Below are 114,018 nucleotides of genomic sequence, written 5' to 3' on the forward strand. Positions count from 1 at the left end.
AGCGGGCTCCAGACCGCTTGTCGCCAAGCCGAGCCAGCGAGGATGAGTGTCGCGGCGCTCGCGAAGACGCCCACGAGTGGCAACAGCAGGACGATCTGCAACCGAAGCGGATCCCCGAGCAGGGCAGCCGTCGGATCGCTCACCACCACGACAGCCAAGCCGATCACGAACGAGAGGTAGCTCACCGCTGCGAGCCCAGCGACCGCCCGCGTGTACCGCAGTAGCGAGTTCAGTTGTGGCCGTGCCCTGCCACGGTACCGCCGCCAGAGGCCCGTTGCCGTCCATCCGAGGACGGCACCGAGAAAGACGAGCAGCGTGACGACGGTGATGGCTGCGTGGGTCGTCGGCTGTTCACCGAGCGTAAGCCGTTCGTAGGCCGAGGGGGGCCGGCTGTCGACAAACAGGTGGGTGATCTCCCCGTCGGTCTCTCGGAAGACGAGCGCGTCCGAACCATCGGCCGCCTCGAAATACAACTCATCTACCTCGATCCACTGGGTTGATCCAGTGGGGTCAGTCGTGAGGAGTCGTCCACGCTCGTCGACCGAGACCGCGACGTTCGACTGCACCCCGAGCAGTTTCTCCGACGTGGTGTACGGTGTTCTGAGTGCACGGTACGTCCCGGTGACGTCGCTGGCCCGTGTCGGCTCACCGCTGGGCTGGGGTGGAGTCTCGTCGACCGGATAGTACTCGTCGAGGAGCGCGTCGAGGAGTTCGTCTCTCGCTTCCACACCGCCGGGACTGTTGTACGAGACGAAGAGGCCGACACCGTGGTCGGGCAGCAGAGCCAATAGGCTGTGGAACTGTTCGGTGTCGCCACCGTGACCCACGATGCGCACGTCGTTTCGGCTGAGCTCGTAGAATCCGAAGCACATCCCGTTCAGTCGGTCGTCGTGACCGAACCGCCGGCGGTGCATCGCCGCGGTCGAGTCCGCCCCGAGGATGCGTCCCTGGTCAGTCGCCCCGCCCTGTAGGTGGGCCCGTATGAATCGCGCCATGTCCGTCGACGTGGCGGTCATCGATCCGGCAGGCGGAATCCCGACGAGTTCGAAGTCACCTTCGCGGTAGCGGCCATCTGTGACCGTGTAGCCTTTCGAGAGCGTGCCGTCGATCGCCTCGGGCACGGGTTGGGTGAACGTGCTCTGATCCATACCGAGCGGTTCGAAGACGTGTTCCTCGACGTACTCGTCGAACGACGATCCGACACTCGAAGCAGCGATATGACCTGCGAGGGCGGCACCGTAGTTCGAGTAGGCCGCGAACTCGCCTGGCGGCCGAACCCGCTCCGGTCGTTCGTCTCGAAGCATCGTCGGCAACGGGCGCAGATCAGCCTCGTTCAGGACGAACGTCCCGCGGAGTCGCTCCTCGAAACCCGCGGTATGGGTCGCGAGGTGGTCGAGGGTGATGGGTCGGTCGTACGTATCGGGTATCGACACCTCGTCGAGATACTCGTCGATGTCGGTCTCGAGGTCGAGTCGACCAGCCTCGAGACCTTGCATGAGTGCCGTCCACGTGAGGAGCTTCGACACCGACCCGATGCGAAAGAGCGTGTCACCGGCTTCGACGGGTGCGCCGGTCCGGACGTCTCGGACTCCGTAGCCCTTCGTGAACGTTCTCTCTCCGTCGACGACTGCGACTGTCGCACCAGGGACGTCGTGGGCTTCGAGTTGGGCGTTCATCACCCCGTCGAGGAACGTCTCGAAGCGATCTAGATCGGATAACGGCCCGGTGGACTGTCTCTGCTGATCGGTCTCGATCGCGCTCGAGCGGCCGGATTCCGCGTGAAGGGCGACCGCTGCGGAACCTGCCGTCGCGAGGCCACGGAGCACCGTGCGTCGTGAGCACGCCTTCGGCTGGTCGCCGCCACTGATATCGTCGCTCGGTGTCTGCAGTGGGGACATCTGTCGTGTTTCGGCGGTGGTCCACACCTCCCGCCGTAGTCGTAGCTAGTACATCGCAACTCAGTAACATAAGTGTCGTCGTGAGAACTCAGTAACATATGTGTCGTCGTGAGTGGCGTTATTGCGTGCAGCGTCGGCGGCAACGTGCTACGAGGGTGTCAGCTGCCTCGGGGTCGGGCCCCTGGCATCCACTTTGCAATTCTGTGAACCTGGCCGATGAATGATCCTGTGAGCCTCCCAATTCGTAGCTCTGCTCCGCGAGGCTCTCACCACGATCGTTCTCGACGAACTGCTACGCGAGTAGCGTTCGGAGCACCGTCGACACGTGGCCCGGCGAACGGTGTGATCCGGCTTCAGGCGGCTGCCGCAGGTCGGTCGCTGTTCGTCTCGGCACCGATCCGCCGCTCAGCGACCGCGAGCACGCCGTCGAGGGTGACAGCGAGCAACGCGCCGGTGATCGCACCGGCAAGCAGCTGTGGTCGATTGAACAGCTGGATACCGCCGACCACCCAGACGCCGAGTCCGCCGCCGCCGATGAAGAACGCGAGGTAAGCGGTGCCGACGTTGAGCACCGTACTCGTTCGGATGCCCCCGAAGATGACTGGCATCGCGAGGGGGAGTCGGACTTTCCGCAGAATCTCCCACTCGGTCATCCCCATCCCACGGGCCGCCTCGATCGTCTTCTCGTCGACGTCCTCCAAGCCAGCAATCGTGTTCGTCAACACCGGCAACAACGCGTAGACGAACAATCCGACCAGTGCCGGGAAGAAACCCAGCCCCAGCAGGGGGACCATCAGCGCGATGATGGCGAGCGTCGGAATCGTCTGGGCGACGTTGCCGACGGTTTCGACGACCCGCTTGAAGCGGGCATCCCTCGTCGCAAGGATACCGAGCGGGACCGCGGCGGCCACGGCGAGCGTCTCTGAGACGAAGACGAGCGTGAGATGCTCTCGGAACAGTTCCACGAAGCGGGCGGAGTTCGAGAGCAGATACGTCCACGCCGCCGTCAGGAGTTCGACGACAGCGAGCGTCATCGGGTCGCCTCCGGCTGCTGGGCTCTGATGGCGGACTCGGTGACGACGCCGACGACGTCGGCGTCCTCCACGACGGGAAGTGCCTCGACCCCGGCTTGAATGCAGCGGGAGAGTGCGATCTGCGCGTTGTCGTCGGGCGTCACCGGAACGATTTCGCCGCCGTCGGCCATCACGGCGTCGTTCGTCCGAAACGCGTCGACCACGTCGGCGTGTTCGTCGGGCACTCGCGGTCGCATGATCTCTTCGACCCGGAGGACGCGGAGCCGTTTCAGCGTTCGATCGGGGCCGATGAAGTCCTCGACGAACTTCGTCTTCGGCGCGTCGAGCAGGCCGGTCGGCGTATCGTACTGGACGAGCTTCCCGTCTTTCATCACGGCGATCCTGTCGCCCATCTTCAGCGCCTCGTTGATGTCGTGCGTGACGAAGAGGATCGTCGTGTCGAGGTTCTGTTGAATGTCGATGAACTCGTCTTGGAGTTCGTCGCGGGTGATCGGGTCGAGTGCGCCGAACGGCTCGTCCATCAGCATGACGTCGGGGCCAGCGGCGAGCGCTCGGGCGACGCCGACACGCTGCCGTTGCCCGCCGGAGAGCTCCGCCGGATACGTGTCGCGGTACTCTTCGGGTGGGAGTCCCATGAGTGCGAGCAGCTCGTCGACCCGGTCGTCGATCCGGTCGTCGTCCCAGCCTTCGAGTTGGGGCACTGTGGCGACGTTCTCGCCGACGGTCATGTGTTCGAACAGCCCGATGTCTTGGATGACGTATCCGATCTGTTTGCGGAGCTCGGTCGCAGAGCGGCTCTGGACGTCTGTCCCGTCGTAGAAGACCGTGCCGTCGGTCGGCTCTGCGAGACGGTTGACGAGCTTCATCGTCGTCGTCTTCCCGCAACCCGAGGGACCGACGAGAACGGTCGTCGTCCCCGCTTCGACCTCGAAGTCGAGGCCGCGGACTGCGTGCGTTCCATCGTCGTACCGCTTGTGAACGTTGTCGAATCGGATCATTGGAGTCGTGTACGAACTGCTGTGAGCGTCCGCGTCAGGACGGTCGGATCGATCTCTTCGCCGTTACGGAGTCTGAGACACTCCTCGACGACCGCGAAGGCGTAGTCGAACGCGAGCGCCAGCACCGACAGGAGTATCGTGGCGACGACGATCATCACCGTGTCGCCGGCGCTGATGCCGTAGAAGATCGGATCGCCGAGGCCACCGGCACCGATGAACGCCCCGATGGCCGCGAGGCCGACGAGGAGGATGACGGCGTTTCTGATGCCGGCCATCACGACCGGCATGGCCAGCGGCAGCCGGATCCGTCGAAACCGCTCGAGTCGGCTCATTCCGAGTCCGGTCCCCGCCTCGACGGCGGCGGCGTCGGCCCGTGTGAGGCCGATGTAGGTGTTCCTGATGACGGGTAACTGGGCGTAGGCAACCAGCGCAGCGACCGTTGGGGGGTTGCCGATACCGAAGAGCGGAACGAGCACCCCGAACAGGGCGATCGCCGGGAGTGTCAACAGCACACCTGCAACCCAGAGAACGGCCGTCGCCGCCCGTTCGTAGTAACTGATGAACACGCCGAGCGACATCGCGACCGGCAGGGCGATCAGCAGCGACCACAGTGTGATCACGACGTGTTCGAACGATAGTCGCGCGAGTCGACCGGCGTTGTCTGCGGTGAACCGAAGGACGTCGTCGAGGAACAGCACCACTTCGGTCATATCAGGCCCTCCGTGCGGAGATACTCGCGGGCGACGTCCTGTGGGTCTCTTCCCTCGAGTGAGACGAGACCGTTGAGGCGGAGAATCTTCTGCGTGTCGAGCGTCGGACCGATGGCGTTCAACGGCTCGCGCATCGACGGGTTCTCTTGCAGCGTCGTCCCGTTGACAAGCGGAGCGGGGTTGTAGATGGGAAAGAACGTCTCGTCGTCTTCCAGCGTCTGCAACCCGTACTTCTCGATTTTCGGGTTCGTGCTGAACCCGACGCCGACGTCGGCGCCGCCCTGTGCGACGATCTGGTAGGTCAACGACGCGCCGACGTTACGAACGTCCAGTTGTCCGCGGACGTCGTCGAATCCGTAGTGTTTCGCCAGTCCGGGCCACCCGTCCGCGCGCTGTTGGAACTCGGGACCCATGACCATCGTGAAGTCGGTGTTGCCGCTCTCGACGTAGCTTGCGAAGTCGCTCATCGTCTGCACGCCCGTCTGCTTCGCCCACTCGGGCGTGGTCACGAGGACGTACGTGTTGTTGAACGGCGCACGGTTCAGATATTCGAGGTCGTAAACCCGCTCGAACTCGCGCTTCACGGCCTGGTAGAGCTTTTCGGCGTCGGGAATCACCCGATCGTGTTTCGGCGGAATCGTCGACCACGCACCCCCCGAATAGAGCCAGTAGAGGCTCACTTCGTTGTTCTCGACTGCCCGGAAGTTCATCGTGACGCCGCCGAGACCCATCTCGTCGAGCACGTTCAGATCGGTGTTCTCGCGGAGCGATTCGAGCGCCATGTAGCCGAGTATCTCGTCTTCGGTGAACCGCATCGAACTCACCTTTATCGTGTTCGTTGCTCCCACACCGAGCACACTCGTACAACCCGCTGTCGCGCTCATCCCTGCGGTTACAGCGGTTCCACCGCCGAGTTTCAGAAAGGTACGTCGTGTTTTGGACACTGTTAGTAGTTCGCCTCTCGCGCCGTCTCGTTGGTTGCACGTCGTTCGAACGGACCGCTCGACGGGCGGCTGTGCTGCCGTAGTTGTGAATTAGTAGGTGTGCTGACTCGTCTTCGACAGTAAAGGCCTATGCTTGTTATCACAGGCCACGCAGGTCCGCGACCGCACTGACCGTCCAGTGCTGTCGACGAGCACCGAACGTCGTGGAATCGAAGGTCTATCTGCTGTTCACGCACGAGGACCGAGGCGCGGAGTCGTTCGAGACGGCTTCGCCGTCTCGTGATGACGAGAGAGCTTCGCTCTCTCGGACCACGCCGAAGGAGGAGAGTGGGTAGTTCTCTGGCAGTACCACGAGCGGCCCTCCGAGACGAGTGTCTGGAACGATCTGGCTCGCGAGGAGAGAGCTGTATTCTCCGTTGGTGTCTCCGAGCAGTCGGTCGATCGGCACACGTTATCCTCGGACAGAAGCTATTTTTTGGACGGAGTCGTCGGGTTGGTATGGACTGGTGATTCACCTGTGTGGCCATCTCCAAACTGGGATATCAAGCACCCCATCAGACATGCACTCGTCGCCGTGTTCGTCGTCGGAATCCGTCGTCGAAACCCGGGTGCAGTCGTCAATTCGGCCTTCGCATTTCTGGGGACGTACATTCCGAGTCTGACTGAACGAACGTTCGACGTCGAGTTCGAACCCTGGCAGCGCGCGTACGTCGGCGTCGCCATGGTCACACACGCAGTTGGAATGCTCGGTCCCTACGACAACGTCGAGTGGTGGGACCACCTCACGCACACTCTCTCTGCGAGTATTCTCGGTGGATTCGTCTTTACGGCGGCCAAACGTCGAGAACGTGATCCTCGGCCTCGGGTCGTCGGCGCCGTCGTCGTCCTCGGTGTGCTCTGGGAACTGATCGAGTATCTCATCCACGCCGTCGCCGACCGCCTCGGGCTAGAACCGATTCTGGTGGTCTACAGCAGGAGAGATACCCTCCTCGACCTCGGCTTCAATCTCGTGGGTGCGCTTCTCGTCCTCGTCTTGGGCGACCACCATCTCCGCAATCTCGTCCAGTCCGACGATCGAGAGGAGTCGTGCTGACGTCGCGTTCCGTCCGCCGTAACGTCGCTGACAGAGTCAGCCGGAGAGTGTACGTCTAAACTGGATCCAAGGGCGAGTTCCCCGCGTCGCTGGACGCGGGGGTGCCCGACACTCCGCTCGATGTTCGGGTTGTTCGATGTACCGCTGAACCGCTTCCTCCGATACTGCCCCAGTAGTCCGACGTAGTAGCTTTCGGGTCGGTCTGGACGAACAAGTGTACGCGGCCGTTCTGTAATAGCGACTAGACTCGGAGGTCGCTAACGGTTTTGCATCAGCCGGTGCATCAAGTGATGGAGTGCACTCGATTCCTGCCGTGAGAGACTGATCGGGATTCTCGGCGCTAGTCGAACAACAGGTTGTAGCAGGGCCATAACACTCACCTCCATATCTGACCAGAGGACACACGTGAATCTCGCTGTGAAACGGCTTCTATGTGGGCCAGTGCTATGACGTCTGACTTGACTCGACGACGATTCCTGGCAACGAGTGCCGTCGGAGGCGTGGTTGGCACGGCTGGCTGTAGCTCCCCAGTCACCGAACTCACAGAGCAGCGTGAGTGGCCGCCGAACGTTGGTGACCCAGCGGTAGTCAGCAACTCGTCCAACAGCGCGGACGTCGTCGACGTTCGAGGGGCGATCTACATTCCGTCACGAGCGTACAATATCTATCAAATGTGGCAGTACTACGACCCCGAAATCATCGAACGCGATCTGACGTACGCGACGCGGGTCAATCTCAACGCTATCCGGACATGGGTGAGTTACGAAGCGTGGCAGCGAGATCCGGACGCTCATGAACGGGCGCTCGATCACTTCCTCCAAGCTGCCGACGATCGGGGTCTCTCCGTTCTGTTAGGACTCTTCGACGCTGTTGGCAGCTACCCGACGGAAGAACGATTGGAGGATACCGATCCAGCGTCAGCAACGGGGCTGAGCTCGCCGCCGAAAGAGGTGCTTCTCGACCGACAGCTGTGGGACGAGCCGAGACGGTTTGTTCGCTGGTTTATGCACAACTACCGCGACGACGACCGATTGCTCGGTATCGAGGCGATGAACGAACCGGGGTGGATGGCCAGCAAAACGGCGTTTGCACGAGAGATGTTTGCGACGTTGGTTGAACAAAAGGGGCGCGTCCCCCTGACTGTTGGGTCGACGAGTCTGGCCAACAACGCTGAATACGAGCAGTGGGGCAACGAGATTCTCCAGTTCCATTACAACTTCGTGAACAAGCAGTCGACGTATCGAACGATGCTCCGGCGTGTCGATCATCTTCGTGAGGCGGTAGAGACTCCAGTGTGGCTCACGGAGTGGCAGCGGACTCGTCACGGGCGAGGCTTCGCCGCAGAGCCAACCCCGAGTGAACAGACGCCAAACTACGCCAGCTTGGCGCCACCGATTCACGACGCCGGGATTGGCAACTTCTTTTGGTCACTGATGGTCAAGCCTGCGTGGGTCCAACCACAGCGGAACAACGGCGTCATCAACGGGCTGTTTCACGAGGACGGTGCGGTCTGGAGTCGTGAGGATGCACGAGCGATAAAGGCAATGTCCGGAGATGCGTCGTTCGACGGGGAAGAGCGCAGCGAGTGGCCCGAGTGGGCGAAGGTGTAGGACGATGGCAGCAAAGCAACTCACCTCACGGACGACGATTACGAAACCGGGGACCTACAGACTAGCCAAAGACATTCAGAATGGTGGTGGAACGCGTCTCTCGGAGGCCTGCATACGAATCGAGGCTAACGACGTCGTTCTCGATGGGGCTGGCCGCACGATTGGTGGTAATGGGGTAAGCGATACCTCGGGAATCGTGGTTTCGAATGCTCGCAATGTGACAATCAAGAACGTCACAGTCGAGCAGTGGGATTACGGAATTCGATTTGAGAGCACCTTTGGTGGGCACATACGGGATGTACGTGCCGTCAACAACGGATACGGGATCTCGTTTGCAGACACCGACCTCGTCGTTCTCCGAGGAAGCATTATTTCAAACAATTTACTCGGTACCGTCTCAGACGCTGCCAGCACTCTGCTCGTGTGGAACAATACCATCACCGAGAATAGTCGCGACGTCTATCGATCCTCATCACAGGATGAGTAACTCTCGAAACGGATGTGAGTCTGGTCACACCGAGGTCGTCACTCTCTGTCCTTCTGCCCCGCTCGCTTGGAAAAACGCAGACAGTCATCTGTATCGGGACAAATCAGCAATGCAGTGACGACAAAACCGATAGTCCGGCTCATTCACTGTGTGACAGACTGGACACACTACGGCCCACTGGAGTGCCGAGGGCGCGATTACAGACTCATCGAGCGGAGATCTGGATTGATGTCGTGGACCATCTGATGTCGCGGAACTGTGATGTCGGTTACGAATTGAGTACAGTACGAACACACTGAGAAGACACAGCACGAGAGCGAGGGTCGTCACGTAGATCGGGGATGGATCCGGCAACAGAGATCGAATCCAAGAGGGCGTCCCGAGAACGACCACCAATACCATGGATAGACCCTTGGAAGCCAGATAGATAACTCTCCGCACTGGCTGCAAATAGGGGGATACCGACTCGGAGCATCGAGCCATTGCTTTCTCTACCACCCTCGACGTGGTCGTCGAAACCAGCGTCGTGACCGAAAACGACAGATCAGTGGGGACGCTCGACTGACGCTCACTCAGAAGTTATTGGACACAGCGTCACGTCTTCGACTCGACAGACGACGGTCCGAGTCTCCAACGGTTCCCTGCGAGACGTCGCCCGTGACCTGTCGCCTCTCCCGGTGAGTTCCTGCGGAACCGTGCCGTCGGACGGCTCGTCTCGCTCGAACGCGCGTCGTCGAAGTTTCCACCGAATCGATCTCGATCGCTCAGACGGCCAAGGTTCCACATCGTGATGACCGCCACCGACGCCTTCTGAGACGATGTCGGCGGCGTCTGTGAGGCCGTCCGTTCATCGTTGTCTCTCCCGGGTGCTGGCTCCTCGTTGTGTCGAGAGAAAACGTTCGCCAGTTCGATGTGACGACTGATTCGCTGACCGTGACTATACCAGCTCATTACACGCATAACATCGTAATGTATCTACTCACACGTGAGGAACAAGATCACTCGTGACGGGCCGAATCGACCTCCGAATCGATAGAAGCATGCTGGATAGCACCCGTACCTCCGTCACTCAATTGACCTCCTCCCACGCCTGCAGACGCGGATCTGCGCTCGTAACTCTACAATCGAGTTCACGGGACCGTCGACCGCTTCGGACAACCCTGCCGTCGTATTCAGTTAGCCCGTTTTTACACTCAATCATCTATCGGACGAGCAAATGTTATGTGTGTTCATCTCTCATTCCAACTGCAATGTCGGGTTACAATCGACGCAGATTCCTCCGGCTCACGGGAGCGACAGTCAGTGCGGCGACTCTCGGAGCTGGTCAGGTGACGGCACAGAAGTCCGATTCGCGGTTCTTCATCAACCTCCGGGACGTCGACCGCTCGGAGATTCCGGACGACGTCGAGATCGTCCACGACCTCTCGCAGGCAGACGTGTTGGTCGCCCGTGGCGACCAAGACCGCGTAAACGGGACGACGGTCAGCGACGTCACGATCGACTTGAGCGCGGACGGCACTGGTGCCGTCAGGTCTCACGAGGGACCCAGTACTACCGGAGCGGGGAGAAGCCACAACCACGACGGGTCCGCGACGAACTCCGAGTATCAGTGGGACAAGCGCGAACAGGACCTCGCCAACGAACTCACCGACAAGCCCGGTGGCGGTGAGTCGATCCACGACACTACGACCGGCGAAGGAACCCGTGTCGCCGTCGTCGACAGCGGCGTCGACGACAGCCATCCCGACCTCGCGGGCGTCGTCAACGACGACCTCTCCGAGAACGTCTCCGAGGACGGCTACGACTGGCGGCCCAACGGCGCCGGGAGCCACGGTACTCACGTCGCTGGTATCATCGCGGCGACGAACAGCAACGACGGTCCTGCGGGCGGCGTCCTCGGGACCGCACCCGACACGGAGATCGTCTCCTACCGGATGTTCTCCGGCGTCGAGGGCAAGCAGGGCGACGGCTACGCCGGCTGGGTGAAGGCCGCCGAGGCCGGTTGCGACGCGATCAACTACAGCGTCGGCTTCCCAGCACCGTACGTCTACCCAGACGAGTATCCGGAACTTCTGGAGGAGCTCCGTATCGCCGAGCAGGTCGCGGAGTACGTCCGGTCGAAGGGAACGGTCATCGTCAACTCTGCCGGGAACGACGGGCTCGACATGACTCCCGAGAGTACTCTGAGCCTTCCGACGGAGGCCGAGGGTGTCTTCGGCGTGAGCGCGACCGGTCCGATCGGTTACGGCTGGGGCGGCAAGCACAGCGACAACGAAGCCAAGTGGCTCACGGGCAACCGACTGGAGGAGCCGACGACCCAGCCCGCGTTCTACACGAACTACGGGAGTCCGGTCGATGTCAGCGCTGCCGGCGGGAACGCGGACCTAGAAGCACTTGATAGCGGTATCGACGGAGCCGCGAACGATCTCGTCTACTCGACCGTTCAAGGCGGCTACGGGTGGAAGGCTGGCACCTCGATGGCCGCGCCACAGGTCTCGGGTGCGGTCGCATTGGTCCGCTCGCTCCGTCCCGACGCCTCCGTCGAGGAGGTCGAGCGCCTCGTCCGCGACACCGCCAGCATGCCTGCAGCGGGAGAGACCTACCACGGTGCCGGCCACCTCGACCTGGAGGCACTGGTCAAGGCCGCCCGGTAGACCGTCATTCGGCGGCTCGGGTGGCGGAGAGCAGGGTTCGAACACACCTCTTCACCGACCAGAGTACGCTCTCGGAGCCCTGGGGACCGAAGGAACGGCGAGAGAGACAAGCCTGTCGTCGCGTTCGGGCGAGCGATAGACGCTCGTAGCGGAACACTGTGAACTAACGAGAGAGAACAGGTCTCAGCGTATCCCCGAGTAACGTCGATCCACTCGAGAGCGACAGCACCTCGGAACCAATTTGATCACACGTCGCTAATTATCCAATCAACTCTGTACGACGACGATTTCGTGCTTCGAAAGTGTCAAAGTTACCGTCTCTCGAACTGACTACTAAGCATCGGTCGAGGAACACAGACGTGCGTGTACGGGTACGACAAGTCTCGGGGAGTCGTGGGTTCGATCGAAGCTCGGGGCGTTTCCCGCTGATGGACGAGTGGGGGCGAGTCCGACGGTTCCACCGCTCGAATTTCTCGCGGTTTCGAGCACCGAAACGTCAGTCGTACACGTGAACGCTTCCGGTCTTGTTCGCTTCGATGTACTCCCAGTCGTACTCGACTCCGAGCCCGGGGCCGTCGGGGACGCTCACCGTTCCGTTCTCGTCGATCGTGTCGAACATGTCCGAGTAGCCACCTTTGTAGACGGGAGGTTGGGTGTTCTGGCAATCGGGATGGACGAGAGCTAACTCGTAGTAGTTCGCGTTTCGGCAGGCAGCGATACAGTGGCGCTGGGCCGGGCCTGGTGCGTGGAACTCTACGTCGAGGCCGAACCCTTCAGCGACGCGCGCGATCTTCATCGCGCCAGTGATGCCCGCGTCGTACTCCGGGTCCGCCCGGACGAAGTCCGTCGCGTCGTTCGCCATGAAGTCCGTGTGTGGCTCGAGCCCCCGGACGTGTTCGGTTTGGAGGATGGGGGTATCTATCTGCTCGCGGAGTTTTTTGTGTGCGTGCTGGGAGATCCCGCCGTCCCGGTACGGGTCCTCGTACCAGAGGTAGTCGTACTCGTCGCAGGCGCGACCGACCTTCAACGCGTCCGCGAACGTCTCGAGTTCACAGGCAGGGTCCACCATCAAGTCCATCTCGTCGCCGACCCGTTCACCGACGGCCCGTACCGTCTCCACCTCGCGTCGGACGTCGCGGGCCTCGTCGCTTCCGCCCCAGCCGTGGATCTTGAATCCAGGATACCCCGCCTCGAGACACTCTTCGGCGAAATCGGCGTACGCTTCCGGGGAGTCCAACCCACCGTTGTCGTCCGCGTGGTACGTCGAGGCGTACGCCGGGAGACGGGTGCGGTACGTTCCGAGGAGTTCGTGAACAGGTGCGTCGTAGTACTTCCCAGCGAAGTCCCACAGAGCGATGTCGATGGGACCCATTCCCATCCGGTCATACTTTCGGAGCGCCCGCTTTACCTCGCTCCAGTGGCGCTCGCGTTCGAGCGGGTTCTTCCCGACGAGGTAGTCCGCGAACGTGTGGATCTGGGCCGCCCCCGGTGAGTTCCCGCCGACGTACTCGCCGGTGACACCCTCGTCCGTGTGTATCTCGAGCGCGAACAGCTTTCGTTCCGTCGTCGTCCCCGGTTCGTAAGCGAGATTGAACCCGTTTCCGTCGGTGCCGACGTCCTCGAGGGGGTACCGGAACTCGGTGCTCTCGATCCGCGTGATCGTTGGTGGCACAGTTCGGCCGATACGGTGGAGGATGATAAATCCTAGTTCGAATCGAACTGTACTCCAGCGAGCACCACCCGATGGAGACTCTCTGTCGCAGATGCGGAGTCTGTTCGCTACTCTTGAACATGGCCTCTCACCAGGCAGGAGCACACGTTCCGACTACAGCTCTATAGTAGCTCGTGCACCTGTCTCCACACCCGACCGCACGACAGCGGCCGGTCGGGTGTGTGATGACTTGCACTCTCTACTATACTTCCCGAGTGACCGACGCCTCCAACGGGACTGCGACCACGAGGTTTCTGTGCACTCTTTCGCCGGTTCGAGGCCGTTGACGAGACGATCGAGATCGGCACGTCTTGACCGAGCGGATCGTCACCACGAGAATCGCTTCGACACGACTCTCGTACAGCGGTCGATCGGGTCGGCGTTCACCGTCGGATACTTTCGTTGCCGTCGATACGGGACCAAGGCCGTCTCGGCCGACACTCTTCCGTGACCGTGCGACGAGTGTCTGCTTCGGTGGGTGGTAGCAGCAGCATTCGCCGACATCTAGTACGGAAGATAAGTGGTCGTCTCAGCGTATTTTGCTTCATACGACGCTTCTGCTGGCTTTCTCCGGCGTTCGAGACCGCCCCGGCTATGCACAGTTTTCACCGACTACCGGGGTGCCATATGTTTACCGCACGTTCTCCCCTCTGTTGACGGGCGGTTGTGGCTGCTGACCCGCTCTTCGATTCCGAAACGATGGGTACGAGTAAATCTCACGTAGACTTCGAACAGTTCGTTACGAATCTTCTGGAGTTCCACTACCGTGAGGTGATGATGACGAGTGCGACACTCGCGGTCATCACAGCGGCGGTCGTGCTCTTCCCAGGGACGGAGAACATTACGCAGGGAATTCAATCGGACGTTTCAGGAGGCCTCCTCGTACTGTTCGTTGGCGTCGCGATCCTCGCCGGGACGGTCATGGGGATGCTGGGGTTCGGGTTTTCGCTTATCGTAACACCTGTCTTCGCGAGCGTCATCGACCCGACGCTCACGGTTGTCGTCCTCGCCATCCCGCCCTTGATGATAAACGTCTTCCAAATCGGTGAAACGGGAACCGGGATCAGATTTGTTCGCGAGGAGTGGCCACTGCTGGTCCTCGCGATCGTCGGCACTATCGGTGGTGTGGCCTTTCTCTCGTGGTTTAGCACCGGCCCGCTCGTCCCGTTTCTCATCGGACTCGTCATTTTGGGTTATGTCGTCTTCCAGGTGGTGAAGAACTTCGTCGTCGTCGAAGAGGCCCACCATCCGATCGCACTCGGTGGGATCGGACTCAGTGAGGGCTTTCTGCTCGCTGCCGCAAACCTCGGTCCGGTTCTCCCGGCGTATTTTCACACGTTCGAACGCGACGCGGAGCGGTACATCGGCGGATTGTCGATGACGCTGGGGACGATCTTCGCAACTCGCCTCGTGGTGATGACGTTCTTTACTGATCTGATGACGCCGTATCGGATCTGGCTCGGGTCGACGATCGCTGTGATCACGATCGTCGGCTTGTTGATCGGCACCTACTTGCGGCGCATCGAGATCGACGAGCAGAAGTTCACGTGGTTCCTCATCGTACTTCTGTTCGTCATCTCACTCAACATCTTCCGGAATACGGTCCCGGCACTGTTCTTCTGATAACTTCATTCGCAAATCTGTTACAAGGCAGAGGAGCGAGGAACCTCCGTGGAGGCCATCAACCCTCGGAACACGTCCAAGACGTGCCATTGTTGTGTTGAGATAGGATACCGCCATTCTCAGGCAGAGTTCAGTTGCACGAACGAGGTGGACGCAGCGCACGACACCGATGACCAGTACAGATTGGAGCCCTGGTATCGTCACAGACCCCAGAAGAACACGATGCCGGCCGTCGTGACGACGGTCAAGATGAGCTGGAGCGGTGCCCCGACGCGCGCGAAGTCGGTGAACTTGTACCCGCCGGGTCCGTAGACCATGAGATTCGTCTGGTAGCCGACGGGACTGAGTAGCGGAGTGCTGGCGGCGAACGTCACCGCGAGGGCGAACGCGAAGGTGTTGACACCGAGTTGACCAGCGACTTCCACGGCGATGGGGAGCATCAACACGATACTGGCGTTGTTGCTCATCATCTCCGTGATGATCGCGGTTCCCAGGTAGAACACCGCGAGCATCGCGATCGGCGGCAGTACGGCCCCCTCGGTGGCAATCCCCGACGCGATCAGATCTGCCGTTCCGGACGCTTCGAACGCGATCCCTAGCGGAATAACCCCGGCGAGCAGGAAGATGACGTCCCAGTCGACGGCCTCGTAGGCGTCTGCGGGACGCAGGATACCCGAAAAGAGCATTGCGACGACACCGACGAACGCGCTGACCACGATCGGGAGGTATTCGAGGGCGGCCAGTCCGACGACGCCGGCGACGATACCCAGTGCGATGGGAATCTGTGTCCGGTCGAACTCTTCCCAGCGTCTGTCACTGGAGACGACGATATTGCTGTTAGCCCGGAGCCGGTCCAGAACGTCTTCGCTCGTCTGGACGAGTAACACGTCACCGCCCTGCAGGCGTACGTCTCGGAGGCGCTGGCGAATCACCTCGTTCCCCCGGCGGACGGCAAGTACAGTCGCGTCGTAGTCGCGCTCGAATCCGACAACGCCGTTCCGTCTGTTCAACCACACCCCGGGGAGCAACACGATCTCTGTGAGCGAAATTTCGTCCTCGGCTTCCTCCGCTTTTTCGGAGGTCTCGTCGTCGTCGTTCCTGTCCGGGTCGGGTGTCGTCGACGGTCGGTTCCACGCGTGGTGTTCGGGCACAAATCCCTTAGGGAGCAGTTCGTCTCCGTCCGCTGCGGCGTCGAGGAGTTCCGGCAGGAAAGCGAGGTGTTCGTCCCCGATGACCTGTTCGAGCGTCTCCTGGCTCGCTCTGACCGAGAGGATGTCCCCAGCGCGGATCCGCTGGCTGGCAAGGCCACGCACGATGCTGCGGCCGTTGCGCACGATCTGGAACACGTCCAGATCGAGGTCACCGCGTCGTACCTCTCGTACCTGTGAGCCGACGAGGTCGGAGTTCTCGTGGACGACGACGTCGGTCAAGTAGTCAGACATGCCGAATTGGTCCGTTGGGGTCCCCTCGGCCGCGATTCGGGCTGGCGTGAGATACCGACCGACCGTCAGCAGATACAGTATACCGACGGCCAGCACGACGGCGCCGAGCTGCGTGAACTCGAACAGCGAGAACGGCTCTGCGGTCGGGCCGCCGACCTGTGCCCAGAGCTGGCTCGCGAGCAGGTTCGTCGACGTGCCGATGACGGTGAGCATCCCGCCCAGCATCGCGGCGAAGGAGAGCGGGATGAGCAGCTTTGACGGCGAGGTGCCGGTCTTCCGGGCGAGCTCCGTGACAGCGGGGATCAGCACGGCGACGATGGGTGTGTTGTTGACGAAGCCCGCCGACGGGCCAGCTAGCCCGACCGTCGCGAGGAGTTGGCGGGTTTCGCTGTCGCCCGCGAACGCCTCCATTTTCTGCGTGAGTGTCTGGATGACGCCGGTCTGTCGTACCCCTTCACTGAGGATGAACATCGCCAGCACGGTGAGCGTCGCGGGGTTCGAGAACCCCGAGACGCCTTCCTCGGGGGAGACCCCAGTCCACGGTTCGAGGAGGATGAGTACGACCATCAGGGCGATCGCGGTAGTGTCGATCGAAACGGGCTGGAAGATGAACAGGACGAGCGCGACGACGACGACTGCAAGCACCACGAATACGTCGACAGAGACAGGCAGCTGCATGGGGAGCTGCTGGAGTAGTGCCAACGGTGCTAGTACAGGTTCGTGTAGTGTGGTCGTCACAAATCGACTGGGTGCGAGTTCGTGAGGTGCGGATATAGTAGTAAGGTTCTCGTCTCTCTATCGCCGGTCTTCGGTTACGACGGGTGGAACGCCCGGATTCTGTGTGAACGTGTGGCTTCGATCGCTCTAGTCGTACTGAAACCCCCAGTGATCGTTGCGGGACGAACGCAAAGGGTCAGAGGCCGAGAGTGCAGACTACAACTCCGCAACTACGAACGCGCTGGGAGTAACACATCTGTGTACGACGGTGTGTCGGAAAGACGGGCCGATTACTCCTCTGGCGGACAGAGCAGGTGGGGTGTGCGGCGATACGCGGGCACATCGAGATACGCCCGGATGCGCTCACGGTCCTCGTCCGTGAGACCGGGTACAGCAGCCGCCGACTCCTCTTGTGAATCCATTGATATTTTCACCACGCTAGCTTTCGTCAAACAAGATAATAAGCTATGTTGAATTTTTCTAGTAATATGACCGTCTGGAAATTCGTCACGATAGTCGAAGAGATCTCGAGAACGCCATCCGAGTGTCGGTATGACCAGCACGCTGTCTCTCGACGTTGAACAGGAACCACCGCTGAACGCCACAACCAGACTGTAAGGGATGAGGATGGGAAGGGAGAGAGGTGCCTCTGAACGTGCGACCCGGTACATCCGACGCGCGGATGGTGTCGCAGTCGGTGTTTTCGAGTCGGCCTATAACACGGCTTCGATATTTTCGTCAAGAGGAAATTGCTGTTTAGACTATCGTACTAATAGCTGACAGCAACTATCGTAGCTCGTGCAACTGTCTCCACACCTGACCGCACGACGGCGGCCGGTCGAGTGTATGATGACGTGCACTCGTTACTATAGCCTTCGTTCGGAATCCGTCGGAGGATGCAGTTCTGCAACATCACGTTCGAGACGGTGACCACGACCTGTGACAGCCGTCCGCGCCCCGACCGAGGCAGAATCCCGAACGTACGGTGCAAACGCCCCGTCGCTCGTACAGCCCGCTTTCAAGAGTCACGTCGTATAAGTTACAAAATATATTAAGTTAAACTATCTAGAACAGTATACTAATGGAGTCAGGTGGACCGACGAAACCGATTCCCGAAGAGGCGAGAACCCTCGCGACATTCGTCGAAGAGCGAGTCGAGAGCCACCTTCGGAGCGTGGTCTGGTACGATCAGGGTGACTTCGAGATCCTCTATGGGCGCGCCGACGTCTTGTCGCGATACTCCACAACAGAGATCGAGGCGGTTATCGACGAACTCGCGCTCGAATCGCGTGAAAAACCACTCAAAGAACAACTCTACACACATGGTTCTCTCAACTGCACGATTCAGTGTTACGAGGGCGGTATCGAGATGCACTTTGTGATCGGTGAGGGCGAAGGAGTCGCAATCGGGCTCGACGCAGATGCGTTCGTCAGTCACGACACGTTTATCGGTACCTGTATTCAGAAAGCAGCCCTCAGTGACTAGCGTGGACGCTGCTCTTCGGTTGCATCGGCCTACGACTCACGTCGGCGCTTAGCTGGCAGTGCTGTGCTCCGGTTTCTACACGAGCTTTCACCCGGAGTACTCGTGCCGTATCACGACCGAGCCACTCCCGTCGGTCACGATAATCGTGTCACCACCGTTGTTCCAGACGGCCGCGTCCGAACCCCAGTAGAGGGCGGCTTCGGCGTCACGGCCACTGCCCGTATAGAGTCGCACTGACTCGCCACTGTCGAGCGTGAACCCGTTCGGGAACGAGTATCGATGGTCCGCTGCATCCTCGACTGTCCACCCGCTCAGATCGAGCGCACTCTCACCGCGATTCTCGAAGACGACGTACTCGTCGTTCAGGTTCTCGTGGTCGTTTCCTCCCGCATCGGCGTGGACCGACGCGACTGCAAGCGTACCGCCACTACTCCCCCCGTCGGGACTCGGCGTCGGCGTTGCTGTTCGTGCGTTTCGACACTCCCACACGCCACGCTCGGCAGCCTGCGCTCGTGATTCGTACTCGAGGAACTGACCTTTCTTCGTGAAGCTGCTGTCCGTGTACACTCGACCGTGGCCCTGTCGAACGAGGTCGGCGTTGAACAGTTCGCCGTTCAGATAGATGTAGCCCAGCAGTCGGTCGTAGTAGCCACGACGTGGTTCGTTCTCGTCGAACCGGATCGTCACTGTCTCTCCGAGTAGTCGATCGCGAGTCACGTCCGTCGCCGTCTCACCGGCCGCTGCCAGACATTGCCGGCCGGCGCTCGAATCCGGCACGCCCACGAACTCTTCGGGATGGACCTCGCCATGTGTTTCGGGTGTGTCCACACCGAGTAGTCGGACGGTATCTCGCGAGCCGTCTGACCGTTTGATCTTCACCGTGTCGCCGTCGACGATCTCCACGACGGTAGCTCGAAGCCCGGACGTCGGTGTCGCCGTTGCGGTAGCCGTTTGGGTGGCTGTCGGCGTTGCTGTCGCCGTCGACGGTGGTGTTGCTTCCGTCGTCACCGTCGTTGACTCGGTCGTCGCGGCTGCCGGCGACCGTGCCGGTTCTGAACGCGTGGATGTGTCACTATCGTCTCCCGTTACTGACGCTGACGTCGAGTCAGCCGCTGTCGACTCGGGGGCCGATGCAGCGTCCGCATCCGTGTTCGAGCTTGCAGCCGCTGTCACGTCACCCGCAGCGGTATCCGTCACGATCGGTGTCGACGGAGTAGGCGGACTGTCCGACTCGGTGGTGGGGTCACCACCGACCGCACCGACGAGGCTAACCAAGACGAGGAGATAGACGCCGGCAACGACACCGGAGGCGAAACCGCCGTCCGTCTCGATACCGGGCAGACGACTGAGCCTGTTCGCGAGGTCACGATAGTTGGTACCGATGGCAATCGGGATCGCCAACAGAAGACCGGCGATCACGAGTGGCCACAGCGAGAGATAGACGATGCCGAGGAGGATGTTTCGAAGAGTCCGTCCCGGCTTCATGCCGGGAATCCGAGCCGTCACAGGCACGACTCGTGTGAATCCCTGGCAGATATTATGCCTGGTGGTCGTCGGCGACTGTGTAGATTCGAAGGCGAACCAATAAGGGGAGTGCTGAAGCGCCGCGGTCGACCTTCCGTGAGATGTTCATGTAGTTGGGCGATTTGTACATTGCTCAAGTATCTCCAGCTGGAGAGGACCTACGACGTTTGTTCCGAGAGCACCCGTCTTGTCGGCTGCGTCGTGCGAGTGGACGTCGACGTCGGTATTTGAGTGTACAGGGCTGTGCAAACACGAATTCGAGGGAAACACGAGTGACGACACTCCGACGCGGATCCGTGCTCGTCGACGGAGCAGACGTCGTCTCGAGGCTCTATCCGATTAGATACGAAACGCAAACGCGCGTCAGATTCGCTCACATCGATCCACGCTCTGCAACGATTTGCGCAATATACCCCCAAACTTTCTTTATTCAGCCGTTGGATACAAGGTTATGGGACTACGCGAACAAGTAATACCGATTCTCGGGACTGTGCTTCTGGTGGCCACGATCTGGGTGAGCTACCAGTACTCACGGAACCGGGGCAGTTCCGGACGGCAACTCCTGAGCGATGGCGGTGAACACGCCGATCCCACCGTCCACAGGGAGAAGCCGGCGGGATGGATCAGATGGATAACGACAGTCGATCACAAGGACATCGGGATACTGTACGGTATCTACGGGACGACAGCGTTCGTCGTCGGTGGGCTGATGGTCGTCATCATGCGGTTAGAACTGTTCGACCCGGAGATGTCGCTCATCTCTCCTGCCTTCTACAACTCGTTGCTGACGAGCCACGGGATCACGATGCTGTTTCTCTTCGGGACGCCGATCCTCGCGGCGTTCTCGAACTACTTTATCCCGCTCGTCATTGGTGCAGACGACATGGCGTTCCCGCGCATCAACGCCATCGCCTTCTGGCTGCTGCCGCCCGGTGCACTTCTCATCTGGGCCGGCTTCTTCCCGATTCAAGGAATCATCCCAGCACAGACTGCCTGGACGATGTACACGCCCCTCTCGTTGGGAATCGAATCAGGCAGCATGCAGACGAACGCAGGTGTCGACCTGATGTTGCTTGGTCTCCACCTGACTGGCGTCTCGGCGACGATGGGTGCGATCAACTTCATCGTGACCATCTTCACCGAACGCGCCCCGGAGGTCACCTGGGCGAACCTCGACATCTTCTCGTGGACGGTCCTCACCCAGTCGGGGCTCATCCTCTTCGCGTTCCCGTTCTTAGGTAGTGCGATGGTCATGCTGCTGCTCGACCGCAACCTCGGGACTGTCTTCTTCGCGGGCGAGGGCGGTGCTATCCTCTGGCAACACCTGTTTTGGTTCTTCGGCCACCCCGAAGTGTACATCCTCGTGTTGCCGCCGATGGGGATCGTCAGCTACGTGCTGCCGCGGTTCTCCGGACGGCGGCTGTTCGGGTTCAAGTTCGTCGTCTACTCGACGCTCGCCATCGGCGTGCTCTCGTTCGGCGTCTGGGCACACCACATGTTCGCGACCGGCATCGACCCGCGCCTGCGGGCGTCGTTCATGGCGGTGTCGTTGGCGATCGCGATCCCCTCCGCAGTGAAGACGTTCAACTGGATCACGACGATGTGGAACGGCCGCATCCGACTCACCACGCCGATGCTGTTCTGTATCGGCTTCGTCTCGAACTTCATCATCGGCGGCGTCACCGGCGTCTTCCTCGCGTCGATCCCGATCGACCTCGTGCTTCACGACACCTACTACGTCGTCGGTCACTTCCACTACATCGTCATGGGGGCCATCGGCTTCGCTGCGTTCGCTGGGCTCTACTACTGGTTCCCCTTGGTTACGGGACGGATGTACCAGCGCAGACTCGGCAAGTGGCACTTCTGGCTCTGGATGATCGGGACGAACGTGACGTTCTTCGCGATGATCCTGCTGGGCTACGGCGGGATGCCTCGTCGCTTCGCGAGCTATCTGCCACAGTTCGTAACGCTCCACCAAATCACGACAGTCGGTGCGTTGTTCTTGCTCGTCGGTGGCGGCGTCTGGGTCTACAACTTCGTCATCTCGTGGTTCGAAGGGCCAAGGATCGACACTCACGACCCGTGGAATCTCGAGGAGGACGGGCTCTTGACTGCCGAGTGGCACTGGCTGCGAGAACAACGGCAGACGAAGATCGCCGACGGTGGCGAGACAGAGGGAGAATGATGGGCGACCGACTGGAGATTGTAGTGCTGGGCAGTAAGTACCACTTTGCACAAGAGCAAGAATTAAGCGTGTTGTGCGAGAACAAGCACAACAATAGTAAGTGTGAAAGAAATACGACCGACACGACGACGGGGGACAACGGCAGATGAGTGACGACAGTTCCATCTTGAAGCCGGCACTTGCAGTCGTCTCTGCGCTCCTCGTCGGCGGAGTGCTCTTTTTGGCTGCGAACGGTCTCATCGCCGCAGTTGGTGACGAGCCCGCCGTGAGTATGCAGTCGGGGAGCGGTGACGGTGACGGGTCGACGACTGCAGACGGCCCCGGAAAGCTCCCTGCGACGTGGAACGACACGAAGTGGTACGACGAGGAGCTTCGCAGTCAGGACCTCGAGTTCCGCGACCCGGACGCTGGGAATCAAGTACAGTTCCAGCCGAAGCAGATGAACAACTCGACGCTCCCATCGAACGAGAACCGACGCGAGCTCGTGCGCTACGGACGGCAGTTGTTCGCGGACACCTCGACGATGATGCCCAACAACACGGGCAGCGACCGAATGTCGTGTGCGAACTGCCACGGCGGTGGTTCACTCTCGTCGACTACCGGAATGGTCGGACAGGACATCGACATGATTCCGTTGGTCGGGACGGCTGCGGGCTATCCCGAGTGGACCGGTCGGACGGAGCGAATGCGGGATATGCGTCAGCGCATCCAAGGGTGCTTCCTTCGGAGCATGAACGCCGACGACGCGGAAGACGGTGTCCCCGAGTACGACTCCCGAGAAGTGCAGGCGATGGAGGCGTACATGGAGTGGCTTGGACAGGGCACGCCGATCGGAAGTGCTCCGTACTGGAGAGGGCTCGAGAAGCCCGAAGGCGACGACAAGAAGCCGATCCCGGAGGTGAACCCGGTCCGTGGAGCAGAGCTCTACATGCAGAACTGTGCGAGCTGCCACGGTGCGGACGGTCAAGGTGAGGTCGGCGAATACCCACCGTTGTGGGGTCCGGATTCCTTCAACGACGGTGCCGGAATGGGTCGGATCTACACATCCGCCGCGTTCGTCCGTGAGGCGATGCCCTACGGGTACGCCCACACGGTGACTGACTGGAGCGACGTCCAGGACATCGCGGGGTACATGAACGGCCACGACCGGCCGAGCCTCGACCGCAAACCGCAGGATTGGCCGGCAGAGGGGCCGCCCGAGGAAGCAGTGTACTACAACCGCACGCAAGAACGACTCGGATACGACATGAATCCGATGAAGAAGAAGCTCATGCTCGCCGGTATTCCGACCGGCACAGAGCCGATGAAGCGAGGCGACATTCCGGACAACGTCGGGCGGTACGACCAGCCGCTTCGGAACGTGACCGTCGAGAACAGTTCGACCGGAAACACGACCGGCGAAAATACGACGGCGCTTCAGAACCCAACGCATCACCGTGCGATCAGCGATGCGATGACCCAGAGCGAGCGAACACAGCGCGCGAGTTAAGAACCATCTCCCCTTCGATTTTTCCCCGACACGAATGAACAGTGTCCCTGGATTTGCAGCGGTCTTTACTGCGGGCGTACTGACGATCCTGTCGCCGTGCTGCCTTCCACTGATTCCCGCCGTCGTGTCGAGTGGGACGGGCCATCGCTACCGTCCCGTCGTCCTCGTCTTCGGTAGCGTACTCTCGTTTACCGCACTCGGCCTCGCCGTCGGAGCCGTTGCGAGCATCTCGCCGGAGACGTTTCGGCTCCCGTTGGTCGGGCTGCTCATCGTCTTCGGAGCGGTGTTGGTCGATGACGACCTGAATCGGATCTACGAACGCCGTGCGTCGCGACTAGCCGCGAAAGCCGACCGCCGTAGCGTTTCAACAGATGGCGGAAGTTCGCTTCTGGGTGGCTTCGTAACTGGGGCGTTACTCGGTGTCATCTGGCTTCCCTGCGTCGGGCCGATTCTCGGTGGCGTGTTAGCGTTTGCTGGAAGCAGCGGAAACACGGTGGTGAGTGGAAGCCTCCTCTTCACCTACGGCGTCGGCTTCGCAGTGCCGTTACTGGTGACGGCGTACGTTGGAAAAGACGCAATCGACCGTACTGGGTTCGCGAAGAGTCAACGGAACGTACGACGTCTCGTCGGATCTGTCCTGCTCGTAACGGGGGTCGCGCTGCTGTTCGATATCGATAAGCTCCTCATGCGGTTCGTAATCGACCTCTCACTTCCGATCGGCGTTTAGTCACACGATACCACATCAATCCATCAACACCAACTGTATGAATACGACACAACTGCTCGGACGTGCAATCCGTCTCATGCGACTCGTGACCGAGAACAGAGCCGTGAAATGGGGGACGTTACTACTCGGTGTCACGTCTATCGCGCTGATCTTCGGTGTCGCGTCGGAGGTCATGTACGGCATCGACCACGGAGCAAACCTCATCGCCTACTGGCACATTTCGATGGCGTGGGTGGGTGCCGTCGCGCTCACGACGACGTTTGTAGGGAGTCTTCTGTATCTCCGCTTCGAAGGGCGTTACTGGAACCGTCTCGCCCACAGTGCCGGTGAGATCGGGTTTCTCTTCGTGACGCTCACGTTGATTACGGGGAGCATCTGGGGGCGAGTCGTCTGGAACTCCTGGTGGGAGTGGACGGACGTTCGACTCGTCACCTTCCTCCTCGTGTGGTTCGTCTACGCGGGCTATCTCGTCGTCTACGCGTCGACCGAGCGCGGTTCCGACGAGCAGTACACTGCTGTCTACGGCGTCGTCGGCTTCCTGACGGTGCCTCTCTCGTACGTTTCGACACGACTCTGGATTCCGACGTTCCACGAGACGACCTTGGGGAACCCGCAGGTGAGTGCAAACATCAATCCCATCGTCTTGGTCGTCTCGCTGGTCGCAGTGAGTCTACTGTACATCTACCTACTCGGATTGCGGATCCGCATCCACGAAGTTGAGGACAAGATACAATACCGTGCGAGCGGAAGGAGGCGATAACGATGGAGCCGCTCCTGCTGGCTGGATACTCGATCATCTTCGTCGCGTTGTTTGCCTACGTCGTCCGCCTCCAGCGACAGCTCTCGAGACTGGAACGAACCGTCTCTGATCTAGACGAATAGATACGTACGACACCCTATTGTGGAGACAATGTACCGGACACAACAATATTGAAGTTGCTCCTCATGCATCGTCAACTGTGCGTCGAAAGACAAAGTTCGTCATAAGTGCGGTCGGTATCGTCGTTCTCCTCGCGACCCTCGGAACGACGACGATGAGCGCGTCGACCCAGTTCGTCTCCCCCACGACGCTCGAATCCGGCGACTATGGCGGCGATTGGGTCAGATTGGAGGGTGTCGTCGACGAACTCGAAACCGACCAGAACACACTTCGATTCGAGGTAACTGATCAAAACACGTCCGTCCGTGTCGTCTACGAGGGCACGATACCGGAGGCGATGAACGAAGGTCGTATCGTGGTCGCGAAAGGTGTCGTCGAGGAAGACCACCTCGTCGCAGACCAGCTCTCGGTTCGCGCTCACGAAGGCTCTGAGAACGAGAGCTGATCCATGGATCGAGACGAGCAGACAGCCGAGAGTCCCTTTCTCGACGTCAGACAACTTCGCAAGGAGTTCGGACAGTTCACCGCGCTTGCAGACGTCGAATTCGCGGTCGACCGTGGAGAGGTGATCGCCGTGTTGGGGCCGAACGGGGCCGGGAAGTCGACGCTGTTGCGACTCCTTGCGACCCTCGCACGACCGACGTCGGGCAAAATGTTGCTCGACGGCCACGACCTCACCCTGGATCCCACTCTTCGACAACAGATCGGTGTGTTCGGACACGAGACGATGCTCTACGACGGACTGACCGCTCGTGAGAACCTTCACCTGCACGCACGTCTTCACCGGGTCGCTGCGATAGAGGAACGCAGTATGTCTCTGCTCGACGCCGTCGGCCTGCGATCGCGAGCGAGTGAACGCCCGAGTCACTTCTCACACGGTCTCCGCAAGCGGCTCTCACTGGCACGGGCGCTCCTACACGACCCGCAGCTGCTCCTCCTCGACGAACCGTACTCGGGACTCGACAGGCGGTCATCGGAACAGTTCGGACACATCCTCGAGTCGGTTACCGATCGAACAATACTACTTACGACCCACGACTTCGCCGTCGCGACGCGACATGCGACGCGGGCGCTCTTCCTCGATCGCGGCCGACTCTGTGGAGAGGTGGCCCTCCGCGAGATCGACGACCCGGACGTCCTCGAACGGAAGTACGAGGTAGCGATTGGATACGCCCAATGAGAGCCTGGCTAGCGCTCGTCGTCGAGACCGTACGGAAAGATCTGTTACTCGAGTTGCGAACCAAGCAGAGTCTCTTCTTCTCGGCCGTCTTCGCGATGCTCGTCACGGTCGTCTTCGCTTTCGCTTTCGAACGCGACCTCGGATCGAGTCGTACCGTCGGACGGGCAGCACTGTGGGTGGCATTTCTCTTCGCTGGAATCGTTCTCGTGACCCGAACCGCGACTGTCGAGACGACCGACGCGGCTCTGGAAGGACTCCTTCTGGCACCGACGGATCGGACCGCCATCTTCGTTGGAAAGACGTTCGCCAACGCCCTCTTTCTCCTGTTGATCGAGAGTGCGACGCTCGTCTTCGTCTCCGTGTTCATCGGCTTCCCCCTCCCACCAGCAGCGTTCCCCCTCGTGGGTGTGACGTTCGTCCTCACAGCGGTCGGCTTCGCCGCCGTCGGCACCCTTCTCTCACTACTCGCAGTGCAATCGCGCCTGCCGGCGCTCACTCTCCCGATCCTGCTCGTTCCTGTCGTCGTTCCAGTTCTCCTCGGCGGTCTCGAACTGACCCGTGCTGCCTTGGGTGCAGCACCTGCCGAGTCGTGGCTCAAGGTACTCCTCGCCTACGATGGTATTCTCTTACTCGCTGGAATCGCCCTGTTCGAGCCGATCGTCGAAGCGTGACGCCCCAGGCCGTCACCGCCGTCGACGTCGCTGCACGAGTCGATAGCCGACGGGTCGTCGCACCGCAGGTTCGTCACAGAACCGATCGCGTCGGTCGGAGGGGAGAAAGAGAGAGCGTTCAGAGCGCTCGGTAGACGAGAATGCCGCCCCCGACTGCACCGACGAGACCGGCTAGCAGCGGGACAACTGGTGCATCGTCCAACGGAACGCTCCCGTCACCGTCCCCCGTTTCTTCACCCGACTGCGAAGCCGTCTGTGTCGTTCCGTTCGCTGGCAGTTCGACCGTGAACGTCTCGTTGTTCTCCGCACTGCCGTTCATCACCAGAATCGGGACCGGCGAGTCACCCCGTTCCAAGTTCTCCGAGTGTTCGACGTTCGCCAGGTCGTACCCCTGGACGCTCACCGCGAGGACGTCCGGGTTGTACTGGGGCGTCCGTTCGAGTGTCCGATCCTCGATCGGGTACGCGACGCCGACACGGGAGCGCTCGCCCGGCGGAATCGTCGCGTTTATCTTCGCCGTCCGACCGTCCTGGTCGACCGGCACCCGCTTGCCCTGATACATGGCGCCGCTGGCGTCGACACCCTCGGGGAGTTGCAGTTCGACCTGTCCGACGAACGGTCGATCGCCGTCGTTCTGAAGCGACACTGTCTCGACTGCAGTCGGACGACTTCCGTTTCGCGGCGCGATGAGTTGGACGACGTGACTTGCGGGCGTTCCACCCGAAGCGCTGAGGTTCGAGGTGTCGTTCGTCGGGTCGTTGGCGACGAGGCGGTACGAGTCGCCCTCGGCGTCTGTTTTGATCGTGTGGTTGTACGGGACGCCGCCGACACCGTATCGGAGGTAGTACGTCGAGTTCGGCTCGAGCGGCCCAACGGAGAACGTGCCGTTCTCGCCGGTTTTATCTTCTGTGACGATCGGGCCGTACGAACTGGCGATCTGGATGCGAGTCCCCTCCATCGCCGTTCCGTTCTCGGCGACGATCTGACCGGATACGTTGGACGACAGCGAGATATCGACGTCGGTGCCATTGTCGACGAGTGCGTAGTGGGCGCTTTCGTTGTGGACCACGCGAACGAAGTACAGCGGTGCGTCCGGCACCTCGTCGACCGAGAAGGAGGTGCCTTCGACGGTCGTGTTGACGGGGTCGCCCGTGCGCCGGTAGTTCTGGTCGATGGGGGTGATGGTCACGCGGTCTCCGTCCGCCGTCCCGTTCCCGACTGTCACCGTCCCGGAGACGGGCTCGGCGGCGACTGGGGCTGGGAGGGTCAGAACTGCGACGATACAGAACAGTGCGATCGTGGTTGCTTTGAGTTTGTGCATTGGTATCACTCTGAGATGGTCGGTTCGGGGTCTGTACGACGTGCTGTTTCGTCTACCGTTTCGTCTCGTCTACTCGTGGTCGCGATTCCGTACTGTGGGTCGTACGCCAAGATGAGACTCATCCCGACGAGAAGCGTCACGACGCTCACTCTGATGGGCGTCATGAACGGGATCCGTTTGACCGTAATGGAGGCCTGACCGTCGCTGACACCGGCGATGACGTACGTGTCGACGATCGGACCCCGATCGATGATGACGTCGCGGACTTCCATGCCACTCTGCTTTAGGTACTCACGCTGGCCCGCAGTTCCCGTGACGACCTGCTGACTGTCACGATAGACTGCGAGATCGACCGTCGTCACCCGCACACGGGCGGGGTCGACGCTCGCAGGTGGGTTCGCGGGCGTACCGACGTTGTTCGGACCGGTGAGCACGACCGCATCGGTCTGCGGGACGTAGTTCTGCATGACGACGCCGCGTGCAACGAGCGTCTGTCCCTCCTGCGGAGAGAACGAACTCACGTTCTCTCCCGTGACGCCCAGCCAGAGACCAGAGTTGTCGAGTTGGACGACCGTCGCTCGGTTTCCGTTTCGGACGTTCGTCACCGTCCCGTGGACGGTGAGAACCGTCTCGTTCACCGCCTCACCGCGGGCGAGCACCTCACTACTCGACTGGGCGTACGTCGACGGATCCGGGTTCTGAGGCAGTTCCCGTTGCTGCTGATCGAGGACACGAAGGGAGTAATCGGAGTCGGGAACGTCCACCGTCGACCCGGCGGTACCTCCTGCTGCACTCGCGATGACCGACGCCTGTGAGGCGAGCATGTAGGTGAACGGCAACGAGAAGAGAAGCACTGCAACGGAGACGTGAACGAGCGTGACGCCGATCTCTTTGCGACGAGCGTCGCTGTTCGTCGCTCGCGTGAACCGTTCGTATCCGCGTTTTGTCACCGTTATGAGGACGTACGCGACGGGAGGCACGATCGCGAGCGCACTCACCTGCGTCATCAGCTGGTAGATGAGGGCGTCACCGGAGCGGGCCGTTCCCAGCTGCCACGCAGACGAGGGAGCGATCGCGGCACCCACGAGCGTCGCGACCACGGCGATACCGAACGCGACGAGACTCCGACGTTTTCCCTCGACGTCGAAGTCCATGTACAACCCCAGCAAAAGGAGTGTCGCGATCACCACCGGGAAACTCCAGAGGTTGTAGTACCGCGATTCGACAGCCACTTCGACACCGGTCGTCGCGTTCCGCAGAAGCGGGAACGTGAGTCCCCAAAGCGAGATGAAGGTGAGCAACCCGAACACGAGTACCGCGGCGTGGAGTAGCGTCGACCGACTGAGCGGGGGGATGTTCGAGTCGTCGCTCGCGTCGTCTTGGACGCGAAGCCAGTAGACGAACGGGAGTCCGACCCCCAAACCAACCGTGAGCACCATCAGAACGAGGAGCGAGAAGCCGATGCCGCCGGACGTAAACGAGTGGACGCTACGGAAGACGTTACTACGGACGACCGACGTCGTGTAGACGACCTGTGCGAGGGTCGTCGCAGTCATCGCCGGTGCGAGGACGGTATACCGTCTCCCGGGCTGGTAGTTCGTAACTGCGTGGAGCGTCCCAGTCAAGAAGAGCCACGGGATGAGAATCGCTGTCTCGACTGGGTCCCACGCCCAGAGCCCACCCCAGCCGAGGACAGTGTAGGACCAGAACGCACCGAGTGCGACCGCCGCCGTGAGAAAGAGCCACGAGACGCGGAGCCAACGAATAACGCTCCCTTCCCACGCGTCGTAGATCCCGCCTTCACCACGTAACGTCGACACGAAGTGTGTCACCCCAATCGCGAACGGCATCGTGAGCAACGCGTAGCTCACGAACATGACCGGTGGATGGATCGCCATGAACGGATCGACGAGAAGCGCGTTGAGCCCACTGCCCGTCTGCGGCGTCACACCGGCTGGAATCTCGTCGACAGCCGACCACACCGAAGCGAACGGACTCTGATCGAACAGTAGCCCTGCGAGATACGTTACGAACCCGACGACGACTGCCTGAACGAGTTTGGTCGAGCGGTCGTCGAACCCACGGGTCGAGGCGACCCACAGCGAGATAACGCTCGCAATCGCTGCCCAGAGAAGAATCGACCCCTCGTTCGCCGCATAGACGCCAGTCACACGGTAGAGAAGCGGGAGGTAGTCCGCCGTGTTCTGCCAGACGTACGCGTTCGTGTAGTCGGTGACGACAAACTGATACGTGAGATACGTGAGCGAGACGACGAGCGCGAGACTCGTCGTCGCAATCCCCCACTCGGCGTATCGAACGTATCGGTCGGTTCCCCGCAGGTAGTCCAGTAGTAACGCGACTGTCGTACCGGTACCGCTCAACAGCGCGATACCCAGAAGAGCTGTACCAGCGTTCATGATTCTGCTTGCCGCTGGGAACGTTCGAGATACGTTAGAAAGTCGTCTCTCGGGGCGTATCCCGGAAGTCTCGTGACCTGTTCACCGTCCGCCGTAACAGTGACGTGCTGTGGCGGATAGCTCACGCCGTACTGCTGACGCAGTTCCGTCGCAGCGGAACGATCACTGTCGAGATTGATCGCCAGCAGGACGAACTCGTCCAGTTCGTCTTGTACCGTTGAATCCGAGTACACCTTCTCGTTGTAATCCTCACAGTAGGTACACCAGGTCGTCCAGAAGTAGATCAGGATCGGCTTGTCCTCTGCAGCGGCCGTCTCCTGTACCGCTGTCGCGTTCGTCTGCCACTTGGTCTCTCCATGGTAGGAGTACGATTGATCACTCTGTACTGGGGCTGCATTCATCGAATAGTATCCCACGCTCAACACAAGAGCAAAGAACGCAAGCGTGAGAACTTTCCGGGACTCCATTGAACAATATTGCCATCCCATGGGCGTATAAATCTTGTCCATGAGGGTTTGAGAGACAAGAGAGTCGTGTACAGAATTGCTACTTTTGGATAACTCCCACGTGTCGTGCACGTGGGGTTTGCACTACTGCTTGCACGACTCTGCCCGGTCGTTATCGCCGACCAGCCGATCGGCGGTGCTCACTATCTATTAGATTTGACGTTTTAAACTGTGGACATAAGGGGATGCTTCGACCAGTGGGACTCAGCTGACTCGGACCTCCTTACGGAGGATCAAGGGGAAAGCTCCACTCTTCAGGGCGGAGAGGATGTCAACGGCGTTTTCGCGGTGGTGGATTGTCGCCACGCACTATCGGAACGAGCGTCCGTCATCACTCGTCCGACCGCCCGACAGCACCCGGTCGGGCGAGTGACCAGTTGGACGGGCTACGATACCATCGAGCAGATTAGACGAACACTCTCCTAAACCGACTGTTAATCGCTAGGCTGGACCGTCACGAGGAGTCGGTTACTGAGAGCGCCTGTCCGAACAGACCGTTCGAAGCGAATGTTCTTTCCAACACATATTCTATATAAAAATACACTTTATCGCCGGGGTGGAAACGACTAACTAAGACGACATTTGTCGATGTCTGTGACTGTCGGGAACTCCCGGCTGGAAGTGCCAATGTTCAGTAAATACGGACACAGGATGCTCGTCGTCTTCGTCGTCGCTACCGTCGCTCTGAGCGGTCTCGCAGGGGTCGTCGCAGCGCACGACGACTATCAGCACAGCGATGACAAGAAGCACGACAACCACAAGAAGAACAAAGCTGACCAACAGCAGCGAAACCACGCAGAGGAGTGGGCAAAACAGACCGGATGGGACAACGAGGCCGATCAAAGCCAGAAAAACGACCAGGACCAGAAAACGAGCCAGCGCGGTTACAGAGGTTCCGCTAGCCAGACTCAGTCCAGCAGTCAGGCCGTCGGCCAGAGCCAAGACGGGACGGACAACGACCAGGAACAGCGACAGAGCGTCAGGCAGAACGAAGACCAGCACCAGAGCGGAGTGAAGAACGATCAGTCGCAGGACCAGGATTCCATCGAGTCCGCCGAACAGGTCGCTTCCGGCGACAACATCGACCAGGAGCAGTCCCAGGGTGTGACGCAGAACGCTGCACAGGAGCAGGACGGCAAGCACAACGACCAATCGCAGGAACAGGCTGCGACTGCCGAGGCCAGCCAGGCCGCCCACGGCGAAGATATCACTCAAGACCAAGAGCAGGACATCCACCAGGACGCCAGCCAGTCGCAGGACGGGAAGCACAACGACCAGAGTCAGACGCAGAACGCAGCGGCGACCGCCGGACAGCACGCCCGCGGTGACGACATCGACCAGGAGCAGTCCCAGACGATCGACCAGTCCGCCGAGCAATCGCAGGACGGGAAGAACAAAGACCAGCACCAGTCACAGGACGCATCCGCGACGCAGGTGCAGGTCAGCTTCGCCGGCATCGGTGGCATGGGGATGCAAGGCGTCTCCGTGAACCACGAATCGACAGACGGCTCCTCTTCGGACACTGCCCACACCGCCGCATCGGCGATGTGCACGGACACGAAGTGCTCCGACAGCGAGGCCTCGATGTCCGGGTCGAGCAGCGACAAGACCGCCGAGTCCAACTCCGAGACCAACTCCGGATCGGGCTCCAGCGAGATGGAGCAGGAGGTCAGCGTCAGCAGCGACGACGGTGACTCCAACACCACGGTGGAACAGCGTCAGGAACGCTAATCACAGCAGTTCCGAGCTCTCCTCTCTGGATATCGACTCCCACCATCTTCTTATCGACTCTCGGACGCGAATCAGACGCTCGATTCGACGCGCAGGACGATGGGCGTTCCATTGCAGGCTATCCGACCGGAGCACAACAGCGCGACACAGCGTGCGTTCCCTGTGGGAGATCGGTTCCGCCCGGCCAGCCAAAGTGCCGGGTCTGCCTCAGGCACCACCTTGATCGTCGGACGAGCAGTGACACTCGGACACCGAGGTATCGTTCCTTCACGCCGTTGGCTATTCGTCGAGTCGTCGGCGTACTACGTCCCGGTCGCGAACGGAACCGCCGCAGCGAGACTGCTTCCAACGAACGGGCCCGACCGTGCCGTCGACGAGTGCCGGCTCATCTACGACTTCGGCGAGGCGCCTGCCGCACAGCTGACCGACGACTGGCTAGCACTCTCCGATGTGGTTCGAATGTCACATATTTTCTTAGACTTCTACCGTCTTACTCGACGTACTACGGCTGTAACTACCCCGATGATTCTTCGATGAGGTACTCGACTCGATTACTGGGTAGAGCGCCTTCTTAGAGACAGGCTTGCTAATCAAATAGATTCTACCCACGGACGACATGTGCGAATCACAGCAGTTCGTAGAATACCATCTCTTTGTCGTTTTGGGCTTAATTTTCTCAAACAAAGGAGTTCACCGTTCGATAGTTGGATTGATCTAATGTCGATCTCTCGGTGGGTTCGTGTCTGTAGTCTACGACGTGCACGTCGATTTACCTTGCACGATATCGTCTAATTTATTGTATCGGCATTCGGAGATAATCTCCCACGACCCGAGCCCATTTCTTTCGCACGAGAAGTACGATTCGGGGGTGTGCGACGCCCTCCCGTTGTCGAGTCCGATTGTGCTGGACCGGTTACCGCTTTCGACGCTTGGAGTCGTTGGATCGACTGACGCTCACGCACTACGGGTGACGGACACCGTGTAACTACGGTAACGAGTGCACGTCGTCATACACCCGAGCGGCCGCTGTCGTGCGATCGGGTGTGTAAACAGGTGCACGAGCGACTATAGACTGACGCTACGCCGCTACTGTCGTAGTCGACGAAGCGCAGACCCGAGACGACCTGAGAGTACTCACCAAACCAAAGTCGACAGCCTTCGACGGAGGGGAATTTCGTCACCCCGACTTCACACGAGACCTGGTCGCCCGGCGTCGGCCTTTTACACGTCGCAGAAGGAGCCACCGTCGTGAGAGGCCGGACTGCTGTTAGCGCAAGTCACCCTGTTCGTGAGACGAGGCAGACTCACCACCCCTCGTAGACTGACCCCCTCATTACAACAATATGTCTGTAATGACCATCGAGTGCGACCCACAGCTCACTACAACGAGAGAGTTGGAACGTCCACCGGCACGAACCGTGAGAGTGACACCTCGATCGCGGCCGTTCACCCATCTGTGCGCTCACATGCTTCTCGTTCTTGCTCGTCCGTGCACATTCTCGTGTCCGTTTCGATCGACTGTCGTCATTCAATAGAGTCGATCTCCACTTCTGGCAAAGCACCGAGTTCGAACTGAACCGAACGGACGTGAAAGCACCACAGACGCCAGCGACGAGACCACGTGACCGTGATGAACGGTACACAGTCGACGATGGCTCTTCTGCCTTCCTTACGGTGATCCGAGTCAGCGCTTCACGTTGCGGGCGGCAGTTCGACGCAGCGTCAGTTGACCGTAGCGCAGTAATTACTTGGAAAGATTATTCAGGTTAGCGTCGGTATCAATCCGTATGCCTCGAACGTTTGCCTCGCCCGCCCGGTACGTCCAGGCGGCAGATGCCCTCGGCGATCTCGGCCGGTTGTCGAGACAGCACGGCGACTCGACGCTCGTCGTCGCTGATAGTGACGTGTGGGAGATCGTGGGTAAACGGGTCCAGTCCAGTTTCGACGACGTCGACGGGACGCTCGAACATGCGCTCTTCGGTGGCGAGTGTACGACCGAAGAGATCGACCGACTCACCGAACTCGCAGCGGAATCGGGCGTCGAAACCGTCGTCGGGGTCGGGGGTGGGAAAACGATCGACACCGCGAAGTCGGTCTGTGCCCGTCGTGGTGTCTCGTTCGGTTCGGTACCGACGGTTGCGTCGACGGATTCACCCACGAGCAGTCTCTCTATCGTGTACGGGGACGACGGTGTCTGGGAAGCGGCAGAACAGCACGAGTTCCATCCGGATTTCGTCCTGGTCGACACTCGAGTCGTCGCCCAAGCACCGACCCGATGGTTCGTCTCGGGGGTCGGTGATGCCCTCGCAACGTGGTACGAAGCCAAGACGACGTGGGAGAGCGGAGGAACGACTGTCTTCGGTGACCACCCCACGTACACCGGGAAGGCACTCGCAGAGACCTGTCACAGACTGCTCCGAGCCCACGCCGAAGGGGCCGTTCGCGCCGTCGATGCCGACACCGTCACCGAAAGTGTCGAAGCAGTCACCGAGGCGATCGTCCTGTTGAGTGGTCTCGGCTTCGAAAACGGGGGGTTAGCGGCGGCTCACGCAATTCACGATGGGTTGACCCGATTGCCGGCGGCATCCGGGGCGACACACGGTGAGAAGGTGATGATCGGTCTCTTGGCGCAGTTGCTGCTCGAAGGGGAGACTGACGACACCGTTCGTGACCTCGTCTCCTTTGGACGCTCGGTCGGCCTTCCAACCTCGCTCGCAGAGATCGGTGTCACGTCCGCCTCTCGTGAGGAGTTACTTCAGGTCGGTCGCGTCGCGTGTAGTGCTGACGGACCGATGGGAAACGAACCCATCGACATCTCACCAGAGCGCGTCGCTGACGCCCTCCTCGCCGTCGACTCGGTCGTCGAATAGCTGGTTCTCACGGGAGCATTACATGGCTAAAACCGTCAACCAGCCGTCGCGGGTCACTCGTGCTAACTAGCGGCAGACTCCTGTTCTCCTATCTGAGAGATGGCGACGATTTGTTCTCTTTGTGTGAACAGACACGCTGACCGTTCTCAGTAGCAGAAGATATTAGTAAGATAACCCGCATTGAGAACCTATGACAACCGACCCCGACGATGGGAACGCACCTCGGACAGTGAAAACAGTCGAAACGTCGTTCGAGATCCTCGAGCAGCTAGAAGAGCACGAGCAAGTCGGTGTCACTGAACTGGCAGAGATGGTAGAGATATCGAAGAGCGCCGTTCACCGGCATCTCACGACGTTGGTCAACCGAGGTCGCGTCGTGAACGTCGACGGGTACTATCGTTCGGTTTCACAGGGCGTTCACGGGATCGAACCGACAGTGGAGGTAATCGAAGTGCTGAACGAGAAGAAGACCGCGACGGCCGACGAAATCGCAGCGGAAACAGGTCGCTCGAGAGCGACGATCGTCGCCTACCTCGACAAGCTGGAACAGGCCGAGTTCGTCGTCAAACAAGACGATCAGTACCAGAACGGCCTGAAGTTCCTCGACATCGGAGAGCGAGTGAAGTACAACACGGGGATCTTCGACATCGTCGCAGAGGAACTGGACAAGCTGGCTGAGGAAAGCGGTGAACTCGCCCTTTTCAGCGTGATGGAGCACGGGCAGAACGTGCTTCTCTACAAGGCGCACGGGGACGAAGCCATTCGAACGTCCCACGAGACGGGCTTGCGTGAACCGATGCACTGCAGCGGCCTCGGGAAGTCGATCCTCGCCGAGCTTCCGGACGAGCGTGTCCGAGAGATCGTAGAGCGACACGGACTCGAACAGTACACAGAGCACACGATCACCGACCTAGACGAACTCCTCGCCGAACTCGACGAAACCCGAGAACGTGGCTACGCTGTCGACTTGGAGGAGGCCAAACCAGGAATGCGGTGTATCGCTGCATCGGTCACCAGCGAGAACAGCCCACTCTACGGTTCGGTCAGCGTGGCGGCCCCGAAGAGTCGGATGCACGGCGAGCGGTTCGAACACGAGATTCCAGAGCTCGTCAAAGGGACGGCAAACGTCATCGAACTCAACTCGATATACGTCGAATAGAAGAACGACGGTATTCTCGTGGAACTACGACGTCGATTCGACTGTACGCCTGTCGGTCTGCGCTAAGCGACCGAACACGTTTCGCTTCGACTCCGCGTCGAACAGGTGCATATCGGCCTCGTCGAAGGTGATGTACACCGTCTCCCCGACGGTCGGTTTCACGCTCGCAGGGACGCGAACCGTGACCTCTTGCCCCTGCACGGTGGCGTAGATGTAGTTGTCGCTCCCGACCGGTTCGACGACGTCGACCGTCGCTTCGATCGAATCGTCGCTTCGAGTGTCTGTGATGGCGATGTCTTCGGGACGAACACCGAGAACGAGATTCGACGAGGTCGTCGATTGGCGTACCTCGTCGCCCAGTTTCTTCGAGATGACGTACTCGAACCCGTCTCCACTGAGTGACGACCCCTCCAAGACGACGTCGAAGAGGTTCATCGCCGGACTTCCGATGAACTCTGCGACGAACAGGTTCGCCGGTCGGTTGTAGATCTCTTCGGGGGCACCCACCTGCTGGATGTGCCCCTCGGCGAGGATGACGATCCGGTCGGACATCGTCATCGCCTCCTCTTGGTCGTGCGTGACGTAGATCGTGGTCGTCCCGAGGTCGTCGTGAATCCGCTGGAGTTCGGTCCGCATGTGCATCTTGAGCTTCGCATCGAGGTTCGACAGCGGCTCGTCCATCAGGAAGACCTCGGGTTCGCGAACGATGGCACGACCGGTGGCGACACGCTGCTGTTGACCACCAGAGAGGTTCGCCGGCTTCTTGTCTAGGTGGTCTTCGATGCCGAGCATGGTCGCTGCTTCCTCGACACGTTGCTTGATGGCCTCCTTCGAGAGGTCCGTCGTCAGCCGCAGTCCGTACGCCATGTTGTCGCGGACGGTCATGTGGGGGTAGAGCGCGTAGTTCTGGAACACCATGGCGATCCCCCGATTCTGTGGCTGTACGTCGTTGATGACGCGGTCACCGATACTGATCTCACCGCTGGAGATGCTCTCGAGTCCGGCAATCATCCGTAGGACCGTCGACTTCCCCGACCCCGACGGCCCGAGAAGTGAGACGAACTCACCGTCGTCGATCTCTAAGTCGACGTCTTCGACGGCGAGGACGTCCCCATACATCTTCTTCACGTCGCTAAAGGTCACTCTGCTCATGTGCTACCGAGTCATGTTTTCGTCATATCCCATATATGCTTTTCCCTAATAATTGTGATATTTGCGGCGCGGTGTCGGTTGCGGCGGCGGAGTCGGCGTTCACACGGCTACCACAATCGAGAACGGGGACATGACAAACGGTGACAAAAACTATTAAGAACATGGTTCACAGTGGTATCTGTTGATGGCTCGCAAGCAGCAAGCAGCGACTCCGTCGAGTAGACGTAGTTTTATGAAACTAGCTGGCGCGGCAGGGATTGCTGGACTCGCAGGCTGTACTGGTGGCGGCGACGGCGGCTCCAGTAACGGCGCGAGTGCAGGTGGTGGGTCTGGCGGCACGACCACGCTTCAGTACTGGACGCTCTTCTCGGGGGGCGACGGTGAAGCGATGAAAAGCCTCGTCGACCAGTTCAACGAGGAACACGACAGCATCCAGATCAAGCGCCAGCGGCAACCGTTCGAGGAGTACTACGACAAGCTGTTCACCTCGATGACCGGAGGGAACGCGCCGGACCTCGCGGTGTTCCACACGACCGAGATTCAACGGTTCGTCGACGCGCTGCAACCGCTCGGCGACCTCGTCAGCGACGGCACGGCCAGCGCGTACGTCGAGTCAATCTGGAAGGAGACGGAGTTCGACGGCGACCGACTCGCACTCCCGCTGGACACGCATCCGAACGGCCTCTACTACAACAAGGACATCTTCAGGGAAGCCGGCTTGGACCCGGAGAGTCCCCCGACCACCTTCGAAGAGCTCAAAGAAGTCGCGAGTACGATCGAGTCGGAGACGGACAAACTGGCGTTCAGCCCCGACCCGTACAATGCGTACTACGTCCGGCAGTTCATCGCGTGGCAACAGGGACGTGGTGGCCAGTTCCTCAACGAAGACAAGACGGAAGCGATGTTCGGCGGCGAGGACGGAACCGCGTTGGCGCAGTTCTACTCCGACATCACCAACGAGTGGAACTGGGACAAGGCCGACGCGACGATGGACCGGGGGACCAAAGCGTTCCGAGCCGGTGACATGGCGATGACCATCAACGGGACGTGGTACTTCGGTGTGCTCCAGCAGCAAGATTACGACTGGGGCATGACGAAACCGTTCGTCGCACCCGAACAGACCCAGAAGCGGACGTGGGCGAACAGTCACACGCTCGGCGTTCCGAACAGTGGGAAGAACACGGAAGCCGCCGTGAAAGCAGCCGAGTGGCTGACGCAGAACAGTCTCACCTGGGGGACGGACGCCGGTCACCTCCCCGCTGCGAAGCAGACGCTCAACTCCGACGAACTACAGAGTGCGACTGTCTGGAACAAGACGCTCTCGACGTTCTCGGAGATGGCGCAGGACAGCCAGCTCTCGTACATGCCGAGCACGAAGAACAACGAGAACTACAAACGGCCCGTGAATCAGGCGATATCGCAGGTCTACTCCGGACAGCTCGATCCGGCGAAAGCGATGAAACGAGCGGCCGACGAAGTGACGAAGAACCTGCAGGGGTGACGGGACGGAGCTAACTATGGCAACGAAAGATACACAAAGCGTGTCGAGTCGACTCCGAGGAGTCGATCTCGCCGACAAGGAGACGCGTGACGGTGTGTTGTTCGCCCTCCCGTACCTCCTGGTGTTCTCGGTGTTCCTGCTGTACCCGTTGTTGAAGGGGTTCTACATGAGCCTCTACGACTGGAACGCCTTCGCACCTTCGCAGTCGGAGTTCATCCTGTTCGAGAACTACGTCAGGATGCTCCAAGACCCGACGTTCTGGAAGGCCGTCCGTGCGACGGTGTTCTTCGTGGTACTCACGGTTCCGACGTTGGTCGTGCTCGGACTCGCTATCGCCCTTGGAGTCAACCAAGACGTCAAGGGGAAACGGTTCCTTCGAACCGTGTTCTTCAGCCCGTACGTCCTGACTGTGTCGGTGGTTTCGCTCGTCTGGGCCGAGCTGTACGCTCCCGACTACGGTCCGATAAACTACTACCTAGAGTTTATCATGAGCAACCCACCGTCGTGGCTGAACAGTTTCAGTTTGGCTATGCCGGCCGTCGCGCTCGCGACCATCTGGTGGACTGTTGGATTCAATTTCGTTATCCTGCTGGCCGCTCGTCAGGGGGTTCCAGAGCGACTGTACGAAGCCGCACGGATCGACGGCGCGAGCACCTGGCGAGCGTTCAAGGACATCACGCTCCCGCAGATGCGGTCTGCGATCATGTTCGTGACGACTGTTCAGTTCATCGCTTCGTTCCAGATCTTCGGACAGGTCTACATCATGACCGACGGTGGACCGGGCAACTCCACACAGACCCTCGTGATGTACTTGTTCCGGATGGCGTTCCGTGAACAGGAGTTCGGCTATGCGGCCGCGATTGGGTACTTCCTGTTCTTCGTACTGGTTGCTGTGTCACTGATCAACTACAAGTTCATCGGAGGTGACGACTGATGAGTACGACAACTCCCTCACGACTGACGCCACGTCTCAAGACAGTCGGCCTGTACGTGTCGCTGTACGGAGCGGCAGCCTTGTTCATCGTTCCGTATCTGTACATGCTGTCGACGTCGCTGAAACCCGCACAGTTCGCGTTCTCCCAGCAACCGTACTGGATACCTCCGGAAGTCTCCTTCGAGTGGTACCAGGTTGTGATGGAAGGAGCGCCGATGGTTCAGTGGTTCCTCAACACGCTCGTCATCGCCGCGTCGACGACGATCCTCGTCGTCGTCCTCGACTCGATGATCGCGTTCTCGTTGACCAAGCTCGACTGGCCCGGCAAGCGCATCGTCTTCAGCGTCATTATTGCGAGCTTCATGGTGCCGATCTACGCGAACATGGTACCGCTCTACACCATCATCTCGGAGTTCGGGCTCGTCAACAGCCCACTCGCAGTCATCCTGCCGTTCAGTGCCATCCCTATCGGGGTGTTCCTGTTCACGCAGTTCTTCCGCGACCTGCCGGACTCCGTGATCGAAGCGGCGAAGCTCGACGGGTTCAACACGTTCCAGATCTACGCTCGCATCGTCCTCCCGTTGATGAAGCCAGCCATCGCTGCGCTCTCGCTGTACACCTTCGTCTACACGTGGAACCAGTTCCTCTGGCCGCTCATCGTCTTGCAGGGTGAGTCGTCGTTCACCCTCCCCGTGGGGATCGTGACGATGCAACCGACGCAGGTCTTCCAGCCCGGCGCAGAGATGGCAGGAACGCTCTTGGCGGCTGCGCCGCTGTTCATCGTGTTCCTCATCCTGCAGGAGCACCTCGTGAACGCCGTCCAGATGCAGGGGACCACAGGATAATGACGAACGAACAGTCTCCTACCGAGACAGCCCAGTCGGCTCACAAGCGGACCTTCCGCTTCGTCTACCGCCACAGTCTGGAACTCGTGGCTGTCAGCGTCGTGTGGTTCGTCGCCTCGCTTCCGGTAGTGACACTCGGACCGGCAACGCTCGGTGCGTACGCCGCAGTCCGGTCGCTTCGACAGACGGGCCACGTCGATCGCACGTACGTCGCGCGGGCACTCCGCACGAACGGTATCCACGCAGCCCTGCTGAGCTTCCTCCCGCTCGCGTTCGTCGTGTCGGCGACGCTCTATCTCGGCAGCGGTGGCGGACTCGGCGGCTTCGAGAACGTTGCAGCGGTCGTCGGCATCTACGTCGGCGGCTACCTCGGCGTGGCGCTGATCCCGACGTTCTACGCCATGGCCGACGGAGAAACACCGCTCGCGTCGCTCAAACAGGGGTACGTGTGGGTCGCCACGAAGCCCGCATCGACGGTCACGCTGGCACTCGTCACCGGGACGCTGTTCGTCGTGACGGCACTGATGACGGTCGGATTCGTCCTGCTGTTCCCAGCACTGACGATCTCCTACCACGTCGAGGTGCTGGCGGACGAGCCAGCCAGAGGTCAGGGAGCCGACACACCGACGGGAAGACCGGAAGCGCTCGCCTGAACCCCCTCGCCTCGTACCTGTATCGATACGAAGACTCATACCGACTTGGCAGAAACTGAGAGTACATCGCGGCACGAGAGTACACAACACAACGAATGAAGCTCAACAACGCGCAGAACACAACAGTAGGTCGCACGTCTCGCTCACTGAACGGGGAGTGGTCTCTCCGTCTCGACGACGGCGGCGTCGGCACGACCGAAGAGTGGCACCGTACCGCCCCGTGGGCGACCGACGATCTCCTGACGGTCTCGGTCCCCCACGCGTGGCAGGAACACGACGAACTCGCAGACTACACTGGCGTCGTCTGGTACCGACGCACCGTTTCGATCGACTCGCTCCCCGAGGGCCAGCGAGCGATTCTCCGGTTCGGTGCCGTGGACTATCACGCGACCGTCTACGTGAACGGGACCGAATGTGGCGACCACCGTGGTGGCTACCTCCCCTTCGAGGTCGACGTCACGGACGCGCTCGAAGCGGGTGAGAACGTCGTCACCGTGAGGGTGGAAGACCCCGAGGACATCAGTGAGATTCCGCACGGCAAGCAGGGCGATCCGTGGTACAAGCGGGTGAGTGGGATCTGGCAGGACGTCACGCTCGAAACGCGCCCGGCAACGTACGTCGAGAACGCCGCAGTGACACCAAACCTCGACACGGACACCGCAACGGTCGACATCACGACCGTCGGCGACTCGTCGACCGATTCACCTTCGCTCACGGCGACCATCAGTGTCGAACGGGACGGCTCCGTCGTCACCAGCGTCGAAACCGACGTCTCTCCCGACGACACGACCGCGGTGTCCGTGCCCATTCCGGACGCCGAGTACTGGACTCCCGAGAGCCCCGTCGTCTACGACTTCGAGATTCAACTCGAAGACGGGACTGGTGCCGTCGACGTGTACGAGGACTACTTCGGCATGCGGACCGTCGGAGTCGAGGATGGCACGTTCAAACTGAACGGTGAGCCGCTCTACATCCGTGGAGCGCTCGATCAGGGGTACTACCCCAAGACGCTGTACCGACCGTTCGAAGAAGGGTTGTTCGAGCGCGAGATCCGCACTGCGAAGGAACTCGGGTTCAACCTCCTCCGGAAACACATCAAGCCTGCCCACCCCGACTTCCTCGAACTCGCAGACCGCCTGGGGATGCTCGTCTGGGAGGAGCCTGCGAACCCCGCCCGCTACACCGAGCGCTCTAAGCGCGAGGTTCGCGAGCAGTTGCAGGCGCTCATCGAGCGTGACTTCAACCGACCGAGCGTCGTCATCTGGAGTCTCTACAACGAAGAGTGGGGGATCGGCCATCAAGAAGACGAGCAGTTCATCTGGGAGGACGAGGAGAAACAGGCATATCTCGGCGAACTGTACGAGACCGCGAAACGCTGGGACCCGACCCGACTCGTCTGCGACAACTCGGGATGGGCCCACGTCGCGACGGACATCAACGACTACCACCGCTACTTCGCCAGCCCCGACCGCGCTGCCGCCTGGGGAGACGACCTCGACGGCATGACCGCCGACCCTGCGGGGAACTACGCCGCGGAGTACACCGACCCCGAGTCGTCACCCATCGTCGTCTCGGAGTTCGGGACGTGGGGGCTCTCCGATACCGAGGCGCTCGAGGAGTTCTACGGCGGCGAACCGGACTGGTACACCCACCCGTTCTTGACTGCATCGGACGAGGAGGTGAACGAACGGCAGGTCCACCTCGAATCGAACCTCCGTTCACCCGCCGGTTTCAAGAAGCGTCTCGAAGAGACGACGCTACTCGATACCTTCGAGGACGTCACTGACCTCGCAGAAGCGTGGCAGTGGCGGGAGTATCTCTCCGTGAAGGACCTCATCGAACAGATGCGGATCCACGACGGCATCTCGGGGTACATCATCACCGAGTTCACCGACATCGAGTGGGAGTTCAACGGGATCCTCGACTACCGCCGCGCCGAGAAGACGTTCCACGACGAGTTCGCGGCCATCAACAACGAGCTGTTGATCACCGCAGAGCCGACATCTCACGTCGCCTGGGGTGGCGACGACGTCGACGTCGAGATCACGGTCGTCAACGACGGACGGCGAGCCCACACTGGGACGGTCGAGTGGTCGCTCGTCGTCGAGGAGACCGAGGAAGTCGTCGACGGTGGCAGTCTCGACGTCGGTGTCGATGCGCACGCCAAATCCCGGACGCGAACGGTTACAGTGACAGCACCGACTGTCGACGTCTGCGAGCGCTGTTCGCTGCAGGTCGCGTTCACCACCGAGACGGCGACGGCGACGAACGACGAGCCGGTGACCGTCGTGAGCGCGGCGCGGACTCCGAGCCGCGATCTCACGGTCTTCGTCCAGGAGAACTACGTCGCAGACCGCCTCATCGGCTCCTGTCACGACGTCACCCGAGAGCTGAGCGACGAGGTCGACCTCGCAGTCGTCTCGACCTTCGATGCGGCGGCTCGTGGCTTCGCCGAGGCTGGGGGGAGAGTTCTGCTCGTGCCACCGGCGCACGAACCTGCACCGATAGACGACCTGTTCGACTACCGCGAACTCCCACCCGGGGAGAACTGGAACCTGTGCTCTGCGCTGTTCGCACACGACTCTCCGCTCATCTCGGATGCAACCGGGAGCAAGCGACTCGACTGGGCCTTCGAGGGGCTCTACCCGAACGCGCTGGCGACAGGACTGGACACGGACCGCGACGAAATTCACGTCGAGTACGTCGAAGGGTGGATCGCCAACTGGGGGAGTCCGCTCGTGACGCGAACTGTCGGTGAGGGGGAGGTCAGTACGTCGACCTTCGCGCTCGGGGAGGGATACGGCGAGCATCCCGTCGCCACGCTCCTACTGGACCGACTCGTCGACCGTCTCGCCCGCGACTGACCTGCGGCATCCGAAAACAACACCACACACGACCTCACACATCTGTCCATGACACGAATCACTGACTACGAACTGTTCGAGGTGCCGCCGCGGTGGCTGTTCCTCCGTCTCGAAACGAGTGACGGCACCGTCGGCTGGGGGGAGCCGATCGTCGAAGGCCGCTCACATACCGTTCGCGGGGCGGTCGAAGAACTCGTCGAGACGTCTCTCCTCGGAGAGGACCCGTCACGAATCGAAGACCACTGGCAGTCGATGTACCGCGGCGGATTCTACCGCGGTGGACCGATCCTCATGTCGGCCATCGCCGGTATCGACCAGGCGCTGTGGGACATCAAGGGCAAGCAGTTCGGCGCACCCGTCTACGAACTTCTGGGTGGCCCGGTTCGGGACCGCGTCCGCGTCTACCAGTGGGTCGGCGGCGACCGCCCGGCCGACGTCGGTGAGGCCGCCGCTGAGAAAGTCGACGCGGGGTTCACTGCGCTGAAGATGAACGCGACGCCGGAGATTCGCCGCATCGACAACCCGAGTGCCGTCGCAGACGCCGTCGACCGCCTCCGGACCGTCCGCGAGGCCGTCGGCCCCGAAGTCGACATCGGCGTCGACTTCCACGGGCGGGTCACCAAGCCGATGGCGAAACGACTGGCGAAGGCGCTCGAACCGCACGAGCCGTTCTTCATCGAAGAACCCGTCCTCCCTGAACACAACGACGCACTGCCCGAAATTGCCGCACAGACGTCGACACCGATCGCGACGGGCGAGCGAATGTACTCGCGGTGGGACTTCAAGGAGGTCTTCGAGACCCAGTCGGTCGACCTCATCCAACCCGACCTCTCGCACGCCGGCGGCATCACCGAGGTGAAGAAGATTGCTGCGATGGCCGAAGCGTACGACGTGGCGATGGCGCCACACTGCCCGCTCGGGCCGCTCGCGCTCGCGTCCTGTCTCCAGGTCGACGCCGTCGCGCCGAACGCGCTCATCCAAGAGCAGAGCCTCGACATCCACTACAACGAGAGCAACGACGTGCTGGACTACCTCGAAGACCCCTCCGTCTTCGACTACGACGACGGCTACGTCGACCTCCCGGACGGACCGGGCCTCGGCGTCGACATCGACGTCGACTACGTCCGTGAGCGTGCGGAACTCGACGTCGACTGGCACAACCCCATCTGGCGGCACGACGACGGGAGCGTCGCCGAATGGTGAGCGCACCCTAACCGACCACTGACGGATCGCTTGCGAACCGGCCTTTGACGAAATTCGACACAAAGACAACTCATGACAGTAGAACGCTGGAGCTCCGAGAAAGCATGGAACTGGTACGACGAACAAGACTGGCTCGTCGGGTGTAACTACCTCCCGAGTACGGCGGTGAACCCGACCGAGATGTGGCTCGCCGAGTCGTTCGACCCCGAGACGATCGACCGCGAACTCCGCTGGGCGAGCGCGGTCGGCATGAACACCGCGCGGGTGTTTCTGCAGTACGTCGTCTGGGAGGACGACCCCGACGGACTGAAACACCGGATGGATCGGTATCTCGACATCGCCGACAGCCACGGCATCTCGACGATGTTCGTCTTCTTCGACGACGTCGGGTTCTCCGGCGACGAACCGTATCTCGGTCCGCAGAAAGACCCGCTCCCGAACACCCACAACAGCCAGTGGACGCCCAGCCCCGGCCACGAGCGGGCGGTCGACCGTTCGACGTGGCCGCAGCTCGCGGAGTACGTCCGTGACATCGTCGGTGCGTTCCGCGACGACGACCGCGTCCTCGTCTGGGACGTGTACAACGAGCCCGGAAACAGCGAGATGGGCCAAAAGACGCTCCCGCTCCTTCGGGAGTCGTTCGATTGGGTCCGCGAGGCGAATCCGACCCAACCGGTCACCGCGGGCGTCAACTGGGACCCCAACCGGACGGAGCAGAACCGAATCGGCAGTGAAAACGCGGACGTCGTCTCGTTTCACGACTACAGCGAACTCTCGTTCACGAAAGAGCGCCTCGAAGACCTCGAAGCGTACGACCGGCCGTTGCTCTGTACGGAGTGGCTCGCACGAACGCGCGACAACCACGTCCGAACGCATCTGCCGTACTACAAAGAGAAGAACGTCGGCTGTTACACGTGGGGGTTCGTCAACGGGAAGATCCAGACACACCTTCCGTGGAGTACGGCACAGACGTCCATCGCCGAGGCAGTCGAAGACGAGGATACCGACACGTGGTTCCACGACCTCCTGCACGAAGACGGGACTCCCTACCGCGGAGAAGAGGTCGAACTACTCCGCGAGTACACCGGCCGGGGAGAACTGTCGGACATTCCGGGGGTCGGGGGCGACTGAGATGAGTTCGCGCCACGCGGGACACGTCGCAATCGTCACCGGGTCGACGAAAGGGATCGGCGCCGGCATCGCAAAACGCCTCGCTGGTGAGGGGGCGACCGTCGTCGTCAACGGCCGATCAGCCGCCGACGGCGAGGAGATCGTCGAGTCGATCCGCTCCGAGGGCGGCGAGGCGACGTTCATCGAGGCGGACATGCGCGACCCCGCCGCCATCGAGGCGCTCGTCGCAGAGACGGCAGAGCGCTTCGGCCGGATCGACGTGCTCGTCAACAACGCTGGCGTGCAGACGGAGACGACGGCGACCGAGGCGACGATGGACGACTGGGAGTTCGTCCTCGAGACGGACTTCCGGTCCTTCTGGTTGTGTGTCAAGCACGCCGTCGAACACATGCCCGAGGGAAGTGCCATCCTGAACATGTCGTCGAACCACGCGTTCCTGACGATGCCCGGGCTGTTCCCCTACAACGCGGTGAAGGCGGGAATCAACGGGATGACGCGGGCACTCGCACTCGAACTCGGGCCGCTCGGCATTCGAGTGAACACTATCAACCCGGGGTGGGTCGAGGTCGAGCGGACGAAAGAGGAACTGAGCGCGGACGACCGCGAGCACGTCGAATCGATGCACCCGCTCGGGCGGATCGGGACCCCTGCCGACGTCGCGGCGGCCTCGGCGTTCCTGACGAGCGACGAGGCGTCGTTCATCACCGGGACGAGCCTGCTCGTCGACGGTGGGCGGACAGCTGTCATGCAGGACCACAGCTTCGTCGAGTACAAACAGGGCCTCGAGAGCCGCTGAAACGGGAGAAGTCGCTCGCAGCTATCGCGCGATCCCGCGTCCGCTATCTTCGAGAACTTGGTTCACCTCGTCGGGCGTCACGACGGCGAGGTCGCCGGCCATCGTTCGCTTGAGCGCAGCGGTCGCTGCGGCGTATGCGAGTGCCTCGGCGACACTGTCGCCAGCGACGTGTCGGGCGAGGTATGCTCCGACGAAGGCGTCCCCGGTTCCGATTGCGTCGACAGTCTCGGTCTCGAACGCTGGCTGCTCGTAGACCGTCCCTTCGTGGATCGCGAGCGCGCCCTCGTCGCCACGGGTGACGACGACCGTCTCGAAGTCGAAGTCTGCCGCCAAGCCCCTCGCGAGTGTATCGGCGCTCCCGTCTCGGCCGAGGACCGTCCGGACGTCTCGCTCGGCGGCGACGAGGATATCGATGTCCGGAAACAGCGACTCGTACGCCGCACGCGCCTCCGCCGGTGTCCACAGCTTCGACCGATAGTTCAAATCGAACGCCGTGGTCGTCCCTGCGTCCATCGCAGTGGCGAGGACATCAGCCGTCGTCTCTGCGAGCGTCTCGGAGAGCGCCGGCGTGATGCCGCTCGTGTAGAAGACCGACGCCTCCTGGACGGCGTCGAGGTCGAGGTCGTCTGGACGTGCGGTGGTGATCGCCGCGTCCGCGCGGTCGTAGATGACCGTCGTTGGTCGTGGTGTCGCGCCCTGCTCGATGTAGTACGCGCCCTGTCGTGCAGTCTCGTCCCAGCAGACCCGTGGGTCGACACCGTGGTGCTGGAGTTCGTTCGTGACGCGGCGTCCGAGCGGGGAGTCTGGAAGCTTCGAGAGCCACGTCGTCGAACTGCCGAGCCGGGAGGCTGCGACGGCGACGTTACTCTCTGCGCCCGCCGTCCGGAAGTCGAGTGCGGTTGCCGTCTCCAGTCGTTCTCCCGACGGTGGGCTGAGGCGGAGCATCGTCTCGCCGAACGTGACGAGGTCGGGCGTCATCGGTGTTCCTCAGCGAGCGCAGTGAACTGCTTTGCAGTCTCGGTCAGCGTCTGATAGTCGCCAGCGTCGATCGCGTCGGTGTCGACGATTCCGCTGCCGACGCCAACGGCAACCGCGCCGGCCTCGAAGAACGCTGCGGCGTTATCTAACGAGACGCCGCCAGTCGGTACGAGCGGAACCTGTGGGAGCGGGCCGTTGATCGCGCTCACCTGCCCGGGACCAGTCGTCGATGCGGGGAACAGTTTGCAGAAGTCGGCACCTGCTTCCGTCGCGGTGAGTGCCTCCGTCGGCGTCATCACGCCCGTCGCGATGGGTGTGTCGTAGCGGTTACACGTCTCGATGACCTCGGTGTCGACCGTCGGCGTGACGACGAACTCCGCCCCGGCGAGTTGGACTGCACGCGCCGTTTCAGGGTCGAGCACGGTCCCCGCCCCAATAGCGATGTCGTCGCCGTGCTCCCGGGAGACCTGCCGAATCATGTCGACGGCACCCGGCGTGTCGACGGTGATTTCGACGGCCTCGACGCCCCCGGCCGCAATGGCGTCGACGACGTCACCGACGGTTTCCTCCGAAACGCCGCGAAGAATAGCGATCACTCCCGAATCTACGATTCGCTGACGGACGTCACTCTTGCTCATGCTTGTACCTGTCTACACCGAGTGGATGCACATAACTTCGGGTGATGCTGGCACCACTTGGACCGACGGCACCGGGGCAGACGTCAGTAGACCGTACCGTGTTGACGTACTCCCCAGACCGTACACTTATACTGATCCTCCAAGATACGAAGGTATGAGTTCGCTCCGACCGCCAGCAGTGCCACTCGTCACCCACCATCCCTACTTCAGTGTCTGGTCGCCGACCACACAGCTCGCCGACTCGACACCGATCCACTGGACTGAAGCGGAACATGGCCTGACCGGACTCGCAGTCATCGATGGCGAACCCTATCGGTTCGCGGGCAAGCACGGTGATGTTCCGACGATGGAGCAGACGGACCTGACGGTAGAACCGACCACGACGGCATACACGTTCCGGGCAGCCGGTGTCGAACTCGACGTCGAGTTTACCTCTCCACTCTTGCTCGACGACCTCGACCTCCTTTCGCGCCCGGCCACCTACGTTACCTTCCGGACGCGGTCAGTCGGCGACGAGAGCCACGACATCTCTATCTACTTCGACGTGACGGGAGAGTGGTGTGTCGACACGCCGGAGCAACCCACCGAGGCAGACCGTGTCTCCGTTCGGGATTGCGGTGAGGCACTCCGAATCGGGACGGTGACACAGGACGTCCTCGGTCACAGTGGTGACGACGTCCGCATCGACTGGGGGCACCTGTATCTTCTCGCTCCGACCGACGTGCCGACGGAACGTCGGCCCGCGAGGCCCGCTGTCCGCGATGAATTCGTCTCGACGGGTCGACTCCCGCAGCAGGTGTCTGAGACAACGTCGAACGACGCCGACGCCGAGCCGTCCGTGTTAGCCTGCACGTTCGAGATGGACGTCGAAGCGGAGTCAGAACGCGAGACGTTCCTCACGGTAGCCTACGACGAACGGCGAGCGATCGAGTACTTCGGCGAGCACCTCGCCGCCTACTGGCGGCGTGACGGGACGACACCCGAAGAGATGCTTGCGACGGCAGTCGAGGAGTATTCGACGGTCCGCGCACGCTGTACAGCGTTCGACGACGAATTGAGACAGCAAAGTCTCGATGTGGGTGGCGAGTCGTACGCGGACATCACCGCGCTCGCGTACCGGCAGGCAGTTGCCTCACACACGCTCGTCGAGCACGAGGAGAGACCGTTGTTCTTCTCGAAGGAGTGTTTCAGCAACGGCTGTATCGCGACGGTCGACGTGACCTACCCCTCGATTCCGCTCTTCTTGCTCTACGCTCCCGAACTCGTGAGAGGGATGCTCCGGCCGATCTTCCGCTACGCTCGGAGTGACGACTGGCCCTACGAGTTCGCCCCGCACGACGTTGGAACGTATCCGAAGGCGAACGGGCAAACGTACCGCACCGTCGACGGCGAACTGGTCCTCGAAAACCAGATGCCGATCGAAGAGTGTGGGAATTTGCTCATCACGACTGCCGCGGTTTGTCTCCGTGATGGCGAGTCGACGTTCGCAGACGACCACTGGGAGCTACTGACGCAGTGGGCTGAGTACCTCCTCGAAAACGGATACGACCCGGGGGAGCAGCTCTGTACCGACGATTTCGCTGGCCATCTCGCTCACAACGTGAACCTCTCGTTGAAAGCAATTTTCGGCATCGCGAGCTACGGCCTACTGTGTGGGCTTCGAGGAGAGACTGATCGTCGGGAGGAATACGTGGAACGCGCACGGCAGATGGCCGACGAGTGGACGCAGGATGCGGACGATGGTGCGTACTTCCGATTGGCGTTCGACAAACCAGGGACGTGGAGTCTCAAATACAACCTCGTGTGGGACAACTTGTTCGACCTAAATCTGTTCGACGACACTGTGGCAGAGTCAGAGGTCGAAAAGTATCTCGAGGAACAGAATCGGTACGGAATCCCGCTGGACAGTCGCGAATCGTATACGAAAGCCGACTGGATACTCTGGGCGGCGACGCTCGCAGAGGACGACTCGGACTTCGAGCAGTTGGTTGGCTCTCTATGGCGATTCTTGAATGAGACGCCTCATCGAGTCCCGTTTGCCGATTGGTACGACACCGAGACAGCCGAACGGACGAGGTTCCAGCATCGGTCTGTGGTCGGGGGACTCTTCATGAAACTGTTGGATCGAGACCCCCCGTTCGTCACGAGAGACACGAACTGACCGAACGGAAGTGTTCGACACCTACTGCGCGGTCTGAGACGTGGGAACAGGTCGTCCGACGTCTTTCTCTTTGTCGATTCTCCTCCAAATAAATCACTTACAAATAGAAGTGATTAGATATCGATCGTTGGTCGGTAGGTAAAGATCTATATTACATTATCTCGTTGAGATCCGACGCACATAATACAAAGATTGGCCTGACCGTTCTTACGGGCGCGGTCGCCGCTTCAACCCGTGAGCGACGTAAATACGTCTCTTCGAACGAAGTTTGTTATGTAGTAACGAATGCACGTCATCACACACCCGACCGGCCACCGTCGTGCAGTCGTGTGTGGAGCCAGTTGCACGAGCTACTATCGGAGTCGTATAACTGGTCACTCGCCCGAGCGCGTACTGTCGTGCGATCAGGTGAGGATGCGTGCACTCGTCACTAGAGCGACGTACCGTGTCGCTATCCTCTTTGATCTGTTCAACCATCGTGTTGTTCGATAGGACGGACTTGGTGCTGAACCTGTCAGATTCCTTCTCTCCGTTCCTCGTGACTACCTCTTCACCACTGAAGTACAACAACAAATGTACACGACCGAGAGTAGTACAAGTCGTGCACGTAGTCGTGATACCGATTCGGAACCGAGCTCAAAGTGATGGATGGCAAACTATTCGTGCGGGCCTAGGTGTGTCAGGTAGCACAGTCCATAGAAACGCCACCACAGCAGCCTCACAGACGCCTACTCAATAGGGGGACGACGCTGTTGGGTCGTTACCGGAGTGCGGCGATCCGACCCCGTCCGGCCGCGTAAATCGTCCTTCCGGCGACCGCCATCTCGCTGACCTCTTCCGGATACGTCCAGCGTACCTGTCCACTCTCGACATCGAGAGCTTCGAGGACACCAGTACTGGTGGCGTCGCGGGTCACATAGAGCGTCTCGCCGGCGAGCGTCAGTCCAGTTGCCTCCATCTTGTCGGTGGACCAGACGTCGTCGCCAGTCTCAGCTTCGTGGGCGTGGACGCCAGGGCCGTACATGGCTGCGCCGACGGCGAGTTCGTCCGAGAGGACCGGGCGATTCATGCCATCTCCGGCATCATCCCACAGATCGGTCCCGTCAGTCGAGGAGACTGCATAGACGCCGTCGATTCCACCGACTAGCCCGAGGGTGACGCCGTCCGCAGCCACTGGCGGGGAATCCTGGACGCCACCGGCGTCGGAACCTGGGAGGGGAGTCGACCACAGTTCGTCACCGCTGACAGCGTCGACGGCCACGAGAACGTGCTGACCGTCGCGCCGGTCGTAGCCCAACACTTCTGTGCCATCGACCGACGGTCGGACGAGTCCGTCGTTCGTCCACACGATCGAGCCGTCGACCGGGTCGAGTGCGTAGGTCTGTTCGCTGCTGACGTACACTCGGTCGGTGACGGCTACCTCCGAGGGGGGCGTCGTCTCCGATCCGATCGACTGTTGCCAGCGCTCCTCGCCGGTCTCAACCGAGAGTGCAGTGACGTGGTCGTCGGTGTCAGCGACGAACACGCCAGCATCGGTCACCGCGGGCGTCCGGAACCCCCAGCAGTCGCTCTCGTGACGCCACTGAACTTCCCCGGACTCTGCATCGAGCGCGACGACCGCACCGCCAACGATATCGTTGCTAGCGCCCTTCCGACGTATCACGCCGACGTAGACGGTCCCATCAACGACGGCTGGCTCTGCAACTTCGCTCTCTCTTTGGCCCCACTCGGGCACATACCGCCATGCCACCGTCGGTTCGCTCTCGGGTCCTGTTGTCTGAGTGACGGCGCCCGCGTGACCGGGGCCACCGCGATACATCGACCAGCCGGGGTCCTCGAGCGGTCCTCTTTCGGTGCTCTCGTCAGTCGCCGATGTCTCACTCTCATCGTTCGTTTCGGTCGTCTTGGTGCTTTCCGTCGCACCACTTGCGACAGCGGTACCTCCGGCGAGGAGCACACCGCTCGTCGCCAGGAACTGTCGACGGTTTTGATTCTCCATGCCACGAGGACAGTCTCCAGACTAGAGTAATATTATAAACCTAGTAAGTAGGCTCTCGAACAGTCTCTGTGTGTGGATTGTAGCCCTGGTCACGATCGCGAGGGAAGATGCCGTGACTCGGCTCAGCCGTACGTAGTTCGCGGTGTTGGCTGCATTTCGGTAAGTGTGAACTGTCGTTTACACGGACCCTGTCGAGGAGCGCCTACTGGAACACGCGTGACTTCACACCAAGGGTCGTCACACCGAACAGTCCCGTGATGATCGTGGCGAGCGACCCAGCGATGACAGCGGGCGCGACTCCCAACGTAGTTGCGACGAACAACGCGAGGCTGACGACGGTAGCGCCGCTGTAGTATTTCATCGACGTCGAGTCGGCGGTGTTGGATTTCGTCTTCGGACCCGTCGACTGTTCGTCAGGGTCGGTATCATCCGTCACGTAGGCTTCGAGTTGTTCGAGTCGCGGTGTCGGTTCGACCCAGCCTCGACTCTGATTGTACTCGATGACACCTTTCTCGTCGAGTTTCGGCAGATGGCTCTGATAGAGCGAGATGTACACGCGCTGTCGCTCGTCCGAGTCCAGCTGCGCGATTGGTTTGTCGTTCTCCCAGGCGGCGACTTGTGCCGCAATGTCCCGCATTTCGCACACCGCGTCGTCGCCGCGCTCGCTCAAGTATCGCACCACGCCACGCCGACGCGCGTTCTGCAGGAGGTGAAACACGTCATCTCGGCGCAGTTGCTGTGTGGTCGCTTCCTGTCCGGACGATGTCGTTGCCGAGGTGGGTTGGGTACTCATTGGCCTACCTGGAGTCACACACCAGGTATCGATAAAGTGGCCCGTCCGTTAGAAGCGATTTAGCTCCGTTCAACACCGTTCACGTCTGGTGTTCTATCGTGTCTGTTCTGCACGCTCTCAGAGAAACGTTGAAAACGGCGAATTACGAACGTTGGGAGCGGACGACAGTTCCCGTCAGGCTGTTCGTCCTCCACCTCCACGCTGCCAACATTCACGCGTCGCGGTGTCTACACTCTCTGTGAGCAGGCTGATCGAGCCCTCTTTTGAGCAGTTGTCGACTTCTCTACTCATCACCGTCTTCGTCGTGGCTGCTGACGTACTTTCTAGCTACCTCAGAGGTATCCGAACGGCCGTTGGGTGACCGAGAGACACGGAGAAGCAGTGTTGCGTACCGAGCCGTCGTCCCACACCTTCGATATCGAACCTGATCAGCTACACCCTGGACTTTTGGCCTTCGACCTCGTAATTTGCCACCACATTACAATAACTCATGACACTGCTCTCAATCTCACCGCCGCATCGACGAGACCACCAATGACAGTGATTGCCGACATCACCGTTCCCGCAGATGCCTTCGAGCTTGGACGCGTCCTGCAGGACTTTCCAGAGGTCGTTATCGAACTCGAACGAATCGTTCCGCTGCAGGAGACTATCATTCCACTGTTCTGGATCTCTGGTACCGATTGTGCAGACATCGAAGCCGCATTGGGTAAGAGCCCGCAGACGAAGAGCGTCACGCAACTCACGACGACCAACGAGAAGACGCTCTTCGAAGTCCACTGGAGTAGCGAGATCAACGGTATCGTTGCGGCTCTCGTCGAAACTCGCGCCAAGATCCTCGAAGCGACAGGGAAAGCCGAGACGTGGGACTTCCGGCTTCGGTTTGGAACACACGAACAACTCTCGGAGTTCAACATGGCACTCACGAACCAGGGTATCCCCGTCACGCTGCGTCATCTCTACAATCCGTCTCCGCCGAAGGAGACAGAAACGCTCTCGGACGAACAGTACGAGGCGCTCGTGATGGCCTATCAGCGCGGCTTTTTCGAGGTTCCGAGGCGCATCACCCTCACTGACCTTGCCGAGGACATGGAGATCAGCGACAGCGCACTCTCTCAGCGTATGCGGCGTGCCCTCGCGATCGTCGTCGAGCGGGTCGTCCACTCCGATACTTCCCCAGCGACGAACTCGTAACCGTGTAGGGCTTATCGTAGCCAGTCAGGGAACGGCGAGCCTCGTCTGCCTCCACTCGCCGATTTTCACCGGAGAGCAGCTCTCTGCACTCCGACGATACTCCCAAAACTCTCCGCCGATGGGCGGCAACCAACACGAGATAGATCTACTCGGCTTCGACATCGGAGGGCCGCTGTCGATGATAGTAGAGCGAAGGTCGATATCCCACGATCCGCCCGCTCGTTTCGGTATCGATACCGAAGGCAATGCTTGTCCCCCGCTCGTGGTAACAGACTGTCACAGAGTTCGATTACTCCTCGTCTCTCTCGCAACGCGCGTCGATAGAGTTCACAATGTCAGTACGAAAGTCAACCATGGACGTCGAATCGACCGCTGCACTCGCAGGGACACTTCGTGGTGACCTGATCCGATCGGGAGACGAGGGATACGACGATGCCCGAGCAGTGTGGAATGCGATGGTAGACAAGCATCCTGCAGTCATCGTCCAGTGTGCTTCGACTGCAGACGTCATCAGCGCAGTCCAGTTCGGAAACGAACACGACACCCCGATCTCGGTACACGGGGGTGGCGACAGCGTCGAGCGTCGCTGGCCGGATTGCTGGCGACGATGGTCTCATGATCGACCTCTCGCGGATGAACTCGATCCGCGTGGATCCGGCTACGGAGACTGCTCGCGTGGAACCGGGTGTCGTGCTCGGTGAACTTGCCCGCGAGACCCACGCGTTCGGGTTCGAAACACCAGTCGGGTACAACTCGACGACCGGTGTCGGTGGATTAACCCTTGGCGGGGGCTTCAGTTGGCTCTCCCGGAAGCATGGAGTGATAATCGATAACCTCCTGTCAGCCGATATCGTCACCCCCGACGGCGAACTCGTGCACGCGAGTGAGACCGAAAACGACGGTCTCTTCCGAAGACTCCAGCGTGGCGAGAGCGTCAGTCTCGTCACGTCCTTCAAGTTCCAACTGCCACGGCGTGAGTCGCCCACAGAGAGGAGAGACGTCTCTCGTACTGTTCGAAGCGGAATACAATACAATGACCTATCGCACAACGACAGCTGAAAGAGTAGAACGAACCCATTATGTCTAATCCCGCCCGGGAGCGGATAATCGATCGAGGGAAGACGGAGACAGAAACGTCGTCGAACTCCCCGGTTCAAACGTGTCCAGAGTGTGACTCGTCGACACTCGTTCAGAGTCCAGGGATGGCCGAGTTGGTCTGCGACGACTGTGGGCTCGTCCTCGAAGAAGAACAGATCGACCGCGGACCCGAGTGGCGGGCGTTCAACCAGAACGAGCGGGATTCAAAGTCCCGCGTCGGCGCTCCGACGACGAAGACGATGCACGACGATGGGATGACGACGACCATCGACTGGAAGAATCAGGATGCGGCTGGACGAACGCTCTCTGCAGATCAGCGGAGTCAGATGCACCGACTCCGGAAGTGGCAGGAACGCATCCGAACGAAGGACGCAAGCGAACGTAATCTGCAGTTCGCGCTGTCGGAGATCGACCGGATGTCGTCGTCGCTCGGCGTCCCGCGTTCGGTTCGCGAGGTCGCGAGCGTCATCTACCGCCGTGCACTTGCCGAGGATCTCATTCGGGGGCGGTCTATCGAGGGCGTCGCCACCGGCGCTCTCTATGCAGCGTGTCGCCAAGAGGGGATTCCGCGAAGTCTCGACGAGGTCGTCACCGTCGCTCGGATCGAACGGATCGAAATCGCTCGAACGTATCGGTACATTGCGAGCGAACTGGGGCTCGAGATGCAGCCGGTCGACCCAAAACAGTATCTGCCTCGATTCGCCTCAGAGTTAGGGGTGAGCGAAGAGGTCCAGCGGAAAGCAACTGAAATCATCGACGTGTCTACTGAGGCTGGTCTGTTGTCGGGGAAGTCTCCGACGGGACTTGCCGCGGCAGCACTCTACTCTGCATGTCTCCTCTGTAACGAGAATATGACACAGAGAGAAGTTGCGAAGGTTGCACAGGTGACTGAAGTGACGATCCGAAATCGATATCGAGAACAACTCGAGGCGATGGATATCGGTTGAGATGGGTGACGTACCTCGGGTCAGATGATCCGTGACGTCGTGCCTAGTCCGCCGTGGACGCACCAGTCTTTAGCTCCTCTCACACTCGGCTCTCGCCTCGTTTCGACGTTCAGGTATCACTCAGAACGCCTTCGACCCTGAGGTCGGAGTGGCACAAGCATAACCGTCCAGAGACCATCCTACTAGAGAGTCATACATGGATATCTCAGAAATCCTCTCCTCAAAGTACACCGAATTCGACATCGGTGCACCGCTCTCGAAGGTCGCCGGGGCGTTCGAGAATCAAGAACTCGATGCCGTCATCGTAACGGACGGCGACGAGTATCGCGGCGTCGTTAGCCGTCGACAGCTGGCTTCCTCGTCCAACCAGCCGTCTGCGAAGGTTGGGTCACAAGTACAAGACGTTCCGACTGTCGACCGCACCGAAGACGTCCGCGAGGTCGCGCGGCTCATGATCGGTAGTGACGCTAAAACGCTCCCCGTACTCGACAACGACCGCGTTGTCGGTGTGGTGACCGGCGATGCCGTCCTCGAGGCTGTGCGTCCATCTCTCGACGCAGTGACCGTCGACGACGCCTACACGGCGGAGTTGGTCAGCGCGACTCCCGAAACCACGATCGGAAAAGCGCTCAATATGCTCCGAGAAGCCGGGATCGCCCATCTCCCGGTCGTGGACGGGGACGACCTCGCGGGAATGCTGAGTCTGTACGACGTTATCGACTTCACGACACGGGGCGGCAGTAAGAGCCAGGGAGGTTCGTCGAGCGGCTTCGGTGGACGCGGAGGCGGGGGCCAGAACCGTGGCGGGTTCGGGGAGCGGGCGGGCGATGCCGATCGGATGCTCGATCTTCCGGTACGGAACCTGATGTCCGACGCAGTCGCGACGGTCGAGCGGAGCGCACCGCTCGACGAAGTCGTCGAGCTGATGTTCGAGAACGAGATCTCCTCGCTCGTCGTCACGGCCGACGACACCGACGAGCCGGTCGGTATCATCACGAAAACAGACGTCATCGAGGCACTCACCTGGGAGCGCGACGACCGGAACGCCGTGCAGGTTTTCGGGCTCGACCTACTCGAGGGGATGGACTACGACGATGTCTCCGCGCTGATCGAGAATGTCACCTCGAAGTACGGCGAGATGAGCGTGATCAAGGCCAGCATCGAACTGCAGGAGCACAAGGAACAGAGCCGGGGCGTGCCGCTCGTGCTGGCAGGGATTCGACTGGTTACCGACCGCGGCTACTTCACGGCCGATGGGGAAGGCTACGGTGCCGCCCACGCCCTCCGCCTCGCAGCGAACGCTATCGAACGCCAGCTCCTCAAGGGGAAGACCTACGGCCACTCGAAGAAGCATCGGGATACAGACGTGCAGGAACAGCTCTACGGCTGGTGGCTCGGTGGCTGAACATCTCCATATTCAGTCCGCGATTCGGGATAGTGGTCCGTACCGGACGTCTAGTCCCCCTACAACGGGGATCGACTATGGTGTCCGCTATTCGCGAGTAGCAGGATCGTTGTCGATAACCCGGACGAACCCGCCGCCCCGGTAGGCGGCGGGTTCGCCGAATGGGTCATGAGTGCCAGCAACGGCCTCCGAATCCAGCTCCGAAAGGCCTATCGAGAAACCTACGATCTGCTCGGCAAGATGCCGAGCGTTCTCGCCGAACTCGGCCTCAAACGCCCACCCAGCCATTCTCCATCGTAGGACCTGGTAGAGATAGTGACGCATAGAGATCGAATTCAATAATATATCTGATACTATAAATTACGTAGATAACTGCGAGAGTAGGCGATAGTAGAACTACAAACCGAACGGAATGTAGGAATACTATCATTAGTCTACATCGCCTCTTCTCGTACTATGGAGGAGCTGTCTAACCCAATTACTCGGCGTGAAGTGATTGCGCTTGCTGGCGCAACACCCCTAGCCGGATGTGCGGGTGTGAACCAACTTATTCAACGATCTCCAGACGGTTCTACACACCACCTGAACGCCCAATCAGAGGTCAGTGTCCAGCAAACAGAACCGGTTCGGGCCTTCGTCGGGTCGTATCACTGGGGATACTTCCTCTTAGACGAGAGCGGCTCGGAACTCGACCAACTAACGCTTTCGCCCGGCGACGAACTACGACTCACTCTCTTCAACGTTGAATCCAGTGCCGCAATCGACAAACTCCCCGATGCAGTACGTAGGAATATCCCATCCTCTGAGGAGCGGGCACAACGGAACAGACAGGCTATCCCTATTCCTCAGGGGGCTACTCTCGAAAGCCTGCACGACGCGGCCGAGGCCGCGTATCCGGATCACAGTCTCGTCGTTGTTAACGACGAGTTCATGTGGAGAAGACCCGATGATCGGGCGCAAGGCCCTGGAAGTGGTGCCCCGTTCGGTCCGTGGGGTGGTCACCACGGGCCTCATGGTGGAGCATACGGTCCGTGGGGTGGTCAAGGACCCAGGCAGGGCCCTAAGGGTGAGTATGGTTCGGGAGCGATGCCGGGATACGGCCCAGGAATGATGACAGGTTCTGGATGGGGAACCGAGTATGGTGGAACGCTCACTCCACCGGTGTACCTCTGGCATCACTCAACGGTGCCCAGCGAACTCGGGTTCGTGGTGAACACAACCGGTTCGTTCGGGTTTGTGTGTACGGTCTACTGCGGGTACGGCCATCCGTATATGGCCGAACGCAGCCGAGTCATCGTGACCGAGAGCTGAGAGTCTTGGCTACACGAATTCTTGGACAACGAACCCTGGCTATAGTAGACCGTTGGAGTTTGGACCCCTGCGCCGAGGTCTTGCGTCCAGCGTCGCTCGCCCGTGGTGGAGACCGCGTGAAGCGTCCCATCACTATCCCCGACGAGGATGGTCTCATCCGCGAGTGCTGGATCGCCGCTCGCCAGAGACGGGAGTTCGACCCGCCATTGCAACTCGCCAGTCTCGTCGTCCAGCGCGACGAGGTAGCCGGGAGAGTCCAACTCGTGTCGATCGAGCTGTCGTATCGAAACGTACACCGAATCGTCGCCGACGAGGGGAGTGCTGAACAAGCCGTTCAATCGAGGTCCCTCGCCAGCCTCGCGGTCGGTCTGCCACTGTCTCTCGCCGCTCGACGGTCCGGACGGGACGTGGGCAGTGTTCGTCGGGCCGTATCCGGCCATCGGCCAGCGGTCGCCTGATCGGTCGAACGTCTCCGTGGGAGGTCCACAGGACTGTCTCGTCGTACTGCAACCGGAGGTAGCCACGGTGCCACCAGTGGCAATCGTGGTGAGGAGGGCACGGCGTCGCATGCTCGCATATTCTCGAGCGCTGATATATACGCTTGATGATTGTTTGACTTCCTCCCGCGCCTGAAGATGTCCCCAGAAATCTCCGATTTCTAGTGTGCGAACGAATCGCTCCGCGCTTCGTTAGGCTTGGCTGTCTTGTGGCGCGATCAAACGCCAAACCCGCCCCATCCTCAGCCGAGTCATCGTCGTTCTCGTGTTCTCTGGAACGACTCTCTCCGCTGAGGTAGCGGTCTGCGATGTTCACGGCTCCGTCCGCGTCCGCTTGGTACTCGTCACTCAATAGTCGTCGTTCGTCCACTCGAACGTCGCCTGCTTCGGACGATATCCAAACGTGTGGATCTACCTCACTCAAACCGAAGTGTGACAGCCTCTGCCCGGTAATCTTCGATAAACGCACCTGGACCGCCAACACTCACTTCACCATCATCCGTCTCGAGATACAGGCTCGTTTCGAGAGTAAAGTCATTCGTTGAAGGCTCGACGAATGCCTGTCGAACGTCACTCACCTTCCCCGAGAGTTCTGCGCCACTTTCGGTCACGATGTCAGCCCACAAATCGTGTCCTGCTTCCCGATGGAGGAATGCCTGCAAGACGGCTTCACGGAACCAGTCGTACGACGCAGGGAGCGAATCGGGGTCTGTCACGTGTCGAATCGTGGAGACGGGCCAGTAGGCGCTGAGATACATCCCCAGGACAGACGACGTAAGATGTGGCTGTGAGATGGTGACAGCCTCTTTGTCGTTGTGCTGCAACGAGAGGACGTGTGGGTCACCAATCATTGCCGCTTCGTTGTCGACCGTATAGAGGAATGGGATACTAGCGTCCCAAGAGCGAACGACGTCTGCGACACCGGTGAAATCTCGCGTATCGTCGTTGGGGCCGGCAGTCTCACCGAGGAGGAGGAAAATGAACACGCCCTTATCGACCGCGTCCCTGAGTTCTGATTCGATCTCTGGATAGACGTGGTCGGGAATAGCAACGAGCGCCTCTGTTTCGGCCTCCGAGAGTGCGTTCTGCAATCGCTTGAGGACAGTCTCACGAGACTTGATAATCTGTATCTCGGGAGCTTCATTTGTTGTCTGTTCAAATCGCTCCTCGAGTGAGGGGGTCAGCGCTTCAAGTCGTGACGAGAGGTTCGCAATCGCCTCTTTCGGTGGTAAGGCACTGATGGTCGTGGGTGATGCGTGTTCTTTCACGCGAACGAGCCCTCGACGTTCGAGTCGCTCAGCGATTCCGTACACGGCCCGCTGTGTAACGTCGGCTTCATCGGCAACAGCACGTGTCGGTGCCTCACCGAGTGACAGCAGAGCGAGATACGTGTCAATCTCGGTGTCTGAGAGTCCAAACACGTTGAGTTCGTCTCGAAGCGCTAAGTCGTCCTGTGCACCAGTCATTGTCTTCGTGGGTCGTGAGTCCTCAGCCATATGAGTTGAATATTGGTGGATAAGGGTATGAGACGAGGTGGTAAGAGGTCCTCGGTCGAAGTAAAAGCAAGGTTGTCAGCTCATGCTGACAGTTACGTATCCCTCGAACTCGAGGATGACCTGTTGTGCTCGGTCACCGAAGATGGCTTTCTTCGTCGGTGATCGACGGACCCCAGCGAGGAACACATGGTCACAGTCGGTCTGACGTGCGATGTCGACGATGGACGTCGCCTGGTCGTTTGTGTCGGCAACAACTGTTCGCAGTTCGTACCCGACAGCGTCACCAAGGACACCGTGTGCGAGATCGTCGACATCGCCGAATAGCCCTTCGAGAACGGCGCCCTCGTCGTAACTCGTATGTTCGGCGCGACCGATTTCGTCCAGTGTTCGCTCGACCTCAGCGTACTCGTCTGGGGTCGCGAGTGCGACGACGACGAGGTCGATCTCTGCTCCGATAGCGAACTTCTTGGCTCGTTGCAGGACATCTCGGTCACGGTCCGTGTCTTCGATGGCGACAAGCGCACGTGGCATGGATGTAGTCTGGCTATTCATGGGGTCAGCTGGTCAGTTCGATTTCCTCGAACGGATCCCAGTCGAAGTAGATGAAGACGGACGAGCCGACGAGCATCACGCCAAGCATCCCAAAGCTCAACAACGCGACGACGAAGGTTGCCGTTCCTGGTTCGACGTAGGGAACGGAGAGGCCGAGAAATGCAAGCAGGACGATGCTCAAAGCGAAGAACATCCGCCAGATTGCAGTCATTTGACTCTCCTCCCCGGAGATTGGTCAACGTGGTTAATCATCGGCCTCTCCTGTCGTCACGGCGTCACTGTCATGGACGCCCTCCAGTGGTTGGCTCTCCCAATACTCGTGGTTCGGGTCGGTTCGATGACAGGCTGCACAGTGTGCTCCGGGCGTCGCCTCATCGTCGCCGAGTTCTGGAGCAGCAGTCGTACAGGCTTCCCGCGCTTCGGGACACCGGGTGTGGAACCGACAGCCCGAGGGAGGGTTGACTGGATCGGGAATATCGATCGACCGGACCGGTGGATCGACCATCTCCTGACTGCTCGGATCGAGGTCGGCAGTTGCCCATCGTAACACCTTCGAGTAGGGATGTTTCGGATCGCCGAGCACCTCTTCGGGCGGCCCGATTTCGACAAGCTCACCCAGATACATGATGCCGATACGACCATCAGCCTTCTCGGCAAGGTAGCGGGCGTTCGACAGCGTGTGCGAGATGAACACGAACGACGTATTGAACTGTTCTTGAAGCTCCAAGAGTAGGTCCATCGTCTCGACACGGAGCGACACGTCCAGTGCGCTCACTGCCTCGTCGGCGAGGATGACGTCCGGGTTCATCAGGAGTGCCCGTACGAGGGCCACACGCTGTTGTTCACCACCACTCAGCTGATGGGGGAATCGATGGGCGTAATCCTCGGGTGGCTCCATTCCGACGCGCTTGAGAAGCGCGAAGATGCGTGCCCGGCGGTCCTCGGTCGACATCTCGGGTTTCCATCGCTCGATGGGTGCTTCCAGTGACGTCAGCACCTTCCGGTTGGGATTAAGCGCTGCACCGGGGTCTTGATGGATGATCTGGAGCGCCTTCCGGATGTCACCGTAGGGGATATCGACGTCCCCCACCCCGTCTTTTGCGTCCCAGACGTCCTGTCCGCGGTACTTCACGCTGCCCTCGGTCGGCCGCTGGACGCCGATGATGGTTTTACCGAGGGTCGTCTTCCCACAGCCCGATTCCCCAACAAGCGCGAGCACGTCGTTCTCCTCGATGTCGATGGAGATATCGTCGACGGCCTGTACCCGGTCGGGATCGTTGAACAGCGAGTCGACGAGTCCCTGCTCTTTCTCGAAGTGGACGGAGACCTCGTCGAGCGACATCACGATGTCGTCGTCAGTGTATCGGTCGCTCATGACTGCATCACGTCCTGTTCGAAGGGGACCGCTTCCTCTGCGTCTTCGTGGTGGAAACATGCTGTCCGATGCTCGTCGCCGACGTTCTCCCACGGTGGGGCCTCTCGATGACACTTGCTCGTCGCAAGTGGACATCGCGGTGCGTAATGGCAGCCCTCTGGCGTGTGTGCTGGATTCGGTGCCGACCCCTCGATCGGTTTCATCGTTTCGATCGGAGCATCGAGGTTCGGCACTGCCTTCAGCAGCGCCCGAGTGTAGGGGTGTTGTGAATGCCGAACGATCTGCTCACTCGGGCCGACCTCCGCGAGTTCGAAGGCATAGAGGATGGCCAATCGATCGGCCAGTCCAGCAACGAGCGGGAGGTCGTGAGTGATGAACAGAATCGAGAGTTCGTACTTCTCTTTGATATCATCAAGGAGACTCAGAATCGAACGCTGCATCAGGAGATCGAGCGCTGCTGTCGGCTCGTCCATTAAGAGGACGTTCGGCTCTAAAACGAGCGAGAGCGCGATAAGCGCCCGCTGACTCATGCCGCCCGACAGTTCGTGTGAGTACGACTCCAGTATCCGTTCGGGGTCGAGATAGAGGTCAGAGAGCAACTGATGTGCTCGTTCCATCCCTTCGTCGACGTCGTAGTCGTGGGCCTTCAGCGTCTCTTCGAAGTGCCCACGAATCGTCATCGTGGGGTTAAACGACGAAAGCGCCCCCTGGAACACCATCGATATTTCCTCCCAGCGGAGTTCTTTCAGCTCTCGATCCGAAAGGTCGAGGACGTTCACCGGGTCGGACCCGGATTCTGGATAGTACCGTACATCACCAGTCGTGATGCCGGGTTCTTCGACGGCGTCCATCATGGCGTTGGCCAACATCGACTTTCCCGACCCGGACTCGCCGACGACGCCGAGAATCTCTCCCCGTTGGAGGTCGATACTGACGTCGTCGAGGACCATCGCGTCACGGTGCTCCAAGTCGTAGGTGACGCTCACGTTGCGGACCTCGACGATTGGGTCTGCGGTGCTGCGTCCTGTGCGTTGTTTGCTTCGTTGCATGTCAGACTCCTCCACCTTCGGACTGCCATCCCACGTTGAGTCCCCTATTCGGCGGGTCATCTCCCTCGTCATCGCTGTCGTCACCCGCAATCGACTTCGCGTGACGGGCACGAACTCGTGGGTTGAAGATACGGTCTGCACCCTGTGCGAGGAGGGTCAACCCAAGCGCGAGAACGATAATCGTCAGCATCGGCATCAACAGCCAGTGAAACGCGGCGGGTGAGGACGTCGCCCCGGCGCGGTTCACAGCCGCGTTCATCATCACTCCCCAGTTGATGCCGTTGTACGGCAACACACCGAGGAAGTAGAGCCCAACAGACCCGAAGATAACCGCCCGCGCCTGCTGGACGAAGTTCATCGTGATGTACGGCATCAGATTCGGGATGATATCCCCGCCGATGATCGTCGGGGTTTTCATACCCATGATCCGGGAGGCCTCAACGTATTCGGCATCGCGGAGCGTAAGCACTTGCGACCGAACCGCCCGGGCCAGTCCAGCCCACGCGTTGATGGTGATGAGGACCCCGATAGTGACCGGGCTTCCCCGGATATCGAGTGCTGCTGCCAAGACAATCGTCAGCGGCAACCCGGGGATAGTCATCATGATGTCCGTGAGGGTCATCAAGCCGCTATCGAGGCGACCACCCTTGTAGCCCGCAAGAGTGCCGATCGCCGTTCCGAGGCCAACCGTGAACACGGCTCCGGAGGCGATCATGATGAGCATCGACGGCGTCGCATAGACGAGCTGCGAGAGAATATTTGTCCCTGATGCCGTCGTTCCGAGCGGATACTCGAGGGTCCGGAAGGCGCCGACCAGAAGTGGCCCTTGATTGGGTCGTGGCGCTGTGACGAGCATCGGCCCGATCGTCCCCACAAACAGGTAGAACAGGACGACGAGCACACCCGTCCGGGCGCGCCAGTCGTCCCAGACGATGCGGGCTGGCGCGAGGACTTTCTCCTCGAACCACTGACGACGACGCTCGCCGTCAGTCATCGACATCTCGGCCATCTGTTGGAACTCCGAGGTGGGTGTCCCGCCATCAGCAGCGACGCGACCGTTTCGGGCGTGACCGGTGATGGCCGAGCGTGGACGTGCAACGTCGGTGAGGTCGGTTGCTGGGTCGTCGTGGGCGACGGACTCGTCGAGACCGGTAGTGTCGTCCTCCTTGTGTGTCTCGTAGCTATCTCGGTCAGTAGGACTCACGCGACGCACCTCCTTTGGCTCGGGGGTCGAGCCACCCGTACGTCAGGTCGGCGATCGTGATCCCGATCACCATCGCAACTGTGATGAGAATGAACCCACCCATCATCAGCGGGTAGTCACGGGCGTTGATCGCCTGAATCAGATAGAAGCCGACACCTGGATAGGCGAAGATGTTCTCGATGATGACTGCCCCACCGAAGACGGTGCCGATGGCAATCATCAACCCGGTGTACATCGGCAGAATGGCGTTGCGAGCAACGTATCGGATAGCGATACGGCGCGTCGGTAGTCCACGGAGGCGGGCGACGCGAAGGTAATCCTCACCGAGCACACGAATACTGTTGCCACGCATACTCAGCGCCCACCCACCGAAACCGACGATAGCCATCGAGAAGATGGGCAACGTGCCGTGATAGAGCACGCTCGTCAGGAACGGGAGGTTGAGCCCTGGCGTGAGTTCAGAGGCGTAGCGACCGCCCGTCGGGAACAAGTCGAAGCGGTAACCGAGGAAGGCCACGGACAGCAATGCGACGACGTATCCGGGCGTCGAGTTGAGGACCAACCCGATACCGGTGCTGGCGACGTCGAAACTCGACCCTTCCTTGTAAGCCATGAATGCTCCCAGCGACACCCCAATGGTAAACGCGAGAAACAGTGCCGATGCGGTCAGAAAGACCGTCCACGGTATCGCCGGGCCGATCACACTCGTGACTGCCCGATCGTACCAGATGGACTGGCCAAAGTCGCCCTGAAGCATCGCAGCCATATAGTCGATGTACTGGATGTACACCGGCTCGTCAACTGCAATGTTGGTCTGTGCGGCGATCCGGGCGTTGATTTCGGCCATCGACATGTCGCTTCCGCCTTGTTGAATCGCTTGGGCTCGCAAGTAGTCGAGTGGGCCACCTGGCAGCAACCGGATGAGACCGAAGCTGGCCGAGATCACGACGAAGACGGTGAGTATCGATTGGCCAATCCGTTTCAGTATGTAGCTCATGAGTGTCCTCCGTTATTGACTTGAGGCTAGCTCTGAGACGATCTCTGCAGGCGTCACCGTCTCACTGTCGCGAACCTTCTCGTGGAGGACCGGGGTCTCGAATTCACTCGGAAGGTTCCATGCGTTTTTCGCGTCCCAGCTGTCGAAGATCCACTTGAAGTGGAAATACGGATAGGAGTGATCGTACGACGCCCATCCCTGCAGTCCGACGACGAAATCACCGTTGGTGTAGTCCTTCCCCCAGTAGGTCGAGGTATCTTTCATCACGGCTTCAGCCTTAATGCCGAACTGCTGGAGCTGTGAGACGACCGTTTGTGCGCCCGAAACCCAGTCAGAGAACCCGGCGGGCCCCTTGATGGGAATGCTCAGTGCCTTTCCGTTCTTCTTCCACGTGCCACCCTGCTTTTGGTAGCCTGCCTCCTCCAACAGTGCGGCAGCCTTGTCGGTTTGCGACTTGTTCGTACCGTACGTCTCGAACTTATCTGCAACGCCCTCTAGCCAGTGGTTCTCAATTTGACCATTGAACTCGCCGGTCAGGCCGCTCGGATACGTGACTGCAACCTTCGAGTTGGTGCCAGCACCGGAGTTCTTCGCCACCGACTCGCGGTTGATCACGTGTGCAATCGCCTTGCGGACGCGTGGGTCATCGACTGGTTCTTTCTCAAAGTTGAAAACGAGGCCGAGTCCCCAGTGACGCGGGATGAGACTGACCTGCACCGAGTCGGGGAGCTGATTGAGCTTGTTCGAGGGCATGAACAGCGTCGCCGACCCGTCGGTCTGTTCGTTGATGAGCGCGTTCCAGCGCTTCTGATTCGACGGCATATAGAGGTACTCAGCTTCCGGGAAGTTGATCTGACCAGCGTCCGGATGCTCTTCGTACTTCGTGAGCAGGGTCCGTTGGGTGTCCGCGTTTTCGAACTGGAACGGGCCGCAGCCGACCGGCTCGGGGACAGTCTCGCTCGTCAGCTCACCCAGCACTTTCGAGCGAGCGTCGTCCGACTCTGCATCGTCGAACCGCTGCACGTACTCACCGTAAGTTCCTTCGTGAGCGACGAGGTACTTCGGCTGGAGATACGCGAGAAGGACTTCTTCGTTCGCCGCCATCGTGAGTGACAGTTCGACGGTGGAGTCGTCGGCCGTCGTCACACGCTCTGAGACCTTCCCCGTGTCCTCGGGGGCGACGAACTGGCCGAGGCTCCCGCCGTTGTAGATGTCGAGTTTGATCTGATTCGCGACGTCCGTGGCAGTGACCTGGTCACCGTTGTGCCAGGTCTGATCTTCACGAACCGAGAGGGTCATGGTTTTCCCGTCGAGCGAGTAGTCGGAGATGAGGTACGGTTCGTATTTCTGCTTTGCGAGGTTGTACCGCATGAACCGATCGAACAGCATCCGCCGAGGCTCGGCGAAGTTCTTGCCGTTCCACGGGTTGTACTGCGAATCCTGTGGCACTGCCCACTGTGCCAGTGTCAGCTTCGAGTCGTTGGCCCCGTCGGACTGACTCCACGCGCCGGTGCGGGGGAGCCACTCGGTCGGCCAGTAGAGCTGCGTTTTCGGGCTGTCCTTCGAGGGAACGGACCAGTCGTCGGTCGTCTGGAACGACTGGGCGAGTTTCTCCTGGAGCGGGAGGACTGGAAGAGTCTGGTTCGTGACGTACGCGAGTTCCTGAATCTTCCGCTTGGTCTCGCTGTCGACCGGGGCCGGTGTCGCGGTGTCGGCCGCGTCATTTCCGGTGTTATTCGACGACGAATCCGTCGTTTCAACCGCTTGTTGGCCACCACAGCCCGCGAAACCGGCTGTGACCCCGGTTGCTCCGAGCGCTTGTACGAATCGCCGCCGTGAAAGCGGCGGTCGGTTGCCGCTCCCATTGTCATTGTCCATCATGGTCATCTACGATTGTTACACACACCCGAATAAAATTTCGGGTAGAAGCCGTTCTTCGCGATTTTGTATCTGTATAAGTCGATGGTCAATGACCGTAGCAAGTAGCAGCGAGTGTGAGAGATATGATCGGACTTGACCAATGACTACGAAAGACGCTATCAAGACGAGAGCAGGGGTCGACCGCATGTGGTGGAAAGAGGCGATCGTCTACCAGATTTATCCGAAAAGCTTCAACGACAGCAACGGCGACGGTATCGGCGATCTCTGTGGCATCGAGCGGCGAGTTGATTACTTAGACGACCTTGGTGTGGACGCCGTCTGGCTTTGTCCCGTCTACGAGTCGCCGCAGGCTGACAACGGCTACGATATCAGCGACTACCGCTCGATTAACGACGCCTACGGAGAGATGGATGACTGGCGACAGCTCCTGAGTGCACTCCACGAACGAGACATTCGTCTCATCATGGACCTGGTCGTCAATCATACATCGAGCGAACACGAGTGGTTCCAGCGATCGCGTCGACGCGACGGTACGTTCGAGGACTACTACATCTGGCGCGATGGCACCAACGACGGAGACGACCCCCCGAACAATTGGGAGTCGGTATTCGGCGGTTCTGCGTGGACATACGACGAAGTACGCGACCAGTGGTATCTCCATCTGTTCGACGAGAACCAACCGGACCTGAACTGGCGCAACCCGGACGTTCGTGAATCAGTCTACGAGATGATGAACTGGTGGTTGGAGAAGGGGATCGATGGCTTCCGGATGGACGTCATCAACCTCATCTCGAAAACGAACGGACTCCCCGATGGTAACGAGGATGGGGGACTGACTGGTGCAGAGCATTTCTTCAACGGCCCGAACATCCACGACTATCTCCGTGAGATGCGCGATGAAGTGCTCTCGGACGAGTCACTCTTGACTGTCGGGGAGACACCTGGTGCCAGCGTCGACGACGCACAGACGTACGTCGGCCCTGGCGTCGATGGTCTCTCGATGGTGTTCCAGTTCGAGCACGTTTCTTTCGACCACGACGAACACAAATGGGACGCCGGTGATTGGTCGCTCGTCGAGTTCAAGCAGATCATCGCGAAGTGGCAGAACGGCCTCGCAGACGAGGGGTGGAACAGTCTGTATCTCAACAATCACGACCAGCCGCGGATGGTCTCTCGCTTCGGCGACGACGGCACGTATCGCGAAGAAAGCGCAAAGCTCCTCGGAACACTCACCCACACACTCCAGGGGACGCCGTTCATCTACCAAGGTGAGGAACTCGGGATGACGAACGCGTCGTTCGCCTCCCCAGACGAACTTCGGGACGTCGAGGCGGTGAACTTCGTCGAAGAGGCACTCGAAGAGGGCGATGCCGAGTCCTACGACGATGTTCGTGATGCAGTGGAGTATGTCGGTCGAGACAACGCTCGCACCCCGATGCAGTGGTCGGATGCGCCTCACGCTGGCTTCACCGACGGCGACCCGTGGATCGGCTGTAACTCGAACTACGAGACAGTCAACGTTGAACACGCCCGCGCTGACGAAAACTCCGTCTGGCACTACTATCAGGATCTCATCGAGCTCCGCCACGACCGTGACGTCTTGGTATATGGAGCGTTCGATCTCCTCCTCCCGAGCCACCCTGCTATCTTTGCCTACACACGAACGCTTGGCGACGAACGTGGCCTCGTCGTCCTCAATTTCGGAACGGATCCGGTCGAGTTCGTCGTACCCGACAGCATCGCTCTCGACGAACTCGAACTCGCTCTCGCGAATACCGACGTACCGACAGCGCCACGACCATCGTTTGAACTCGGCCCGTACGAAGCTCGCGTCTATCTCACCCCGTAGTAGCGCCACAAAACCAACTGCCAAATCACAGCCATGACTCACAACGATTCCCAAACGACGACCCAGAGACGAAGTGTTGACATCGAGAAACAGTGGTGGAAGGAAGCCGTCGTCTATCAGATCTATCCGCGAAGCTTCAACGACAGCAACGGCGACGGGGTTGGCGATATCCCAGGAATCACAGAGAAGGTCGATTATCTCGACGAATTAGGCGTCGACGTCGTTTGGCTCTGTCCAGTATATGAATCACCGAACGCCGACAACGGCTACGACATCCGTGACTACCGTTCGGTCATGGACGAGTTCGGGACAATGGCTGACTGGGAGGAGTTAGTAGCTGAGCTACATGCACGGGACATGCGACTCATCATGGACCTCGTCATCAACCATACCTCGAAGGAACACGAGTGGTTCCGGAACTCACGACGGCGTGAGGGCAAGTACGAGGACTACTATTACTGGCGCGACGGGTCACCAGATACCCCCCCGAACAACTGGCAATCCATATTCGGCGGTCCGGCGTGGTCCTACGATGAGGTGCGTGAACAGTGGTATCTCCACATATTCGATGAGAACCAACCGGATCTCAATTGGCGAAACACAGATGTTCGAGCGGACATCAAGGAGATGGTCACCTGGTGGCTCGAGAGAGGTATAGACGGCTTCCGTATGGATGCAATCAACTTTCTTTCGAAACCTGAGGGGCTCCCTGACGGTGATCCAAACGAACCGCTCGTAGGACACGAGCAGTATGCTCACGGCCCTCGCATCCACGAATATCTCCAGGAAGTCTACGACGATACCCTCGCGAACTACGACGTCATGACTGTCGGCGAGATGGGTGGGACAAGTATTGACCAGGCCGCTGATTATCTCGTTGAGGGTGGAAGCGGACTGGACATGATCTTCCAGTTCAATCACTTGGCCGTCGACGATGGTCCGAATGGACCGTGGGACCCCGAGGGGTGGGGAGAGTGGGACCTTACAGAATTCAAGGAAATCGTAACCCGTGCTCAAAACGAACTCGCATCCGAGTTCTGGGACGCATTGTTCCTCGGTAATCACGATGTTCCTCGAATTGTCTCGCGGTTTGGTGACGACGGAGAATATCACGAGGAGAGTGCAAAACTCATCGCCACGTTTCTGTTGACGCTGCGTGGCACCCCGTATATTTACCAGGGGGAGGAGATCGGCATGACGAACGACGAGTTTGACAGCCTCAACGAACTCGACGATGTAATGACTATTGGGAAGGTTCGGGAGCTCATCGAAGCAGGGAAAATTGATTCCTTCGAGGAGGCACGTGACCTCGTTAACTACCAGAGTCGTGACCACGCACGAACACCGATGCAGTGGTCGGGTAACCCCAGTGCTGGCTTCACTGACGGCGTGCCGTGGTTCAGAGCCAACGAGAGCTATCACGACATCAACGTTGAAGCGGCACTTGCTGACGAACAGTCCATCTGGCACCACTATCAGTCACTCATCGCGCTTAGACACGAATCGGACACCCTCGTCTACGGTGAGTACGAACTCTTGCTCCCCAACCACGAGCGCCTCTATACTTATCGCCGAACACTTGGTGACGATGCGATTCTCGTCGTCCTCAACTGGTCAACCGAACCTGCTCTCTTCGACTGTCCATCGGTGGAAATCACGGATTCGGACGTTATCGTAAGCAACTACGACAACAGTCCGACTGACCCCACTGCCCACGAGTTCCGTCCGTTCGAGGCGATTGTCTACCAACTCTAGGCATAACCGGTCCAGACACCGTTTTGACACAGTTGGTGCTACCGAGTCTCAGCGTATATGGTCTCGCACTGAATATTCAGCTTCCAAACTCTAGTAACGAGTGCACGTCATCACACACCCGATCGCTGTCGTGCGGTCGGGTGGGGAGACAGTTCCACGAGCGACTGTCGCTGTGCCGATTCTGCCCTTCTCAGCGCGTATTCGATCCCTAACTAGCTTAGCGACGAGTGAACCGCCTCGTCGATGCTCGATGCGTCTCAAGGTTAGTCACCGTCGTGCGGTGAACGATTGGAAGCATCTGAGACGGAGTGAAACGATTCGAGACGGAGTTCTCTCTTTATTCGGTCTCCGCGACTCCAACAGACTGCTATGGCAACCAAACCATCCGCCCTCGACGGAGTCACCGAAGCATGCTCGGAATGCGCACGTGAGACGCTCCACAAGGTCCGGGTGGAGCTCCGGATAGAGAGCTCAAAGCCGACGAACGCAGAGTACTCCCGCGAACCGTATCGCGTGGCGACCTGCATGGAATGTCAAACCGAGACGACGCTGCGGATGAACAACGCCTGAGACAGCCACCACTGTACAGACTACTCTTTTAGCGACAGCCGCTCCCTGGCGAGATGTCCGTGATGTTTTCTCCCCCACTGTGTAGCCGGCTCCTCGAAGTCATATCCGGCTACCCCCGAGCGCACAAAATTTTAAATCGTTATGGATAGATGCGGTTATCAGACCAGCAGAGATGACAGAGATATCACTCGACGTCGCCAAACAGCTCGTGGACACTGCCGAAGAGAAAGCCGAGGAGATCGATGTCCCGATGTGTATTGCGGTCATGGACGAGGGGGCAAACCTCGTCGCATTTCACCGCATGGATGATGCACTGCTTGCGAGCATCGACATTGCCCAGAATAAGGCTTACAGTTCGGTGTCGCTCAAACTCGATACAGAGACGATCTGGGAGGTCTCGCAGCCCGGCGAATCGCTGTACGGGCTTGGCAACACAAACGACGGTCGAATCGTCACGTTCGGTGGCGGAATTCCGCTTGAGGTTGACGGACGCGTGGTCGGAGCTGTTGGCGTCTCAGGTGGAAGCGCGGAGGAGGACGTGAGTGTCGCGTCGGCTGCCGTCGAAGCGTTCGAATCGCTGTAGACCCCCCAAAGACCGGAGTCATCGAATTGAGTGTATCGATACTATAGTAACGAGTGCAAGTCATCACTCACCCGACCGCACGGCAGCGTGCGGTCGGGTGAGTGGACAGTTGCACGAGCTACTATAGAGGCATGCAGTGTCCACCACTTACCGTAGCCGAGACACGGCCTACTCGTGCTGCGGCACTCGTCAACGTCACTGACCCCATCAACAAACAGCGTTCGAGCAACTCGAGCAGACAGTCGAGACAGACGAGACATTTACGCGCGACACAGCGATCGACTGCATCAGTACTGCCGACGTCGAGCACTCCGGGACGGAGGCCCTCCTCGAACAGTCGTCGTTGAAAGGCTATCTCTACGAGACCGGTGTGGTCTCCGGGCGGAACCTACGCTGGCATCGCGCGAAACGGCTTCGGTCTCCGAGGAATGGGAAGTGTCCTCTTCGAAGTCTCCGCCGGAACGCCCCTCGAACGTGAAGGTGATTCTGATGTCAGTTTGGAATCGACGGCGTGAACCTACCGAGCGGGTTCCCCTCGGGGATGCCGTTCAACAGGAATTCGGTGGCAGTCCACGAGGGGTCGAGCAGCTTCCCGATACCGCCTCGAAACAGGACCCACCCCTCCGCGTAGTCGAACGGCACGTCTCTTCCCAGCACCTCCGCCCTCAGTATGCGCCTCGTTGACGTGTTACACTGACATCTCACGTCATACCAAACGTATGTTGTTCAGCGAACGGTACTGGTTCCCCCGGCGAGCGGTCTCGCGTTTCCGGGGGCGACAGCGTCTTGGCCGTGCCGACCGAACGTGGTCGAACACGATGCGCGTACTTCTAGCCGGTGCTCACGGGCAGGTCGGACAGCACGCGTCGGAACTCCTCGGCGAGAGCGACCACGAGGGCGTCGGGATGGTCCGTGCGGAGGACCAACTCTCGGACATCGAGGAACTCGGTATCGCGGCGGTCCACGCGGACCTCACCGAACCCGAGGACGTCTCCCGCGCCGTCGAGGGCTGTGACGCCGCCATCTTCGCCGCGGGGTCGGGCGGCGACGACGTGTGGGGGGTCGACCGCGACGGCGCGGTGAACCTGATAGAGGCATGCGAGTCCGCCGGCGTCGGCCGGTTCGTCATGCTCAGCGCGATGAACGCAGACGCGCCCGAGGACTCCCCGGAGGCACTCAGAGAGTACCTGCGGGCGAAGGCCGATGCGGACGAACGCCTCCGTGAGAGCGACCTGACGTACACCGTCGTCCGGCCGGGCGCCCTGACCAACGAGGAGGGGACCGGTCGGATCCGGACGGGCGAGAGCATCGACCGGCGGGACGGCGACGTGCCCCGCGTCGACGTGGCGCGGACGCTCCTCGCCGCCCTCGAAGAGGAGGCCACCTACGGCGTCACCTTCGAGATGCTCTCGGGCGACGTCGACATCGAGGAGGCGCTCTCGGACCCGCTGAACGAGGGTTGACGCTCTCCTTCGTCCCCCTCACCCGCAGAACCGGACCGCGGCCTCGGGCACGATATCGGCCACCTCGAGGACCTCCTCGGTGGAGACGAACGCGCCCGCCCCGTGAATGTTCTCGCCGTCGAGGCCGAGGATGACTGTCGGCAGGTCTGCGCTCGGATACGGCCCCGCGTTCGAGCAGATGCGGCGACCGCGGGACGGTAGCCCGTGACAGGCTACCACGGCCCGAGACGGTCAACAGGTACTTTGCAACAGGATTCGATGGTCCCGTAAAGGCCGACACTCAAGCGTGCCGGAATTCGAGTCTCGGCCGATATTGACGAACATCGATGGCACCAAATCTCACAGTCGTTACGGCTATCGTCGCGCTTCCCTTCGTCGCCGCGGTCCTCTCACCGCTTCTGCATCGCGTTCTCGGTGAACGGATCGGCTACGCGGGAGCCCTCGTCGCGGCGGCGAGCTTCGGGCTTCTGGTGACGCAGGCCGACAGCTACGGCACCGTCAGAGCGTCGTGGATCCCCGCCCTCGACGTGGGCGTCCAGTTCACTGTCGACGGTTGGGGGCTGCTGTTCGCGCTCCTGGCCAGCGGCATCGGCGTTCTCGTGTTCGTCTACTCGGCGCGGTACATGCGCGGCGAGGACGGCCTGGCGCGCTACTACGCGGCCCTGCTGGCGTTCATGGGTTCGATACTCGGCGTCGCGCTCGCCTCCGATCTCCTGTTGATATTCCTGTTTTGGGAGCTGACCAGCGTCTGTTCGTTCCTGCTCATCGGCCACCACACCGACGACGCCGAGTCGCGTTACTCGGCGCGGATGGCCATGCTCGTGACCGTCGGCGGTGGCCTGTGTCTGCTCGCCGGCCTCCTCGCGCTCTCGGTGGCGGCGCGGGGTGCCCTCGGCGGCGTGACCTTCGACCTGACCGCGATGCTCGCGAACGGGGAGGCGATGCGCGCCGCCCTGCGCGAGTCGGGGCTGTTCGTGCCGGCGCTCGTTCTCGTCGTCGTCGCTGCGGCCGCCAAATCCGCGCAGGTGCCGCTGCACTTCTGGCTCCCGAACGCCATGGTCGCTCCGACGCCCGTCTCCGCCTTCCTCCACTCCGCGACGATGGTCAAGGTGGGCGTCTACTTCGTCGGCCGCCTGCGCCCCCTGCTGATGAGTCCCGAGTGGGTACTGCTCGTCGCGACGCTCGGACTTCTGACGATGACGGTCGGGGCGCTGTTGGCGGTGACCTCGACCGACATCAAGGAGCTTCTCGCCTACTCGACGGCGAGCCACCTCGGGCTGATGGTCGCGGGCTTCGGTTTCGACATCGTCTACGGCGGCGAGGCAGGTGCGTTCCATCTCCTCAACCACGCGCTGTTCAAGGCGCCGCTGTTCCTCGTCGCGGGAATCGTCGCCCACGAGGCCGGTAGCCGCGACCTCGACGACCTCGGGGGGCTCTGGCGGGACCTCCCCGTGACGGCCGTCGTGGCCGGGGTCGCCGCGCTGAGCATGGCCGGTATCCCCCCGTTCAACGGGTTCTACTCGAAGGAACTGCTGTTCGAGGCGGCGTACGAAGTGGCTCACGAGGCCGGGGGTCTCGCCTGGCTGTACCCCGCCGTTGCGACGGTCGCGAGCGTGTTCACCGTCGTCTACTCGCTGAAGTTCCTCGCGATGTTCTTCGGCGAGCGCCGAGCGCCGAAGGCGGAGATTCACCGTCCCCCCGTCGCGCTGGTGGCGCCGCCCGCCGTGTTGGCCGCCGCGGCGGCCGTCGTCAGCGTCGCACCGCAACTGGCGGTCGACGTTATCGTTCAGGGGGCCATCGACGCCACCGCGGTCGGCGAGGCGAATCTCAAAATCGGACTACCGACGCACCTCACGCCCCCGGTCGCGATGTCCGCCGTCGCCATCCTGGGCGGAGCCGCAGCGTACCCGTTCGCGGGGCGTCTCGGAGCGGTCATCGGACGCGGCGTCGACGCTCCGGTCCCCGTGCGGCCCCGCGGCTGGTACGACTGGGCCGTCTCGACGACGGAGGCGACCAGCGCCCGGTTCGGTCCGCTCGTCCACAGCGGGGTCCTCCGGACGTACCTGACGTGGGTGGCGGCGACCGGGAGTCTGCTCGCACTGGCCGGCTTCGCCACGACCAGTGGGACTCTCGGAATCGACGGCCTGGGCGTGCCGACGGCGGTCGCCGTCGTGCTGACGACGGCCCTCCTCGCCGCCGTGGCGGTTCCCGTCGCCTCCTCCCACCTCGCCGGCGTTCTCACGCTGTCCATCCTCGGGTTCATGCTCGCCATCTTCTTCATCCTCGCGAGCGCGCCGGACCTGGCGCTCACACAACTGGTCGTCGAGACGCTCGTGCTCCTGATCTTCCTGCTCGTCCTCCAGCGACTGCCGTCCTTCTACTCGGACGTCCAGCGGTTCGTACTCGCCCGTGACGCGGGCGTGTCGGTTCTGGTGGGCGCGATGGCGTTCACGTCCGTTCTCCTGACCGCACCCGGTCCCGGCGCCGACCCGACGAGCATCGCCACCTACTACACGGAGCAGGCGGTCCCGGGCGGCGGCGGCGCGAACATCGTCAACGTCATCCTCGTGGACTTCCGGGCGTTCGACACGCTGGGCGAACTGCTGGTCGTCGCGACGGCCGCCATCGCCATCCTCGTGCTCGTGATGATGCGAGCACGCGGGGAGTCCGTGGCCGACCGCGACGCCGACCCGATCTTCGAGGGGGACGATTCGTCGTGACGACGAGGATCATGCAGACGACGGTCCGCGTGACCGTCCCCATCGTCCTCGTCCTCTCGATCTGGCTGTTCCTCCAGGGCCACAACCTCCCCGGCGGAGGGTTCATCGGCGGCGTCCTCACCACGACGGCGTTCGTGCTCATCTACGTCGCCTACGACCTCGACTACCTGGAGTCGGAAGTGCTCGACAGGGAGGTCGACCCCGGAGCCAGCGTGTACGACCACCGCATGGTCACCGCCTACCGCCGCGCGTTGATCACGGGTCTGGTGATCGTCCTCGGGAGCGGCGTCGCCGGAATCGTCGTCGGCGACCCGTTCCTGACGCAGACGTACGTCCACCTCGGCGGCGTCCCGATCTATCACGACATCGAACTCGCCAGCGCGCTCGTGTTCGACCTGGGCGTGTACCTCGTCGTCGTCGGCAGCATCCTGACGGTCGTCTCGGTGGTGAGCGCCGAATGAGTCGGACCAGAGGGGCGCCGTCCGCCCGCGTCCGACCCGGAGGTGACGACCGATGAGCGTCGTCCTGGCCGTCGTGGTCGGCGGGTTGTTCGCCGTCGGGACGTTCCTGCTGTTGCGGCGAGACCTGATACGGGTCGTCCTGGGAATCGCCGCCATCTCTCAGGCCACGTTCGTCTACCTGATCGCGATGGGCGGCGTCGAGGAGGGAACCGGCGACCTCGTGCCGGTTCTCGGACACCACGGCGGCGAGGTCCCCGAAGTCGCGGACCCGGTGGTGCAGGCGCTCGTCCTGACCGCCATCGTCATCAGCTTCGGGACGACCGCGCTGGCGCTCGTCCTGTCGTACCGCGCCTACGAGGAGAACGAGACCATGGACGTCACGGAGTGGAGAGGATGAGCTGGCACGTCATCGCGCCGCTGTTGGTCGCGCTCGTAACCACCGTGCTCACGCTCGTGCTCCGCGAGTGGCCCCCGATTCAAGTCGCCGCGAGCGTCACCGGCGCCGTCGGGTACGTCGCTGCGGTCGCCGGGTCCGTCTGGACAGTCGTCCTCGGCCCGGCGGCTTCCGGGGTGGCGGTCTACCAGATTGGCGACTGGCCCGCGCCGTTCGGGATCACGCTCGTCCTCGACGGGCTCTCGGCGTTCATGCTGACTATCGCCGCGAGCCTCGGGCTCGCGTCGATGCTATTCTCAGTTCGGTACGTGACCGCTGAGAACCAGCGCGTCTACTACCACCCCCTGTTCCACCTGCTCTTGGTGGGCGTGAGCGGCGCGTTCCTCACCGGCGACCTGTTCAACCTGTTCGTCTGGTTCGAGGTGATGCTGATCGTCAGCTACGTGTTCGTCGCTTTCTACGGCACCGAGCTCGCCACCGCGGCGTCGTTCCGCTATCTGGTGATGAACGTCTTCGGGAGCGCGCTCATGCTCGTGGCCGTCGGCGGCCTGTACGCCGCGACGGGAACGCTCAACATGGCCGACATGGCCCGGCGGCTGGCCGACCCCGCCGCGTACGGCGTCGACCCCGCGCCGGTCGTTGGCCTGTCGGCCCTACTGCTCGCGGTGTTCGCGCTGAAGGCGGGACTCGTCCCCTTCCAGTTCTGGGTGCCCGCCGCGTACACCACCGCCCCGCCGCCCGTCACGGCGATGTTCGCCGGGGTCACGAAGAAGGTGGGCATGTACGCGGTGGTCCGGCTGTACTTCACCGTCTTCGCCGCCGGCTCAGTCTCCGCCGACGTGCCCGGTATCGCCGGCGCGTCGCCGCTCACCTTCCTCGCTCCGGTGCTGGGGGCGATGGCGATAGCGAGCATCGCCGTCGGCGCGTTCGGCGCCGTCGGCCAGGACCGACTGGAGGGCGTGTTCGCGTACTCGAGCGTCGGCCAGGTCGGCTTCATCGCCCTCCCCATCGCCGTCGCCGCGGCCGCCGGCTCCGCGGGGACGCTCCGCCGAGTCGCCATCGCGGCCGCGCTGGTGTACGCGTTCCACCACGCACTCACGAAGGGGCTCCTCTTCCTCTCGGCGGCCGTCGTCAAGGACGCGGTCGGGACGGACGACCTGCGAAACCTCGGCGGCCTCGCCGGTCGCGCGCCGATACTCGCGGGGGCCGTTCTCGTCGGCCTGCTCTCGCTGGTCGGCATCCCGCCGCTGATCGGGTTCTTCGGGAAGTTCCTCACGTTCGACGCGGCGATCCGGGGGATCGGATTCGGTCCCGGCGCGCTGTCGGCGCTCGCGCTGGCCGCGTCGCTCCTCGGCGCCGTGCTCACCATCCTGTACACGACGCGGGTGTGGGTCGGCGGATTCTGGGGGCCCAAGACGCCGGCCGTCGAGGTCGCCGCCACCGACTCGGGGCAGGTCGCGGTCGTCGTCGCGCTCGCGGCGGTCGTCGTCCTCGTCGGCGTGGGGTTCGACCCGATGTATCGGTTCGCCGAGACGGCGGCGAACGCGGCCGTCGACAGCGAGGCCTACGTCGACGCCGTGGGTCTCGGCGGGGGTGGTGGCGAGTGACCCGCAGTTGGCCGGTCATCGGCACCTGCTTCGGCATCCTGTGGGTGTTCGTCCAAGGGCCGCCGATCGCTCCCGCCCCCCTCCTCGGAGCGCTGCTGGTCGGCCTCGCCGTCGGACTTCCCATGGCCTACGTCTTCCGCCGCCTGTACGCGGACACCGTCGACCTCCGCCGGTCGGCTCGCGGAGTCCCGTACGCGGTGCTGTATCTACTGGCGTTCGTCAGGGAGGCGATCGTCGCCAGTCTCGACGTCACGTACCGCGTGCTCACCCCCTCCAAACCGATCGAACCGGAAGTGATTCTCATCCCCCTACGGGTCCAGACCGAACTCGGCGTGACCACGATCGCGAACAGCATCACGATGACGCCCGGCTCGCTCACGCTCGACTACGATTCGACGGAGAACGCGCTGTACGTCCACGTCATCGACGGGCGGTCTCCCGAAGAGATCGTCGCCCCGATCCGCGACTGGGAGGACTACGCGCTCTCCATCTTCGACGAGGAGCTATCGGCGGGCGACCCCAGCCCGGATTTCGCCGTCTACCCGCCCGACCAGACGCATCCCGTGCTCGAACAGGCCGTCTCCGAGGCCGACGAGGGGGTCGAGGCGGAACCTGAGCCGTCGACCGAGGGGGACGCGGGAGGTGAGGGCGATGGCCGCTGAGGGAGCGATAGTGCCGGTCGTCGACGCCGCGATCGTCCTCGTGTCGCTTCTGAATCTGTTCTGCGGCTACCGCGTGGTCCGAGGGCCGACGGTCCCCGACCGCGTGGTCGCGCTGGACGCGATCGCGACGAACATCGTCGCCATCGCCGTTCTGTTCGCCATCAAGACCGGACGGGGCCTCTTCGTGACCGTCAGTCTCGTCCTCGCGATCATCGCGTTCCTCTCGACGGTCGCGGCCGCGAAGTTCGTCACCGAAGGCGACATCATTGTCACACAGGAGTGATCACGACATGACTCACCGACACCGACCCGGCGGAATCGTCCCGACGAACCAGCAGGTCGCCGGAGGTGACCGCTGATGGTCGCACTGGAGACGGTACGGATCTGGGCCGTCGTCGCTCTGGTCGTCGTCGGGTCGTTCTTCCTCACGGTCGGGACGATCGGCCTGCTGAGGCTCCCGAACGTGTACAACCGGATGCACGCGACGAGCAAGCCGGCGACCATCGGCACGGTCGCGATCTTTCTGGCCGGGTTCGCGTACTTCGGTCCCGGGGGGGCCGGCCTCTCGTCGCTGGTCGGTATCGTCTTCCTGTTCCTGACGGTGCCGACCGGCGCGCACATGATCTCTCGAGCGGCGGAACGGACCGGCGTCCCGTTTTTGGGGTCGGTGACGTGGCCCGGCAAGAGCGACGACGAGTAGGCCGTTCCGATCGCGTTCGCGCTCTGTTCTGACTGCTCCGCTCGCTCGACTTTCGTCCGACCGACGCGCTCAATGGCGTCCTCGCGGTCGAGTTCGCCGTCGAGGAATCGAGCGAGACGAGGTCCTCGACACGCTGTACAGAGCTCAGCACACTCATCACAGCCGTGTACGGCAACGCTCGCCATTCAACCAATGTTCAAAGTACCCTATACGACCGTCGCGAAAGCGTGAACTCTCCGTGGAATTCACCGCCGTGAACTGACGCTACAGAGCCGGCGTTGGAACAAGTTTCAAACGGAGCAGTCGACACGTCTTTTTACTGTGGTGGGCCAAGAGGTGGTTCTGAAGCGCGACGACTCCTTGGTGCCGCTCCACTCGCAATGTATCCTTCCACGGCAAAGAGGCCCATCGAAAGGAGGACGAGCGGCACCAGGAGCGTGTTTCCCGTATACAGCCACCTCATCTGGCGGATTCCAACGGGGTTCGTAGCGAGCAGGTAGTTGAGGCCCCAAAATACACTATAGGTGGCACGCGGGACGACAGAACTCATGCTGAGCCAGAGAGTGACGCCGAAGAGCAACCCACCGAGAAGCCCGGTCACCAGTCCATGAATCGCGCGTGTGTGCCATCCCCCACTGGTAAACCGTCCAGTCACAAGTCCCCCAATCAGCCCAGTCAGAAGAGACAGAACAACTCCGACCCACATGAGCGGACCTGGGAGCGACACGAAGGTCGCCACGAGGATCACAAGCATCTCAACCAAGACACCGAGCGCAATGGCAGGTCGACGTTTCATTGTCGATTCGTGTGACGGCTGGGATGAAGACTCCCCGCGAGGATCAAGAGAAGTGGTCTCTCTCGTCGAATCAGCCCCCCGTTATCGACGTAGGTCAGCATCACGTCGGTAGTGAGGTGACGATGCCTCATAACAGACTCGGCGTTCATACAGCGATAACTCATCAATCATCCACCGGAGAATACTCCCCATCGTCTACAGCAACACGAGTGTCCCGTCGTCGATATCCACAGGGTCTGCGTCCGCAAAATGCTCGACAAGGGCCGCGACCTACTCGGCCGCCTCTACGCCGGTCGTGGTCCCTCTACTAGCCCCGCGAGTTGTTCGAGTGAGTCGGTCCACCCGGCGTGGGAATCCTCGGGCGGGATGGCTTCGGGAATCCCCTCTTGTCGGACCGTGAGTTCGGTTCCCGCAGGGACCTCTTCGAAGGTGACCGTCACCGTCATCTCGCCGGCCATCGCTGGGTCGTCAGTCTCGAACGCGTCGGTGTGGACGATGCGCTCGCCGGGAACCAGTTCCAGGTAGGTACCGCCAAAGGTCGAGCCATACTCGACGAACTCCTCGGTCTCTCCCGTGAACGTCATACGGAAGGTACCACCCTCTTCGGGCTCGAGGTGGTGAACCTCGGCCGAGAATCCCGTCGGTGGGAGCCACTGCATCAGCTCGCTCGGGTCGAGGAACGCCTCGTAGACTCGCTCGGGCGGCGCCTCGATGATGCGGCTCACGGTCATCGTCCGCTCGCCGGTTCGGGTGTCAGTCTGTCGTTCGTCGTCATCGGTACTTGTAGTCGTCATTGGCTTTGTTCCTCCAAGTGGATGGCCAGCGCGTCGAGCCGGTCCTCCCAGAAGACGCGATACCGGGTGAGCCATCCGAATGCGGCGCTCAGTGGCGCGGCTTCGAGGTGGCAGCGGCGAACGCGACCGTCTTTCTCGATGTCGATCAAGCCGGCGTCCTCGAGCACGTGGAGGTGTTTCGAAACGGCGGCGAGGGAGACGTCGTGCGGCTCGGCCAGTTCGCTGACGCTCTTTGGCCCGTCGGCCACCTGTTCGAGGATGGCTCGACGGATCGGGTGCGCCAACGCCTGGAAGACCGCGTCGAGATCGAGGTCGTCCGGTACTTGTTCAACCATCCAGTTGAATAATCAACTGGATAATATTTAACTATTCGGTTGAATACGACCGTTGGGCCTTCCAGCGGTTGTTCGCGGAAGGAAAAATACGTCTGCGAAACTCGCCGACGTATCGCTGCGAGAGAGGAGCCACAATGGTTATCGCCTCAACTGCCCCCTTACTACTGTATCTGATGCGAACCGAGTCTCCTCCCCCGGGTGAGCGGAATCCGAAGGACAGCGGCAATCCGACGGTGACGAGTCCCGAGCTCTCCACGCAGGAACAGGAGGCCTCAATCGAGACGCTGCGACGACTCGCTGAGCGTACCCCAGAGTTACTCGACGAGTATTTCGGCGCCGGCCGAGGAGAGCAGAACAAACACATTCTCGACGAACTTTCGGACGTCGTCCGGGAGGCCGAACAGGTACTGGCGAGCGTCGACTTCCCCGCTCTGTTAGATAGCGTTCGTCTGGAAGAGCTTCCGGACGCCGTCGACGTGGAGAAGGTTCCCGACGCGGTGACGAGCCTTCGTCCGCAAGACGCGATCCCCTACGAGAAACTGGTCGCAATAATCGAGCTACGAGAAGCGTTCGACGCCGTCGACGTTCGGGAATTTCGACGGAACCACCGGGAACTCGGCGCCGAAATCGACGACGTGATGGAGTATCTCCCGGCAGAGATAGTCGAAGAACCGGATGCAACCTCCGACGAAGGTCTGGACGAGTCCGCCGAGTCGACGCCTCTCGACGAAGAGACGAAGTCCGAACTGCTCGCGAGCGACGTGGGGAAGCAGGTAGCCGTACAGACAGGAATCGACGACGCCGTCGTGAAGTTGCGCGAGCACCTTCTGGAGGTCCACGAGACGGTTCGAGAACGGATCGACGCGAACGAGCTCGCGTCGCGCAGCGTCGACAGACCGAACTCACGGAACCCGACAGCGTACTCCACGCTTCCGAGTACCCGCCCCGACATCGGATCCGCGACTCGATTTGCGTCGATTCCGTCCGAGACGCGATATTCGTCGGCTCCAAACTACGAGCGAATCTACGGTAATCGCTTCCAGAAGTCACGTTTCCGAAATCCGAACCGGTGAAGGTGAGAATCCATCCGTTGCCCTCGTGAACCGACAAGCGCTCTCGTCTGACGAGTCTGGAAGACGTGGCAACAGCTGAACTGTCTCAACAATTTCCGACAGAAGAGCGTCGGTCAACTCTTGTGGCGTAGATCGTTGGTGAAGCAGAGCGCAGTTCCGAGGACGAGTTTGAGCGCTTCTTTCCTGGTTTGCGACGAACTGCCCTGTTGCAGAGCGATCTTCGTAGACAGATACGGTCGGCTATCCATTTGAGCTGCTATCGTTGGTGTTCAGCCGTCTGTGTTCGGGCCGTGAGATGCCACGATTCTAGAGCGGCTGAATTCAGCCGTTCATGCAGGCACCGAATCTTACTCCCAGTGTTAGAACACCGATTGTGTTCAACACGAAATACTACAAACATGTTCAGATTCACTCATAGAATATAGCACAAAGGGTAAGGTCGACTTCGAGACCCATCACGACAACGAGCACTGCGTTCTCGGTCGCTCCCCCGAGGTTCGACCCCAACTTATCTACAGGTGAGGCAGGCCGAGTGCCTCGGGGTCGTTCGGAAGATCTTCGATCTTCCGTGATGACGAGAGACCGCAGGTCTCTCGAACCACTTGACCCCGAGGCGGTTCACTTGCCGCCGCCGTCACCAAACGCTTCACTCAATTTTTCGCGCATCGTCTCGCGACGAGCGTGTCGAAGCTTTTCCTCAGAAAGGTAGTTCTGCATCACGACTTCGACTGAACTCGACCCTTGGTCGGCAGCGACGCCCTCAAGTCCGGCAGCGACCTCGTTGACTGCTTCCTGGTACGTCGAGTACCAGAATCGCCGCCCCATCTTCGGAGTCGGCGTATCGTCGTCGACGAGGACGTCGGCCTGATCGGCGAGTCGCTTGAAGCGACGTCGTACGGTTGAGACGGACACATGGTCCGTCGACGATGACCGTGAGGGGAAGAGGTTGCCGTCCCATTCCCGGCGGTCGGACAGCGTAGCGATTCGCTCGGATACCACATCGACACCGTACAGCAACGTCACCTCGCCTGGCCCGTTTTTCCGTTCGCCGTCACCGAAGGAGAGGTGCGGGTCGTCACCGTCGAGTACGACCTGCCGCTCGTGAAGCGCTGCCACCTCTGACGGCCGTAACCCCCACCCAGCAAGGGCGATGACGGTGAGTTCCTCCTCAGGCGACTCGACAGCGGCGTAGAGGCGACCGACCTGAGCAGACGACAGCGCCGACGGATTTGACTCCTCTGGCTCCCATCCGATATCGTTCTGCACCTGCGAGAGCGGATTGTATCGTGCGTACTGGTGCCCAAACAGATACTGATACCACGATCGGACGACGTGGAGATACTCGAGCTTCGAGCGGTCGGTGGAGAGCTCTTTGTCGAATACTTCGAGCACCGCGTAACAGCGGTTCATCTCCCGTGGCTGGTTCGAGACGTCGTCGAGCGACGCGAGCAGTGCGTCCGTCCCATGTAAGTCTCGATAGGTCCGCACCCACTTGGCGAGTCGTGTCCGGTGTGTTTCAACGGTGCTATCGGTGCGCTTCCCGAGCGTGCCGAGCGTTCGGAGATAGCTGTCGAGAGCGTCGACCGTCGGTTGGTGTTCGATGCCCCACGTCCACTCATCGGGATCGTCACCGTCCCCAAGACCCACGACGTCAACGAAGAACTGCCGCGGTGTGAGGTCGTGATGTTCACGCAGGGCGTATGCGATCCCCGAGAACCCGTAGTCAGTAAGCCACTCGTAGGACGGGACGTCCCGATCTTCGTCGAAGCCTTCGTGACGCCGCTTCGGTGCCATGTCGGTCCAGTAGATGGAGGCCATCTCCTCGAGGTCCATCTGCGACCAGTTGTAGCGCTTCTCGCGTTTGGACTCGTCTGTTGCAGTCTCTTTCTCCGCTGCACCCTTGGAGTGAGACTCGTTGCTCACAGCCTCTCACCACCGAGTAACTCGGAATCTGTGTCTGCAGGGTAATCGAAGACGTGAGATTTCACAGTTCTGCACAGAACTACCAACCTCATAATACTATGGCTTGTGCAGTAGTGGACTGTACACAACGACAATTAGTAAATCGCATGCGCGAGTGGCGCTCGCACAGGTATACTGTATAGCGCTATATTAAATACACAAAATATGGTCCTTGCAGTCGAGGTCGAAAATTCGCCGGCTCGACACGTTAATTGCGCAGACCAACAGAGTGGCGGATGATCTAATCGCCCTCTTCCTTGACCGACTCGAAGATATCGATGTCCCAGTTGTGACCTAGGTCGTGAACTGGTCAAAGACCGTCTTCGCGGTTCGGGAGTACTAATCGGAATCGCCACTCGACCGGAAATAGCGCTCGACGGCGGATTCGAGATCGGTCACATCGTTGCCGTAATTCAATCTTGAATTTGTACCCACTCACGCAGGGTCTCTTCGTCCTGAACGACGAACTCTTCGGTCTGTGTTCGGAGCCTCCCCTTGCGACGAATGGTAACGAGGAGATGCGGCGAGCTCGCTGGAATGGAGCGGCCGGTGATTTCGCACTTAAAAGTCTCGTCCGAGGCGATCGACCGGTGTGCGATCCAACTGATCTCCCAGTCGTCGCTTCGGGTCGGGATTTTCGCCCCCTTGTACCACGGATCGGATTCGCTCATTCGGTCACCGCATTCGGAGGAGAGGACTCGTGAGAGCTGAAACATCGGGTTTCTGTGACGATCATCAACTGGTATGAAGTTCGGAGTCGACCTGCTTCAATTTACCCGCTGAGGACAACCTGGAGACATACCCAAACTTTGGCCTGTCGCTCATCTGTCGGAGAGTGTTGATCCCGTTCTCTTGACCCGACCGCCCTTCATCATAATTGCTACACAGGAGCGAATTCCTAATCCTCTTATTGCTGCTCTTGATGCCGAACCGACGGCTGTACCACCTAGCCGTCGTCAATGAGGGGACCGTCAACGCGTTCGGTCCGTGTTGCAATGAATTGGTCCGTAATGTCCTCAACAGAGAGTTCGTTGACCGCGGCCTGCAGGAGGGCATTGTGCAGTTCGCGTTTCTGGACCGCACCATGGCCGTTCCGTCGGAGAGCGATTTCAGCTTCGAACAGTAATCCGGATGGACCATCGAGCGCTTCCCAGGTCTTGGGGAGACAGTAGACGGAATGTTGGGTCTGACTTTTAGCCGTAGGGAATGCCGGATCTGTCTCTGGATTGTAGTCGTCGTCAGACTCGCTGTCGGCTTCAGTAGCATCGTCTGTACTCTCATTACCGGAGAGGGTACCGGCTAGTTCGCCAAGGGCTTCATCACCCGGATCATTTGCCTCTTCGGTCTCATCACTGTTCTCGTCGGCGAGATCGTCGAATGGCATTACCGAACCACCCCGCCGACTTCGACAATCTGAGCAAGTTCCGCGTAGCAGGCGAGCTGGTCACACTCGGGGTCGTAATCGCGTAAGGGTTGGCGAGCGCGATGAGCCTTATCGATGCTGGCGCGGTGACGGATACCCGGGAGCTCACCAGTGTATTCGCCGTTTTCGATAGCGTCCCAATCTGAAGGCGTGAGCCGAGCGAAGTTAGGGACAAATTGGGCGAGGTCGTCTCGGCGGTTGAGGGCGTACAAGAGGTTCCGATCGCGGGTGTCGTGATCGAGACGTTCTGAAAGGTCGGTCGGAACCAATGCGAGAAGATCGAGGTCGAAATACTGACGGGCTTCTTGGATGAGTCGCTTGTTGGTCTGGGTGATGCCGCTTTCCCACCCGCTTTCGGGTCGGAGTGGAACGATGAGGTGTTTGGTCGCGAACAGGGCGTTGTCGTTGAGTTTCCCGCGGTTGGCTGGCGTATCGACGACGACATAGTCGTACCCGTCGCCGAGGAGGGGGTCAACGACGTTTCGGTGGAGGCGTTGACTCGAGGCCATCGCCGACTGAAGGTTGGTTTCGACGTCTTCGAGGGCTTCGTGTGAAGGCAGTAAATCGAGGCTGTCGGTCACCGAGACGATGTGGTCTGCAGGGTCGGCGTCGTCGATGAGGATTCGTTGGAGGTGATTCTCGCCTTCGTAGCGATCGCGGTAGCCGAGGTTGAAGGTAGTGTGGCCGTTGTCGTCGAGGTCGATGAGGAGAGCAGTCCCGTTGCGGTCGCCGAGTTCGCGAGCGAGATTGATGGCAGTGGTCGATTTGCCGAACCCCCCTTTGAGGACGTTCACGGCGACGGCACGGGACGATTTTTCAGGTTCCGATGTAGGCATAGCGGTAATTCATGCTAAGAACGTATAAAATGTAGTGCCTGTCGAAGATGTAGCTCCTTCTGTGAATGGTATGAACTTCCTGAGAGGCGTAGATTGAAGCACAGTTTTGAGATGGATGATTGTTTAGCATGTTCCAACACTCGAGAAAGTAAGCACATGGATAGATGTCATGAACTGGGCGACTGTTATGAATGTAGCAGTAGAAGAATTAGCATGGCGTTGAACTCAGGGTCTCAAGTCAGGCCACTCTCCACAGGTTTCGTCTCGCGGTTGGGCGTCGGTCCTGGCTATCCATCGTTGTTCTGTCCGACTCAACCGGTAGTGACACGTTTTAGGCTGTCGCTTTTGCCAGTAAATCGTCCGCATATCTGGAGTTGAGTGCCCATAATCACGACTCAGCGTCACTTTCTCGGCTTCTGTATTCTCTTTTTGTGTTTCGACCGGTCTTTCCATCGGAGCTACAGTGAGATGCCACACGGGACCTGCGAGTACGACAGTTACAACAAGTATGAAAATACCCCAACGGGAGGGTGCCTGGGTCGTTGTTGAGTCGACAGCGATGGCGACCCCAAAGGCAACAAACACGAGCCACAGCAGCAGATCAAGCGACCCGTTCATGTTAAGGAAGAGTGCAACCCCCATATAAATCAATCCACCAGTGGGCACCCACCATCGATTACGTGAAGAAATCGCTTGAAGCCATCCATAGCCCGCTACCGGAAGAAGAGCAGTTGCATAACCGAGTGCGTGTATGATAGCATAGCTTCGGCCCAGAAGCGTAGACGGAGCTTGAACATACAACGGAGCGATAACCGTTTCTACCACCATCGGGATAGCTGCTCCCGTGATGATGAAGGGAAAGACAGTTATGAGGGTAACCCCGAGTCCACCGAATACTGCTCTTCTGACCCCCCGAAAACCACTTTGTTGCAGAGTAATTCCGAGGACGAGAGGGACAGTTCCAATACCGGGTTGCCAGAATCCAGCCCCAGCAGCGACACTCGCCCCCGCAAGGAGTGGGTACTCCCAAGAGGAGAGTGCGAGTGCAGTGATCGCGAAGAAGAGTGCGAAGTATTGCGACCGGACACCATACGGAGGAAGGCCGTATACTTCAGGAACTGCAAGTAATACGAGGCTTGCTAAAAGGCCGGCAGTCTTCTCACCAGTCATCTGAGCAGCGAGCCAGCCGACCAAGAGAACACTGATTGCGGTTACAAGGAGCGTAGCTGTAGCACTCAGTGTATGCAGCAGGTACATATTGCCATCTGCGAGGATTGCAAGGCCAGCAGTGAGTGCAAATGTTAAGGGTGGGTTGATATCCCAGACATCAACATATGGAACGCTCCCACGGGTGACGAGCCACCCGACATGCTGGAAGAGCGCAGCATCAGTAGCGACGATTGGCTGATTTGAGACTATGGCTGCACCGGCAGACCCGCCGAACACCACCACGACAGCAAGTGCTAATCCACGAAACCATCGGGGCCAGATATTGGTGTTAATTGTCATGTGTAACGTCGTTCGGTAAATCTATTCACATGTAGGTCAGTACTCGGAAAAATTCAGGAATTGTATTTCAATCAGTCTTGTGGCCTCTCTCACATCGAAATCTACTGTGCTTATCAGTTTTAAGATCTCTCGTCGTTCGTGCCACGGTCGGTCACTTACTCGCCGATCGACACGTTCTGCAGTTCGAGGCCGACCTCGTCGAGGGTGAGGTTGATCGCACAGATCCGGTAGGTAGTGTCTTGGTAGGTAACGAGGAAGCCGTCCGTCGTTATCGTCAACTCCTCGAAGGTGTACTTCGCCTCGTCGACCGACCTGTCTGGGAGTCCAGTACCCCGCAGGTGGGTGTCACTGACCGTAACCGTGAGGTCACGTATCGCGACGTCCTGTCTCCCGATATCGACGATGTCTGAATCGGAATTCGTGGAACTGTCGTCTAGGTTGTGTGTGGAGTCCGTATCCGCCGCGGCACCGAACGTCCCTGCAACGAGGACGCTCGACAGGAGTAATGCTACGAACAACACGGCCTTGACTGCTTTCATGGCAGTAGGGGATGTCGCTCCTATCTTAATAACCGAGTGGGATAGTTGAGAACCGTCTCATCTGTTTCCGTAGCTTAGACTCCTGTTTTGGAATGCCCCACTCCCTTCAGGGGGCTCTGTTGAATCGCCATACAGCGTACGATTTTACTGTTTAATGAGTCGCTTGATGTTGTAGACGACACACATCAGCGTGATTTCACGGAACTCTCGATACCAGTCACGCGCTCGCACGGCGTAGCCGAGCGAGCGCTTCACAGCCGAATTCACAGTTTCAGTCATTGAGCGCTGTGCGTAGCGATCTTGGTCAATTCGAGCGTTGTGTGCATGGTCGTACGGTGCGAAGACGCGATGTTTGATGAGCGGGCGAATCCCGAGTTCCCGCAACGCTTCTCTGAGCGCCTTCTTGTCGTAGCCTTTGTCTGCGGCGAGTGACTGCAGATCGCCCGCGTTCCGGCGGGCGATCTGCTCACAGAGGTCAGCATCACTTCCTTTTCGGGTCGTCGAACAGTGTACGTCAAGGATCGCCTGGCTGTCTGTATCGACGAGTTTCGTGACTTTGAGCTTCTGCACGCGGTAGTTCGTTCGATTGCAGTAGTGGCGGCTTGCTGTATCTCGTTCGTAGAACGTGGCATCGACCGCTCCGTGCTTCGAAGGGTCGTGCAGCTGCGCCGAGTGGCGCAGCAGCACTCGACAGACGCTCATGCTGAATCGGTCGAACGCCTTACACAACGTAGATGGTGAGGGGAGATCGGCCGCTTCGAGGCCGATCTCCCCGATTATTTGCGGCATCTCTTTGAGCAGGTCGATCGTCATGCGGTAGGACGTATCGAGGTAAATCCGCAGACAATGGAGGGAAACGAGGGCATAGTCAGCGAATCCGCCGCCACCTTCCGGGGCGGCGGATTCGTCTCCATCGCCAGTAACCCTTTGAGCAAGCGGCACAATCTCACCAGTGAAGCGGGAGATTTGTGTCATAGGCAACCGAATCTCTCCGCTTCAACTCCTTTGATTTAGCGACCCATCTCGACGCTGTCTAGTGATTCAACACAGCCCTTCAGGGGCAAAAAACCCTCTGGCGGACAGAACGATGCTCATCCTCGACGACATTGTAAACTACCCCACCCTACTCCCTCGGCGCATACGCGCCTCGGTCCTTGAGGGTGGGGCTTTGATGTGGACTCCCGGCAATCAGTCTCTGGCAATAGGCCGGTGACTCTTGCCGTTCAACATCCCACCATTTATACGCAGGTCTACTTCTGCGTCTCCGCTCCCCGACTTGGGCGAGGAACGGAGTTTGTGCGTCCGCTTTCGAGCGTACCGTAGCCCAATGTTCTTCGCGCCGTTGTAGTCCGCGTTCACCTCGTACCCGCACTTCTGGCACTTGAAGTGCTCTCCGTGGCGGTTGTCTTCGTGCGTGAACCCACAGTCCGTCCGAGAACACCGTTGGGACGTGTGGTTCGGTTCAACCTGCTCCACGGAGACACCCTGCTCAGGTGCCTTGTAGGAGACGTACTCGAACAGGCGTCGGAACGCCCATACATGGTGCCACTTCGCCTGCGGAAGCCGCTCTCGAATGTCGGTCAAGTCCTCGAACGCAATCACGTCGCAGTCGTGTTCGACGGCTTCCGTGACGAGTTCGTTAGCGACCGTGTGGATGTACTGTTTCCGCCACGCTTCTTCGTGCTTCCCGAGGCGAAGCAAAGCGTTGTGTGCGGCCTGTGTACCGCGCTGTTGCATCTCACCGCGTCGCTTCTCAAACTCGCGGCACCAATGGTCGTAGTCGTCTCCCTGCCAGAACGTGCCGGTCGAGGAGACGGCGAGTGAGTTGACGCCGAGGTCGATACCGAGGACCGTTTGGTCGGGGTGCTCGGTATCTTCCGAAACCTCTGCGTCGCCGTCTGTCCGCCGCGTCGAGATGTTGAGGTAGAACTCGTCGGTCGCCGCGTCGTACCGAAGTGTACTCTCGCGGAACTCGTAGTCATCGGAGAGAACGTACCGCTCGTAGGGCGTCGGGCTGTCTGCCGGGAGAACGAACGACGGTTCGACTCGGCCCTCAACAGTTGCCAGCGACACCTTGTTGCGGTAGAAGGTCGCGCTCCGTGTGTCGTAGTCCATCGTCTCGGCGGTGAACGTTGGACAAGAGACGCGCTGTCCCTTCTTCCAGCGTTCGACACACGCTTTGACCGCTTCGACGGCGCGTTTGATGGCGGCTTGGACGAGTTGCGCCTGTAGGTCCGTCTCCTCTCGAAGTTCGGAGTAGAGCGCGTCACGAACCTCTCGCTTGTTGGTTTTGCACTCGGTGTAGGAGTCGTCTGACCAACAGTAGCCGGCAGTTCGGTTCGCGCAGTACAGGTATTGCTCGGCGGTTCGGTGGAGCGCGTCGCGTTGCTCGTCGGAAACGGAGAGTTTCACGACGGCGGTTCGACGCACGTCCATACTTCAGAGAGTACCCGACGGTACTTATACATTCGGGAGTCTGCCGGTCGCAGTACGCCGGTTGTGCCGTACCGTGTCGGTTTCCTCTCCGGCCTACTCGCTCACTCCGTTCGCTCCTTGAGGCCGGAGGCTCCACCTTGAATTGCGCTGAAATAATGTGTTCTTATGATAGTGATACTGTCTTTCTATTCAAGAACCGACCGAATCTGTCTGAGATGCTGGGAGACGGCTTGAAATCGGAGAGCAAATCCAGACCTGTCCCTGCAGCATCTTTAGCGACACGGAAGGTCTCGGTCAGGGGGCTCGTGTGCGGGTGCTGACGACGACGTCGAACATTGGCTTTTGAACCGTCCGGACTGCTTGCCTTCTGGCCCGACTACGACTCAGGAGAGAGGTCGTAGGCAATCAGATGTTCGAGCATGGCGGAACCGCCTTCAGCGAACAGGGAGACACCGGTGCTGTTCCAGTCGGGGAACACGATATTTGTCATCGTAATGCGTCCCTCATTGGCAAATCTCTCGACGGAGGATCTATCGACGAACACACGGAGTTGGATTGTCCCGTCGTCACGTGGCTCAAGTGGCGCGTCTGCGACATCATACGAAACCAACTTCGATGAAGAAGAACACCGCCACGTTTGCCCAGTCAGTATTCTTTCAGCAGCGTTGCCAACTGTCACATACCCGGTCGAGAAATCGTGCTCATGTTGTAAGATCGACTCCCTTGAGCCGGCGGGCATTGATCGCGACGATGATTGTCGACAGGGACATGAACACGGCACCGATCGCCGGCGATAGCAGAATCCCGATTGGGGCGAGAATCCCGGCGGCGAGCGGGAGCGCGAACACGTTGTAGCCAGTCGCCCAGACGAGGTTTTCCTGCATCTTCCGATAGCTCGCCTTCGAGAGCCGGATGAGCCGCACCACGTCCAGGGGATTGTTGTCGACGAGGATGATGTCGCCCGACTCGATAGCGACGTCGGTTCCGGAGCCGATTGCGATGCCGACGTCGGCTCGCGTAAGCGCCGGGGCGTCGTTGACGCCGTCGCCGACCATCGCCACCAGTTTCCCCTCGGACTGGAGCTGTTCGACCTTGGTGTCCTTCTCCTCGGGCAGGACTTCCGCGAAGTACTGATCGATGCCGAGTTCCTCGGCGACCGCCTTCGCGACGTCTTCAGAGTCACCAGTCAGCATTGCCACTTCGATGCCCATCCCGTGCAACGCCTCGATAGCCCGGCGACTCTCCTCGCGGATGACGTCCGCAAGGGCGAAAGCCGCGACGACCTCGGACTCCTCGCTCACGAGGTAGATAACGGTCTGGGCGTTCGAGCCTGCTTCGTCGGCGAACGACACAATGTTGTCGGGTCGTTCGATCCCGAGTTTTTCGATCAGGTTCGGCCCGCCGAGGTGGACCGTCTCGCCATCTACTGTCGCCCGGACGCCGAGGCCGCGGAGGTTCTCGAAGTTCGAGACCTGGGCCCGTCGGACGTCACGTTCGGCGGCAGCGTTCCGGATAGCGCGGGCGATCATGTGCTCGGAGTCACCTTCGACGCCAGCGGCGATTTCGAACGCTCGCTGTTCGTCCCAGTCACCTGCCGTCTCGACCCCGACGACGCCCTGCTCACCCTTCGTCAGCGTCCCCGTCTTGTCGAACATCACCGTGTCGAGGTTCCGGGCTTCTTCCATGGCGATGCGGTCGCGGATGAGCATCCCGTTCTGGGCTGCAGTGGAGGTGTTAATGGCGACGACGAGCGGAACCGCGAGTCCGAGGGCATGTGGACACGCGATGACGAGGACAGTCACGACGCGTTCGAGGACAGCGATGTTGAACCCGGTCGCGACGACCCAGGCGACGGCGGTGATACCAGCGACGGCGAGAGCGATGTAGAACAACCAGCCTGCCGCTCGGTCAGCGAGTAATTGCGTCCGGGACTTCGACTTCTGTGCCTCATCGACGAGACGCATGATGCCCGCCAGCGTCGTCTCGTCGCCGGTCTTCGTGACGCGAACGCGGAGGCTTCCGTCTTGGTTGACCGTGCCAGCGACGACCTCCGACTCGGGTTCCTTATCCACAGGTCGGGACTCGCCGGTAATCATCGATTCGTCCACCGATGACTCACCCTCGACGACTTCACCGTCTGCAGGAACGGAGGCCCCCGGACGGACGAGGACGACGTCGCCCTCTGACAGTTCGGAGACTGGAACCTCCTCCGTGTCCCCACTCTCGGTGATACGCTCTGCGGTGTCGGGCATGAGCTTCGCCAGCTCGTCGAGCGCACCAGAGGCCTGTCGGACCGACCGCATCTCCATCCAGTGGCCCAGTAACATGATGTCGATCAGCGTGACGAGTTCCCAGAAAAACGGGGTCGTTCCCTCAAGGAATAGACTCGAGATGGAGTAGACGAACGCGACGCTGATGGCCAGAGAGATGAGCATCATCATCCCCGGCTCACGGTTCTCGAGTTCCGTCCGGGCCATCGAGAGGAACGGCACGCCACCGTACGCGAAGATGACCACCGAGAGAACGGGCGTGATCCAGACACTACCTAGGAACGTCGGCGCGGTGTAGCCGAAGACGTTCTGGATGAACTCGCTGAAGAAGATGACTGGTACCGAGAGGACGAGCGACACCCAGAACCGCCGGCGGAACATTTTCTCGTGGCCCGTGTGGTCCGTGTGGGCGCCGTGGTCCTCGTGTGGACCTCCCTCGTGAACGTGCGCACCGCGGTCGTGCTCTGCTTCTCCGTGGTGAGTGTGTTCGGTTTCGGCTTGGCGGTGCCCGTGCTCGGCTTCGTGCTCGTGCTGTGCGTGTTCGTCCGAGTGTTCGGATTCCGTGGTGGCCTCATCCGCTGCAGTGTGTGCTTCGTGCTCCGGGGAGTGGGAATGCTGCTCGGACGACGCGCGGGTTGTTGCCAGCGCTTCAGCATCTGCTTCTAGCTGGCAAATTCGACAACAGTAGACGGATCCTTCGGATCGATGCGAGGGCTGAGGCTCTGCGGAGGAGTTTCCGGAGGTCTCGTGGTCTGGATGGTTGCTCATGGTATGAGTTTTGGTGCCGTCTCTCATTATATTGTCCAGACCCTGATACAGCGCGGTGCCATCGGAAGGGCCCGTATCGAACGAGAACGGCGGGGCGTTCGTCGGGGTGTTTCTCAGGCGTAGGCGGTGTATCCAGCGTCCTCGACGGCCTGGACGAGTGCTGTGGTGTCAGCCCCGCCATCGACGCTCGCCTGTTCGGCTTCTCGATTGGCGGTCACGTCGGACACGCCGCTCACCTCTCGAAGCGCTTCTTCGACTGTCTGTTCACAGTGGCCGCAGGTCATCCCCTCGACGGTGATGGTCGTCGACATACACCAATATCTACGCTCCCCCTTCTTATGCGGATTTTCCCTTCGAACGAGCGGGTATCAACCAACCCAAAGTTTGGAAACTGAGCAGGTGGCACCGAGATGCTTTAGTCAGTCGTTGCCGTTGACTCACTATGCGTGACCTCGACGAAACCGATCTCGAAATCCTCCAGCTCCTGATGTCGAACGCCCGTCGACCGTACAGTGACATCGCTGATGCCGTCGGTCTCTCGGCACCGGCCGTCTCGGACCGGGTGGCGAGACTGCAGGAGATGGGCATCATCAATCGATTCACACTTGACGTCGATCACTCACAACTCCGGAAGGGCATTCCTGTGTTGCTGACGCTGGATGTCGCTTCGGGCGGCCCAGGTGTCGCATCGATTAAACGTGTACTTCTAGACGAGGGAGCGGTCGAACACGTATTCACCACCGCTGAAGCCGATCTGATCGTCTATGCACGAGTCCCGGACAACGACGTTGCGAGTTGGCTCGACGATACGCTCGAAGACGGAGCAATCGAGGATTTCGGGGTAACGCTCTTGGCAGGCGCTGACTGGTCGCCCGACCTCGGCGGGACGGAGTTCGCCCTCTCCTGTGCCCAGTGCGGGAACACGGTCGATAGTGAGGGGACAGCGAGCCGCATCGACGGGGACCTGTACCAGTTCTGTTGTCCATCGTGTGAATCCCGATTCGAGGAGAAATACGAGCAGCTTCAGCAAGGAGCCGATTGATTCGCGATCGCGTTTGCCAGACTGCTTTGGATTCAAAACTTTAGGCGCTTTGTCACCGAACACCTGAAAGGGTAAACCGATTGAACAAGGGACCCCTATGAGTATCTAATGAGTCAGCGCCGAAGCCAAATCGACATTCAAGGGATGAGCTGCGCGAACTGTTCGCAGACCATCGCCGACGCCGTCACGTCCTTAGATGGCGTCTCGGACGCGAACATCAACTTCGCGACCGACGAGGGGAGCGTGGAGTACGACCCGGACGAGATCTCGCTCGCTCGAATCTTCGATGCCATCGAGGACGCCGGCTACTCGCCGGTCACGGACTCGGTGAGCATCGGCATCACGGACATGTCGTGTGCGAACTGCTCGGAGACAGTGCAGGACGCGCTCGAACGGACGCCGGGCGTCGTCAAAGCGGACGTAAACTTCGCGACCAACGAAGCACAGGTCACGTACAATCCGGCTGAGGCGGGCCTCACAGACTTCTACGACGCCATCGAGGATGCTGGCTACTCGCCCGTCCGCGAGGACGCTGACTCCGAGGACGGGCCGGGAGGTGACGCTCGGGAGGCTGCCCGGCAGGAGGATATCAGGCGACAGTTGCGGCTGACGCTCTTCGGCGCGGCTCTGTCGGCGCCGCTGCTGTTCTTCCTCGTCGAGAAGTTCCTCCTCGGCGGTGGCGTCCTTCCGGAGACGATCTTCGGCATCAAGTTCGGCTGGGCCGAGTTCCTACTGGCGACGCCCGTTCAGTTGGTGCTGGGCTGGCCGTTCTACAAGAACTCCTACAAGGCGCTCGTCAAGAACGGGCGTTCCAACATGGACGTGTTGATCGCGCTGGGCTCGACGACCGCGTACGTCTACTCGGTGGCCGTCTTGCTCGGCCTGATTGCCGGGGGACTCTACTTCGACACGGCGGCGCTCATCCTCGTGTTCATCACGCTCGGCAACTACCTCGAAGCCCGGTCGAAGGGGCAGGCCGGTGAGGCACTCCGGAAGCTGCTGGAGATGGAAGCCGAGACGGCCACTATCGTTGACGAAGAAGGAAACGAGGAAGAGATACCCCTCGAAGAGGTCGAGGTCGGTGACCGGATGAAGGTCCGTCCCGGCGAACAGATCCCGACCGACGGCGTGGTCGTCGACGGCCAGTCGGCGGTCGACGAGTCGATGGTGACCGGCGAGTCCGTCCCCGTCGAAAAGAGCGAGGGTGACGAGGTGGTCGGGTCGACCATCAACGAGAACGGCGTGCTCGTCGTGGAAGCGACGAAGGTCGGGAAAGATACGGCGCTCCAACAGATCGTCCAGACTGTCAAGGAAGCACAGTCGCGCCAGCCCGACATCCAGAACCTCGCCGACCGCATCTCCGCGTACTTCGTGCCAGCAGTCATCGCGAACGCCGTTCTCTGGGGCGTCGTCTGGTACCTGTTCCCCGAGGTCCTCGCCGGAGTCGTCGAATGGCTCCCACTGTGGGGGCTCGTCGCGGGCGGTCCCGTCGCCGCCGGCGGCGTGTCGGTCTTCGAGTTCGCAGTCATCGTCTTCGCGTCGGCCGTGTTGATCGCCTGCCCCTGTGCGCTGGGACTGGCGACGCCTGCGGCGACGATGGTCGGGACCACTATCGGCGCACAGAACGGCGTCCTGTTCAAGGGTGGTGACATCCTCGAGCGAGCGAAAGACGTCGACACGGTCGTCTTCGACAAGACCGGGACGCTGACGAAGGGAGAGATGGAACTGACCGACGTCGTCGTCTTCAATGGCGACGGCCAACCGGTTTCGGACGGCGGCGACACCGCTGCCGATGGCGGCCAACTGACCGCACGTGACCGCCTCAGCGAGGACGACGTATTGCGGCTCGCAGCCACGGCCGAGAGCGGGAGCGAACACCCGCTCGCCCGGGCCATCGTCGACGGAGCCAGAGAGCGCGGCATCGACGTGGGTGACCCCGATAACTTCGAGAACGTCCCCGGTCACGGCATCACAGCGACCGTCTGTGACAGCGAGGTGCTAGTCGGCAATCGGAAGCTCCTCCGTGACAACGGCATCGACCCCTCGTCCGCTCAGGAAACGATGGAGCGCCTCGAGAACGAGGGGAAGACGGCGATGCTCGTCGCCTACGAGGGTGAACTCGTCGGTGTGGTCGCTGATGCCGACACGATCAAAGAGAGTGCGAAAGACGCTGTGAGCCAACTGCAGGAGCGCGGCGTCGACGTGATGATGATCACTGGCGACAACGAGCGTACCGCCCGCGCGGTCGCCGAGCAAGTCGGCATCGACCCGGAGAACGTCCACGCGGAGGTCCTTCCCGAGGACAAGTCAGACGCCGTCGAGTCAATTCAGGACGAAGGGCGGAAGGCGATGATGGTCGGTGATGGCGTCAACGACGCACCCGCCCTCGCCGTCGCCTACGTCGGGACGGCCATCGGGTCGGGTACTGACGTTGCGATTGAGGCCGCGGACGTGACGCTGATGCGCGATGATCCGCTCGACGTCGTGAAAGCCATCCGCATCTCGGATGCGACGCTGGCGAAGATCAAACAGAATCTCGTGTGGGCGCTGGGCTACAATACAGCGATGATCCCGCTCGCCTCGCTCGGCTTGCTCCAGCCAGTGCTGGCGGCAGGCGCGATGGCGTTCTCGTCGGTATCGGTGCTGACGAATAGCCTGCTGTTCCGTCGGTACACACCCGACCACGACTACGAACTGCTTGGAAAGCTCCGCTAACCACTAGACGTTCCGATTCATCATGTCCAACGTTTCCCGTCAAACAGTGCGCGCGTACCTCGTTGAGAGGGCCGGCACAGAACCGACGTATCTGCGGGCCCGTGAGATTGCCGGTGACCTCGACGGCTCGCCGAAAGCTGTCGCACAGTATCTGAGCCAACTTCAGGACGAACTTGTCGACGTGTCGCTTGAGCAGTGGAGTCGCTCGAAGAGCACGACGTGGCGAGTTGAGACGAGCGAGTCGTGAGTACCGTCACTCGACGCGTCGAGACTGCACTCCCTGACCCCGGTACTCGGGAGTTGTGGGCGCTATATTTGCTTGCTCCAGTGGTACTCATCAGTGCGGTGCTCCTTGCATCTACGACCGGTTCCCATCTGGGTGCGTGAACACTCCTGCCCCCCGGTTCGAGTGTAACCGGGACGCGAACGCGGCGATGAATGTCCTGCAACGCGGCTTTCTGAGCTAGGATGGCCCGAAGACACGCCTGTGGTGACTGCGCTCCCTACGGACACCACTTCGGTGTCTGCAAAGCGCGTCATCGACGCAGGAAGCCTCGGGGTCGTCCGAGACGGCGAAGCCGTCTCGTGATGACGAGAGAGCAGAGCTCTCTCGAACCACCTGATTCCGAAGCGATTCACGTCATGAGATAATGAAACGAGAAATACCCGAGGATAAGAAGGCCCCCTGAAACGACACTCAGTAGCGCGTAGTTCGCCCACTGCCGTTCATCGCATCGACGCTGTGGCGTGGCTATGACGACGAGTCCGAACAGGACGAGCGTGAGGACGCTCTTGCCGAGCCAGTGATGCGAGAATACGGTCGCGATGAAGGCTTTGAGCGGTGGGGACAGTTCCGCCGCGAGTGTAAGGGCGGTGACGAACCATATCGAAGCGACTGTCGCAACGTAGTATCGAAACAGCGATTCTGTAGCCATCAGGGGCCTCCTCTGAAGAGTACTGCCGGCTCCGTTGCTGCTCGGAACCCACTCGTTATCAGATACCCCATTCCGGCCATGAGGAACGCGACGAGAATCAACAGTCCTGTAACCACGAGTAGAGCATATCGAGCGTCGCCGGATATCTCGTCGTGTGCTCGTAGCGCCATCGTCTGGAGAATAGCGAGGATGGGTAAGAAGAGAAAGATGTGCTCTTTAGCCTCCATGAAGACGAGATGGCTCCATGGCTGCGGCCCCTCGACGATGAGTTCCTTGACCTGCTGATAGCCAGTGAGATAGTAATTGCCGCCGATGACCCACGCTAACGCGAGCGATATCAGTGCAACGAGAGAGATCCGTCTAACACGGACGACATTCGTTTGATCGATGCCTCGATACACTTCGACGAACGTCCAGAGAAAGAGAACGGCAGAAACCTCTCCGAATACGGCATGAAAGCCGATTCCTGGATGGGGCATGTCTATATGTTGGTGATATTATGACTTAGCGTTGTGTTCTCTCCGACGAGAATGAACTGAGAGAACGTACGGCGCGGTTGTGGAACTCGTGTGTGTTCGCTGTGAACCACCACGAAGCCAGGCATGAGGCACTCGCCTTGCCTGTCTGTAGCAACGACTCGAAGTACCCGCTCACCGGAGCCGGTGTACGAACAGTCGGTGAAGTCAGATAATAGAAGTCCGAACAACAAAAGACGATTTCAGGATGAAGCTCCCTTCGAATATACGGTTGAGAGCAGTCAAAACTTCAGTTTATTGAGGACAATCGGCATAATCGATGCCCACCCTAGTCTAGATATGCAAGCAGCCCTCGTCGACGGAATCCTCGAGTCATTACGGATCGGCGTCGGGTTCCTCTGGACGGCGGCCTGGGCCATCATCATGGGGCTCGTCATTACGAGTCTCGTCCAGGTCTACGTCTCGAAAGAGCGGATGGCCCAAGTCCTCGGAGAAGAGAATCTGAGTGGCCTCACGAAGGCGACGGTGTTCGGCGCCGCGAGTAGCGGCTGCAGCTTCGGTGCAGTCGCTATTGGGAAAGGACTGTTCAAGAAGGGTGCGCACGCGGTGAACATCCTCGCGTTCATGTTCGCCTCGACGAACCTCATCGTCGAGCTTGGTCTGATGATATTTATCCTCCTCGGGTGGGAATTCCTGGTTGCAGAACTCCTGGGCGGCGTCATTCTCATCGCCGTGATGGCGGTCCTCGTCCATCTGACGCTCCCTGAGAACCTGTTTGAGCAAGTACGGCAGGAACTGAATCAACGCGACCACGACCAGGGAATCACTGAAGACCCGACCTGTGGGATGGAAGGAAAAGACGAGTACTCGCTGATGACCGACGGGGGCGAGACGCTGAAGTTCTGCTCGAAGGGTTGTCTGGAAACCTACCAGCAGGAGGCTGCAAGTAGTGGCGGGTGGCGTGACGAACTCCTCTCGTGGGGCGGGTGGTACAAAGTCGGGAATCAGTATCGCAAGGAGTGGTCGATGATCTGGAAGGACGTCGTCGCGGGCTTTCTCATCTCGGGGTTCGTCATCGTCTTCGTCCCGCAGTGGGTCTGGAGCACGCTCTTCCTCCAGGGCGAGGGGCTATTGGTAAGCGCAGAGAACGCCATCATGGGTGTGACAATCGCTGTCATCAGTTTTGTTGGCAGCATGGGCAACGTCCCGTTCGCCGTCGCGCTGTGGGGCGGCGGCATCAGCTTCGCGGGAGTCATCGCGTTCGTCTACGCCGATCTCATCACAATTCCCGTCCTGAACGTTTACCGGAAGTACTACGGCTGGAAAGTGATGCTGTACATTCTCGCTGTCTTCTTCGTGACGATGGCCTTCACGGGCTTTCTCATGGAAGAACTGTTCGAGGCCCTCGACATCGTCCCGGACCTCACTGGCGGACAGACCGCGAGCGAACAGACGTATTTCGAACTCAACTACACGTTCTACCTCAACATCGTCGGGGTCGCCCTCTCGGGATTCCTCCTCTACGTCTACCGGCGTGGACTCGGTGCACCAGGCGAGTACCGTGATCCAGTCTGTGGGATGCGGACCGACGATAGCGGGCCGAGTCTTACCCACGACGGCGAGACGTACTACTTCTGTTCGAATCAGTGCAAGCGATCGTTCGCGAAGCATCCATCCGAATTTGCACATCAACATTCAAGAATCCCAGAGAGAGGAACCTCCCAGAGCCATGAGCATCACTGAACGCTGTCACCCGATATCGAGTTTCGCAGCCAAGCAGTCCCGCGCAGTGCTTCAACCAATCAAAACTGCTACACCGATGTCTCGCCAACCCTCAGGCATGAACGAATATAACAGCCGATCGAGGTGGGACGGATGATTCAACGGCGAGCCGATACAGTAGTCGGTCTTCTCGTCGCTGCTGTCCTCATCACTGGTGGGGCGCTCAGCTGGCGAGCGTACCAGCAACAGCAGGCCTTCGAGGAGATGGGATCGATGATGGGCACGTCGATGGGAGCGGTTCACGGAACGAACCCGCTCTGGTACGTCCTCGGGACCCTCCTGGTCACGGCCATCATCAGTGGCGGGTATCTCACGATCCGGGGTGATCTCACCAGCACAGACGTAACTGCCCATCCACAGAAGGAGATCTCGAACCCGACTGATCGAGAGCAGCCTGACTCGCCAGAAAGCCCCGTCGAACCGACTGCGGCAGTCAATCCCGAAACCCAGCCGCAAGCTCGCGTGTTGGACCTCCTGCCGGATGACGAACGTCGCATCCTCGAACCGGTCCTCTCCTCACCCGGAATCACGCAGATTGAGCTCCGGGATCGCTCGGACTTTTCGAAGAGCAAGGTGAGTCAGACCGTGAGTGCCCTCGAGAAACGTGGGCTGTTGTACCGCGAGCGCCAGGGGCGAACGTATCGTATCTATCCGAGTGACAACCTGCAGCAGAACCAGGCACAATAGCTATCGTTGCCCTGCATTGAGGACACCCGGAAAGCCGCTGTATCCCCCGGGTGCCCGCTGAATGCTGTGTGCTTACTTTCGATTATTGCCCACAACCTTTGAGCTAGAGGCTCTCGTACGCTGTCAACGTTAGTATGACCGAACAGCAGGCAACGGTTGGCGATTGGCGACGTCTCGACGGGAGTGCCGCTCACCATACAGCGGGTGAGCCTGATCTGGTGTTCGCACATGTTAGTGACCTTCACGGACAACTGACGGCCCGACACCAGATCTACTACGACAATGCGACGTCGGGACCCAACTTCGAGTTTGGGGACGCGGACCGCACCGTCAAGCGAGGGGGTGGCGTTCCCGTGCTCGCGGCGAAACTTGCCGAGCTTCGGGCCAACCACGAGATGTGTACGCTGATGAGCGGCGATACGTTCCACGGCTCCGCCATGACGACGTACACGAACGGGCGAGCGATGCTCGAACCGATCAACGAGCACCTCGTCCCGGACATCTACGTTCCGGGTAACTGGGACTACTCGAACGAGGCCGCCGAAGACGGGAACTTCCGCGACCTGATGGACGCACTCAACGCGCCCGTCCTCGCGAACAACCTCTACGACTGGGAGACAGACGAGCGGTTGTATGACGCGTACCGGGTCCTCGACATCGGCGGTCTCTCGGTGGGCGTCGTCGGGATGACGAACGTCTACGTCGACCGGATGGCCCCTGCGTTCTACGAGGGGAAGTACCGCTTCGGCAAGCACCCCGCACTCCTCGAAGAGTCAGCGCACGCCGCCCGTGAGGCGGGAGCGGACATCGTCGTGGCGGTCACCGAAATCGGTCTTCCGTGGATGGTCCAGGCTGCGAAGGACTGTGCGAACGTCGACGTGATGTTCAGTGCCCACACTCACGAGTACACGTACGATCCCATCGTCGTCGAGGAGACCGAAACGGTGGTCATCGAGTCCGGCATGGGCGAAGCGCTCGGCCGCGTCGACCTCCGAGTTCGAGACGGGGAAGTACAGTTCCGACACCACCTCTACTGCCTCACCGAAGACGGCGAGTACACGCCGGACCCGGACGCCGATGCAGCGGAGACCGTCGAGTCGGTGCGTGCGCCGTTCTTCGAGGAAAATCCAGAATTCGAGCGGGGGGCCGGGACGCTCGATCGACCACTCGACACGGTCGTCGGGCGAACGAAGACACCGCTCTACCGGCAGTCGTTCCTCGAAAGTGCCTGGAACACGCTGTTCAACGACGCACTCCAAGCACACTTCGATACCGACCTGGCCGTCTCACATGGGTTCCGGTACGGGACCGCGATCCCGCCGGGCGATGTCACGCTCGGCCAGTTATACACGTTCTTCCCGATGGCGACGCCCGTTGCCCGCGGCGTCGCGTACGGCCAGCAACTCACGAGCCACATGGAGGCGTTCCTCGAGGACAACTTCACGCCCTACCCCTACGATCAGGAGGACGGCCGTGTCCGGAACTTCTCCTCGAACGTCGAGGTGACCGTCGACCCGACCGCCAAGCGTGGCCGTCGCCTCGTCGAGATGCGCATCGACGGCGAGCCAGTCGACCCGGAAGAGACGTACTCGGTGGCGACGTTCCGCCGCCCCGGCGATCCCGAACGCGACCTCGGCAACTGCGGGTTCCCATTCCAGGACGTTGAGGTCGCCGACGGGACGATACCGGTCGACGTCATCGTTGAGTACCTCGAAGAGCACTCACCAGTTGACTACGAAGTGATGGGGTTGATCGAGACCGCAGACGACGGCGGCCGAGCCCAGAACACGCCCGCAGATGGACCCTACCCGTTCATTCAACCAGGCGTCGATTATCAAGGCGGTGAGGCCTACTGTGAGACTGCCATGATTCCCCATGGGAACGCCTTTCCTGAAGAAGGGCGGAATCGAAAGCGGTAGACAGCGACGGCACACCCGACAGATTCGACGAACGACGAATCAGACACTACACAGGTAAGGGTCCAAACGACCCACCCTTCTACGACGACTACGGCTACACGTACTACGGTACCTTTGTCATCATCCTCAGATACTGCCAGTTGTACACTTGGTTTCTCGGCGAAACTCGTCTTATTGTCGTTCGTAGCCTCGGGCCCCCTGCTACTGGATCGGCGCGACTAGATTCCTTACTCTGGCACCGAATCCTGTTTTGAACACAAGGCAGTTGAAGGGTTTGGCTTCGCTTCCCAGGCCAGAACCCTATTGAATTTGGAACTCCAATCCAATCGTGAGACGCAATGGACCGCTGGGAATACGCATTCCTAACCCTCGTACCCCGGGAACACGATGTCTGATACGGCCCCTCTATACGCCGCTCTGGGCGTGATAGTATTGAGCGGAACGATTATCGATCTCCTCTGGACGACGATTTGGGCAGAGGGGGGTTCAGGGCCGCTCACGACGCGACTGATGAGTGGACTCTGGAACCCACTTCGACGAGCGACAAGCCGAGAGTCCCAGCTCCTCACCTTGGCTGGGCCGCTGATTCTCGTCGCCAGCCTCGCGACGTGGATTGTTCTATTGTGGCTGGGTTGGACACTCGTCTTCGCTGGCTCCGAGACCGCAGTTATCGAAACCAGCAGTCGAAGTACCGCTTCGTGGATCGAACGGTTCTACTTCGTCGGCTACTCGCTCTTCACCCTCGGCAACGGCGGGTTCAGTCCAAAGGGGGGTGTCTGGCAGATCACGACCGTGCTCATGACCGCGAGTGGGATGCTCGTCGTTACCCTGCTCGTGACGTACGTGCTCTCCGTTCTCGGCGCCGTCACTCAGAAGAAACTGTTCGCCAGTACCGTAAGCGGACTCGGACGACGGAGTGAGGAAATCGTGGCGGCCGGCTGGAACGGGGAGCAGTTCGATGACTTTGACCTCCCTCTCAATACGATTACAACCGAGCTCAACCGGCTCACAGTCAACCACATGGCGTACCCAGTTCTCCACTACTTCTACACGCAACGACGACAGTACGCGCCGGTCCACAACGTCGTCGTTCTCGACGATTCGCTCACACTATTGCGATTTGGTGTCCCAGAGGATATCCAACCGAGTGCCCCCGTCCTCGAGAATGCACGATCCAGTGTCGAGAACTACCTGGACATGGTTGACGAGATGGCTACCCGACCGGACGACACCCCGGCTGCGCCAGAGTTAGATGCACTCCGTCAGGCTGGCGTTCCGACGGTCTCTGACGAGGAGTTTGCTGACTCACTACGTGATATCGAGACTCGACGACGCAGGCTTCATGGCATCACGGACGCTGATGCCCGGCCATGGCCCCGAACAGAGACGATGTAAGCTCCTTATGGACCCTCAGATAGAACGGGAGAAAAATTACGGAGATTCAAGGAGAAAGCCCCGTGCTTTAGCGCGGGGATGAATCCGACACTACTCTCCGCGACCCACAGTCGATAGCACGGCTGAGTTTGGATTCCGTACATTTTTGCGGGGTTCGACCGTACTACGTGGTGATGGTCTTCCCCATACTCGGCACGACGGTTTCACCGTCCACTGGTCTTCGACCAGCGACCGTGGTGGGTAACAAAACCAGAACCACTCTGCCACGTCCTCGTAATGGAGACGCGAATGGCAGTACCCAACAGGCTGAATACCCTGTCGTGGAGGGAAGCAGTATTCCTGTCGAAGTCGTTCGAAAGACGCACCGCGTCTTTCGTGATGACGAGACGCCAAAGGCGTCTCGAACCACGTTCAGCGCGTCTGAATGGGAAGGCCCCGTTGACAGGGCTGTACCCGTTGCAATGCACGTCCTCGGTCACAATTGGACGGCTACCGACGAAGGGTCACGCGAAAGCGTCTTTGAACCCCGAGGAAACACGCAACCTCAAACTCCACTTCGTGGAATCCTCGCCCTTTAGCGCGGGGAGGATGTCAATGAGCGCAGTTGTGTTCGTGTACTCACGCTATCGAGCGGCAGGTCTCTGCGCACTGGCGGAGCGGCTCGACAGAGGCCTGGTAGCGGTCGTGGTTGTACTGTCTTTAGTGCGTGGTGCTTGCAGCTCCGCCCAAGTACGGAGATGCGGGGCTTCACCGAGTAGTCTCTATCGAGACTCTATCGGGCGTGGAGGACAGTCTCCACAGAACCACGCAGCGTGAGCCCGCTCACTGCCTCCCGTGACTGGGGAGCGGGCGAGGTCACATCCTGCCGAATACGACCGCGGTGAACGATTCCTCCCGCGAGAAACGATTAGATCGCTCTATACACGGTCTCGAACGTTCTCCCGTGCGAGTTATCACCCACATGGACAACTGCTGAGCCGTCCTACGAGTAACCGAGGAGAGAGACAATGACCACCTTCAAACTCGGACGTTGGCTGCTCGTGGCGCTCGCGATCATCGGACTCGCGTTCGCCGCGCCCGTGGTCAGCGCACACGGCAACGACACGATCGCTGACGACGCGCCCCCGTACGAGGGGACGGCTGCCGACTGGGCGGTCTGGATGGAGTCGCACATGACCGAGCACATGGGCCCTGGTAGCGTCGAGTGGATGGAATCGCACATGGGTGTGACCGTCGACGAGATGGCCCAGGACATGGCTGACGACGACTACACCGGCGGAATGTACGGGCAGGGCCACTGCTGACGGCCCTGACCGTTTCGATCGCTTCGACCGAACACGGTGACTCACCAACTCAAGATAATGACGCAACTCACTACCCACATCGGACGCACTGCTCGTCGACTTGCGCTACTCGCCGTCCCGCTACTGGTCGCGGCGACGGGAACGGTTGCCGCCATGGGCGGAAGCTACGGCAGCGGCACGATGGGCGGCGGCTGGGGTCTCTTCGGGGGGACGATGGGCCTCTGGGGGCTCCTCTGGATGGGGTTGCTGCTCGCGATCCCGCTCTACCTCATCGTCGCCCTCGGGAGGGGTCGAGACGATGGGGCCAGTCAACGCCCGCCCTCGGTTCTCCGAGAGCGGTACGCCCGTGGTGAGCTCTCTGACGACGAATTCGAGCGGCGGCGTGAACAGCTGGAACGTACCGGATGATCCATTCGGTGTCAGTTTCAGTACGGATGACTCTATCCGTGACGACCGCTACGGAACCCCACGCTTAAGTCAACTAACAGGGCACCATATTGCATGACGTACACAATACAAAAGTCTGTGTCCGGAAACTTCGATCAAGTGGTCGAGACAACGCCCGACGCGCTCACAGACGAAGGATTCGGCGTCCTCTGCGACATCGACGTGCCGACGGCGCTTGAGGAGAAACTCGGCGAGGAGTTTCGACAGTACCGCATTCTCGGTGCGTGCAATCCGGCGCTCGCGCACGAAGGTCTGAACGAAGAGATCGAACTTGGCGCACTCCTCCCGTGTAACGTCATCGTCTACGAAACCGACGACGGCGAGGTCATGGTGAGTGCGGTCGATCCGCAGCAGTTGGTCGGCACCGCCGACAACGAGGCGCTCGATCCGATCGCAAACGAGGTCAACGACCGGTTCGAGCGCGTCCTCGCCACTGTCGCTGACGAACTCGAATCCTCGTCGGCGGTCTAAGTATATGGATGTTCGACTGGCGAAATACGTTTTTGACTCGGGTCCGTAGCGCAGGTATGTCTACGACCGTCGAACTCCCTGACGTTGACGAGACGTGCGCTTACTGTGGATCACCTATTTTCGACCACGACCCGATCTGTGTCCGCGACTGTAGCGACGACTGTGGGTCGCCGACGTACTTCTGCAACTATGCGTGTCTCTCGACCTACGTAGACGAAAACAGCCTGACGACTGGGGACGCGTGCGAGTGGTCGCCCGACAATAACGACTGCTGCTGAGGGGACCCAGCTCGGTGAATACACAGAGTAACGTATCGTCCGTTACTCCTCCGTCAGAGTCCATTACCAGAGTGGTACTGGTAGCCGACCAAATTATGGAGTCAACTGACGAACAGTCCTAGTGGTTCACTATGTCGACAGAGCGCACGTCCGATGGCTTGCTCCACATCGTCCTGATCGTCCTCGCAGCGATCGTCCTATCCCCGCTGTTGATGATGGTGTTCGCGATGCCGATGATAGATATGATGGGCTGGTGGTGGGGCGGTGGCATGGCCGGTGGCCTCTCGCCGCTGTGGGGTATTGGGATGATGCTCGTCTGGCTCATCGTCCTCGTCGGTATCGGGTACCTCCTGTATCGCGGCCTCGTCGGCCGTGTCGGGTCGTCGCTGACCGGCGATAGGGCACTCGAGGAACTCCGAGTGGCGTACGCTCGGGGTGATCTCTCCGACGAGGAGTTTGAACAGCGCCGCGCGAAACTCAGCCACGAGGAGTCGCAGTAATCCACCATCATGTCCCCAACAGTACAGCGACGGGAGTTCTTGACGGCACTCAGCGCCGGCGTCGCAAGTCTCTCGGGATGCATCGGGAATCTCCCAGGTAGTGGTGGCGGTGTCGACAGAACGATCTACGTTGGAGCCTCCCACTGAGGCATCATCATCGTTGACGAAGCCGGCGAGGAACAGGGGCGTATCAGCCTGCAACGTAAGTACGTCAACCTTTCCGTGGATATGCTCGACTTAGAGGACGAGTACGAACGATACGCCCATGAGCAACGAAAGCTCGACCGGAAGGAACACGGGGCGAACAATTGGGAATCCCAACGCCGGAAAGTTGCTAAAGCGAAGCGACATATCAAACGGAAAGTCGTTGACTTTCAGCACAAGTTATCCACGTGGTTGGTGAAAGAGTACGACTTAGTAGCCGTTGAGGACTTGGACGTGAAACCGGTGATGAAAACGTCCCAACCCGCGAAGAACAAGCAGGATGCGGCGTGGTCGCGGTTTCTGACCATGTTGGAGTACAAGGCCGAGTTGTATGGGACACATGTCGTGAAAGTTGACGCGGCAGGGACGTCCAAAGAGTGTTCGCGGTGTGGTGTGGAGACTTCGAAGCCGGTGTGGGTGCGTGAGCATTCGTGCCCGGCGTGCGGCCACGAGGAGGATAGGGATTTGAATGCGGCGAAGAACATTCTTTCTCGCGGTCTCGAAGATGTAGGGGCGGGACGCTCCGAACCAACGCCTGTGCAGACTGCGCTCCCTGTGTTCACCCCGGTTGCGGTGGATGCAAAGCGCGTCGTTGAAGCAGGAAGCCCCGAGGCTTGACCTCGGGGCAGGTTCACCAGAAGCTGAAGAATCTGCGTATCGGTTTCGGCCAGTGTCCCCATGAGTGAGGTCTACTCTGTCGCTCCGCAAACCGATTGTGGCAGTTTTCGTGAATGGGATCTGAACAACATTAACTGATGGTGACTTTCAGGGCGGATTTGTTCGGTGCGGAAGCGAGAGACAGAACGCTGTAAGCCAGAAGTGCAGAAAAGGATCCGCCCGTTGGTATAGATGCGATGTCACTCACAGATACGGTTTCCGAACTCGAGCATCTGGACGACGAACAGCGCGACTGCATCGAGAACTGCCTGCAAGCCGCACAAGCGTGTGAGTACTGCGCCGACGAGTGTATCGGCGAAGAGGGCATGGACGAGTGCATCCGGCTCTGCCGAGACGCCGCAGACGTTGCCTCGCTCCACGCACGCTTCATGGCACGGAACTCGAACTACAGCACTGAACTGGCCGAGGTCTGTGCCGGTGTCTGTGAAGAGTGTGCCGAAGAGTGCGACCAGCACGATGCCGACCACTGCCAGACGTGTGCCGACGTCCTCCGCGACTGTGCCGAATCCTGTCGCAGCATGATGTCGGCGTAGAGCCGGTTATTCAATCGAGAGGCTGTCGCACTCGGTCGGAAGTCGACCCCGGGTGCGACTTCGCAAATCGAATCTCTTTTTTGAGAGGTCGCGCGGTGACAGAGTAGTGGGGGGTTTCAATCTGCCCGGTGTTGCTGATCGTTCGACGGACGAGATCGCGAGCGCTTACTTCGTGCCGACTGGTGAGTCACGAACAGCGAGTAGAGGATCAGTGCCATCCCCGCAGCGACGAACCCCGTCTGGACCATCCCTGAAACGAAAACTGAGAGATGCAAGATATCGTAGAGCACACTTTCGAGAACTGATCCGATGGTGATGAGCGTAAATCCAGCTGCGACGAACAACATTCGGTGGCTCTGCTCTCGACGGTAGGCTCGAAACCCTTGATACGAGATGAGTAGACCGAGTAAGATAACGACCAGTTTCGCCACGACGAGACCGAGGTGCATCACTTCTCACGCCCCTGCATCGCATCCCAGATGCCACGGAACCGGTCTGGTGCATCGTCGCGTCTGGCCAGTTCGACGTCGAAATCGCCGTTTTCGAGCGTGACGTTGAGGTGGTCTAAGTTCGCCTCGTAGAGACGGTAGTGGTTTCCGTCGGAGCGAACCGCCGTCTCTACCCGAAGGAGTTCATACTCGAGGAGGTCTTCTAGCCGCCGATAGATGGTCGTGAGCGACGCATCACACTGCTGGTCGAGCATCTGTGCCGACATCGGCTCTTCGTCGGTCGCTGCAAGAATCCCTCTGACGGCATCGTTACCGAGTAATGCGAGAAGCCGGTTGTTCGTGTTCCCGCTCTGCTGCATACCCACTATTGTCAGATTCACCAGTATATCTCTACTGGCCACTTGGCTGCACGTTGCAAGACTGTCTTTAATTTTCATAAAAGAGTGTCGGTAGTTGCACTAGATGAAAATACGCTCCTCAAGTTAATCTCCCCGAGAGAATATCCTGGCGTGTATGTCACACCGATGGCGAAGAACCGGCCGAATGCTGCTCGTTGTGAGCGTCGTCCTGTTGACGCTTTTATCGGGCATCGCGGTCGCAGACGAAGAGCACGGAACGGCGACACCGACCACGACGACTGCCGGACACAGCGACGGGACGGCCCACCACGACGAGGCGTCGACGCAGTCGGGGACGTCCACTCAGCACAGCGACGACGAACATGCTCATGGTGGAGAGGAAACGGGCACGGGTGGAGAGGAAACGGGCACGTCGACACCCCATCACAACGACTCCGCCCAACAGGGCGACGATGGACACGCGCACGAGGGTGATGGACACAGTGAGGAGGGGCTTCTTGGCAGTTGGCTGTCCGTCGTCGGCGGATTGTTCCTCGTCGGTGCGGTAGCGACGGCACCGACGTACCGATATCTCTCGTCGAACCGTGACGGGTTTGAGGCGACGTCCATCCACCTTGC

Annotated in this window: 106 protein-coding genes and 4 pseudogenes (2 of these 110 running past the window's edge); 62 read left to right on the plus strand and 48 right to left on the minus strand. The window is 60.3% G+C overall.

Translation table 11 applies throughout. The annotated features are described in order from the left end of the window. The 5 genes from EOHIBHHM_RS24695 to EOHIBHHM_RS24715 form a co-directional block, all read right to left on the minus strand. Window positions 1-1,898: the 5' portion of a serine hydrolase domain-containing protein gene (locus tag EOHIBHHM_RS24695; RefSeq protein ID WP_497259594.1), read on the minus strand. Its footprint begins 91 nt before the window's first position; the window shows 1,898 of its 1,989 coding nt (coding positions 1-1,898); it begins with the start codon at window positions 1,896-1,898; its stop codon lies beyond the left edge, outside the window. Window positions 1,899-2,251: 353 nt separating this feature from the next. Continuing rightward, a complete protein-coding gene (locus EOHIBHHM_RS24700) occupies window positions 2,252-2,932 on the minus strand; it encodes an ABC transporter permease (RefSeq protein WP_497259596.1) in 681 nt (226 codons plus the stop codon). Then, window positions 2,929-3,930: an ABC transporter ATP-binding protein gene (locus EOHIBHHM_RS24705; protein WP_497259598.1), complete on the minus strand. Its 1,002-nt coding sequence runs from the start codon at window positions 3,928-3,930 to the stop codon at window positions 2,929-2,931. Before EOHIBHHM_RS24705 ends, EOHIBHHM_RS24700 begins: the two co-directional genes overlap by 4 nt. Then, window positions 3,927-4,640, minus strand: a complete 714-nt coding sequence (locus EOHIBHHM_RS24710; RefSeq protein ID WP_497259600.1) for an ABC transporter permease — start codon at window positions 4,638-4,640, stop codon at window positions 3,927-3,929. The genes EOHIBHHM_RS24705 and EOHIBHHM_RS24710 overlap by 4 nt, the downstream gene beginning before the upstream one ends. After that, the gene (locus tag EOHIBHHM_RS24715; RefSeq protein WP_497259602.1) at window positions 4,637-5,488 is read right to left on the minus strand and encodes a glycine betaine ABC transporter substrate-binding protein; all 852 of its coding nucleotides are present in this window, start codon (window positions 5,486-5,488) and stop codon (window positions 4,637-4,639) included. Before EOHIBHHM_RS24715 ends, EOHIBHHM_RS24710 begins: the two co-directional genes overlap by 4 nt. Window positions 5,489-6,101: 613 nt before the next feature. Here EOHIBHHM_RS24715 and EOHIBHHM_RS24720 point away from each other — a divergent pair. The 3 genes from EOHIBHHM_RS24720 (at window position 6,102) to EOHIBHHM_RS24730 (ending at window position 8,774) form a co-directional block, all read left to right on the plus strand. After that, entirely contained in the window at window positions 6,102-6,677 is a 576-nt protein-coding gene (locus tag EOHIBHHM_RS24720) for a DUF2238 domain-containing protein (protein WP_497259604.1), read from the plus strand. Window positions 6,678-7,123: 446 nt separating this feature from the next. Beyond that, window positions 7,124-8,287 carry a twin-arginine translocation signal domain-containing protein gene (locus EOHIBHHM_RS24725; protein WP_497259606.1) on the plus strand — a complete coding sequence of 388 codons (1,164 nt, stop codon included), beginning with the start codon at window positions 7,124-7,126 and terminating at the stop codon, window positions 8,285-8,287. Between the two features lie 4 nt (window positions 8,288-8,291). Beyond that, the gene (locus EOHIBHHM_RS24730; protein WP_497259608.1) at window positions 8,292-8,774 is read left to right on the plus strand and encodes a NosD domain-containing protein; all 483 of its coding nucleotides are present in this window, start codon (window positions 8,292-8,294) and stop codon (window positions 8,772-8,774) included. 84 nt (window positions 8,775-8,858) lie between these two features. On the opposite strand, the gene EOHIBHHM_RS24735 is transcribed toward EOHIBHHM_RS24730, so the two are convergent. Next, window positions 8,859-9,257 (minus strand): DUF7577 domain-containing protein, encoded by a 399-nt coding sequence (locus EOHIBHHM_RS24735; RefSeq protein ID WP_497259793.1) that lies wholly within the window; start codon window positions 9,255-9,257, stop codon window positions 8,859-8,861. 767 nt (window positions 9,258-10,024) lie between these two features. Here EOHIBHHM_RS24735 and EOHIBHHM_RS24740 point away from each other — a divergent pair. After that, window positions 10,025-11,428, plus strand: a complete 1,404-nt coding sequence (locus tag EOHIBHHM_RS24740) for a S8 family peptidase (RefSeq protein ID WP_497259610.1) — start codon at window positions 10,025-10,027, stop codon at window positions 11,426-11,428. A 496-nt stretch (window positions 11,429-11,924) separates the two neighbouring features. Here EOHIBHHM_RS24740 and EOHIBHHM_RS24745 read toward each other — a convergent pair whose 3' ends face one another. Then, a complete protein-coding gene (locus tag EOHIBHHM_RS24745; RefSeq protein ID WP_497259612.1) occupies window positions 11,925-13,100 on the minus strand; it encodes a mandelate racemase family protein in 1,176 nt (391 codons plus the stop codon). A 738-nt stretch (window positions 13,101-13,838) separates the two neighbouring features. On the opposite strand from EOHIBHHM_RS24745, the gene EOHIBHHM_RS24750 reads away from it, so the two are divergent. Both EOHIBHHM_RS24750 and EOHIBHHM_RS24755 read left to right on the plus strand, forming a co-directional pair. Then, window positions 13,839-14,762: a sulfite exporter TauE/SafE family protein gene (locus tag EOHIBHHM_RS24750; RefSeq protein WP_497259614.1), complete on the plus strand. Its 924-nt coding sequence runs from the start codon at window positions 13,839-13,841 to the stop codon at window positions 14,760-14,762. Window positions 14,763-14,810: 48 nt separating this feature from the next. After that, window positions 14,811-15,074 carry a transposase family protein gene (locus tag EOHIBHHM_RS24755; RefSeq protein WP_497259616.1) on the plus strand — a complete coding sequence of 88 codons (264 nt, stop codon included), beginning with the start codon at window positions 14,811-14,813 and terminating at the stop codon, window positions 15,072-15,074. Here EOHIBHHM_RS24755 and EOHIBHHM_RS24760 read toward each other — a convergent pair. Both EOHIBHHM_RS24760 and EOHIBHHM_RS24765 read right to left on the minus strand, forming a co-directional pair. Continuing rightward, entirely contained in the window at window positions 14,963-16,882 is a 1,920-nt protein-coding gene (locus EOHIBHHM_RS24760) for an SLC13 family permease (protein ID WP_497259618.1), read from the minus strand. The genes EOHIBHHM_RS24755 and EOHIBHHM_RS24760 overlap by 112 nt on opposite strands. Window positions 16,883-17,211: 329 nt before the next feature. Further along, complete coding sequence (locus tag EOHIBHHM_RS24765; protein WP_497259620.1) at window positions 17,212-17,343, minus strand: hypothetical protein; 132 nt, start codon at window positions 17,341-17,343, stop codon at window positions 17,212-17,214. 752 nt (window positions 17,344-18,095) lie between these two features. Between EOHIBHHM_RS24765 and EOHIBHHM_RS24770 the strand changes: the two genes are divergently transcribed. After that, a complete protein-coding gene (locus tag EOHIBHHM_RS24770; RefSeq protein WP_497259622.1) occupies window positions 18,096-18,407 on the plus strand; it encodes a DUF7522 family protein in 312 nt (103 codons plus the stop codon). Window positions 18,408-18,494: 87 nt separating this feature from the next. On the opposite strand, the gene EOHIBHHM_RS24775 is transcribed toward EOHIBHHM_RS24770, so the two are convergent. Then, complete coding sequence (locus EOHIBHHM_RS24775) at window positions 18,495-19,235, minus strand: lamin tail domain-containing protein (RefSeq protein WP_497259624.1); 741 nt, start codon at window positions 19,233-19,235, stop codon at window positions 18,495-18,497. A gap of 40 nt (window positions 19,236-19,275) precedes the next feature. Between EOHIBHHM_RS24775 and EOHIBHHM_RS24780 the strand changes: the two genes are divergently transcribed. The 9 genes from EOHIBHHM_RS24780 (at window position 19,276) to EOHIBHHM_RS24820 (ending at window position 27,063) form a co-directional block, all read left to right on the plus strand. Then, window positions 19,276-19,695 (plus strand): hypothetical protein, encoded by a 420-nt coding sequence (locus EOHIBHHM_RS24780; RefSeq protein WP_497259626.1) that lies wholly within the window; start codon window positions 19,276-19,278, stop codon window positions 19,693-19,695. Between the two features lie 687 nt (window positions 19,696-20,382). Then, window positions 20,383-22,116, plus strand: a complete 1,734-nt coding sequence (locus EOHIBHHM_RS24785) for a cbb3-type cytochrome c oxidase subunit I (protein ID WP_497259628.1) — start codon at window positions 20,383-20,385, stop codon at window positions 22,114-22,116. Window positions 22,117-22,261: 145 nt separating this feature from the next. After that, on the plus strand, window positions 22,262-23,605 hold the full coding sequence (locus EOHIBHHM_RS24790) for a c-type cytochrome (RefSeq protein ID WP_497259630.1): 1,344 nt from the start codon (window positions 22,262-22,264) through the stop codon (window positions 23,603-23,605). Between the two features lie 34 nt (window positions 23,606-23,639). Beyond that, on the plus strand, window positions 23,640-24,332 hold the full coding sequence (locus EOHIBHHM_RS24795) for a cytochrome c biogenesis CcdA family protein (RefSeq protein ID WP_497259632.1): 693 nt from the start codon (window positions 23,640-23,642) through the stop codon (window positions 24,330-24,332). Between the two features lie 37 nt (window positions 24,333-24,369). Beyond that, window positions 24,370-25,092, plus strand: a complete 723-nt coding sequence (locus EOHIBHHM_RS24800; RefSeq protein WP_497259634.1) for a cytochrome c biogenesis protein — start codon at window positions 24,370-24,372, stop codon at window positions 25,090-25,092. A 2-nt stretch (window positions 25,093-25,094) separates the two neighbouring features. Continuing rightward, complete coding sequence (locus EOHIBHHM_RS24805; protein WP_497259636.1) at window positions 25,095-25,214, plus strand: CcmD family protein; 120 nt, start codon at window positions 25,095-25,097, stop codon at window positions 25,212-25,214. Between the two features lie 77 nt (window positions 25,215-25,291). After that, window positions 25,292-25,657: a cytochrome c maturation protein CcmE domain-containing protein gene (locus EOHIBHHM_RS24810; protein WP_497259638.1), complete on the plus strand. Its 366-nt coding sequence runs from the start codon at window positions 25,292-25,294 to the stop codon at window positions 25,655-25,657. A 3-nt stretch (window positions 25,658-25,660) separates the two neighbouring features. After that, a complete protein-coding gene (locus EOHIBHHM_RS24815) occupies window positions 25,661-26,392 on the plus strand; it encodes an ATP-binding cassette domain-containing protein (protein WP_497259639.1) in 732 nt (243 codons plus the stop codon). Further along, on the plus strand, window positions 26,389-27,063 hold the full coding sequence (locus EOHIBHHM_RS24820) for a heme exporter protein CcmB (RefSeq protein WP_497259641.1): 675 nt from the start codon (window positions 26,389-26,391) through the stop codon (window positions 27,061-27,063). Before EOHIBHHM_RS24815 ends, EOHIBHHM_RS24820 begins: the two co-directional genes overlap by 4 nt. A gap of 118 nt (window positions 27,064-27,181) precedes the next feature. On the opposite strand, the gene EOHIBHHM_RS24825 is transcribed toward EOHIBHHM_RS24820, so the two are convergent. From EOHIBHHM_RS24825 to EOHIBHHM_RS24835, 3 genes are read right to left on the minus strand one after another with little or no spacing between them, the layout of a single operon-like run. Next, window positions 27,182-28,384 carry a hypothetical protein gene (locus EOHIBHHM_RS24825; protein ID WP_497259643.1) on the minus strand — a complete coding sequence of 401 codons (1,203 nt, stop codon included), beginning with the start codon at window positions 28,382-28,384 and terminating at the stop codon, window positions 27,182-27,184. Window positions 28,385-28,389: 5 nt separating this feature from the next. Continuing rightward, window positions 28,390-30,801 carry a cytochrome c biogenesis protein CcsA gene (gene ccsA / locus EOHIBHHM_RS24830; protein WP_497259645.1) on the minus strand — a complete coding sequence of 804 codons (2,412 nt, stop codon included), beginning with the start codon at window positions 30,799-30,801 and terminating at the stop codon, window positions 28,390-28,392. Continuing rightward, a complete protein-coding gene (locus tag EOHIBHHM_RS24835; protein ID WP_497259647.1) occupies window positions 30,798-31,268 on the minus strand; it encodes a thioredoxin family protein in 471 nt (156 codons plus the stop codon). Before EOHIBHHM_RS24835 ends, ccsA begins: the two co-directional genes overlap by 4 nt. A 666-nt stretch (window positions 31,269-31,934) precedes the next feature. On the opposite strand from EOHIBHHM_RS24835, the gene EOHIBHHM_RS24840 reads away from it, so the two are divergent. The 3 genes from EOHIBHHM_RS24840 (at window position 31,935) to EOHIBHHM_RS24850 (ending at window position 37,067) form a co-directional block, all read left to right on the plus strand. Beyond that, window positions 31,935-33,038 (plus strand): hypothetical protein, encoded by a 1,104-nt coding sequence (locus EOHIBHHM_RS24840; RefSeq protein ID WP_497259649.1) that lies wholly within the window; start codon window positions 31,935-31,937, stop codon window positions 33,036-33,038. Between the two features lie 1,787 nt (window positions 33,039-34,825). Continuing rightward, window positions 34,826-35,908, plus strand: coding sequence for a glycerol dehydrogenase (locus tag EOHIBHHM_RS24845; RefSeq protein WP_497259651.1), 1,083 nt, complete (start codon window positions 34,826-34,828; stop codon window positions 35,906-35,908). Window positions 35,909-36,098: 190 nt separating this feature from the next. Next, complete coding sequence (locus EOHIBHHM_RS24850; protein ID WP_497259653.1) at window positions 36,099-37,067, plus strand: IclR family transcriptional regulator domain-containing protein; 969 nt, start codon at window positions 36,099-36,101, stop codon at window positions 37,065-37,067. A gap of 24 nt (window positions 37,068-37,091) precedes the next feature. On the opposite strand, the gene EOHIBHHM_RS24855 is transcribed toward EOHIBHHM_RS24850, so the two are convergent. Beyond that, window positions 37,092-38,219: an ABC transporter ATP-binding protein gene (locus EOHIBHHM_RS24855; RefSeq protein WP_497259655.1), complete on the minus strand. Its 1,128-nt coding sequence runs from the start codon at window positions 38,217-38,219 to the stop codon at window positions 37,092-37,094. Window positions 38,220-38,451: 232 nt separating this feature from the next. Here EOHIBHHM_RS24855 and EOHIBHHM_RS24860 point away from each other — a divergent pair, with 232 nt between their 5' ends. The 8 genes from EOHIBHHM_RS24860 (at window position 38,452) to EOHIBHHM_RS24895 (ending at window position 48,146) form a co-directional block, all read left to right on the plus strand. Continuing rightward, the gene (locus tag EOHIBHHM_RS24860; protein WP_497259657.1) at window positions 38,452-39,720 is read left to right on the plus strand and encodes an ABC transporter substrate-binding protein; all 1,269 of its coding nucleotides are present in this window, start codon (window positions 38,452-38,454) and stop codon (window positions 39,718-39,720) included. Window positions 39,721-39,736: 16 nt separating this feature from the next. Then, entirely contained in the window at window positions 39,737-40,654 is a 918-nt protein-coding gene (locus EOHIBHHM_RS24865; protein ID WP_497259659.1) for a carbohydrate ABC transporter permease, read from the plus strand. Next, the gene (locus tag EOHIBHHM_RS24870; protein ID WP_497259661.1) at window positions 40,654-41,499 is read left to right on the plus strand and encodes a carbohydrate ABC transporter permease; all 846 of its coding nucleotides are present in this window, start codon (window positions 40,654-40,656) and stop codon (window positions 41,497-41,499) included. Before EOHIBHHM_RS24865 ends, EOHIBHHM_RS24870 begins: the two co-directional genes overlap by 1 nt. After that, on the plus strand, window positions 41,499-42,152 hold the full coding sequence (locus EOHIBHHM_RS24875; RefSeq protein ID WP_497259663.1) for a hypothetical protein: 654 nt from the start codon (window positions 41,499-41,501) through the stop codon (window positions 42,150-42,152). Before EOHIBHHM_RS24870 ends, EOHIBHHM_RS24875 begins: the two co-directional genes overlap by 1 nt. 95 nt (window positions 42,153-42,247) lie before the next feature. Further along, entirely contained in the window at window positions 42,248-45,016 is a 2,769-nt protein-coding gene (locus EOHIBHHM_RS24880; RefSeq protein ID WP_497259665.1) for a glycoside hydrolase family 2 protein, read from the plus strand. A 48-nt stretch (window positions 45,017-45,064) separates the two neighbouring features. Beyond that, entirely contained in the window at window positions 45,065-46,219 is a 1,155-nt protein-coding gene (dgoD, locus tag EOHIBHHM_RS24885; RefSeq protein ID WP_497259667.1) for a galactonate dehydratase, read from the plus strand. Window positions 46,220-46,291: 72 nt separating this feature from the next. Further along, on the plus strand, window positions 46,292-47,350 hold the full coding sequence (locus tag EOHIBHHM_RS24890; protein WP_497259669.1) for a cellulase family glycosylhydrolase: 1,059 nt from the start codon (window positions 46,292-46,294) through the stop codon (window positions 47,348-47,350). 1 nt (window position 47,351) lies between these two features. Continuing rightward, the gene (locus EOHIBHHM_RS24895) at window positions 47,352-48,146 is read left to right on the plus strand and encodes an SDR family NAD(P)-dependent oxidoreductase (RefSeq protein WP_497259671.1); all 795 of its coding nucleotides are present in this window, start codon (window positions 47,352-47,354) and stop codon (window positions 48,144-48,146) included. A 21-nt stretch (window positions 48,147-48,167) separates the two neighbouring features. Here EOHIBHHM_RS24895 and kdgK1 read toward each other — a convergent pair whose 3' ends face one another. Both kdgK1 and EOHIBHHM_RS24905 read right to left on the minus strand, forming a co-directional pair. Next, entirely contained in the window at window positions 48,168-49,124 is a 957-nt protein-coding gene (kdgK1, locus tag EOHIBHHM_RS24900; protein WP_497259673.1) for a bifunctional 2-dehydro-3-deoxygluconokinase/2-dehydro-3-deoxygalactonokinase, read from the minus strand. Continuing rightward, window positions 49,121-49,762, minus strand: a complete 642-nt coding sequence (locus EOHIBHHM_RS24905) for a bifunctional 4-hydroxy-2-oxoglutarate aldolase/2-dehydro-3-deoxy-phosphogluconate aldolase (RefSeq protein WP_497259675.1) — start codon at window positions 49,760-49,762, stop codon at window positions 49,121-49,123. The genes kdgK1 and EOHIBHHM_RS24905 overlap by 4 nt, the downstream gene beginning before the upstream one ends. A 154-nt stretch (window positions 49,763-49,916) precedes the next feature. Here EOHIBHHM_RS24905 and EOHIBHHM_RS24910 point away from each other — a divergent pair, with 154 nt between their 5' ends. Next, the gene (locus EOHIBHHM_RS24910; RefSeq protein WP_497259677.1) at window positions 49,917-51,923 is read left to right on the plus strand and encodes a glutaminase domain-containing protein; all 2,007 of its coding nucleotides are present in this window, start codon (window positions 49,917-49,919) and stop codon (window positions 51,921-51,923) included. Between the two features lie 760 nt (window positions 51,924-52,683). On the opposite strand, the gene EOHIBHHM_RS24915 is transcribed toward EOHIBHHM_RS24910, so the two are convergent. Then, the gene (locus EOHIBHHM_RS24915; protein ID WP_497259679.1) at window positions 52,684-53,922 is read right to left on the minus strand and encodes an outer membrane protein assembly factor BamB family protein; all 1,239 of its coding nucleotides are present in this window, start codon (window positions 53,920-53,922) and stop codon (window positions 52,684-52,686) included. A gap of 202 nt (window positions 53,923-54,124) precedes the next feature. Next, window positions 54,125-54,715 carry a DUF7344 domain-containing protein gene (locus EOHIBHHM_RS24920; protein ID WP_497259681.1) on the minus strand — a complete coding sequence of 197 codons (591 nt, stop codon included), beginning with the start codon at window positions 54,713-54,715 and terminating at the stop codon, window positions 54,125-54,127. Window positions 54,716-55,072: 357 nt separating this feature from the next. On the opposite strand from EOHIBHHM_RS24920, the gene EOHIBHHM_RS24925 reads away from it, so the two are divergent. The 4 genes from EOHIBHHM_RS24925 to EOHIBHHM_RS24940 all read left to right on the plus strand — a co-directional run bounded on the left by EOHIBHHM_RS24925 (window position 55,073) and on the right by EOHIBHHM_RS24940 (window position 59,359). Next, window positions 55,073-55,909 (plus strand): helix-turn-helix domain-containing protein, encoded by an 837-nt coding sequence (locus EOHIBHHM_RS24925; RefSeq protein WP_497259683.1) that lies wholly within the window; start codon window positions 55,073-55,075, stop codon window positions 55,907-55,909. A gap of 615 nt (window positions 55,910-56,524) precedes the next feature. After that, window positions 56,525-56,968, plus strand: a complete 444-nt coding sequence (locus EOHIBHHM_RS24930) for an FAD-binding oxidoreductase (protein WP_497259685.1) — start codon at window positions 56,525-56,527, stop codon at window positions 56,966-56,968. A 20-nt stretch (window positions 56,969-56,988) separates the two neighbouring features. Further along, window positions 56,989-57,954 (plus strand): transcription initiation factor IIB, encoded by a 966-nt coding sequence (locus EOHIBHHM_RS24935; RefSeq protein ID WP_497259687.1) that lies wholly within the window; start codon window positions 56,989-56,991, stop codon window positions 57,952-57,954. 196 nt (window positions 57,955-58,150) lie between these two features. After that, a complete protein-coding gene (locus EOHIBHHM_RS24940) occupies window positions 58,151-59,359 on the plus strand; it encodes a CBS domain-containing protein (protein ID WP_497259689.1) in 1,209 nt (402 codons plus the stop codon). A gap of 87 nt (window positions 59,360-59,446) precedes the next feature. Here the strand turns inward: EOHIBHHM_RS24940 and EOHIBHHM_RS24945 are convergent, their stop codons facing one another. The 11 genes and pseudogenes from EOHIBHHM_RS24945 to EOHIBHHM_RS24995 all read right to left on the minus strand — a co-directional run bounded on the left by EOHIBHHM_RS24945 (window position 59,447) and on the right by EOHIBHHM_RS24995 (window position 69,721). Beyond that, entirely contained in the window at window positions 59,447-59,647 is a 201-nt protein-coding gene (locus EOHIBHHM_RS24945; protein WP_497259691.1) for a hypothetical protein, read from the minus strand. A 959-nt stretch (window positions 59,648-60,606) separates the two neighbouring features. Further along, window positions 60,607-61,239: an outer membrane protein assembly factor BamB family protein gene (locus EOHIBHHM_RS24950; protein ID WP_497259693.1), complete on the minus strand. Its 633-nt coding sequence runs from the start codon at window positions 61,237-61,239 to the stop codon at window positions 60,607-60,609. Between the two features lie 120 nt (window positions 61,240-61,359). Next, window positions 61,360-61,566 (minus strand): annotated as a pseudogene (locus EOHIBHHM_RS24955) (RNA-guided endonuclease TnpB family protein); the annotation flags it as partial. A 17-nt stretch (window positions 61,567-61,583) separates the two neighbouring features. Beyond that, window positions 61,584-62,663, minus strand: coding sequence for a TrmB family transcriptional regulator (locus EOHIBHHM_RS24960; protein WP_497259695.1), 1,080 nt, complete (start codon window positions 62,661-62,663; stop codon window positions 61,584-61,586). A gap of 75 nt (window positions 62,664-62,738) precedes the next feature. Next, a complete protein-coding gene (locus tag EOHIBHHM_RS24965; protein ID WP_497259697.1) occupies window positions 62,739-63,194 on the minus strand; it encodes a universal stress protein in 456 nt (151 codons plus the stop codon). 25 nt (window positions 63,195-63,219) lie between these two features. Beyond that, on the minus strand, window positions 63,220-63,426 hold the full coding sequence (locus EOHIBHHM_RS24970; protein WP_497259699.1) for a hypothetical protein: 207 nt from the start codon (window positions 63,424-63,426) through the stop codon (window positions 63,220-63,222). 33 nt (window positions 63,427-63,459) lie between these two features. Then, window positions 63,460-64,590, minus strand: a complete 1,131-nt coding sequence (locus tag EOHIBHHM_RS24975; RefSeq protein ID WP_497259701.1) for an ABC transporter ATP-binding protein — start codon at window positions 64,588-64,590, stop codon at window positions 63,460-63,462. Next, on the minus strand, window positions 64,587-65,639 hold the full coding sequence (locus EOHIBHHM_RS24980; protein WP_497259703.1) for an ABC transporter ATP-binding protein: 1,053 nt from the start codon (window positions 65,637-65,639) through the stop codon (window positions 64,587-64,589). The genes EOHIBHHM_RS24975 and EOHIBHHM_RS24980 overlap by 4 nt, the downstream gene beginning before the upstream one ends. Before the next feature lies 1 nt (window position 65,640). Continuing rightward, a complete protein-coding gene (locus tag EOHIBHHM_RS24985) occupies window positions 65,641-66,843 on the minus strand; it encodes an ABC transporter permease (protein WP_497259705.1) in 1,203 nt (400 codons plus the stop codon). Then, entirely contained in the window at window positions 66,830-67,840 is a 1,011-nt protein-coding gene (locus tag EOHIBHHM_RS24990; protein WP_497259707.1) for an ABC transporter permease, read from the minus strand. Before EOHIBHHM_RS24990 ends, EOHIBHHM_RS24985 begins: the two co-directional genes overlap by 14 nt. 12 nt (window positions 67,841-67,852) lie before the next feature. After that, on the minus strand, window positions 67,853-69,721 hold the full coding sequence (locus EOHIBHHM_RS24995; RefSeq protein ID WP_497259709.1) for an ABC transporter substrate-binding protein: 1,869 nt from the start codon (window positions 69,719-69,721) through the stop codon (window positions 67,853-67,855). A 139-nt stretch (window positions 69,722-69,860) separates the two neighbouring features. On the opposite strand from EOHIBHHM_RS24995, the gene EOHIBHHM_RS25000 reads away from it, so the two are divergent. The 4 genes from EOHIBHHM_RS25000 (at window position 69,861) to EOHIBHHM_RS25015 (ending at window position 74,478) form a co-directional block, all read left to right on the plus strand. Beyond that, entirely contained in the window at window positions 69,861-71,570 is a 1,710-nt protein-coding gene (locus EOHIBHHM_RS25000) for a glycoside hydrolase family 13 protein (RefSeq protein ID WP_497259711.1), read from the plus strand. 33 nt (window positions 71,571-71,603) lie between these two features. Beyond that, window positions 71,604-73,325 carry a glycoside hydrolase family 13 protein gene (locus EOHIBHHM_RS25005; RefSeq protein ID WP_497259713.1) on the plus strand — a complete coding sequence of 574 codons (1,722 nt, stop codon included), beginning with the start codon at window positions 71,604-71,606 and terminating at the stop codon, window positions 73,323-73,325. A 369-nt stretch (window positions 73,326-73,694) separates the two neighbouring features. Further along, entirely contained in the window at window positions 73,695-73,895 is a 201-nt protein-coding gene (locus EOHIBHHM_RS25010; protein WP_497259715.1) for a DUF7835 family putative zinc beta-ribbon protein, read from the plus strand. Between the two features lie 172 nt (window positions 73,896-74,067). Further along, window positions 74,068-74,478 carry a GlcG/HbpS family heme-binding protein gene (locus EOHIBHHM_RS25015; protein WP_497259717.1) on the plus strand — a complete coding sequence of 137 codons (411 nt, stop codon included), beginning with the start codon at window positions 74,068-74,070 and terminating at the stop codon, window positions 74,476-74,478. A gap of 492 nt (window positions 74,479-74,970) precedes the next feature. Here the strand turns inward: EOHIBHHM_RS25015 and EOHIBHHM_RS25020 are convergent, their stop codons facing one another. After that, window positions 74,971-75,120 (minus strand): hypothetical protein, encoded by a 150-nt coding sequence (locus EOHIBHHM_RS25020; RefSeq protein ID WP_497259719.1) that lies wholly within the window; start codon window positions 75,118-75,120, stop codon window positions 74,971-74,973. A 176-nt stretch (window positions 75,121-75,296) separates the two neighbouring features. Between EOHIBHHM_RS25020 and EOHIBHHM_RS25025 the strand changes: the two genes are divergently transcribed. Beyond that, a complete protein-coding gene (locus EOHIBHHM_RS25025; RefSeq protein ID WP_497259721.1) occupies window positions 75,297-75,941 on the plus strand; it encodes an SDR family oxidoreductase in 645 nt (214 codons plus the stop codon). Window positions 75,942-75,959: 18 nt separating this feature from the next. Here EOHIBHHM_RS25025 and EOHIBHHM_RS25030 read toward each other — a convergent pair. Beyond that, a pseudogene (locus EOHIBHHM_RS25030) lies at window positions 75,960-76,091 on the minus strand (M20 family metallopeptidase); the annotation flags it as partial. A gap of 176 nt (window positions 76,092-76,267) precedes the next feature. Between EOHIBHHM_RS25030 and mbhE the strand changes: the two are divergent. The 7 genes from mbhE (at window position 76,268) to mnhG (ending at window position 82,485) form a co-directional block, all read left to right on the plus strand. After that, window positions 76,268-78,661, plus strand: coding sequence for a hydrogen gas-evolving membrane-bound hydrogenase subunit E (gene mbhE, locus EOHIBHHM_RS25035; protein ID WP_497259723.1), 2,394 nt, complete (start codon window positions 76,268-76,270; stop codon window positions 78,659-78,661). Further along, on the plus strand, window positions 78,658-79,122 hold the full coding sequence (locus EOHIBHHM_RS25040; protein WP_497259725.1) for an MnhB domain-containing protein: 465 nt from the start codon (window positions 78,658-78,660) through the stop codon (window positions 79,120-79,122). Before mbhE ends, EOHIBHHM_RS25040 begins: the two co-directional genes overlap by 4 nt. A 52-nt stretch (window positions 79,123-79,174) precedes the next feature. Continuing rightward, window positions 79,175-79,519, plus strand: a complete 345-nt coding sequence (locus EOHIBHHM_RS25045) for a sodium:proton antiporter (protein ID WP_497259727.1) — start codon at window positions 79,175-79,177, stop codon at window positions 79,517-79,519. After that, window positions 79,516-81,123, plus strand: coding sequence for a complex I subunit 5 family protein (locus EOHIBHHM_RS25050; protein WP_497259729.1), 1,608 nt, complete (start codon window positions 79,516-79,518; stop codon window positions 81,121-81,123). Before EOHIBHHM_RS25045 ends, EOHIBHHM_RS25050 begins: the two co-directional genes overlap by 4 nt. Beyond that, complete coding sequence (locus EOHIBHHM_RS25055; protein ID WP_497259731.1) at window positions 81,120-81,785, plus strand: Na+/H+ antiporter subunit E; 666 nt, start codon at window positions 81,120-81,122, stop codon at window positions 81,783-81,785. The genes EOHIBHHM_RS25050 and EOHIBHHM_RS25055 overlap by 4 nt, the downstream gene beginning before the upstream one ends. Continuing rightward, window positions 81,775-82,068, plus strand: a complete 294-nt coding sequence (locus tag EOHIBHHM_RS25060; RefSeq protein ID WP_497259733.1) for an MrpF/PhaF family protein — start codon at window positions 81,775-81,777, stop codon at window positions 82,066-82,068. Before EOHIBHHM_RS25055 ends, EOHIBHHM_RS25060 begins: the two co-directional genes overlap by 11 nt. A 75-nt stretch (window positions 82,069-82,143) precedes the next feature. Continuing rightward, window positions 82,144-82,485, plus strand: a complete 342-nt coding sequence (mnhG, locus tag EOHIBHHM_RS25065) for a monovalent cation/H(+) antiporter subunit G (RefSeq protein WP_497259735.1) — start codon at window positions 82,144-82,146, stop codon at window positions 82,483-82,485. A 1,080-nt stretch (window positions 82,486-83,565) separates the two neighbouring features. On the opposite strand, the gene EOHIBHHM_RS25070 is transcribed toward mnhG, so the two are convergent. Then, window positions 83,566-84,075: an SRPBCC domain-containing protein gene (locus tag EOHIBHHM_RS25070; RefSeq protein WP_497259737.1), complete on the minus strand. Its 510-nt coding sequence runs from the start codon at window positions 84,073-84,075 to the stop codon at window positions 83,566-83,568. Next, the gene (locus EOHIBHHM_RS25075) at window positions 84,072-84,410 is read right to left on the minus strand and encodes an ArsR/SmtB family transcription factor (protein ID WP_497259739.1); all 339 of its coding nucleotides are present in this window, start codon (window positions 84,408-84,410) and stop codon (window positions 84,072-84,074) included. Before EOHIBHHM_RS25075 ends, EOHIBHHM_RS25070 begins: the two co-directional genes overlap by 4 nt. A 134-nt stretch (window positions 84,411-84,544) precedes the next feature. Between EOHIBHHM_RS25075 and EOHIBHHM_RS25080 the strand changes: the two genes are divergently transcribed. Beyond that, the gene (locus EOHIBHHM_RS25080; RefSeq protein WP_497259741.1) at window positions 84,545-85,483 is read left to right on the plus strand and encodes a hypothetical protein; all 939 of its coding nucleotides are present in this window, start codon (window positions 84,545-84,547) and stop codon (window positions 85,481-85,483) included. Between the two features lie 618 nt (window positions 85,484-86,101). Here the strand turns inward: EOHIBHHM_RS25080 and EOHIBHHM_RS25085 are convergent. The 10 genes from EOHIBHHM_RS25085 to EOHIBHHM_RS25130 form a co-directional block, all read right to left on the minus strand. After that, window positions 86,102-87,316 (minus strand): site-specific integrase, encoded by a 1,215-nt coding sequence (locus EOHIBHHM_RS25085; RefSeq protein ID WP_497259795.1) that lies wholly within the window; start codon window positions 87,314-87,316, stop codon window positions 86,102-86,104. Between the two features lie 542 nt (window positions 87,317-87,858). Further along, the gene (locus EOHIBHHM_RS25090) at window positions 87,859-88,116 is read right to left on the minus strand and encodes a hypothetical protein (protein WP_497259743.1); all 258 of its coding nucleotides are present in this window, start codon (window positions 88,114-88,116) and stop codon (window positions 87,859-87,861) included. A gap of 275 nt (window positions 88,117-88,391) precedes the next feature. Continuing rightward, a complete protein-coding gene (locus tag EOHIBHHM_RS25095; protein ID WP_497259745.1) occupies window positions 88,392-88,829 on the minus strand; it encodes a DUF7970 domain-containing protein in 438 nt (145 codons plus the stop codon). Then, on the minus strand, window positions 88,829-89,704 hold the full coding sequence (locus tag EOHIBHHM_RS25100) for a ParA family protein (RefSeq protein ID WP_497259747.1): 876 nt from the start codon (window positions 89,702-89,704) through the stop codon (window positions 88,829-88,831). Before EOHIBHHM_RS25100 ends, EOHIBHHM_RS25095 begins: the two co-directional genes overlap by 1 nt. A gap of 225 nt (window positions 89,705-89,929) precedes the next feature. Further along, window positions 89,930-91,213, minus strand: a complete 1,284-nt coding sequence (locus tag EOHIBHHM_RS25105) for a DolP-mannose mannosyltransferase (RefSeq protein WP_497259749.1) — start codon at window positions 91,211-91,213, stop codon at window positions 89,930-89,932. A gap of 155 nt (window positions 91,214-91,368) precedes the next feature. Further along, window positions 91,369-91,752 (minus strand): hypothetical protein, encoded by a 384-nt coding sequence (locus EOHIBHHM_RS25110; protein WP_497259751.1) that lies wholly within the window; start codon window positions 91,750-91,752, stop codon window positions 91,369-91,371. Between the two features lie 144 nt (window positions 91,753-91,896). Then, entirely contained in the window at window positions 91,897-92,727 is an 831-nt protein-coding gene (locus tag EOHIBHHM_RS25115) for an IS5 family transposase (protein ID WP_497252184.1), read from the minus strand. Between the two features lie 213 nt (window positions 92,728-92,940). Next, window positions 92,941-94,188, minus strand: coding sequence for an RNA-guided endonuclease InsQ/TnpB family protein (locus tag EOHIBHHM_RS25120; protein WP_497259753.1), 1,248 nt, complete (start codon window positions 94,186-94,188; stop codon window positions 92,941-92,943). A gap of 376 nt (window positions 94,189-94,564) precedes the next feature. Next, entirely contained in the window at window positions 94,565-94,927 is a 363-nt protein-coding gene (locus EOHIBHHM_RS25125) for a glycoside hydrolase family 32 C-terminal domain-containing protein (protein WP_497259755.1), read from the minus strand. Beyond that, entirely contained in the window at window positions 94,890-96,839 is a 1,950-nt protein-coding gene (locus tag EOHIBHHM_RS25130; protein WP_497259757.1) for a copper-translocating P-type ATPase, read from the minus strand. Before EOHIBHHM_RS25130 ends, EOHIBHHM_RS25125 begins: the two co-directional genes overlap by 38 nt. Window positions 96,840-96,863: 24 nt before the next feature. On the opposite strand from EOHIBHHM_RS25130, the gene EOHIBHHM_RS25135 reads away from it, so the two are divergent. Beyond that, window positions 96,864-97,124, plus strand: coding sequence for a hypothetical protein (locus EOHIBHHM_RS25135; protein WP_497259759.1), 261 nt, complete (start codon window positions 96,864-96,866; stop codon window positions 97,122-97,124). A gap of 215 nt (window positions 97,125-97,339) precedes the next feature. Here EOHIBHHM_RS25135 and EOHIBHHM_RS25140 read toward each other — a convergent pair whose 3' ends face one another. Further along, a complete protein-coding gene (locus EOHIBHHM_RS25140) occupies window positions 97,340-97,537 on the minus strand; it encodes a heavy-metal-associated domain-containing protein (protein WP_497259761.1) in 198 nt (65 codons plus the stop codon). Between the two features lie 131 nt (window positions 97,538-97,668). Here EOHIBHHM_RS25140 and EOHIBHHM_RS25145 point away from each other — a divergent pair, with 131 nt between their 5' ends. The 4 genes and pseudogenes from EOHIBHHM_RS25145 to EOHIBHHM_RS25160 form a co-directional block, all read left to right on the plus strand. Further along, window positions 97,669-98,268, plus strand: a complete 600-nt coding sequence (locus tag EOHIBHHM_RS25145) for an AsnC family transcriptional regulator (protein ID WP_497259763.1) — start codon at window positions 97,669-97,671, stop codon at window positions 98,266-98,268. Window positions 98,269-98,376: 108 nt separating this feature from the next. Further along, window positions 98,377-100,983 (plus strand): heavy metal translocating P-type ATPase, encoded by a 2,607-nt coding sequence (locus tag EOHIBHHM_RS25150; protein WP_497259765.1) that lies wholly within the window; start codon window positions 98,377-98,379, stop codon window positions 100,981-100,983. 22 nt (window positions 100,984-101,005) lie between these two features. Continuing rightward, on the plus strand, window positions 101,006-101,230 hold the full coding sequence (locus EOHIBHHM_RS25155) for a DUF7123 family protein (RefSeq protein ID WP_089828169.1): 225 nt from the start codon (window positions 101,006-101,008) through the stop codon (window positions 101,228-101,230). 123 nt (window positions 101,231-101,353) lie between these two features. After that, a pseudogene (locus EOHIBHHM_RS25160) lies at window positions 101,354-101,572 on the plus strand (RNA-guided endonuclease TnpB family protein); the annotation flags it as partial. A gap of 46 nt (window positions 101,573-101,618) precedes the next feature. On the opposite strand, the gene EOHIBHHM_RS25165 reads toward EOHIBHHM_RS25160, so the two are convergent. Both EOHIBHHM_RS25165 and EOHIBHHM_RS25170 read right to left on the minus strand, forming a co-directional pair. After that, window positions 101,619-101,918 (minus strand): hypothetical protein, encoded by a 300-nt coding sequence (locus tag EOHIBHHM_RS25165; RefSeq protein WP_497259767.1) that lies wholly within the window; start codon window positions 101,916-101,918, stop codon window positions 101,619-101,621. Beyond that, window positions 101,918-102,397, minus strand: a complete 480-nt coding sequence (locus EOHIBHHM_RS25170) for a hypothetical protein (RefSeq protein ID WP_497259769.1) — start codon at window positions 102,395-102,397, stop codon at window positions 101,918-101,920. Before EOHIBHHM_RS25170 ends, EOHIBHHM_RS25165 begins: the two co-directional genes overlap by 1 nt. Window positions 102,398-102,733: 336 nt before the next feature. Between EOHIBHHM_RS25170 and EOHIBHHM_RS25175 the strand changes: the two genes are divergently transcribed. From EOHIBHHM_RS25175 to EOHIBHHM_RS25225, 11 genes and pseudogenes are all read left to right on the plus strand, one after another. Continuing rightward, window positions 102,734-104,137 (plus strand): permease, encoded by a 1,404-nt coding sequence (locus tag EOHIBHHM_RS25175; RefSeq protein WP_497259771.1) that lies wholly within the window; start codon window positions 102,734-102,736, stop codon window positions 104,135-104,137. Between the two features lie 132 nt (window positions 104,138-104,269). Beyond that, the gene (locus tag EOHIBHHM_RS25180; protein WP_497259773.1) at window positions 104,270-104,863 is read left to right on the plus strand and encodes a helix-turn-helix transcriptional regulator; all 594 of its coding nucleotides are present in this window, start codon (window positions 104,270-104,272) and stop codon (window positions 104,861-104,863) included. A 134-nt stretch (window positions 104,864-104,997) separates the two neighbouring features. Continuing rightward, a complete protein-coding gene (locus EOHIBHHM_RS25185; protein WP_497259775.1) occupies window positions 104,998-106,782 on the plus strand; it encodes a bifunctional metallophosphatase/5'-nucleotidase in 1,785 nt (594 codons plus the stop codon). 387 nt (window positions 106,783-107,169) lie between these two features. After that, window positions 107,170-108,177, plus strand: a complete 1,008-nt coding sequence (locus EOHIBHHM_RS25190) for an ion channel (RefSeq protein ID WP_497259777.1) — start codon at window positions 107,170-107,172, stop codon at window positions 108,175-108,177. Window positions 108,178-109,184: 1,007 nt separating this feature from the next. Beyond that, window positions 109,185-109,481: a hypothetical protein gene (locus tag EOHIBHHM_RS25195; RefSeq protein ID WP_497259779.1), complete on the plus strand. Its 297-nt coding sequence runs from the start codon at window positions 109,185-109,187 to the stop codon at window positions 109,479-109,481. A 57-nt stretch (window positions 109,482-109,538) separates the two neighbouring features. Further along, window positions 109,539-109,889 (plus strand): SHOCT domain-containing protein, encoded by a 351-nt coding sequence (locus EOHIBHHM_RS25200; RefSeq protein WP_497259781.1) that lies wholly within the window; start codon window positions 109,539-109,541, stop codon window positions 109,887-109,889. Window positions 109,890-109,982: 93 nt separating this feature from the next. Further along, on the plus strand, window positions 109,983-110,399 hold the full coding sequence (locus EOHIBHHM_RS25205) for a DUF302 domain-containing protein (RefSeq protein ID WP_497259783.1): 417 nt from the start codon (window positions 109,983-109,985) through the stop codon (window positions 110,397-110,399). Window positions 110,400-110,455: 56 nt separating this feature from the next. Beyond that, window positions 110,456-110,677 (plus strand): hypothetical protein, encoded by a 222-nt coding sequence (locus tag EOHIBHHM_RS25210; protein WP_497258842.1) that lies wholly within the window; start codon window positions 110,456-110,458, stop codon window positions 110,675-110,677. Window positions 110,678-110,808: 131 nt separating this feature from the next. Further along, window positions 110,809-111,177, plus strand: coding sequence for an SHOCT domain-containing protein (locus EOHIBHHM_RS25215; protein WP_497258844.1), 369 nt, complete (start codon window positions 110,809-110,811; stop codon window positions 111,175-111,177). A gap of 213 nt (window positions 111,178-111,390) precedes the next feature. Then, a pseudogene (locus EOHIBHHM_RS25220) lies at window positions 111,391-111,999 on the plus strand (RNA-guided endonuclease InsQ/TnpB family protein); the annotation flags it as partial. 236 nt (window positions 112,000-112,235) lie between these two features. Then, a complete protein-coding gene (locus tag EOHIBHHM_RS25225) occupies window positions 112,236-112,592 on the plus strand; it encodes a four-helix bundle copper-binding protein (RefSeq protein WP_497258846.1) in 357 nt (118 codons plus the stop codon). A 116-nt stretch (window positions 112,593-112,708) separates the two neighbouring features. On the opposite strand, the gene EOHIBHHM_RS25230 is transcribed toward EOHIBHHM_RS25225, so the two are convergent. Continuing rightward, window positions 112,709-113,041, minus strand: coding sequence for a DUF7521 family protein (locus tag EOHIBHHM_RS25230; protein WP_497258848.1), 333 nt, complete (start codon window positions 113,039-113,041; stop codon window positions 112,709-112,711). Continuing rightward, a complete protein-coding gene (locus tag EOHIBHHM_RS25235; RefSeq protein ID WP_497258850.1) occupies window positions 113,041-113,400 on the minus strand; it encodes a helix-turn-helix domain-containing protein in 360 nt (119 codons plus the stop codon). Before EOHIBHHM_RS25235 ends, EOHIBHHM_RS25230 begins: the two co-directional genes overlap by 1 nt. A gap of 184 nt (window positions 113,401-113,584) precedes the next feature. Between EOHIBHHM_RS25235 and EOHIBHHM_RS25240 the strand changes: the two genes are divergently transcribed. Further along, window positions 113,585-114,018, plus strand: the 5' portion of a protein-coding gene (locus EOHIBHHM_RS25240; RefSeq protein WP_497258851.1) for a DUF7475 family protein. The gene runs 292 nt beyond the window's last position; 434 of the gene's 726 nt are visible here — the first part of the coding sequence; it begins with the start codon at window positions 113,585-113,587; its stop codon lies off the right edge, out of view.

It is taken from the genome of Halogranum roseipondis (assembly GCF_059695585.1).

Excerpts from the sequence above, each read along its gene's own strand:
- EOHIBHHM_RS24990 (WP_497259707.1), bottom strand. The coding sequence starts at position 67,840 with ATGAGCTACATACTGAAACGGATTGGCCAATCGATACTCACCGTCTTC.
- EOHIBHHM_RS24980 (WP_497259703.1), bottom strand. The coding sequence starts at position 65,639 with ATGCAACGAAGCAAACAACGCACAGGACGCAGCACCGCAGACCCAATC.
- EOHIBHHM_RS25195 (WP_497259779.1), top strand. The coding sequence starts at position 109,185 with ATGACCACCTTCAAACTCGGACGTTGGCTGCTCGTGGCGCTCGCGATC.
- EOHIBHHM_RS24920 (WP_497259681.1), bottom strand. The coding sequence starts at position 54,715 with ATGAGTACCCAACCCACCTCGGCAACGACATCGTCCGGACAGGAAGCG.
- EOHIBHHM_RS25090 (WP_497259743.1), bottom strand. The coding sequence starts at position 88,116 with ATGAGCGAATCCGATCCGTGGTACAAGGGGGCGAAAATCCCGACCCGA.
- EOHIBHHM_RS25085 (WP_497259795.1), bottom strand. The coding sequence starts at position 87,316 with ATGGACCTCGAGGAGATGGCCTCCATCTACTGGACCGACATGGCACCG.
- EOHIBHHM_RS24845 (WP_497259651.1), top strand. The coding sequence starts at position 34,826 with ATGCCTCGAACGTTTGCCTCGCCCGCCCGGTACGTCCAGGCGGCAGAT.
- EOHIBHHM_RS25100 (WP_497259747.1), bottom strand. The coding sequence starts at position 89,704 with ATGCCTACATCGGAACCTGAAAAATCGTCCCGTGCCGTCGCCGTGAAC.
- EOHIBHHM_RS24865 (WP_497259659.1), top strand. The coding sequence starts at position 39,737 with ATGGCAACGAAAGATACACAAAGCGTGTCGAGTCGACTCCGAGGAGTC.
- EOHIBHHM_RS25155 (WP_089828169.1), top strand. The coding sequence starts at position 101,006 with ATGTCCAACGTTTCCCGTCAAACAGTGCGCGCGTACCTCGTTGAGAGG.
- EOHIBHHM_RS24735 (WP_497259793.1), bottom strand. The coding sequence starts at position 9,257 with ATGGCTCGATGCTCCGAGTCGGTATCCCCCTATTTGCAGCCAGTGCGG.
- EOHIBHHM_RS24975 (WP_497259701.1), bottom strand. The coding sequence starts at position 64,590 with ATGAGCGACCGATACACTGACGACGACATCGTGATGTCGCTCGACGAG.
- EOHIBHHM_RS24800 (WP_497259634.1), top strand. The coding sequence starts at position 24,370 with ATGAATACGACACAACTGCTCGGACGTGCAATCCGTCTCATGCGACTC.
- kdgK1 (WP_497259673.1), bottom strand. The coding sequence starts at position 49,124 with ATGACGCCCGACCTCGTCACGTTCGGCGAGACGATGCTCCGCCTCAGC.
- EOHIBHHM_RS25170 (WP_497259769.1), bottom strand. The coding sequence starts at position 102,397 with ATGCCCCATCCAGGAATCGGCTTTCATGCCGTATTCGGAGAGGTTTCT.
- EOHIBHHM_RS24705 (WP_497259598.1), bottom strand. The coding sequence starts at position 3,930 with ATGATCCGATTCGACAACGTTCACAAGCGGTACGACGATGGAACGCAC.
- EOHIBHHM_RS24765 (WP_497259620.1), bottom strand. The coding sequence starts at position 17,343 with ATGGATTCACAAGAGGAGTCGGCGGCTGCTGTACCCGGTCTCACGGAC.
- EOHIBHHM_RS24915 (WP_497259679.1), bottom strand. The coding sequence starts at position 53,922 with ATGGAGAATCAAAACCGTCGACAGTTCCTGGCGACGAGCGGTGTGCTC.
- EOHIBHHM_RS25050 (WP_497259729.1), top strand. The coding sequence starts at position 79,516 with ATGAGCTGGCACGTCATCGCGCCGCTGTTGGTCGCGCTCGTAACCACC.
- EOHIBHHM_RS25110 (WP_497259751.1), bottom strand. The coding sequence starts at position 91,752 with ATGAAAGCAGTCAAGGCCGTGTTGTTCGTAGCATTACTCCTGTCGAGC.
- EOHIBHHM_RS24790 (WP_497259630.1), top strand. The coding sequence starts at position 22,262 with ATGAGTGACGACAGTTCCATCTTGAAGCCGGCACTTGCAGTCGTCTCT.
- EOHIBHHM_RS24730 (WP_497259608.1), top strand. The coding sequence starts at position 8,292 with ATGGCAGCAAAGCAACTCACCTCACGGACGACGATTACGAAACCGGGG.
- mbhE (WP_497259723.1), top strand. The coding sequence starts at position 76,268 with ATGGCACCAAATCTCACAGTCGTTACGGCTATCGTCGCGCTTCCCTTC.
- EOHIBHHM_RS25165 (WP_497259767.1), bottom strand. The coding sequence starts at position 101,918 with ATGGCTACAGAATCGCTGTTTCGATACTACGTTGCGACAGTCGCTTCG.
- EOHIBHHM_RS25225 (WP_497258846.1), top strand. The coding sequence starts at position 112,236 with ATGTCACTCACAGATACGGTTTCCGAACTCGAGCATCTGGACGACGAA.
- mnhG (WP_497259735.1), top strand. The coding sequence starts at position 82,144 with ATGGTCGCACTGGAGACGGTACGGATCTGGGCCGTCGTCGCTCTGGTC.
- EOHIBHHM_RS24880 (WP_497259665.1), top strand. The coding sequence starts at position 42,248 with ATGAAGCTCAACAACGCGCAGAACACAACAGTAGGTCGCACGTCTCGC.
- EOHIBHHM_RS24965 (WP_497259697.1), bottom strand. The coding sequence starts at position 63,194 with ATGCCACGTGCGCTTGTCGCCATCGAAGACACGGACCGTGACCGAGAT.
- EOHIBHHM_RS25045 (WP_497259727.1), top strand. The coding sequence starts at position 79,175 with ATGAGCGTCGTCCTGGCCGTCGTGGTCGGCGGGTTGTTCGCCGTCGGG.
- EOHIBHHM_RS25215 (WP_497258844.1), top strand. The coding sequence starts at position 110,809 with ATGTCGACAGAGCGCACGTCCGATGGCTTGCTCCACATCGTCCTGATC.
- ccsA (WP_497259645.1), bottom strand. The coding sequence starts at position 30,801 with ATGAACGCTGGTACAGCTCTTCTGGGTATCGCGCTGTTGAGCGGTACC.
- EOHIBHHM_RS24995 (WP_497259709.1), bottom strand. The coding sequence starts at position 69,721 with ATGATGGACAATGACAATGGGAGCGGCAACCGACCGCCGCTTTCACGG.
- EOHIBHHM_RS25130 (WP_497259757.1), bottom strand. The coding sequence starts at position 96,839 with ATGTTCCGCCGGCGGTTCTGGGTGTCGCTCGTCCTCTCGGTACCAGTC.
- EOHIBHHM_RS25060 (WP_497259733.1), top strand. The coding sequence starts at position 81,775 with ATGGCCGCTGAGGGAGCGATAGTGCCGGTCGTCGACGCCGCGATCGTC.
- EOHIBHHM_RS24860 (WP_497259657.1), top strand. The coding sequence starts at position 38,452 with ATGAAACTAGCTGGCGCGGCAGGGATTGCTGGACTCGCAGGCTGTACT.
- EOHIBHHM_RS25200 (WP_497259781.1), top strand. The coding sequence starts at position 109,539 with ATGACGCAACTCACTACCCACATCGGACGCACTGCTCGTCGACTTGCG.
- EOHIBHHM_RS24905 (WP_497259675.1), bottom strand. The coding sequence starts at position 49,762 with ATGAGCAAGAGTGACGTCCGTCAGCGAATCGTAGATTCGGGAGTGATC.
- EOHIBHHM_RS24910 (WP_497259677.1), top strand. The coding sequence starts at position 49,917 with ATGAGTTCGCTCCGACCGCCAGCAGTGCCACTCGTCACCCACCATCCC.
- EOHIBHHM_RS25190 (WP_497259777.1), top strand. The coding sequence starts at position 107,170 with ATGTCTGATACGGCCCCTCTATACGCCGCTCTGGGCGTGATAGTATTG.
- EOHIBHHM_RS24820 (WP_497259641.1), top strand. The coding sequence starts at position 26,389 with ATGAGAGCCTGGCTAGCGCTCGTCGTCGAGACCGTACGGAAAGATCTG.
- EOHIBHHM_RS24870 (WP_497259661.1), top strand. The coding sequence starts at position 40,654 with ATGAGTACGACAACTCCCTCACGACTGACGCCACGTCTCAAGACAGTC.
- EOHIBHHM_RS24825 (WP_497259643.1), bottom strand. The coding sequence starts at position 28,384 with ATGCACAAACTCAAAGCAACCACGATCGCACTGTTCTGTATCGTCGCA.
- EOHIBHHM_RS24895 (WP_497259671.1), top strand. The coding sequence starts at position 47,352 with ATGAGTTCGCGCCACGCGGGACACGTCGCAATCGTCACCGGGTCGACG.
- EOHIBHHM_RS25185 (WP_497259775.1), top strand. The coding sequence starts at position 104,998 with ATGACCGAACAGCAGGCAACGGTTGGCGATTGGCGACGTCTCGACGGG.
- EOHIBHHM_RS24935 (WP_497259687.1), top strand. The coding sequence starts at position 56,989 with ATGTCTAATCCCGCCCGGGAGCGGATAATCGATCGAGGGAAGACGGAG.
- EOHIBHHM_RS24950 (WP_497259693.1), bottom strand. The coding sequence starts at position 61,239 with ATGCGACGCCGTGCCCTCCTCACCACGATTGCCACTGGTGGCACCGTG.
- EOHIBHHM_RS24740 (WP_497259610.1), top strand. The coding sequence starts at position 10,025 with ATGTCGGGTTACAATCGACGCAGATTCCTCCGGCTCACGGGAGCGACA.
- EOHIBHHM_RS25075 (WP_497259739.1), bottom strand. The coding sequence starts at position 84,410 with ATGGTTGAACAAGTACCGGACGACCTCGATCTCGACGCGGTCTTCCAG.
- EOHIBHHM_RS25025 (WP_497259721.1), top strand. The coding sequence starts at position 75,297 with ATGCGCGTACTTCTAGCCGGTGCTCACGGGCAGGTCGGACAGCACGCG.
- EOHIBHHM_RS25230 (WP_497258848.1), bottom strand. The coding sequence starts at position 113,041 with ATGCACCTCGGTCTCGTCGTGGCGAAACTGGTCGTTATCTTACTCGGT.
- EOHIBHHM_RS25120 (WP_497259753.1), bottom strand. The coding sequence starts at position 94,188 with ATGGACGTGCGTCGAACCGCCGTCGTGAAACTCTCCGTTTCCGACGAG.
- EOHIBHHM_RS25070 (WP_497259737.1), bottom strand. The coding sequence starts at position 84,075 with ATGACGACTACAAGTACCGATGACGACGAACGACAGACTGACACCCGA.
- EOHIBHHM_RS25180 (WP_497259773.1), top strand. The coding sequence starts at position 104,270 with ATGATTCAACGGCGAGCCGATACAGTAGTCGGTCTTCTCGTCGCTGCT.
- EOHIBHHM_RS25145 (WP_497259763.1), top strand. The coding sequence starts at position 97,669 with ATGCGTGACCTCGACGAAACCGATCTCGAAATCCTCCAGCTCCTGATG.
- EOHIBHHM_RS24725 (WP_497259606.1), top strand. The coding sequence starts at position 7,124 with ATGACGTCTGACTTGACTCGACGACGATTCCTGGCAACGAGTGCCGTC.
- EOHIBHHM_RS25005 (WP_497259713.1), top strand. The coding sequence starts at position 71,604 with ATGACTCACAACGATTCCCAAACGACGACCCAGAGACGAAGTGTTGAC.
- EOHIBHHM_RS24890 (WP_497259669.1), top strand. The coding sequence starts at position 46,292 with ATGACAGTAGAACGCTGGAGCTCCGAGAAAGCATGGAACTGGTACGAC.
- EOHIBHHM_RS25080 (WP_497259741.1), top strand. The coding sequence starts at position 84,545 with ATGGTTATCGCCTCAACTGCCCCCTTACTACTGTATCTGATGCGAACC.
- EOHIBHHM_RS25140 (WP_497259761.1), bottom strand. The coding sequence starts at position 97,537 with ATGTCGACGACCATCACCGTCGAGGGGATGACCTGCGGCCACTGTGAA.
- EOHIBHHM_RS24855 (WP_497259655.1), bottom strand. The coding sequence starts at position 38,219 with ATGAGCAGAGTGACCTTTAGCGACGTGAAGAAGATGTATGGGGACGTC.
- EOHIBHHM_RS25235 (WP_497258850.1), bottom strand. The coding sequence starts at position 113,400 with ATGCAGCAGAGCGGGAACACGAACAACCGGCTTCTCGCATTACTCGGT.
- EOHIBHHM_RS24930 (WP_497259685.1), top strand. The coding sequence starts at position 56,525 with ATGATCGACCTCTCGCGGATGAACTCGATCCGCGTGGATCCGGCTACG.
- EOHIBHHM_RS24940 (WP_497259689.1), top strand. The coding sequence starts at position 58,151 with ATGGATATCTCAGAAATCCTCTCCTCAAAGTACACCGAATTCGACATC.
- dgoD (WP_497259667.1), top strand. The coding sequence starts at position 45,065 with ATGACACGAATCACTGACTACGAACTGTTCGAGGTGCCGCCGCGGTGG.
- EOHIBHHM_RS24875 (WP_497259663.1), top strand. The coding sequence starts at position 41,499 with ATGACGAACGAACAGTCTCCTACCGAGACAGCCCAGTCGGCTCACAAG.
- EOHIBHHM_RS25105 (WP_497259749.1), bottom strand. The coding sequence starts at position 91,213 with ATGACAATTAACACCAATATCTGGCCCCGATGGTTTCGTGGATTAGCA.
- EOHIBHHM_RS24710 (WP_497259600.1), bottom strand. The coding sequence starts at position 4,640 with ATGACCGAAGTGGTGCTGTTCCTCGACGACGTCCTTCGGTTCACCGCA.
- EOHIBHHM_RS25205 (WP_497259783.1), top strand. The coding sequence starts at position 109,983 with ATGACGTACACAATACAAAAGTCTGTGTCCGGAAACTTCGATCAAGTG.
- EOHIBHHM_RS25210 (WP_497258842.1), top strand. The coding sequence starts at position 110,456 with ATGTCTACGACCGTCGAACTCCCTGACGTTGACGAGACGTGCGCTTAC.
- EOHIBHHM_RS24945 (WP_497259691.1), bottom strand. The coding sequence starts at position 59,647 with ATGGCTGGGTGGGCGTTTGAGGCCGAGTTCGGCGAGAACGCTCGGCAT.
- EOHIBHHM_RS25150 (WP_497259765.1), top strand. The coding sequence starts at position 98,377 with ATGAGTCAGCGCCGAAGCCAAATCGACATTCAAGGGATGAGCTGCGCG.
- EOHIBHHM_RS24805 (WP_497259636.1), top strand. The coding sequence starts at position 25,095 with ATGGAGCCGCTCCTGCTGGCTGGATACTCGATCATCTTCGTCGCGTTG.
- EOHIBHHM_RS25175 (WP_497259771.1), top strand. The coding sequence starts at position 102,734 with ATGCAAGCAGCCCTCGTCGACGGAATCCTCGAGTCATTACGGATCGGC.
- EOHIBHHM_RS24815 (WP_497259639.1), top strand. The coding sequence starts at position 25,661 with ATGGATCGAGACGAGCAGACAGCCGAGAGTCCCTTTCTCGACGTCAGA.
- EOHIBHHM_RS24700 (WP_497259596.1), bottom strand. The coding sequence starts at position 2,932 with ATGACGCTCGCTGTCGTCGAACTCCTGACGGCGGCGTGGACGTATCTG.
- EOHIBHHM_RS25000 (WP_497259711.1), top strand. The coding sequence starts at position 69,861 with ATGACTACGAAAGACGCTATCAAGACGAGAGCAGGGGTCGACCGCATG.
- EOHIBHHM_RS24750 (WP_497259614.1), top strand. The coding sequence starts at position 13,839 with ATGGGTACGAGTAAATCTCACGTAGACTTCGAACAGTTCGTTACGAAT.
- EOHIBHHM_RS24840 (WP_497259649.1), top strand. The coding sequence starts at position 31,935 with ATGTTCAGTAAATACGGACACAGGATGCTCGTCGTCTTCGTCGTCGCT.
- EOHIBHHM_RS24795 (WP_497259632.1), top strand. The coding sequence starts at position 23,640 with ATGAACAGTGTCCCTGGATTTGCAGCGGTCTTTACTGCGGGCGTACTG.
- EOHIBHHM_RS25125 (WP_497259755.1), bottom strand. The coding sequence starts at position 94,927 with ATGCCCGCCGGCTCAAGGGAGTCGATCTTACAACATGAGCACGATTTC.
- EOHIBHHM_RS25015 (WP_497259717.1), top strand. The coding sequence starts at position 74,068 with ATGACAGAGATATCACTCGACGTCGCCAAACAGCTCGTGGACACTGCC.
- EOHIBHHM_RS24835 (WP_497259647.1), bottom strand. The coding sequence starts at position 31,268 with ATGGAGTCCCGGAAAGTTCTCACGCTTGCGTTCTTTGCTCTTGTGTTG.
- EOHIBHHM_RS24960 (WP_497259695.1), bottom strand. The coding sequence starts at position 62,663 with ATGGCTGAGGACTCACGACCCACGAAGACAATGACTGGTGCACAGGAC.
- EOHIBHHM_RS25115 (WP_497252184.1), bottom strand. The coding sequence starts at position 92,727 with ATGACACAAATCTCCCGCTTCACTGGTGAGATTGTGCCGCTTGCTCAA.
- EOHIBHHM_RS24760 (WP_497259618.1), bottom strand. The coding sequence starts at position 16,882 with ATGCAGCTGCCTGTCTCTGTCGACGTATTCGTGGTGCTTGCAGTCGTC.
- EOHIBHHM_RS25010 (WP_497259715.1), top strand. The coding sequence starts at position 73,695 with ATGGCAACCAAACCATCCGCCCTCGACGGAGTCACCGAAGCATGCTCG.
- EOHIBHHM_RS24970 (WP_497259699.1), bottom strand. The coding sequence starts at position 63,426 with ATGACTGCAATCTGGCGGATGTTCTTCGCTTTGAGCATCGTCCTGCTT.
- EOHIBHHM_RS24850 (WP_497259653.1), top strand. The coding sequence starts at position 36,099 with ATGACAACCGACCCCGACGATGGGAACGCACCTCGGACAGTGAAAACA.
- EOHIBHHM_RS25095 (WP_497259745.1), bottom strand. The coding sequence starts at position 88,829 with ATGCCATTCGACGATCTCGCCGACGAGAACAGTGATGAGACCGAAGAG.
- EOHIBHHM_RS24785 (WP_497259628.1), top strand. The coding sequence starts at position 20,383 with ATGGGACTACGCGAACAAGTAATACCGATTCTCGGGACTGTGCTTCTG.